The 114637-nt window shown below is 63.9% G+C and carries 99 protein-coding genes and 1 pseudogene (2 of these 100 only partly in view); 47 read left to right on the forward strand and 53 right to left on the reverse strand.

Annotated elements, in window-relative coordinates:
- Nucleotides 1-5196, reverse strand: the 5' portion of a protein-coding gene (gene mnxG, locus PspTeo4_RS08630; protein ID WP_322363245.1) for a manganese-oxidizing multicopper oxidase MnxG. It extends 666 nt beyond the left edge of the window; the window shows 5196 of its 5862 coding nt (coding positions 1-5196); its start codon is at nt 5194-5196; its stop codon lies off the left edge, out of view.
- A gap of 302 nt (nt 5197-5498) precedes the next feature.
- On the opposite strand from mnxG, the gene PspTeo4_RS08635 reads away from it, so the two are divergent.
- Nucleotides 5499-6362, forward strand: a complete 864-nt coding sequence (locus tag PspTeo4_RS08635; protein WP_322363246.1) for a sensor domain-containing diguanylate cyclase — start codon at nt 5499-5501, stop codon at nt 6360-6362.
- Nucleotides 6363-6465: 103 nt separating this feature from the next.
- Entirely contained in the window at nt 6466-6807 is a 342-nt protein-coding gene (locus PspTeo4_RS08640; protein ID WP_416196944.1) for a hypothetical protein, read from the forward strand.
- Between the two features lie 47 nt (nt 6808-6854).
- Here the strand turns inward: PspTeo4_RS08640 and PspTeo4_RS08645 are convergent, their stop codons facing one another.
- The 3 genes from PspTeo4_RS08645 to PspTeo4_RS08655 form a co-directional block, all read right to left on the reverse strand.
- Nucleotides 6855-9662, reverse strand: a complete 2808-nt coding sequence (locus PspTeo4_RS08645) for an amino acid adenylation domain-containing protein (RefSeq protein WP_322363248.1) — start codon at nt 9660-9662, stop codon at nt 6855-6857.
- 161 nt (nt 9663-9823) lie between these two features.
- Nucleotides 9824-10024, reverse strand: a complete 201-nt coding sequence (locus tag PspTeo4_RS08650) for a DUF1289 domain-containing protein (protein ID WP_322363249.1) — start codon at nt 10022-10024, stop codon at nt 9824-9826.
- A gap of 45 nt (nt 10025-10069) precedes the next feature.
- Nucleotides 10070-10552, reverse strand: coding sequence for an isochorismatase family protein (locus tag PspTeo4_RS08655; RefSeq protein WP_322363250.1), 483 nt, complete (start codon nt 10550-10552; stop codon nt 10070-10072).
- Nucleotides 10553-10770: 218 nt separating this feature from the next.
- Here PspTeo4_RS08655 and PspTeo4_RS08660 point away from each other — a divergent pair, with 218 nt between their 5' ends.
- The gene (locus tag PspTeo4_RS08660; protein WP_322363251.1) at nt 10771-11169 is read left to right on the forward strand and encodes a hypothetical protein; all 399 of its coding nucleotides are present in this window, start codon (nt 10771-10773) and stop codon (nt 11167-11169) included.
- A 102-nt stretch (nt 11170-11271) separates the two neighbouring features.
- Nucleotides 11272-11610, forward strand: a complete 339-nt coding sequence (locus PspTeo4_RS08665) for a hypothetical protein (protein ID WP_322363252.1) — start codon at nt 11272-11274, stop codon at nt 11608-11610.
- A gap of 208 nt (nt 11611-11818) precedes the next feature.
- Here PspTeo4_RS08665 and PspTeo4_RS08670 read toward each other — a convergent pair whose 3' ends face one another.
- Nucleotides 11819-12163 carry a hypothetical protein gene (locus tag PspTeo4_RS08670; RefSeq protein WP_322363253.1) on the reverse strand — a complete coding sequence of 115 codons (345 nt, stop codon included), beginning with the start codon at nt 12161-12163 and terminating at the stop codon, nt 11819-11821.
- Between the two features lie 259 nt (nt 12164-12422).
- Here PspTeo4_RS08670 and PspTeo4_RS08675 point away from each other — a divergent pair, with 259 nt between their 5' ends.
- Nucleotides 12423-13646: an MFS transporter gene (locus PspTeo4_RS08675; protein WP_322363254.1), complete on the forward strand. Its 1224-nt coding sequence runs from the start codon at nt 12423-12425 to the stop codon at nt 13644-13646.
- Nucleotides 13647-13676: 30 nt separating this feature from the next.
- Here the strand turns inward: PspTeo4_RS08675 and PspTeo4_RS08680 are convergent, their stop codons facing one another.
- Nucleotides 13677-14555 (reverse strand): serine hydrolase domain-containing protein, encoded by an 879-nt coding sequence (locus PspTeo4_RS08680; protein ID WP_322364822.1) that lies wholly within the window; start codon nt 14553-14555, stop codon nt 13677-13679.
- A gap of 132 nt (nt 14556-14687) precedes the next feature.
- On the opposite strand from PspTeo4_RS08680, the gene PspTeo4_RS08685 reads away from it, so the two are divergent.
- The 10 genes from PspTeo4_RS08685 (at nt 14688) to PspTeo4_RS08730 (ending at nt 26333) form a co-directional block, all read left to right on the forward strand.
- Complete coding sequence (locus PspTeo4_RS08685; RefSeq protein ID WP_322363255.1) at nt 14688-15134, forward strand: GNAT family N-acetyltransferase; 447 nt, start codon at nt 14688-14690, stop codon at nt 15132-15134.
- A gap of 108 nt (nt 15135-15242) precedes the next feature.
- The gene (locus PspTeo4_RS08690; RefSeq protein ID WP_322363256.1) at nt 15243-15863 is read left to right on the forward strand and encodes a LysE family translocator; all 621 of its coding nucleotides are present in this window, start codon (nt 15243-15245) and stop codon (nt 15861-15863) included.
- A gap of 200 nt (nt 15864-16063) precedes the next feature.
- Nucleotides 16064-17134, forward strand: coding sequence for an ABC transporter substrate-binding protein (locus PspTeo4_RS08695; RefSeq protein WP_322363257.1), 1071 nt, complete (start codon nt 16064-16066; stop codon nt 17132-17134).
- Entirely contained in the window at nt 17115-18110 is a 996-nt protein-coding gene (locus PspTeo4_RS08700; protein ID WP_322363258.1) for an ABC transporter permease, read from the forward strand. Before PspTeo4_RS08695 ends, PspTeo4_RS08700 begins: the two co-directional genes overlap by 20 nt.
- Complete coding sequence (locus tag PspTeo4_RS08705) at nt 18104-18895, forward strand: ABC transporter ATP-binding protein (RefSeq protein WP_322363259.1); 792 nt, start codon at nt 18104-18106, stop codon at nt 18893-18895. Before PspTeo4_RS08700 ends, PspTeo4_RS08705 begins: the two co-directional genes overlap by 7 nt.
- 123 nt (nt 18896-19018) lie before the next feature.
- The gene (locus PspTeo4_RS08710) at nt 19019-20524 is read left to right on the forward strand and encodes a PLP-dependent aminotransferase family protein (RefSeq protein WP_322363260.1); all 1506 of its coding nucleotides are present in this window, start codon (nt 19019-19021) and stop codon (nt 20522-20524) included.
- A 112-nt stretch (nt 20525-20636) separates the two neighbouring features.
- A complete protein-coding gene (locus tag PspTeo4_RS08715; protein WP_322363261.1) occupies nt 20637-21707 on the forward strand; it encodes a sugar phosphate isomerase/epimerase family protein in 1071 nt (356 codons plus the stop codon).
- Between the two features lie 33 nt (nt 21708-21740).
- Entirely contained in the window at nt 21741-23006 is a 1266-nt protein-coding gene (locus PspTeo4_RS08720; protein WP_322363262.1) for an MFS transporter, read from the forward strand.
- Between the two features lie 316 nt (nt 23007-23322).
- Nucleotides 23323-24786, forward strand: coding sequence for a DUF1254 domain-containing protein (locus PspTeo4_RS08725; protein WP_322363263.1), 1464 nt, complete (start codon nt 23323-23325; stop codon nt 24784-24786).
- A gap of 59 nt (nt 24787-24845) precedes the next feature.
- Entirely contained in the window at nt 24846-26333 is a 1488-nt protein-coding gene (locus tag PspTeo4_RS08730; RefSeq protein WP_322363264.1) for a DUF1254 domain-containing protein, read from the forward strand.
- Nucleotides 26334-26341: 8 nt separating this feature from the next.
- On the opposite strand, the gene PspTeo4_RS08735 is transcribed toward PspTeo4_RS08730, so the two are convergent.
- Nucleotides 26342-27661, reverse strand: coding sequence for a 2-hydroxycarboxylate transporter family protein (locus tag PspTeo4_RS08735; protein ID WP_322363265.1), 1320 nt, complete (start codon nt 27659-27661; stop codon nt 26342-26344).
- A 123-nt stretch (nt 27662-27784) separates the two neighbouring features.
- Here PspTeo4_RS08735 and PspTeo4_RS08740 point away from each other — a divergent pair, with 123 nt between their 5' ends.
- A complete protein-coding gene (locus PspTeo4_RS08740; protein WP_322363266.1) occupies nt 27785-28702 on the forward strand; it encodes a LysR substrate-binding domain-containing protein in 918 nt (305 codons plus the stop codon).
- A gap of 21 nt (nt 28703-28723) precedes the next feature.
- Here PspTeo4_RS08740 and leuD read toward each other — a convergent pair whose 3' ends face one another.
- The 7 genes from leuD to PspTeo4_RS08775 all read right to left on the reverse strand — a co-directional run bounded on the left by leuD (nt 28724) and on the right by PspTeo4_RS08775 (nt 35564).
- A complete protein-coding gene (gene leuD / locus PspTeo4_RS08745) occupies nt 28724-29332 on the reverse strand; it encodes a 3-isopropylmalate dehydratase small subunit (RefSeq protein ID WP_322363267.1) in 609 nt (202 codons plus the stop codon).
- 1 nt (nt 29333) lies between these two features.
- Nucleotides 29334-30755 carry a 3-isopropylmalate dehydratase large subunit gene (gene leuC / locus PspTeo4_RS08750; RefSeq protein ID WP_322363268.1) on the reverse strand — a complete coding sequence of 474 codons (1422 nt, stop codon included), beginning with the start codon at nt 30753-30755 and terminating at the stop codon, nt 29334-29336.
- Nucleotides 30756-30926: 171 nt separating this feature from the next.
- Entirely contained in the window at nt 30927-31397 is a 471-nt protein-coding gene (locus tag PspTeo4_RS08755; protein WP_322363269.1) for a MaoC family dehydratase, read from the reverse strand.
- 178 nt (nt 31398-31575) lie between these two features.
- Nucleotides 31576-32574, reverse strand: coding sequence for a transketolase family protein (locus PspTeo4_RS08760; protein ID WP_322363270.1), 999 nt, complete (start codon nt 32572-32574; stop codon nt 31576-31578).
- A complete protein-coding gene (locus PspTeo4_RS08765; protein WP_322363271.1) occupies nt 32571-33419 on the reverse strand; it encodes a transketolase in 849 nt (282 codons plus the stop codon). Before PspTeo4_RS08765 ends, PspTeo4_RS08760 begins: the two co-directional genes overlap by 4 nt.
- A 20-nt stretch (nt 33420-33439) precedes the next feature.
- Complete coding sequence (locus PspTeo4_RS08770) at nt 33440-34738, reverse strand: MFS transporter (protein ID WP_322363272.1); 1299 nt, start codon at nt 34736-34738, stop codon at nt 33440-33442.
- A 76-nt stretch (nt 34739-34814) separates the two neighbouring features.
- Complete coding sequence (locus PspTeo4_RS08775) at nt 34815-35564, reverse strand: SDR family NAD(P)-dependent oxidoreductase (RefSeq protein ID WP_322363273.1); 750 nt, start codon at nt 35562-35564, stop codon at nt 34815-34817.
- A gap of 196 nt (nt 35565-35760) precedes the next feature.
- Between PspTeo4_RS08775 and PspTeo4_RS08780 the strand changes: the two genes are divergently transcribed.
- Complete coding sequence (locus tag PspTeo4_RS08780) at nt 35761-36681, forward strand: LysR substrate-binding domain-containing protein (RefSeq protein ID WP_322363274.1); 921 nt, start codon at nt 35761-35763, stop codon at nt 36679-36681.
- A gap of 146 nt (nt 36682-36827) precedes the next feature.
- Here the strand turns inward: PspTeo4_RS08780 and PspTeo4_RS08785 are convergent, their stop codons facing one another.
- The gene (locus PspTeo4_RS08785) at nt 36828-37817 is read right to left on the reverse strand and encodes a zinc-dependent alcohol dehydrogenase family protein (protein WP_322363275.1); all 990 of its coding nucleotides are present in this window, start codon (nt 37815-37817) and stop codon (nt 36828-36830) included.
- A gap of 104 nt (nt 37818-37921) precedes the next feature.
- Between PspTeo4_RS08785 and PspTeo4_RS08790 the strand changes: the two genes are divergently transcribed.
- Together PspTeo4_RS08790 and PspTeo4_RS08795 are read left to right on the forward strand one after the other, a co-directional pair.
- On the forward strand, nt 37922-38812 hold the full coding sequence (locus PspTeo4_RS08790; RefSeq protein ID WP_322363276.1) for a LysR family transcriptional regulator: 891 nt from the start codon (nt 37922-37924) through the stop codon (nt 38810-38812).
- Nucleotides 38813-38920: 108 nt separating this feature from the next.
- Nucleotides 38921-39367 carry a tetratricopeptide repeat protein gene (locus PspTeo4_RS08795; protein ID WP_322363277.1) on the forward strand — a complete coding sequence of 149 codons (447 nt, stop codon included), beginning with the start codon at nt 38921-38923 and terminating at the stop codon, nt 39365-39367.
- A 3-nt stretch (nt 39368-39370) separates the two neighbouring features.
- Here the strand turns inward: PspTeo4_RS08795 and PspTeo4_RS08800 are convergent, their stop codons facing one another.
- Nucleotides 39371-40141 carry an IclR family transcriptional regulator domain-containing protein gene (locus PspTeo4_RS08800; RefSeq protein WP_322363278.1) on the reverse strand — a complete coding sequence of 257 codons (771 nt, stop codon included), beginning with the start codon at nt 40139-40141 and terminating at the stop codon, nt 39371-39373.
- A 334-nt stretch (nt 40142-40475) separates the two neighbouring features.
- On the opposite strand from PspTeo4_RS08800, the gene PspTeo4_RS08805 reads away from it, so the two are divergent.
- From PspTeo4_RS08805 to PspTeo4_RS08825, 5 genes are all read left to right on the forward strand, one after another.
- Complete coding sequence (locus tag PspTeo4_RS08805; RefSeq protein ID WP_322363279.1) at nt 40476-41285, forward strand: shikimate dehydrogenase; 810 nt, start codon at nt 40476-40478, stop codon at nt 41283-41285.
- Between the two features lie 4 nt (nt 41286-41289).
- Nucleotides 41290-43023, forward strand: a complete 1734-nt coding sequence (locus PspTeo4_RS08810) for an FAD-dependent oxidoreductase (protein WP_322363280.1) — start codon at nt 41290-41292, stop codon at nt 43021-43023.
- A complete protein-coding gene (locus PspTeo4_RS08815; RefSeq protein ID WP_322363281.1) occupies nt 43008-43328 on the forward strand; it encodes an NIPSNAP family protein in 321 nt (106 codons plus the stop codon). The genes PspTeo4_RS08810 and PspTeo4_RS08815 overlap by 16 nt, the downstream gene beginning before the upstream one ends.
- A gap of 112 nt (nt 43329-43440) precedes the next feature.
- Entirely contained in the window at nt 43441-45120 is a 1680-nt protein-coding gene (locus PspTeo4_RS08820) for an FAD-dependent oxidoreductase (RefSeq protein ID WP_322363282.1), read from the forward strand.
- Nucleotides 45121-45287: 167 nt separating this feature from the next.
- Nucleotides 45288-46613: an MFS transporter gene (locus tag PspTeo4_RS08825; RefSeq protein WP_322363283.1), complete on the forward strand. Its 1326-nt coding sequence runs from the start codon at nt 45288-45290 to the stop codon at nt 46611-46613.
- Between the two features lie 344 nt (nt 46614-46957).
- Here PspTeo4_RS08825 and PspTeo4_RS08830 read toward each other — a convergent pair whose 3' ends face one another.
- The 3 genes from PspTeo4_RS08830 to PspTeo4_RS08840 all read right to left on the reverse strand — a co-directional run bounded on the left by PspTeo4_RS08830 (nt 46958) and on the right by PspTeo4_RS08840 (nt 49832).
- Nucleotides 46958-47773: a sugar phosphate isomerase/epimerase gene (locus PspTeo4_RS08830; protein WP_322363284.1), complete on the reverse strand. Its 816-nt coding sequence runs from the start codon at nt 47771-47773 to the stop codon at nt 46958-46960.
- 81 nt (nt 47774-47854) lie between these two features.
- Nucleotides 47855-48907, reverse strand: coding sequence for a Gfo/Idh/MocA family oxidoreductase (locus PspTeo4_RS08835; RefSeq protein ID WP_322363285.1), 1053 nt, complete (start codon nt 48905-48907; stop codon nt 47855-47857).
- Nucleotides 48908-49055: 148 nt separating this feature from the next.
- Nucleotides 49056-49832: an IclR family transcriptional regulator gene (locus PspTeo4_RS08840; RefSeq protein WP_322363286.1), complete on the reverse strand. Its 777-nt coding sequence runs from the start codon at nt 49830-49832 to the stop codon at nt 49056-49058.
- Between the two features lie 189 nt (nt 49833-50021).
- Between PspTeo4_RS08840 and PspTeo4_RS08845 the strand changes: the two genes are divergently transcribed.
- Complete coding sequence (locus PspTeo4_RS08845; RefSeq protein ID WP_322363287.1) at nt 50022-51734, forward strand: FAD-dependent oxidoreductase; 1713 nt, start codon at nt 50022-50024, stop codon at nt 51732-51734.
- Nucleotides 51735-51737: 3 nt separating this feature from the next.
- Here the strand turns inward: PspTeo4_RS08845 and PspTeo4_RS08850 are convergent, their stop codons facing one another.
- The 12 genes from PspTeo4_RS08850 to PspTeo4_RS08905 all read right to left on the reverse strand — a co-directional run bounded on the left by PspTeo4_RS08850 (nt 51738) and on the right by PspTeo4_RS08905 (nt 64003).
- Nucleotides 51738-52487 carry a hypothetical protein gene (locus PspTeo4_RS08850; protein ID WP_322363288.1) on the reverse strand — a complete coding sequence of 250 codons (750 nt, stop codon included), beginning with the start codon at nt 52485-52487 and terminating at the stop codon, nt 51738-51740.
- A 75-nt stretch (nt 52488-52562) separates the two neighbouring features.
- Entirely contained in the window at nt 52563-54242 is a 1680-nt protein-coding gene (locus tag PspTeo4_RS08855) for a DUF5666 domain-containing protein (protein ID WP_322363289.1), read from the reverse strand.
- A 3-nt stretch (nt 54243-54245) separates the two neighbouring features.
- Nucleotides 54246-55085 carry a DUF6502 family protein gene (locus PspTeo4_RS08860; protein ID WP_322363290.1) on the reverse strand — a complete coding sequence of 280 codons (840 nt, stop codon included), beginning with the start codon at nt 55083-55085 and terminating at the stop codon, nt 54246-54248.
- A 196-nt stretch (nt 55086-55281) separates the two neighbouring features.
- The gene (locus PspTeo4_RS08865) at nt 55282-55980 is read right to left on the reverse strand and encodes a hypothetical protein (protein ID WP_416196913.1); all 699 of its coding nucleotides are present in this window, start codon (nt 55978-55980) and stop codon (nt 55282-55284) included.
- A 492-nt stretch (nt 55981-56472) separates the two neighbouring features.
- Nucleotides 56473-57432: a PDR/VanB family oxidoreductase gene (locus PspTeo4_RS08870; protein WP_322363291.1), complete on the reverse strand. Its 960-nt coding sequence runs from the start codon at nt 57430-57432 to the stop codon at nt 56473-56475.
- On the reverse strand, nt 57429-58460 hold the full coding sequence (locus PspTeo4_RS08875; protein WP_322363292.1) for a Rieske 2Fe-2S domain-containing protein: 1032 nt from the start codon (nt 58458-58460) through the stop codon (nt 57429-57431). The genes PspTeo4_RS08870 and PspTeo4_RS08875 overlap by 4 nt, the downstream gene beginning before the upstream one ends.
- A 30-nt stretch (nt 58461-58490) precedes the next feature.
- Nucleotides 58491-59297, reverse strand: a complete 807-nt coding sequence (locus PspTeo4_RS08880) for an SDR family NAD(P)-dependent oxidoreductase (RefSeq protein WP_322363293.1) — start codon at nt 59295-59297, stop codon at nt 58491-58493.
- Between the two features lie 15 nt (nt 59298-59312).
- Entirely contained in the window at nt 59313-59729 is a 417-nt protein-coding gene (locus tag PspTeo4_RS08885) for a VOC family protein (protein ID WP_322363295.1), read from the reverse strand.
- 26 nt (nt 59730-59755) lie between these two features.
- Complete coding sequence (locus tag PspTeo4_RS08890) at nt 59756-60808, reverse strand: C45 family peptidase (protein WP_322363296.1); 1053 nt, start codon at nt 60806-60808, stop codon at nt 59756-59758.
- Nucleotides 60805-61644, reverse strand: coding sequence for a polysaccharide deacetylase (locus tag PspTeo4_RS08895; protein ID WP_322363297.1), 840 nt, complete (start codon nt 61642-61644; stop codon nt 60805-60807). The genes PspTeo4_RS08890 and PspTeo4_RS08895 overlap by 4 nt, the downstream gene beginning before the upstream one ends.
- 55 nt (nt 61645-61699) lie before the next feature.
- Nucleotides 61700-63112: an APC family permease gene (locus PspTeo4_RS08900; RefSeq protein WP_322363298.1), complete on the reverse strand. Its 1413-nt coding sequence runs from the start codon at nt 63110-63112 to the stop codon at nt 61700-61702.
- 423 nt (nt 63113-63535) lie between these two features.
- A complete protein-coding gene (locus PspTeo4_RS08905) occupies nt 63536-64003 on the reverse strand; it encodes an Lrp/AsnC family transcriptional regulator (RefSeq protein WP_322363299.1) in 468 nt (155 codons plus the stop codon).
- 201 nt (nt 64004-64204) lie between these two features.
- Here PspTeo4_RS08905 and PspTeo4_RS08910 point away from each other — a divergent pair, with 201 nt between their 5' ends.
- From PspTeo4_RS08910 to PspTeo4_RS08930, 5 genes are all read left to right on the forward strand, one after another.
- Nucleotides 64205-65569: a glutamine synthetase family protein gene (locus PspTeo4_RS08910; protein WP_322363300.1), complete on the forward strand. Its 1365-nt coding sequence runs from the start codon at nt 64205-64207 to the stop codon at nt 65567-65569.
- Nucleotides 65570-65605: 36 nt separating this feature from the next.
- Entirely contained in the window at nt 65606-66919 is a 1314-nt protein-coding gene (locus PspTeo4_RS08915) for an FAD-binding oxidoreductase (protein ID WP_322363301.1), read from the forward strand.
- Between the two features lie 24 nt (nt 66920-66943).
- On the forward strand, nt 66944-67717 hold the full coding sequence (locus PspTeo4_RS08920) for a gamma-glutamyl-gamma-aminobutyrate hydrolase family protein (protein WP_322363302.1): 774 nt from the start codon (nt 66944-66946) through the stop codon (nt 67715-67717).
- A complete protein-coding gene (locus tag PspTeo4_RS08925) occupies nt 67714-69204 on the forward strand; it encodes an aldehyde dehydrogenase (RefSeq protein WP_322363303.1) in 1491 nt (496 codons plus the stop codon). The genes PspTeo4_RS08920 and PspTeo4_RS08925 overlap by 4 nt, the downstream gene beginning before the upstream one ends.
- A 241-nt stretch (nt 69205-69445) precedes the next feature.
- Nucleotides 69446-69916, forward strand: a complete 471-nt coding sequence (locus PspTeo4_RS08930) for a YMGG-like glycine zipper-containing protein (protein WP_322363304.1) — start codon at nt 69446-69448, stop codon at nt 69914-69916.
- A gap of 9 nt (nt 69917-69925) precedes the next feature.
- On the opposite strand, the gene PspTeo4_RS08935 is transcribed toward PspTeo4_RS08930, so the two are convergent.
- The 4 genes from PspTeo4_RS08935 to PspTeo4_RS08950 are packed head-to-tail and all read right to left on the reverse strand — an operon-like array spanning nt 69926 to nt 73352.
- Nucleotides 69926-70462, reverse strand: coding sequence for a PqiC family protein (locus tag PspTeo4_RS08935; protein WP_322363305.1), 537 nt, complete (start codon nt 70460-70462; stop codon nt 69926-69928).
- A 28-nt stretch (nt 70463-70490) separates the two neighbouring features.
- Nucleotides 70491-72131, reverse strand: coding sequence for an intermembrane transport protein PqiB (locus PspTeo4_RS08940; RefSeq protein WP_322363306.1), 1641 nt, complete (start codon nt 72129-72131; stop codon nt 70491-70493).
- Nucleotides 72115-72759: a paraquat-inducible protein A gene (locus PspTeo4_RS08945; RefSeq protein ID WP_322363307.1), complete on the reverse strand. Its 645-nt coding sequence runs from the start codon at nt 72757-72759 to the stop codon at nt 72115-72117. The genes PspTeo4_RS08940 and PspTeo4_RS08945 overlap by 17 nt, the downstream gene beginning before the upstream one ends.
- Nucleotides 72756-73352, reverse strand: coding sequence for a paraquat-inducible protein A (locus tag PspTeo4_RS08950; protein ID WP_322363308.1), 597 nt, complete (start codon nt 73350-73352; stop codon nt 72756-72758). Before PspTeo4_RS08950 ends, PspTeo4_RS08945 begins: the two co-directional genes overlap by 4 nt.
- Nucleotides 73353-73542: 190 nt before the next feature.
- Here PspTeo4_RS08950 and aspT point away from each other — a divergent pair, with 190 nt between their 5' ends.
- The 4 genes from aspT to PspTeo4_RS08970 all read left to right on the forward strand — a co-directional run bounded on the left by aspT (nt 73543) and on the right by PspTeo4_RS08970 (nt 78562).
- Complete coding sequence (gene aspT, locus PspTeo4_RS08955) at nt 73543-75225, forward strand: aspartate-alanine antiporter (RefSeq protein WP_322363309.1); 1683 nt, start codon at nt 73543-73545, stop codon at nt 75223-75225.
- 214 nt (nt 75226-75439) lie between these two features.
- Complete coding sequence (locus PspTeo4_RS08960; RefSeq protein ID WP_322363310.1) at nt 75440-76744, forward strand: OmpP1/FadL family transporter; 1305 nt, start codon at nt 75440-75442, stop codon at nt 76742-76744.
- Between the two features lie 51 nt (nt 76745-76795).
- A complete protein-coding gene (locus PspTeo4_RS08965) occupies nt 76796-77470 on the forward strand; it encodes a DUF3313 domain-containing protein (RefSeq protein ID WP_322363311.1) in 675 nt (224 codons plus the stop codon).
- A gap of 72 nt (nt 77471-77542) precedes the next feature.
- Entirely contained in the window at nt 77543-78562 is a 1020-nt protein-coding gene (locus tag PspTeo4_RS08970; protein ID WP_322363312.1) for an AraC family transcriptional regulator, read from the forward strand.
- On the opposite strand, the gene PspTeo4_RS08975 is transcribed toward PspTeo4_RS08970, so the two are convergent.
- From PspTeo4_RS08975 to PspTeo4_RS09025, 11 genes are all read right to left on the reverse strand, one after another.
- Nucleotides 78563-80194, reverse strand: a complete 1632-nt coding sequence (locus PspTeo4_RS08975; RefSeq protein WP_322363313.1) for a mechanosensitive ion channel family protein — start codon at nt 80192-80194, stop codon at nt 78563-78565. It lies immediately after the preceding gene.
- A 54-nt stretch (nt 80195-80248) separates the two neighbouring features.
- A complete protein-coding gene (locus PspTeo4_RS08980; protein WP_322363315.1) occupies nt 80249-82777 on the reverse strand; it encodes a fused MFS/spermidine synthase in 2529 nt (842 codons plus the stop codon).
- A 250-nt stretch (nt 82778-83027) separates the two neighbouring features.
- Nucleotides 83028-84596 carry an arylsulfatase gene (locus PspTeo4_RS08985; RefSeq protein WP_322363316.1) on the reverse strand — a complete coding sequence of 523 codons (1569 nt, stop codon included), beginning with the start codon at nt 84594-84596 and terminating at the stop codon, nt 83028-83030.
- A gap of 84 nt (nt 84597-84680) precedes the next feature.
- Complete coding sequence (locus tag PspTeo4_RS08990) at nt 84681-85691, reverse strand: HAD family hydrolase (protein ID WP_322363317.1); 1011 nt, start codon at nt 85689-85691, stop codon at nt 84681-84683.
- Between the two features lie 43 nt (nt 85692-85734).
- Nucleotides 85735-87045, reverse strand: a complete 1311-nt coding sequence (locus PspTeo4_RS08995; protein ID WP_322363318.1) for a BatD family protein — start codon at nt 87043-87045, stop codon at nt 85735-85737.
- On the reverse strand, nt 87042-88643 hold the full coding sequence (locus tag PspTeo4_RS09000) for a VWA domain-containing protein (RefSeq protein WP_322363319.1): 1602 nt from the start codon (nt 88641-88643) through the stop codon (nt 87042-87044). The genes PspTeo4_RS08995 and PspTeo4_RS09000 overlap by 4 nt, the downstream gene beginning before the upstream one ends.
- Nucleotides 88640-89620, reverse strand: coding sequence for a VWA domain-containing protein (locus tag PspTeo4_RS09005; RefSeq protein WP_322363320.1), 981 nt, complete (start codon nt 89618-89620; stop codon nt 88640-88642). The genes PspTeo4_RS09000 and PspTeo4_RS09005 overlap by 4 nt, the downstream gene beginning before the upstream one ends.
- Nucleotides 89607-90104, reverse strand: coding sequence for a DUF4381 domain-containing protein (locus PspTeo4_RS09010; RefSeq protein WP_322363321.1), 498 nt, complete (start codon nt 90102-90104; stop codon nt 89607-89609). Before PspTeo4_RS09010 ends, PspTeo4_RS09005 begins: the two co-directional genes overlap by 14 nt.
- Nucleotides 90101-91051 carry a DUF58 domain-containing protein gene (locus PspTeo4_RS09015; protein WP_322363323.1) on the reverse strand — a complete coding sequence of 317 codons (951 nt, stop codon included), beginning with the start codon at nt 91049-91051 and terminating at the stop codon, nt 90101-90103. Before PspTeo4_RS09015 ends, PspTeo4_RS09010 begins: the two co-directional genes overlap by 4 nt.
- A gap of 11 nt (nt 91052-91062) precedes the next feature.
- Complete coding sequence (locus tag PspTeo4_RS09020; protein WP_322363324.1) at nt 91063-92037, reverse strand: MoxR family ATPase; 975 nt, start codon at nt 92035-92037, stop codon at nt 91063-91065.
- A 362-nt stretch (nt 92038-92399) separates the two neighbouring features.
- Entirely contained in the window at nt 92400-94709 is a 2310-nt protein-coding gene (locus PspTeo4_RS09025; protein WP_322363325.1) for a tetratricopeptide repeat protein, read from the reverse strand.
- A 160-nt stretch (nt 94710-94869) separates the two neighbouring features.
- On the opposite strand from PspTeo4_RS09025, the gene PspTeo4_RS09030 reads away from it, so the two are divergent.
- The 9 genes from PspTeo4_RS09030 to PspTeo4_RS09070 all read left to right on the forward strand — a co-directional run bounded on the left by PspTeo4_RS09030 (nt 94870) and on the right by PspTeo4_RS09070 (nt 104351).
- Nucleotides 94870-95631: an efflux RND transporter periplasmic adaptor subunit gene (locus PspTeo4_RS09030; protein ID WP_322363326.1), complete on the forward strand. Its 762-nt coding sequence runs from the start codon at nt 94870-94872 to the stop codon at nt 95629-95631.
- On the forward strand, nt 95618-96964 hold the full coding sequence (locus PspTeo4_RS09035) for an efflux RND transporter periplasmic adaptor subunit (RefSeq protein WP_322363327.1): 1347 nt from the start codon (nt 95618-95620) through the stop codon (nt 96962-96964). The genes PspTeo4_RS09030 and PspTeo4_RS09035 overlap by 14 nt, the downstream gene beginning before the upstream one ends.
- Nucleotides 96964-99054 carry an HlyD family efflux transporter periplasmic adaptor subunit gene (locus tag PspTeo4_RS09040; protein WP_322363328.1) on the forward strand — a complete coding sequence of 697 codons (2091 nt, stop codon included), beginning with the start codon at nt 96964-96966 and terminating at the stop codon, nt 99052-99054. The genes PspTeo4_RS09035 and PspTeo4_RS09040 overlap by 1 nt, the downstream gene beginning before the upstream one ends.
- A 345-nt stretch (nt 99055-99399) precedes the next feature.
- Complete coding sequence (locus PspTeo4_RS09045; protein WP_322363330.1) at nt 99400-99822, forward strand: nuclear transport factor 2 family protein; 423 nt, start codon at nt 99400-99402, stop codon at nt 99820-99822.
- Nucleotides 99819-100562 carry an SDR family NAD(P)-dependent oxidoreductase gene (locus PspTeo4_RS09050; protein WP_322363331.1) on the forward strand — a complete coding sequence of 248 codons (744 nt, stop codon included), beginning with the start codon at nt 99819-99821 and terminating at the stop codon, nt 100560-100562. The genes PspTeo4_RS09045 and PspTeo4_RS09050 overlap by 4 nt, the downstream gene beginning before the upstream one ends.
- Nucleotides 100563-100566: 4 nt before the next feature.
- A complete protein-coding gene (locus PspTeo4_RS09055) occupies nt 100567-101814 on the forward strand; it encodes an NAD(P)/FAD-dependent oxidoreductase (RefSeq protein WP_322363332.1) in 1248 nt (415 codons plus the stop codon).
- Complete coding sequence (locus tag PspTeo4_RS09060; protein WP_322363333.1) at nt 101811-102623, forward strand: DUF1365 domain-containing protein; 813 nt, start codon at nt 101811-101813, stop codon at nt 102621-102623. Before PspTeo4_RS09055 ends, PspTeo4_RS09060 begins: the two co-directional genes overlap by 4 nt.
- Nucleotides 102598-103857 (forward strand): cyclopropane-fatty-acyl-phospholipid synthase family protein, encoded by a 1260-nt coding sequence (locus tag PspTeo4_RS09065; protein ID WP_322363334.1) that lies wholly within the window; start codon nt 102598-102600, stop codon nt 103855-103857. The genes PspTeo4_RS09060 and PspTeo4_RS09065 overlap by 26 nt, the downstream gene beginning before the upstream one ends.
- 2 nt (nt 103858-103859) lie before the next feature.
- Entirely contained in the window at nt 103860-104351 is a 492-nt protein-coding gene (locus PspTeo4_RS09070) for a DUF2878 domain-containing protein (RefSeq protein ID WP_322363335.1), read from the forward strand.
- Here PspTeo4_RS09070 and PspTeo4_RS09075 read toward each other — a convergent pair.
- Genes PspTeo4_RS09075 through PspTeo4_RS09090 form a run of 4 tightly spaced genes read right to left on the reverse strand, consistent with a single transcriptional unit; the run spans nt 104313 to nt 108071 of the window.
- The gene (locus tag PspTeo4_RS09075) at nt 104313-105122 is read right to left on the reverse strand and encodes a sugar phosphate isomerase/epimerase (protein ID WP_322363337.1); all 810 of its coding nucleotides are present in this window, start codon (nt 105120-105122) and stop codon (nt 104313-104315) included. The genes PspTeo4_RS09070 and PspTeo4_RS09075 overlap by 39 nt on opposite strands.
- Nucleotides 105119-105859, reverse strand: a complete 741-nt coding sequence (locus PspTeo4_RS09080; RefSeq protein WP_322363338.1) for an SDR family NAD(P)-dependent oxidoreductase — start codon at nt 105857-105859, stop codon at nt 105119-105121. The genes PspTeo4_RS09075 and PspTeo4_RS09080 overlap by 4 nt, the downstream gene beginning before the upstream one ends.
- Nucleotides 105856-107205 (reverse strand): MFS transporter, encoded by a 1350-nt coding sequence (locus tag PspTeo4_RS09085; RefSeq protein WP_322363339.1) that lies wholly within the window; start codon nt 107203-107205, stop codon nt 105856-105858. The genes PspTeo4_RS09080 and PspTeo4_RS09085 overlap by 4 nt, the downstream gene beginning before the upstream one ends.
- Nucleotides 107206-107243: 38 nt before the next feature.
- The gene (locus tag PspTeo4_RS09090; RefSeq protein ID WP_322363340.1) at nt 107244-108071 is read right to left on the reverse strand and encodes an amidohydrolase family protein; all 828 of its coding nucleotides are present in this window, start codon (nt 108069-108071) and stop codon (nt 107244-107246) included.
- Nucleotides 108072-108218: 147 nt separating this feature from the next.
- Between PspTeo4_RS09090 and PspTeo4_RS09095 the strand changes: the two genes are divergently transcribed.
- Entirely contained in the window at nt 108219-109172 is a 954-nt protein-coding gene (locus tag PspTeo4_RS09095) for a LysR family transcriptional regulator (RefSeq protein WP_322363341.1), read from the forward strand.
- Nucleotides 109173-109175: 3 nt separating this feature from the next.
- Here PspTeo4_RS09095 and PspTeo4_RS09100 read toward each other — a convergent pair whose 3' ends face one another.
- Complete coding sequence (locus PspTeo4_RS09100) at nt 109176-109604, reverse strand: MerR family transcriptional regulator (protein ID WP_322363342.1); 429 nt, start codon at nt 109602-109604, stop codon at nt 109176-109178.
- A 111-nt stretch (nt 109605-109715) separates the two neighbouring features.
- On the opposite strand from PspTeo4_RS09100, the gene PspTeo4_RS09105 reads away from it, so the two are divergent.
- Nucleotides 109716-110960 carry an NADH:flavin oxidoreductase/NADH oxidase family protein gene (locus PspTeo4_RS09105; RefSeq protein ID WP_322363343.1) on the forward strand — a complete coding sequence of 415 codons (1245 nt, stop codon included), beginning with the start codon at nt 109716-109718 and terminating at the stop codon, nt 110958-110960.
- A gap of 496 nt (nt 110961-111456) precedes the next feature.
- On the opposite strand, the pseudogene PspTeo4_RS29835 reads toward PspTeo4_RS09105, so the two are convergent.
- A pseudogene (locus PspTeo4_RS29835) lies at nt 111457-111582 on the reverse strand (hypothetical protein); the annotation flags it as partial.
- A 233-nt stretch (nt 111583-111815) separates the two neighbouring features.
- Here PspTeo4_RS29835 and PspTeo4_RS09115 point away from each other — a divergent pair.
- A complete protein-coding gene (locus PspTeo4_RS09115) occupies nt 111816-112241 on the forward strand; it encodes an anti-virulence regulator CigR family protein (RefSeq protein ID WP_322363345.1) in 426 nt (141 codons plus the stop codon).
- A gap of 73 nt (nt 112242-112314) precedes the next feature.
- On the opposite strand, the gene PspTeo4_RS09120 is transcribed toward PspTeo4_RS09115, so the two are convergent.
- Nucleotides 112315-112740, reverse strand: a complete 426-nt coding sequence (locus PspTeo4_RS09120) for a DUF2628 domain-containing protein (RefSeq protein WP_322363347.1) — start codon at nt 112738-112740, stop codon at nt 112315-112317.
- Between the two features lie 380 nt (nt 112741-113120).
- Between PspTeo4_RS09120 and PspTeo4_RS09125 the strand changes: the two genes are divergently transcribed.
- Nucleotides 113121-114637 carry the beginning of a VCBS domain-containing protein gene (locus PspTeo4_RS09125; protein ID WP_322363348.1) on the forward strand. 9016 nt of this gene lie beyond the right edge of the window, so only the first 1517 of its 10533 coding nucleotides appear in the window; the start codon lies at nt 113121-113123; its stop codon lies beyond the right edge, outside the window.

A 114637-nucleotide genomic window follows, 5' to 3' on the forward strand; every position in this document is an offset into this window, starting at 1 on the left:
GCGGTAGTCCGGCTGGCCACTGACCTTGACGGTGGACTGGGCACGACTGGCCGTGTCCTCGGTCCAGGTGGCGGTTTGCGGCAGGATGCTCATGGCGCCCACCAGGCCCTTCTGCGGCTGCTTGATGACGTCCGCCGGGGTCAGGTTGAGGCCGCCGAACTCGATGGCCGTCGTGTTGATGTTGTCCACCGTGCGGCCCAGTTGCAGCACCGGTTTGCCTTCACGCTCCAGGTGCCCGGCGTAGTACTGGTACACCCGGGTCGGGTAGGCACCGCTGCTGCCACTGCGCGGGGCGACGGTCTGCACCGGGTTCAGGCCGACGTTGACACCATCGGACTTGGTGATGTCGTACGCCAGCAGCTGGGCGTGCAGGCCCACATGGCTGGACGGGCGCATCAGGTTGTTGTTGAAAGCCGTCGAGCCTTCACTGTCGAAGCGGTTGCGCTTGACCACGTTCTGCATCACGGCGGTGCTGGGCAGGTCCGGCATGACCATCGGCAGGCGGTTTTCCAGGGTGATGCTGATGCAGTCGCCCGCGTTGGCACGCAGTACCAGCGGCTCCACCGGCACCCCGGCCTTGAGCTTGCCGGTGGTGGTGTCCAGGTCGGCCTTGCGCACGTACAGCACGGCGGTCGGGTCGTGCAGCGGCGCGCTGTGCCCGCCGACCGTGAAGGTGGTGCCATCTTCCTCGTCGGTCACCGTCACCTGCGGGATGCTGGTCTTGCGGCTGTTGAACACCAGGGTGCCGCCGTTGGCTTTCAATGCCCCGCCCACATGCTGGCCGATGCCTGCGGGGTCGTTGATGCTGACGCCGTGGCGGTTTTCCAGAATGTCGTTGGCCAGTGCGGCAACGATCTCATAGTTGCGCTTGACCGTTGTGCGGGTGCCGATGCCGTTGGCATTGGCGGTGGTTTTCGGGCAGATGCCGTCGAAGTTGACGGTATTGCGCATGGCCACCGGTTGCGGGTTGTTCGGCAGCGGGAACAGGTCGGCACGCTGCGCGGTGTAGTTGCGCATGATGCCCCAGATACCGTTCCAGTAGCCTTCCAGCGCGGCATCGAGAGAGTAAAGGTAGTCGCCATTGGTGGCGGCGGAGCTGGAGATCATCGACACCGGCGCCATGAAGCCCAGCTGTTCGGAGATACCGATCATCTGCGACGACTTCCACCCCGAGTTGGAGCTGTTGCCGAAGCCTGTGCCGTTCTGCAGCCACTTGACGCCGTGCAGGGTGACGTTGTGCTCCTCTTCATGGCCACCGGCGTGCATGCGCAGCCGCACGTTGTCGCCGGAGTAGGTGCGCAGCAGTGGCGTGAACGGGTCGCCCGGTTCGCTGCCGGCCTTGTTGATGTGCGGTGGGAACAGCGTGGTGCCACCGGTTGGGCCGACCGCCTGGGTGATGGCCGACGGCGCCAGGTTCATCGCCGGAATGGCGCGGTCGGTGCGGCTTTGCAGGGCATAGCCCAGATCGCCGCCCAGGCCATCGGCCTGCATGCCACGCTTGCCGTCCGGGGCCACCTTGTTGGGGTCGAACACCCGCAGCGCCAGCGGCTCGTTGCGGTAGTTGACGACGAACATGCCTGGGTCATCCACCGAAATCGCCTGTGGGCACGGCCGGGTCGGGCAGCCTGGGTTCAAGCCGCCGCGGGATTCGACCACCGACTCCAGCAGGTTCGAGGCCTTCTGCCGTACCGGCGGGTTGATGGCATAGCGGAAACTGTCGGCAGTGGCCGGGAACGACTGGCCATTGGGGATGCCGTCAGGGCCTGCGCCCACGTACACACCGGCTTCATAGGCGTGCTGGAAGTCGCTGTACTCGAGGAAGAACTCACGGTAGCTGTCGTTCTTGCCGTCGCCGTCATGGTCGCCGGTCTGGATCACCGCCTGCCACGAGGTCGGGCCGCCGTCCTGGCGCAGGGCCGGGTTGTACAGCTGCTCGCCGGTTTCGGCGTGGTACCAGGTGGAGCCTGCAGGTTCGGCCAGCACGGTGGCATACAGGCCCAGTTGCTGGTGGGTCGATGGGCCGAGGTGGTCGTGGGTGAAGATGGTGCCCAGGCCACGGTCGACGTTGAACACGTTGACCAGCGGGTCTGCGAACCAGCGCTGCATGGCCGTGCGTGCGCCCAGCCAGTCGGCCCTGCCGAAGCGGCCGAAGTACGGGTGCTGCTTGGCTTTCGGGCAGGCGGCGGTGCCATCGCGGGCGTCGCCTTCGCTGCAGTTGTTGAACGAGCGGATGGCCGCCACACGCTCTACCACGCTGCCGGGCGAGAGAATGCCGTCTTCGTAGTTCCAGCCGTTGGCCGAACCGTCGGCCGCGGTGAGGTCCCACTTGGGCAGGTGAATGTGCTGGCCGATCACGTCGGTCGGGGTACGCACCTGGTAGTCGTCCATTTCATAGAACGACGGGATCAGGTTGGTGTGGGTGTACATGGTGCAGTCGAAGGTGTTCATGCGCATCACCAGCGGCTCTGGTGGGCGCTGCTTGGTGATGACCGGCCAGGCGTCTTCCCACAGGGCCAGGATGCGCGCCTGCGGGAAGTGGTAGCCGACCTTGTTGTACACCGCGTCGAACTGGATGTTAGCGCCCTTGTAGATGCGTGGGCGGTCGGCGGTGAAGGTGGACGCGCCACGGAAGTTCATGCCGGTAAGGCTTTCACCGCTGAAGAAGTCGCCGGCGCCCGAAGTCTGGGTCAGGCGTTTGCCCCGGTCGTCCATGCACGGTTCATAGAAAGGCGCGCCAGCGGTTGGCAGTGCGCCGTTGGTGCGGAACGCCTTGGCCACCGGTTGGCTGCCCGGAATGAGCGCGAAGCTTGGGTGCTCGGCCTTGGCGTGGAACTGCATGGCCGCCTGCTCGACATCGGTGCCCTCTTCCGGCAGGTAGATCGGCTTGGCCTTGTGCACCACCTTGGAGAAGTCCAGCTTGGTGGTGGTGGTCTCGGCTTCGCCACCGGCGGACACACCGTCCAGGGCGTGACGGCCAAGGCCACCGTCCCAACCGTCGACCTGGTTCGGGTCGAGGTTAGCCCACAGGGCCTTGCCGCTGTCCTTCAGTTGCCGGGCCAGTGCCGGGTCGAGCATGTCCAGCGGCGGAGTTGGTGGACGTTGGCCAACGCTGCTTTCCATGCCGCCGATCCAGAACGGATAGCCGGGGTTTTTCAGGCTGCCGTCGACATTGCGGTTGGACTCGCTACGGTCAACCAGCGCCAGGGAGCCCACCGCCTTGGGCGCTGCCGGCTCATGGCCATGGTCGTCATCACCCTCCTCTTCACCTTCGTCGTCATCGTCCTGCTCGGCCACCAGCGTTTCGGCGAGCTTGGGCACCACCACGACCTTGCCTGGCATCGGCGCCATGGCCTTGCCGGGTAGCGGCACGATGGCAGGGATAGGCGTGCCGGCGACGATCTCGCCGTCCGGCAAGGCCCGGGCGCCGGCGGCCGGTTTGCCGCTGCGCAGGGCGAACGGGGTACTGTGGTAGCCGCTTTCACTCTGCCCGCTCACTTCCAGGCGAGTGCCTTCCTCGAACACATCGTGCACCCGCCACATGGCCCACATGCCTTGGGCGAAGTGCGGGTAGAAGTGGCAGTGGTAGATGGCATCACCCGCCACGCGGTTACGGTTGCCCGAGCCACCGTTGGCGATCTCGTAGGTGTAGCCGACACCTGGCCCGATACCCTGGGCATCGATGTAGTCGGAGTTGTCGTCGTTGGGGTTGAACAGCCATTGGTGCCCGTGCAAATGGAAGATGTGCTGTTCATGGCCGTTGTGGGTGTTGCGGAACTTGGTGAAGTCACCGATGTAGCTGTGGTGCACGTTGGCAGGTTCCGCCGGGTACAGCGCCATGCTGGCCTTGACCCCGGTGGCACTGGCCGGCGGCACTTCGCCTGGGCGGATGTTCTCGAGGCCGACGTTGGCCGGCACGTCCACCAGGGTGCCGATATCACCGACGGTGTGGGCGCTGAGGAAGAACTCTTCATAGGCGCACGACAGGCAGTCGTGCATCGGCCCCACGCCCAGGCGGTTGGCCACCACTTCGGCGCCCATGCCGCCAGAGCCGTAGTTGATCATGAACGAGTCGCGGGTCGGCTCCAGCACATGGCCCATGATCGGGTCGGCCCAGTAGCCTGGGAAGGCTTGGGTGGCCGCCACCTCATCGGCGAACTGCGAGGCGAAGTCGCGGAACGCCTCCAGACGGTTGGGCAGTGCCGGGTTGCGCTTGTTGATGCTTTCCAGCGGGTAGGTCGAACGCGGGAAACTGCCGTCGGCGTTGGGGCCCATGACGATGGCGTCGGTCTCGCTGCTGAGGATCTCGTTGCCGTCGACCATCGCGATGATCGGGCGGCCTGCCTTGCCCTCGGCGATCCACGGCTCCACCTGCGGGTAGCGCGCCTCGTAGTCGATCACCGGCTGGCCGGTGGCGGTTCGGCCGTTGGTGGCCAGGCGCATCTCTTCTTCGGTCAGGGTGTTGCGGTAGGTGCGCCCACCTTTGGGGACCACCACCACCTGGCCGAACAGGCCGTTGGCGACGTTGCCGGCGTTGCCCTGGCCGCCGAAGGTGGCGCCCTGGCTGGTGGCAGCGAAGGCCCCTTCGCGCTCGGCGTACAGGGTATAGCTGCGGGTGTTGCCGGGTGACACCAGGAAGTTGCCGTTGCGGCCGGTGTTGGCGGCGATATCGCCGATGCCGTTGACCGCTTGCATGCCATTGACCTGGAAGCCGACGTGGCGGTCGGTCACCTGTTCATCGGCGACGAAGTTCTCCCCGCCTTCGTTGTCGATTTCCGGGCCTTCTTCCTCTTCCTCGCCTTCGACTTCGTTTTCGTCGTGGTCGATCCCGTGCTTGTTGGGGTTGGCCTTGTAGTCCAGCAGGTTGGTCAGGTTGACGGTCAGGCAATCACCCGCGGCCACCCGCAGCACGATGGGCCGCGGGCGCTTGTCCGGGCGCAGGGTGACCTTGCCGGGTACGGCTGCGCCGCCCTTGCTCAGCGGCACCAGGTTTTCGTCCACCACATCCTGGCGGAGCGCGAACATCATGCCGTTGGCGTTTTGCGCGCCGAGGCGGTTGAACATCAGCGGCTGGTCCAGTGCCACCACGTTGGCCACCAAGGTGCGCTGGCACTGCACAGCCGCTTCGCTGGTAGCCTGCCAGCCGAGCACGGCCAACACGAGTGAGGTCAGGACTGAGCCTTTGATCGGGGTCGACATGCTGCACCTCCGGGACACAGGAAATCTGCGAGGAGACGGAGCAAGGTGTGTGCCATCTAATAAATACTAATATTTTCAGATAGTTATGAGATCAATCGAAACGAATTGGGGAGGATTCCCCAACCCTATTCCCCAATTGGGGGGAAGTGCTGACAGGCGCGAGTCGTAGGTAGGGTGCTTTCGCTTCGCATTTACAGCTTGCACTGGCTCTTGCGCAATCCCCCCGGATATCTGCAGGATTACACGCCGCCCCATTCCTGACCGGGCTATGATCAAGCGCTACGCACAGGACACCGTTGCCGATGCCCGTCGACCTGCAAGCACTCTACCCAAAACTGATCCACCTGATGCTGGACACCGTGTTCGTGGTCGACCGGGACAACCAGATCGTGTTCGTCAGCGACGCCTGCGAAGCGCTACTGGGTTACCGTGCCGACGAACTGGTCGGCACGCTGATCACCGACTACATGCACCCGGACGACCTGGCAGCCACCCGCGCCTCGATCATCCGGGTCATGAACGGCCAGCCCCACTTCGACTTTCGCAACCGCTACCTGCGCAAGGATGGCGGCGTTGTACACATACTGTGGTCGGCGTTCTGGTCCGAAGAAGTGGGCGCACGCATCGGTGTCGCGCGCAACGTGTCGGCCCTGACCAAGGCCGAGGAAGACCTGCGCTTTCTCGCCCACCACGACCCGCTGACCAAGCTGACCAACCGCTCGATCTTCAATGACCGGCTGGAGTCGGCGCTGAAGGCGGCGCAGCGGCACAACCGCAGCCTGGCGTTGCTGTTTCTGGACATCAACGATTTCAAGCGCATCAACGACGCCCACGGCCACGCCATGGGCGACCGCGTGCTGTGCATGATTGCCCAGCGGCTGCAAGGGTGCGTGCGGGAAACCGACACGGTCGCGCGCATGGGGGGTGACGAGTTCACGGTGCTGCTGACTGATGTCCAGTCGCAAACCGCGGTAACCGAGAAAGTCGCGCAGATACTTGCCGTCATGGCCGAGCCACTGGGCGCCGAATTCAATGGGCTGAGCATGCCGTCCTGCAGCATTGGCGTGGCCTGCTACCCCGAGGATGGGGACGATGCCGATACCCTGCTGAGCCGGGCCGATGGCGAGATGTACCGAGTCAAACGGCAACGCTCCAGCACAGGCTGAAGATGAAAGATTGGCAAATTGCCATCACTCGACTTTCAATCCGCGAGGCATGCCGCTAGAGTGTCGCCCCCGGGAATTGGATCCCGGCCTTTGTGCCATGGAGATGTCAGTGAAGTACCTCAGCAAGTGTGTAGCAGCAAGCGTTCTCGGCCTGGTTCTGGCAGGTTGCACCGGCGCACCGATCCACTCGGAGCACCATGACAGCAGCGAGTACACCGTGATCGGTCACAGCCAGGCAAGCGCCACCGGCCTCATGCTGTTCGGCCTCATTCCAATTCGCCAGAACAGCCGTTTCGTCCGCGCACAGGAAGCTGCCATCAAGGCCAAGGGCGGTGATGCGCTGATCAACACGCAAGTGCAGGAAAAGTGGTTCTGGGCCTGGGTCCTCAACGGCTACACCACCACCATTTCCGGTGATGTGATCAAGTTCAAGAACGCGCAGTAACCTCTGCCGCGTCACCTGCCGGGCGCGCTCGGCAGGTGACGCAAGCCTCACGCCACAGGTTCTGCGGTATCGGCGCGACGCTTTTGCCCCAAGCCATTCCAGCGCATTACGGCAAAGCTCACCACCTTGTTCCAGCAATACCCCACCAGCACACCACCGGCGATGGCCAGCACCACCGCGAACACTGGCTGATCGAACAGGCGCCGGGCCACGGACTGGAACTGGAAGTGCGTCAGGTAGATGTACAAGGTCGACGCGGCGATGGCCGCCCCCACCTTGGCGACGATTGCAGGCACCGCGACCGGTCGCAGCCAGATCAGCGCCAGTATTGCCGGCAGCGCGATGTCGATGAGCCCCAATTGCGCCACCTCTTCCCAGCCATGGTCCAGGATTGCGGCCAGGTCCATCTCGCCGATCAGCAGCGCCGCCACTGCGCTGACGACCCATTTGCGCGAGGTGGTGTCGGCAAAGTGAACTGCCATACCCAACACCATGATTGGCAGGAAATGCTGGGGTACCCGGTTGAACAGCGCCGTGGCATCGAACACGAACAGCTTCAGCAGCACATCCAGTACCATCAGCGCACAGGACGCCAGCACCAGGTTGCGGAACGGGTTGGCCATGACCCACTTGCGAACCCGGTCAATCGACAGCACCAGCCCGATGATGACGATCATCTGCAGCAGCACTTCGATGTACCAGGAGTTGAAAATGCCAACCTCTGCCGCCGTGTACCAGTTGTTTATCAAGAACAGCGACTGCCAATGGAAGGTGTCGAACACCACCTGGGTCAGCACGTTGTAACCGATGGTTGGCACCGCGATGGTGGCGACGGACTTCACCAGGCTGCGGGCGTCGCCGCGTTCGTCGATGGCCCGCAGCTGAAACCTGGCCAGGCTCAGGCCGGAGATCAGGAACAGTACCGAGGTCTCCCCCACCACCCGCCAGTTGTCGACCACCTGGAAATGCCCGACGACGATCAGGATGATGCACAGCACCCGCAACAGAACCGGCACCTCCATGGCACGGGTCGCCACTTTTGATGGCTTCACCTGGCCGGCCATTTCAGCCAGCGCTTTGACCGGCGTGCTCTCCCAGCGATCCGGCAGCTGGCCCAGCAGCTCCTCCAGCACCATGGAAGCCTGGACGAAGGACAGCGAATCACCGCCCAGCTCGACGAAGGTCAGGTTGGCATCGACGCTCGGCACCTGGAGGATCCGCGCCCAGGCCTCGCTGAGTCTCAGCGCAGTCGGTGACAGCTCATGGGCAGCGTTGTCTGCCGTCGAAGGCTTGTCGAATGCCGGCGGCAAGGCCCGTTTGTCTATCTTGCCATTGGGTGTCAGGGGTATCGCATCAAGGAACACGAACAGGGCCGGCACCATGTAGTCCGGCAGCTCGTCTGCCAATGCGTCACGCAACTCGGGTGCCGTCACGGGCTGCGCGGGCACGCAATAGGCCACCAACCGGATCATGGAACTGTCGTGGTTGGCCAGCACGACGCACTGTTTGACCCGTGGATGGCGGGCGATGGCGTTTTCGATTTCTGCCAGCTCGATGCGATGCCCGCGAATTTTTACCTGGCTGTCGGCACGTCCGAGGAAGCTGACGCTGCCGTCTTCAAGGTAAGTGCCAAGGTCACCGGTGCGATAACAGATGTCATTGGCGGCACCGGTGAACGGGTTCACCACGAACTTGTCCCCGGTTAGCGCGGTATCGCCCCAGTAGCCCAGCGACAGGTAGGGGCTGCGGATGTAGATCTCGCCTACTTCGCCTTCGCCGACCAGTTGCCTGGCCTCGTTCACCAGCAGTAGCTGTGCGCCATCGATGCCTTTGCCCAGCGGGATCTTGCCGCTTTCGGTATGTGGGTCGACCGGGTGGAACGCCATGGCCTGCGGGGTTTCAGTGGTGCCATAGAAGTTCACGCTGGCGGCGAACGGGGCGACGGCGCGTATCTGCTGGAACAGCGCTGGGCTCAGGGCATCGCCGCCCCAGAACAGGTAACGCAGGCGCTCGAACACCTGGCCATTCATTCGGGCACCGGTTTCGACGAGTTTGCCCAACGGCGGCGTCAGGTGCATGACCGAAACACCCTGCTGCGCGATCCAGGCCGCCAGCGCCGCCGGGTTGGTCAGGGTCGCCTGGGCCGGGCAGATGATTTTCGCTCCAATCGACAACGGCGTGAAAACATCCCGGTACACCGGGTCATGGCCCAGCCCAGAAAGCATGGAGAAGCAATCGTCGCGGCTGAAGCCGTGGTGCCGCACATGCCAGTCGATGAAATGAACCAGCGGTGCATGGTGGGTCACCACCCCCTTGGGAACCCCAGTGCTGCCGGAGGTGAAGGTGATGTAAGCCGGTTGGTTGGGGTCGACTTGGGGTAGCGGCGGATACTCGCCGGCAAAACGCCCCAGGGCCTCACCCGGCATTTCAGGTACCTCGATCAAGCCAGGCTGCGGGCCCGATGGGTCGAGTTCGAGCCGTGCCTCCCCACACAGCAGTACCAGCGCCGGCTGCAACGTGTGGATGATCTGGCTCACCCGCGCCGGCGGATAAGCCGCGTCGGCGATGGTGAAGGTCAACCCCGCGCGCAAGGCGCCGAGCATGGCATAGACCAAGCTGGCACAACGGCTGGAGACGATCACTACCCGGTCACTGCGTTTGGCACCTTTGGCCAGCAAGAAAGCGGCTACGGCCTGGCTTATCGCTTCAAGTTCGCGGTAGCTGCAGGTGGTGTCGTGGGCGATGATCGCGGTGGCATCGGGCGTGTGGCTGGCCTGATGCAGGAAATCCTGGAAGATCGGGCGCTCGGCACGGTATTCCAGGCGCAGTGTCGGGTCTGGACGCAAATCCTGCATGGTGGCTGTCTGCTCCGCGAGATCGGTACGTGGCTAACGTGAAGAACCGCTAATCCAGAGCGGCGCAAACCGCAGGACGAATGACAGAACGTTAGTGCACGGTGGCCGTTGACGCCAATGCCGGGCAGGCCCAGAGGGAGCGGATTTGCCCGCTCCAGTGCTCAGGCGTTGCGTTGCTGCTTGGCATTTTTCTTGGCAATGGCCTTCATGCGCGTGGCGGCCCGCTGCACGGTCGCCATCTTCTCCGGGCGTTTCATGCCGCGCCACTTGCGGATTTCTTCCCGGGTGCGGCCACAGCTCACGCACAGCTCGCTGTTGAGCTGGCACAGCGAGACGCAAGGGTTGTCGATGTCTTTGGCCATGGGGTACTCCGTGATCGGGCGCGGATCATACAGCAACACCCGTGTTCAACGCGCCTCCAGCAAGGCATTCACCTCTGCCCGCGTGGTGACGTGACCGAAGTGATGCTTCCACAGTTTGATGCCCAGTTCTCCCGACCGGTCCAGCGACGAACCCACGGTGAGGTCGGTGACCAGAGTCGGTGTCAGCCCCGCGTCGAACAGTGCAAAGCCGGCCGCCAATACGCAGGTTTCGGTCTGCATGCCACACACCAGCACCCTGTCGACGCCCAACTGCTTGATGTACTCGATGGTTTCGGTGGTCTGCCCGTAACCGTGCTTGATGAAGACCTTGTCGGCCTCGATCAGGTTTTCGTCCTGCGCAGCTGGGTGCCAGCCAAGCTGGCGCTGAAAGGGTGTCACCTGCTCATCGTGGATTTCCACCGTGGCAATGGTGGGGATCTTCGCCGAAAACGCGCGCAACCCATCGACAAGCCACTCTGGCGGACTGAACGTCGACTGCACATCGACAATAAGCAAGACCTGCTGCATTAAACACTCCCGAATGCTGACGGCGGCCGCCATCAGTTTGATTGCGCAGTGTGCCAAGTGATGGGGGCGTTGGCTATTTATGCGGTCCGTAGTTAGAACTTTTCTTTATTTATCGGTCTATGTGTTTGAACCCACTGCGGTTCGACAGGCGCAGCTGGAAAGTTGCCAGCGGCCACATGGTTACACGTCCCATTGTCCATCAGAGGTTGTCTTCGATCATGAAATTCCACGTCCCACGGATGGTGCTGTTTGGCCTGTTCGCCTTCGCGGCAGTGGGCTCGGCATCCGCAACACCCATGAAGACCGCACAGCCTGTTGTCGCAACGCCAGTCGACGCCGTCCAAGCGCCGGCACGGCCTGCCGGCAACCCCTGGCCAAGCCTGGCCAGCGTGGCAGACCAGCAACCAGGGACGATGCTGGCCCATGACGACCGTTACTACCATGATCACCGCAACGATTACCGACGCGACGACTGGCGCCGGGAACAATGGCGTCGCGACCAGTGGCGCCGCGAGCAAGCCCGCCGCGAAGCAGAGCGCCGCCGTTACTGGGAGCGTCACCACGACCGCGCCATGCACCACCGCTACGAAGACGATCACCGCTACTACCGTCGCTAATACAGCCCCTACCGCGGCCCAGAAAACAGGAACGACTGATCTGGCGCCGCGGTCAACATCCTCGACAGTGACCGAAATCGGTCTACAGCACGAGGATTGGCCATGAGTACGCTAACCATCGAAGGCTGGTGCAAACGCGACGCCGCGCAGAAATCCACCCCAGTGGGCGACATACACTTCGACATACAAGGCCCGACCCACAGGCTGCTGGAGCAGGCGGAAGAGTATCTGCAACAGAGCCATGAGACCGAAACCATGGTCGATGTCGACATGGACACCTTGAACCTGGTATTGCCGGAGGGGTATGCGCCGCTGGCCGACTGCCGTTTGCGGGTCTACCTGAGCCAGGAACAGCGCGGCCAGTTTCACCTGGTCGGCCATCGCGCCAGTGATGGCAGCCTGATCTACAGCAATGCAGTGTTGATCGCCCAGTTGAGTTGAGTAAGGTCCATGTGGGTACTTTCTTGCTCAATAACTAAAAGCTGGCGCGGTCCTTGTGGGAGCCGGCTTGCCGGCGATACAGGCAACTCGGTGTATGGCACCGGCTTCGCCGGTGATCGCCGGCAAGCCGGCTCCCACAGGATCGCGCAAGCTTGTTAGATGTTGAGCAAGAAAGTTGCCCAGCAAAGGCGATACTAGATCGCTGCCTCTACTCTTTGAGAGAGTACGAACGCTTCAACTGCTCCGGCGTCATTGCATCGAGCTTGCGATTGCGCGTTACACGAACCCGTTGCCCATCTGCGTGCACTGCTGCTGGAAAGTAGCGGGAGCCATACTCGAAGCTTCCTTGGCAGGTCTGCACAAGCCAAGCCCCGCCCATCACGCCGTTTGTGCCAACGCTCGACAGATACTGGTCAAGCCTGACCACGCACCCTGCGGGAAAATCAGCCTTTATCAGCCTCACCGACTCCCGAGTGATGTCATCGTCGGCAGCACAGACGGCCGAGAACAGCAAAAAAATGAGAGCCAAAGCAGGCTTGTTGACTTCAGGCATGGCGGAAATCCATTGCGCGCACGATCAAGTGTTAACCAGTCCAAGAGTTGCTGGCTTGGCCTAGTTTACCGATTTGAGTTTCACCGTCGATGCTTGATGTCAGGCGCTCTGGTGCAACGCGTCCCATCGATTGCGCTGATGATTACTATCGAGAGCGCCGCCTGTCGGGTTGCCAGCACCACCTCCTATAATCGCCCCCCATTTCCCCCCCGCTCCACGCGCCTGCTTCAGGCGTCATCCCACCTTGGAACCCGACACCATGCCAAGCCCCAATCAGCCCCCTCACGTCCCCGAACATAATCAACAGAGCGTCAAGCAGCAGTGGCTGGCGATTCTTTCCGTCGCCGTGGGGGCTTTCGCCCTGGTGACCAGCGAATTTCTCCCCGTGGGCGTGCTCAACGATGTCGCCAGCGACCTGGGCATCAGCGCAGGCCAGGCCGGCCTGATGGTGACCCTGCCCGGCATCATGGCCGCCCTCGCCGCCCCTTTGCTGTCGGTGGGCATCGGCGCCCTGGACCGTCGCTATCTGCTGATCGGCCTGACGCTGATCATGATCATCGCCAACGCGGTCGTGGCCTATGCGAGCGACTTCAACCTGCTGCTGTTCGGCCGCGTATTGCTGGGCATCAGCATCGGTGGCTTCTGGGCCACGGCCATTGCCCTGAGCGGTCGCCTGGCTCCCAAGGGGGTGGGCGTGGCCCAGGCCACCTCGATTATCATGGTCGGTGTGACCCTGGCCACCGTGCTGGGTGTGCCGGTCGGCACCTGGCTCAGTGGCCTGATGGGCTGGCGCATGACGTTCCTGATCACCGCGCTGGTGGGTGTACCGGTGTTGCTGGCGCAAGTCTTTCTGCTCCCGCGCCTGAACCCGGACAAGGCCATTCGCATCAGTGACCTGCCGGCCTTGTTCATCAACCCGCAGGCGCGGGTCGGGTTGATCGCGGTGTTGCTGATCGGCCTTGCGCACTTCGCTGCCTACACCTACGTAGCCCCCTTCTTCAAGCAAAAGGCCGGCTTTGACGGGCCGACCATTGGCTCGCTGCTGTTGCTCTATGGCGTGGCCGGTGTACTGGGCAATATTTTCGCCGGTTTCGCCGCCAACCGAAGCGTACGTCACACGCTGTTGCTGGTCGGACTCATGATCGGCACCAGCACCGCGCTGTTCCCCCACTTCGCCACCGGCATGACTGGCGCTGCGATGCTGATCGCGCTTTGGGGCTTCGCCTTCGGTGCCTTCCCGGCCTGCGCCAGTATCTGGATGTTCGTCGTGGCGCCCAAGGATGTCGAACGCGGCATGCCGCTGTTCGTGGCCATGTTCCAGGTGATCATCGCGCTGGGCTCGTTCTTCGGAGGGCGTATCGTCGACCAACTGGGCAGCTCGGTGCTGCTGAGCCTGGCCACGGCCCTGGTGGGTTGCGGTTTGGTCACGGTGCTTGTGCTGGGGCGTAACGTCAGTAACAACCTGGCGGCTCAACCCACTTGAGCCCATTGGGGGCCATCGCGCCCCCGTTCCCTAGCGCAGGGCTTTTAGCAGCTGTGCAACTACTTGAGCTTCGACGGCACCTTCCCTTTCATCCGCCTCGAAAGCCGCACAACTGAACGATTCGTCGCCGTTGCCGGCACGATAAACGGCAATGACACTGCCAGGCCCGCAGCCTGTGTGCCCGCAGAGCGTAAAGCCTCCTTCGACCTCCCCCTGCATAACGCCAAGGCCATAGCCTGGGGTAATCCATGGGCGGCCGGGAATCGGACCACCCAACGTCCGGGCCGCCTGCATCTGCTGGAGCAAGCCCGTGGGTAGAAGCCCTGTGCAGAACAGGCGATCCAGAAACTGCGCGGCTTGTGAAACAGGGCCTATCAGCAAGCCGTGATAGACCCAGGCAGGGTCGTACTCCGAAGTACTTCCAAGGAGGGTCGTTTGCAAGTCCGCCCGCGTTCTGGCAAAGCGCACATTTGACAGGCCCAGCGGGATCAACGCCCGTTGACTCACAGCCTCATCAAGCGTCAGGTCAGTCAGCCGTTCGATAAGACTGCCAACCAGCATGTAGCCAACATTCGAGTAGCGCCATGCGGTCCCGGGGCTGTAGCGCAGCCGAGCACCTTCGAGGCGCTGCATCATTTCACTTGCCGGCCAGGCTGATTCGTTGTTGGCAACCGCGGCGTGATAGTCCGCCAGTTCGCCATAGTCGGCGAGGCCCGCCTCGTGTCGCAGCAGCTGGCGCAAGGTGAACGGTTGATCGAGAACAGGCGCGTCCAACCCAACCCGCCCATCACGCACCAAGGTGAGGGCTGTCGCCGCCAGCACTGTTTTCGTGAAGCTCCACCAAGGGACCAATGGTTCTGATGGGTCAGGCGTTCGTGGTTGGCCATTTGATACGAGTGCACTGAGCATGGGCTTCCCTGGCGTGTTGTGCGGATCGACAAGATAACGCAATCGCTCCCACAGGGTGGGTTGCAAGCTTGAGGATTGCGCAGGAGGCTGGCGTCAGACAGTATCGAACCCCCTGCACCTGGAGCGTTCGAGATGATCCGCCTGGCCAAAGCTTGCGATGAACCCTCAATCAGAACATGCGCCGAGCAGGCCTACGCCCACTATGTGCCGCTGATCGGGCGCAAGCCCGCGCCAATGGTCGCCGACTACGTCGCGCAGATCGCGGCAGGCTTTGTACATGTCGCCACCGATGATCAGGGCGGGTTTCAGGGTTTCATCGTGTTTTACCCCGAGGCAGGTTACATGTTGCTGGAGAACGTGGCCGTGTTGCCCAGTGCGGCCGGCCGTGGTGTCGGCAAGGCGCTTATCGGCTTTTGCGAGCACACTGCCCGGCAACTAGGCCTGCCTGCAGTGCACCTGTACACCAACGAGAAAATGACCGACAACCTGTCGATCTACCCAAAACTCGGTTATGTGCAAGTGGCGCAGCGCACGGAGGACGGCTTCAGCCGCGTCTACTTCGAAAAGTCTCTCGACTGACCCTGCGCATGTGTTCGCGCGTGCCGCCTTGGCTTGCCGCTACGCAATGAATTGGCAACGCATGCCCATGCTAACCTGCGCTCACCTTCCCTCCAGGTGCCTATGCTCATGCCCATTGCCGACAACCTGATTGCGTTCACTCTAGCGGCCACACTGCTGACCGTGACACCGGGCCTCGATACTGCGCTCATCCTCAGAACAGCCACGGTCGAGGGACGCCGACAAGGGTTACGCGCGGCGCTGGGGATCAACGCTGGCTGCCTGCTGTGGGGCGCCGCGGTTGCGTTCGGCCTCGGGGCGCTGCTGGCAGTGTCGGAACTGGCTTACAACGTCTTGAAGTACTGCGGCGCGGCCTACCTGGCCTGGCTGGGCGTGAACATGCTGGTGCGGCCACGGCAATCGTTGGCGCCGGATGCAACGCAGGAACGCGCAGAGACCAACTGGTTCCTCAAGGGCATGATGGGCAACCTGCTGAACCCGAAAGTCGGCATTTTCTACGTCTCGTTCCTGCCGCAGTTCATCCCTCAGGGCCAGCCCTTGGTGGCCTGGACCTTTGGCCTGGTCGGCATCCACGTGGCGCTGGGTCTGTTGTGGGCGGTGGCGCTGATCGGCGCAACACAGTCACTCGCGGGGGTACTGCGCCGCGAAAAGGTCATCGGATGGCTGGACCGCGCCACAGGCATGGTCTTCGTGCTATTTGCCGTGCGCCTGGCGCTGAGCAGGCGTTGATCACGCTCGCGCCTTAAAAATAATACTTTTGCATATTAGGTTATGCCTAAAGTGCATTTCATATCCATTTAGGAAACCATTAGGATTTAGCCACATATACCCTTCAGCTCTTAAAACTGGCTGAAGCACTACAATTTCCGCACATCCTGCACGCTACCCGGCCACGTGGTGCCTGCCCCCTGATCACGCACGGAGGCACCATGCCCGTTTCTTCCTTCAACCGCCGCCAGTTGCTCGCGATGGCGGGTACTGCTGCGGCAGCCGCGTTTGTCGGCCGCTTCGCGTTTGCCGATGACAGCCACGTCGGGCACGCCGCCCATGCCGCTCACCCCGTGGGCAGCGGCCTGGACCTCGAAAGCAATCGCTGGGTGCTGCCCGAGCCACGCAAGATCAAGCTCGCGACCAACCTCAATGCCGTGTGCCTGGCGCCGGTAGCCGTGGCCGACAGCCAGGGCATCTTCAAGCGCCACAATCTCGACGTGGAGTTCGTCAACTTCGGCAACTCCACCGAGGTGCTGCTCGAATCCATGGCAACCGGCAAGGCGGATGCCGCTACCGGCATGGCGTTGCGCTGGCTGAAGGCGCTGGAGCAAGGCTTCGACGTCAAGCTGACCGCAGGCACCCACGGTGGTTGTCTGCGTCTGCTGACCCTGAACGACGGCCCGAAGAGCCTGGCAGCCCTCAAGGGCGCGACCATCGGCGTCACCGACATGGCGGCAGCGGACAAGAACTTCTTTTCCCTGATGCTCAAGCGCCATGGCGTCGACCCGGTGCGGGACGTGACCTGGCGGGTGTACCCGGTCGACCTGCTCAGCGTCGCCCTGCAAAAAGGCGAGATCCAGGCCGCCAGCGGCTCGGACCCGATCATGTACCGCGTCAAGCAGCAGCCAGGCTTCACCGAGCTTGCCACCAACATGATCGAGGAATACGCCAACATGAGCTGCTGCGTGGTGGGGGTCAGCGGCAAGCTGGCGCGCGACGACACACCTGTGGCGGCGGCCATCACCCACTCGATTCTGCAGGCCCATGCCTGGGCCTCGCGCAACCCGGACGCGGTGGCCGAGGAGTTTCTCAAGTTCGCGGTGAACACCTCCAAGGAAGAGGTGCACGCCATCCTCACCGAGCACACCCATGGCTATTACTCGGTGGGCGACACCTTCGTCAAAGAGATCGCGGTGTACGCCCGCGACCTGAAAAACATCGAGGTGCTGCGCCCCCGTACCGACCCACTGGAGTTCGCGGAGGGGATCCATGCCAACGTATTCGCTTGAGCACAGCCAGGCCGCTCAACCCCCACGGGCGGTAATCTGGCGTGCAGGGCTGCTGGCGGCGCTTGCCTGGGTCGCCTTCGCGCTGTTCACGGGCCTGTATCCGGACGGCGGCAAGCCATGGCCTTTTACCCGCGAGCTGGCCTTGGCCAGCGCTAGCGTCGGGGTGTTGCTGGCAGTGCCGGCACTGCTGCCGTCGCTCTTCACCCGCCTGGTCCAGCGGCTGCGGCCGGCGGGCGCCTGGTTGGCCGCCCTGCCCCTGCTGCTGGGCATCTGGCTGCTGGTGACGGCCAAGGTAGTGCTGTTGCCTGTGCCGTTCTTCGCGCCGCCCCAGGCACTGATCGAGGTGTTCGTCGATGACTGGCCACGACTGGGCGAAAGCCTGCTGCATTCGCTGTGGCTGCTGCTCAATGGTGTGATCATCGGTGGCTTCGCCGGCTTCATTGCCGGGGTGGCCATCGGCTGGTCGCACCGCATCGGCTACTGGGTGCACCCGGTGCTGCGCATCCTGGGCCCGGTGCCATCAACGGCGCTGCTACCGATCTGCTTTTTCTTCTTCCCGTCCAGCTGGAGCGCCAGCGTGTTCCTGATTGCCCTGGCCACCTGGTTCCCGGTCACCGTACTGACCTGGTCCGGGGTGGCCAGCGTCGACAAGGCCTACTACGAAGTGGCCCGCACCTTGGGCGCCAGCTCGCGCTTTCTGGTGTTGCGGGTGGCGATTCCAGCGGCGTTGCCCCATGTCTTCGTCGGCCTGTTCATGGGCCTGGGCGCTTCGTTTTCGGTGCTGGTGGTGGCCGAGATGATGGGCGTCAAGGCAGGCCTTGGCTGGTACCTGCAATGGGCCCAGGGTTGGGCGGCCTACGCCAACATGTACGCGGCGCTGCTGGTGATGGCGCTGCTTTGCTCCGGGTTGATCACGTTATTGTTCGTTGTTCGTGACCGGGTATTGTCCTGGCAGAAAGGAGCCGTGAAATGGTGAACCTCGCGCACACTGCCACGCCACAAGCAATCGGCATGGCCCTGGATATTCGCGGTTTGAGCCATGCCTTCGCACTCGGCGACAGCCACTTGCCAGTGCTGGACAAGGTCGACCTGCAACTGGCACCCGGCGAAAGCGTCGGCCTGCTCGGCCCCTCGGGCTGTGGCAAGTCGACCCTGCTACGCCTGGTTGCCGGCCTGGAGCCCTTGCAGGGCGGCCACCTGTTGGCCGACGGTGAAACCGTCGATGGCCCCCACCACTCGCGGGTCCTGGTGTTCCAAGACCCCACGCTGTACCCCTGGCGCAGTGTGTGGGACAACGTCGCCCTGGGCCTGCAGGCCCGCGGGCAGCTCAAGGCGCAGCGGCACCGGGTCGACGACACACTGCGCAAGGTGGGCCTGTTGGAATTTCGCGATGCCTACCCACGCCAGCTTTCCGGCGGCATGGCTCAGCGAGCGGCCCTGGCCCGAGCGCTGATCAACGAACCGCGAGTGCTGTTGCTCGATGAGCCGCTGGGCAAGCTCGACTCGCTGACCCGCATCACCCTGCAGGGCGAACTGATACGGCTGTGGCAGCAACAGGCCTATAGCTCGCTGCTGGTGACCCACGATGTCGAGGAGGCGTTGTTGATGTGCGACCGCGTGCTGGTGTTCTCGCCACGCCCGGCACGGGTGCTGGCTGAGCTGAAGGTCGAGCGCCCCTACCCGCGCCGCCGCGATGACCCGCGTTTGCTGGAACTGCGTCACCACGCCCTCGAACTGCTGGGCCAGGGTCGCGACTGGTAGCGGTTGTCCAACACTGCCTGGGCAGGAAGTTGTACATCGTTCAAATTCAGAGGCCGGACCGTTGCTTTGTACAAATGTATGACCTGAAATGGCGGTTCATCCCTTGCCCCGAACGAGCACGTCATGAAATCCCCCGCAGGTTTGCTGCTGTCGGCCATCGAGCTGGACCGTGCCAGTGCCATTCCCCTTTACCGCCAGCTGTATCTGCAGATTCGCAAGCAGATCCTCAACGGCAGGCTCCAAGGGGGCGTGCGGCTGCCGTCGACCCGCACCCTGAGCGATGAGCTGGGGTTGTCGCGAATCACCATCCTCAATGCGTTCGACCAGCTGATTGCCGAGGGCTTTTTGGCCTCGCGTTCAGGCGCGGGTACGTTTGTCGGCACTGAATGGGAAAGCCGGGGGCTTGAGCAGGAGGTGCCGCGCCAACCGCCGCGGCTGTCGGATTTGAGCCAGTCGATGCTGTCGCTGCGCAGCGACCACTTTCGCGGGGTGTCCTACGCCGAGTGGGACCCCGCGACACCCACGTCTTTCCTGCCCAGCCACAGCACTTACGAAGCCTTCCCCCAGGCGACCTGGCGCCGGCTGATGAACCGCCACCTGCAAAAGCCCAGCAAGGCGCTGCTGGGGTATGGCGAGTTGCAGGGCTTGCAGGCACTGCGCGCGGCAATTGCCGAATACGTGTTCGACGCCCGGGGCATCGACTGCGACGCTGGGCAAGTGGTGATCGTTTCCGGTGCCCAGCAAGCCTTCAACCTGCTGGGCATGCTGCTGCTCAACCCCCAGGATGGCGTATGGATGGAAGACCCAGGCCACATCGCCGCGCGCATCGCCTTGCAGGCCCAGGGCGCTCGAGTGGTCGCATTGCCTATCGACGACCAGGGTATCGATGTGCAGCAAGGCCTTGCCGAATGCCCGGATGCCCGCTTGGTGTTCTGCACGCCTTCGCGCCAGCACCCGATGGGCGTCACCCTCAGTTATGCACGGCGCCAGGCCCTGATCGATTGGGCGGCGCAGCAGCAAAGCTGGATCATCGAAGACGATTGCGACAGCGAGTTCCGCTACAGCGGGCGCCTGCTTCCGGCGCTTTATGCGATGGACCAGATGGCCCGGGTGATCTATGTCGGCACCTTCAGCAAAGTGCTGTTCCCGTCCCTGCGCCTGGGGTACGTGATTCTGCCGCACGCGCTGGTCGAGCCTTTCTGCACCCTGCGCGCGGTCATGGACCGCAGCCCGCCCACCCTGCTCCAGGCCACCACGGCGGACTTCATGGTCGAAGGCCACTTCCTGGGGCACATTCGCCGCATGCGCGCCTTGTACAAGGCGCGTCAGCAGGCGCTGATCGAACAGCTTGAACAACAGCTTGGCGGTTTCCTGCGCCTCGCCCCCACCGATGCTGGCATGCACCTGATCGCCTGGCTACCGCCTGAACTCAGTGACACCGAGGTAGCGCTGCAACTGGCCAGGCATAAAATCCACACCTATGCCTTGAGCGACTATCGCATCCAGCATCAGCTACCACCGGCGTTGTTGATCGGCTTTGCCGGCACCCCTGAAAACCAGGCGCGGGAGCGTGTCCAGGCGCTGGCCGATGCCTTGCGCAGCCTGGGTTACCTGCCAGCAACCGGGTGAGTCACGGCAAGTGGTCCTATCAATTGGTGGATAGTGGATCTATCGAGTGTTCCTGACTGGCGCGATAAAGGTTGCGCCGGGAGACCCGGTGTCTGAACCAGGAACGACGCTGATGAACAATAAGATCCAGGAACGCTTCAACACCTTGCTGAGCCACAAGGTGGTCGAAGACGGGGCAGTACCGCTGCTCACCGACGCGCTGGCCCGCCGCTTGCTCGAACGTCTGGGCCAGGTGCGCCTGTTCGCCCACGCCTACCCGCTGTTGACCAACCTCACCCATGGCCGCGTCACCCCGGCCGACCTGCTGGACTTCGCCTATCGACATGAACTGCAAGGCCTGAGCCTGCACCTGCTCGATGGCGAGGAAAACAGCCTGAGCCAGATGTCCCCCGCGCAATTGCAGGCCTTCGCCGACAAGGCCAAGGCGCTGGGGCTGCAGGTACACCTGGAAATCAGCAGCACGCTGAAACGCGACGTCGACCAGGTGATCAGCATCGCCAACGCCCTGGGGGTACGCAACATCCGCGTCTACTCGCGCTACGAGGGCACGCTTTCGCGGGTCATGGACATCATCGAAACCGACCTGCGCTACCTCGCGCAGCAGGCCGACGAGCACGACCTGTACATCGACTTCGAGCAGCATGAAGAACTCAAGAGCGATGAGATCGCACAGCTGCTCCAGCGCCTCGACCACCCTCGCCTGCATGCCCTGTTCGACTTCGGCAACATGATCAATGCCTGCGAGCAGCCCCTGCAGGCCCTGCGCAACCTGGCGCCGCATATCCGCCAGACCCACCTCAAGGGCGTGCGCATCGTTCCGGAAGACAACGGCTTCGGCCATTACGGCGTGCTGCAGGGCAGTGCCGAGGATGACCTGCCCAGCCCGCGCATGCTGTTCGAACTGTTGATGCTCGGCGACGCCACCCCACAGGTGATCGCCTTCATTCTCGAGCAGGAAAACCACTACGTGGCCCCTGCCTTCCGCCAGAGCGTGGAAGAAGCCGACCCCTTCATTGCCTACCGCGAGATGAGCGAAACGCCGCTGCCGCAGGGGTACTCCCTGGACCGCATGCTGGCCGACGAGCACCGCTGGGCGAACAACCAGGTGGCCTACGTTCGCGGCGTGCTGGCCGAGTTGCGCACCCTGGCCGAACTGACCCTGGCCACCTCCTCCAACGCCTGAACCTGACGCCCCGACTACGTCCGGAGAACAACAATGACAATTCAAAACAAGGCCAAATGGCTGAGATTTCTGATTCTCGTCCTCGGTGGCGGCACCGTCTACAAACTGGCCAACCTCAAGGACGCCTTCTATGTGCCCATGCAGGAATTCATGGGCTTGAGCCACACGCAAATCGGCGTGCTGCTGAGCGCCAACGCCATCATCGCAACGGCGCTGTTCGTGCTGGGCGGGCTGCTTGCAGACCGCTATGACACCCGCAAGCTCATCCCACTCGGCCTGATCGGCACCGGCGGCCTGGGCCTGTACCTGGCAACTTTCCCACCCTTCAGCCATTTGCTGATCGTGTTCAGCCTGCTGGCCGTGTGCGCCGACTGCCTGTTCTGGCCATCGCTGCTCAAGGCCGTTCGCAACCTGGGTGACGACAAGGAACAAGGCCGGCTGTTCGGTCTGCTCGAAGGCGGACGTGGCGTGGTCGATACCCTCGTGGCCTTTTCCGCCCTGGGCGTCTTCGTCGCCATGGGTTCAGGCGAAAATGGCCTGAAGTCGGCCATCCTGCTGTACTCGGTCATCGACATATCGGCGGGTATCTTGACCTGGCTGCTACTAAAAGCCGGCAATACGCAGTCGGTGGCCAAGCCGAAGAATGGCCTGGCCAACCTCATGGAAGCGATCAAGGTGCCCGGTATCTGGCTGGTCAGCCTCAACGTGTTCATGGTCTACATCGTCTATTGCGGCTTGACCTACTTCATTCCCTACCTCAAGGAAGTGTATGGCCTGCCCGTGGCGCTGGTGGGTGCCTACGGCATCATCAACCAGTACTTCCTGAAGATTCTGGGTGGCCCGGCCGGCGGGTTCATCGCCGACAAACAGTTCAAAAGCACCAGCCGCTACCTGAAATGGGCCTTCCTGATGTTGTTGCCATTGATGGGCGTGATTCTGCTGATTCCGAAAAGCCCAGGCTTCATCTATGCCGGCATGGCCGCCACCCTGTCCTTCGCGCTGATCGTGTTCTCCATGCGCGGCGTGTTCTGGGCCCCCATGGGTGAAGTCGGGATTCCCCAGCACATCACCGGTTCGGCCTTCGGCATCGGCTGCCTGGTCGGCTACGCCCCAGGCATGTTCGCCTACATCATCTATGGTGCGATCCTCGACCACTTCCCCGGGCAGCAGGGCTACAACTACGTGTTCACCCTCATGAGCCTGCTGGCGGTGTTGGGCTTCATGGTGTCGAGCCTGCTGTATCGGGCGGTACGCAGGCATGGCACGACTACCGGCGAGATGAGCGCGGCCCAGGCCTGAGGGGCTCTGGGGAAGCAACTGTCTTGTGTTGGCTGTACCGGCCTCATCGCCGGCAAGCCGGCTCCCACATGGACCGCGATGTTCTTGAGATCATTGCAATACCTGTGGGAGCCGGCTTGCCGGCGATGAGGCCCTCCCAGACAACCCACTGTGCCGTGCACTGCAACCGTTAATCCTGCGACTTGCTCTGCTGTCCACACGATCTAGACTGCAAACGTCATTGAGCGCGGATGTCGAGCGAGCCGCTCTGCTCGACATCCATGGCAGTGCGCGACTTCGTCTTTCAGGCCCTGCTAACTATGCAAGGATGTCGATGATGGCCCACTCCCTGAAACTGCTCTGCACCGCGCTTCTGAGTTTGCCGATGATCGTGGCGGCGCACGCCGCCGAACCGGCACCCGCCACGCCAGCGCAGGTCACCCAACCCGCCCACGGCGTACTGATGCACCCCGAATACGCCAGGGCGATCGCCCGCATGGCGTATCTCTGGGGCTGGCCGATGGTGAACATGCTCAACCGCAATGACACCATCACCAAGGCCCCCCACCCCGGCTTGCTGGGGGGCATACTGCCGGTGGCGCCCCGAGGCCACCTGGGCATGCTGCACGACTACATAACGCCCGAAGAGACCTTCGTCACCTGCCCCAACCAGGACGTGGTGTATGGCCTGGGCTTCTTTTCACTGGACGAAGAACCGGTGATCGCCCAGGTCCCCGATTTCGGCGAGCGGTTCTGGGTCTATTCGATCTACGACCAGCGTACCGATCAGGTGGGAGAATTGGGCAAGCCCTATGGCAGCAAACCCGGTTTCTACCTGTTGGTGGGGCCGAATTGGAAAGGCGAAAAACCTCAAGGCGTCGAGGCGATCATTCGCAGCCCCACGGCGCTGGCGAATGCCATTCCACGCATTTTCATGGATGACACCGCCGAGGACCGCGCGGCCATTCAGGAGAAACTCAATCAGGTCGCCTTCTACCCGCTGGCTGCGTTCGACGGGAAGATGAAAACCATTGACTGGAAGAGCACGCCGGACATTCCCAATCCCAAGGCGGCCAAGGCCAGCGGCGGGGAAACCCGATGGGTGATCCCGGAACGGTTCTTCGACCAGTTCCCCAAAGTGCTGGAAATGGTACCGCCGCTGCCAGGCGAGGAAGCGCTCTATGGCCAGTTCCGCTTGTTGATGGACGCCGCCAGCAAGGACCCGGCCATCAAGAAACTGCTGGTCCAGACCGCAGTGGACAGCGAACGAGACATCATCAAGCCGTTCTTCGAGTGGAAGCACAACGGCCGTCCGGCCGGCAACGGCTGGCACCGCTCCACCAACAATGCACAATTTGGCGTCGATTACTTCAACCGCACAGGCACCGCCAAGTCGAACATGTTCGACAACCGTCCGACCGAGACCCAGTACTTCTACACCGACTTCGACCAGTCCGGCGCCCAACTCGACGGCCGCCACAGCTACGAAGTGACCTTCGCCGCCGGGCAGGAGCCGCCTGTGCAGGGCTTCTGGTCGCTGACGCTGTACAACCAGAAGCACCTGTTCAGCAGCAACACGCTCAAGCGCTATTCCCTGGGTACCAAGAACAAGGACCTCAAGCGCAACGCCGACGGTTCGCTCACGCTCTACATCGCGCCCTCCTCGCCCGGGCAGGAAAAACAGAGCAACTGGCTACCATCACCCAAGGAACCCATTTCGCTGTACATCCGCGCCTACTGGGGCAAACAGCCGATTCTGGATGGCAGCTGGCAGCCGCCGGTCATCAGGAAAGTGAAGTGAACCCGTTGCAGCGCCATGGCGCCTGAACCACGCCGAATTCATCGGCAGGGAGCAATCACATGCACTCGACGAACAGGTGTTTCGCAGTGTCGGCGCTGGCTGGCGCGCTGGCTCTCATACCCATGGCCCAGGCAGCGGACCAGGCTCCCGCCTCGCCACTGATCAAGCAGATCAACAACGGCAACTGGCTCGACCCGAAAGAGGCCGAAGGCCTGCGTGACGAGTTGTTCTACCAGCGTGCGATACACGCCTACATGACCATGCTGCCGGCGCTGAATACCATCGGCATGCGCGATGGTTCGGAGAAGGCGTTCGGCGCCGGTTACAACGTGCTGCCGATCTGGAAGCAGCGCATGGACTCACGAACCATGGTGCCCACGCCGAACGCCGACGTGATCTATTCCATGAGTTACCTGGACCTTAAGCAGACCGGCCCGTTGGTGGTGAAGGCGCCACCTAACGTGATCGGAATGTTCACCGACTTCTTCCAGCGCACCCTCACCGATGTCGGCGCGGTCGGCCCGGACCGGGCACGGGGTGGCCTGTACTTGCTGTTGCCACCGGACTACACCGGGCCGGTGCCGGCCAGCTACTTCGCGGTCAAGTCGCGCACCTACAATGTGTTTCTGTTCTTCCGCACCGTCATGGCCAAGGGCGAAGGCAAGCCGGACCCGGCGCCAGCGGTGAAAAACGCCGAACTCACCCGCGTCTACCCGCTGTGGACGGTGGAAAAAGACGTCAAACCCATGGTGTTTCCCGACGCCAGTGGCAAGGCGCTGAACATGATGTATCCGGTCGACGACAGCTACTGGGCCAAGCTCAAGGCATTCGTCGATTACGAGCCGGTGGAAGCCATCGACCCTGAACTTCGTGGTGTACTGGCCTCCATCGGCATCATCAAGGGCGTGCCGTTCAAGCCCAGTGCAAGGCAGCAGGAACTGTTGAAAAAGGCCGTGGAGACTGCGCCGAAGATGATCCTGGCCAACCGCCAGTTGGGCCGTGAGGACAAGCGCAACCTCTATTATCAGGACCGCCAGTACGAGAACACCTGGGCCGGCGGCACCAATGACTGGATGCAGGACAGTTACCTCGACGTGAACCAGCGCGCCAACTTCTTCCAGTTCGCCTATTCCTCGGCACCGGCCATGGTGATGCACACCACCGGGGCCGGCTCGAAGTATCCCTTCACCGGCCGGGACGAGGACGGCCACTTCCTGGAAGGCTCCAGCACCTACAAGCTACGCCTGCCACCCAATCCACCTGCGGCGCTGTTCTGGGCGGTTACGGCCTACAACATCACCGATGGCACCATGCCGCAAACCCAGCAATTGCTGCCGTCCACCAACGGCTACTACGACATTCCCAAGCAGCAGGATGGTGCCATCGAAATCTGGTTCGGCCCGGAAAAGCCTGCCGAGGTGGCCGACGCGGCCTTCATCCAGACGATTCCGGGGCGTAACTTCCTCGTGGCGCTGCGCCTGTATGGCAGTGAAGACGCGTTCTACGACCAGACCTGGAAGCCTGACGATGTGGTGAAGGTCAAGTGAGCTGCGCGTCAGCTGAAAATCCCGAGCAGTAATGTCGCGCCGATTACCGTCGAGGCACCTCCTATGCGGGTAGATATCTGCGCGAAGGGCATCAATGACATGCGATTGCACGCCGACAGGATCGCCACATCTCCAGTGCCGCCCAGCCCGCTATGGCAGCAGGTGACGATTGCCGACTCGATAGGAAACATCTTCAACAGGTTGCCCACCAGGAACCCCGCCGCCGTCATCGCCACCACGACGGCGGCACAGACCAACACGTAACCGACCGAGAACACGCTCGCCACACTGTCCAGCGGCACATACAACATCCCCAGCCCGATCATGACCGGCCAGATGAACGCAGTGGAAATCAGCTTGTAGAAGCGCTTGCTGCCTTTTTCCAACCGCTCAGGCAACACCCGGGCGTACTTGAACAGCACCGCGACCAGAATCATCATTACCGGCCCTGGAATATGCACCAGCTTTTCCAGCAAGCCGCCCAGCACGAAGAACGCGCAGATCAGCAGTACGCCGGCGCCCATGTAGCGAAAATCGATGGCGCTGTCGTCATCGTGCTCTTCGCGGAACACATCGTTCTCTGCGCGGGCACGAATCAGTTGGCCGTCTCCGTTCAGGTGAGGCTTGCGTGACGCCCAACGGGCCAGGGTGCCTGCACAGATAATGGCGACAATGTTGCCCACCACCGCGGCCGGCACCAGTTGCGCCACATACTGTTCAGGGGCGCCGCCGAGAATGTGCGCATACGCCAGCGACAACGGCAGGATTCCTTCACCAATACCGCCACCGATAATCGGCACGATGATGTAGAAGAAGGTGTGGTGCACCGAGTAGCCAAAGCAGGCTCCCACCGCAAGGCCCGCCACTACCGCGGCCAGCGTGCCGATGACCAATGGCACGAACATGCGGATCATGCCCTGGACCAGGATCGTCCGGTTCATGCCCAGGATGCTGCCGACCACCAGGCTGGCGATCACGAAGTACAGGAAGTTGGCATCTTTCATCAGCATCTTGGTGGCGTCGATGGTCGTGCTGCCGAAGAAGCCGTAGTACACCAGCACCGACGGCAGCAGCAGGCACAGGATGGCACCGCCACCGATGTCACGGAGCAAGGGCAGACGCTGGCCCAGTTGGCCGAGCAACATGCCGAGCGTCATGATTACGGCAAGGCCGCCGATCATGGTCTTGGGCAGATAGCCCAGGTGCGCGGAAAGAAAGACGATCAGGGCAATGCCCAGAAAATACGGCAGCGGTATGACGCCAACTTCGTACTCCATCAGCGCGCTGAGGCGACGCCGGGCTGGCATTGCGTGAGTTGCGAGGGTCATTTCGAATTCCTCTGGTTGTTTTTGTACGAGGAGTGGAACAAGAGGCCTCGGTCACGGGATTCCGGGGCTGAGAAAATGCTATCGTTCTCCGAATCGTAAAAAAACAAGACATCCATGCACGCTATGAACACGAATCATGAATCAACACCTCTGCCTGACGACCTGCGGGTGTTTCTCACCGTCATCCGCATGGGCAGTTTCGCCGGTGCGGCCATAGAGCTGGACCAGTCGCCCGCCTACGTCAGCAAGCGCATCAAGATCCTTGAAGACACCCTCGGCACCCGCCTGCTGCACCGCACGCCACGGCGCATCGCCCTGACCGATGCGGGCCTGCGCGCGCAACAATGGGCGGTGCGTATCCTCGACAATCTCGACGATTTCATGGGTGATCTGAGCCAGGTGCGCAAGGCTCCGCGGGGGTTGTTGCATGTCTGCAGCAGTTTTGGCTTTGGCCGCAACTATGTAGCGCCGGCCATCGCCGAGCTGTCGGGCGAGTACCCGGACCTGGAGATTCGTCTGGATGTGTTCGACCGGGTGGTCGATATCGTCGCGGAAGGGTTCGACCTGGAAATTCGCGTGGGCGATGACATTCCTGGCCAGCACATCAGTCGCCAGCTGGTGGCCAACCGGCGGGTGCTGTGCGCGACCCCCGAATACCTGCAGCAACGTGGCGTGCCGATGACCCTGGACGACCTGGCCCAGCATGACTGCCTGGTGCTCAAGGAGCGCAACAACCCCTTTGGCGTTTGGCAGTTGCGTACGGATGAAAAGGAAGAAGTCGTGCGGGTAAATGGCCGGCTTTCATCGAACAATGGCGAAATCGTCCTGCAATGGGCGCTCAACCATCGTGGCGTGATACTGCGCTCGATGTGGGACGTAAAGCCGTTGCTGGAACAGGGCCGACTGGTGCAGGTACTGCATGAGTACAGCCAGAGCGCGAACGTCTGGGCGGTGTACCCGACCCGTCTGGCGGACTCCGCCAAGCTGCGGGTGTGCGTGGAGTTTCTGCAATCCCGCTTCAGCCGCTTGCAGGCGGACTGAAGCAGGCAGGCGCTTTGGGTTTCAGGCAAGCCAGGGGTTGGCCTGCAGGTGCCGAGCCTCGAAACTGCTGATTTGCTCACTGCGCAGCAGGGTGCTGCCGATGGCGTCCAACCCCTGCAAGAGGGCTTGCTTGCGCAAGGTGTCGATGCTGAAGGCAATGGCGCGGCCATCGGCCAGCAGAATATGCTGCGCCTCCAGGTCTACCGCGATATGCGTCGAGCCCTGCTGGCTGACCAGCTGGCCCAGATCTTTGAGCTCATCCGGTGCCAGCTGAATGACCAGCATTCCGTTGCGCTGGCAGTTATCAAAGAAAATGCCGGCGAAGCTGGTGCCGATCAGGGCACGGATACCCAACTGCTTCAAGCCCCACACCGCATGCTCACGGCTCGACCCACAGCCGAAATTCGGCCCCACTACCAGGAACGTGCTCCGATGCCAGGGTGCCTGGTTCAGCACGAAGCCGGGGTTGGGCGAGCCGTCCTGCAGAAAACGCAGGTCGAAGAACGCGCCGCGGTCGAGACCGCTGCGGTCGATACCTTTGAGAAACTGCTTGGGCATGATTACGTCGGTATCGACGTTCGCCGCCAGCATTGGCGCCGCAACGCCCTCGACAAAGTTGAAAGGTTGCATATCAGGCCTCCAGTACCAGTGAACGAACATCGACCAAATGCCCCGTGACGGCGGCGGCTGCGACCATTGCCGGGCTCATCAGGTGGGTACGTGCGCCCTGCCCCTGACGGCCTTCGAAGTTGCGGTTGGTGCTGGAGGCGCAGCGATCACCGGGGCTGAGGACATCATCGTTCATGGCCAGGCACATCGAGCAGCCCGATTGACGCCATTCAAAGCCAGCGTCACGGAAGATCTGTGCCAACCCCTCGGTCTCGGCAAGTTCGCGCACCAAGGTCGAACCGGGCACGATCATGGCGCGAACGCCCTCTGCCACCTTGCGGCCCTTTACCACCCGTGCGGCATCGCGCAGGTCTTCCAGCCGCGCGTTGGTGCACGAGCCGATGAACGCATGGCTGATTCTGATACTGGCCAGCTCGGTGCCTGGCTGCAGGCCCATGTAGCGCAACGCCCGCTCCAGATCCTGGCGCAGGATCAGGTCGGGTTCCTGCTGCGGGTCTGGAACGCGTGCGGTAATGGCAGCGGCCTGGTCGGGGCTGGTGCCCCAGGTGACCATCGGTTGCAGGTCGGCCACGTCCATGTGGACCTCGCGGTCGAACACCGCCCCGTGGTCGCTGAACAGCAGCTTCCAACGCGCCACCGCCTGCTCCCAGAGCGCACCTTTGGGCGCACGTGGTTTGTCGGCCAGGTAAGCGAACACCTTTTCATCAGGGGCCATGAATGCCCCACGGGCACCGGCTTCCACTGCCATGTTGCAGATGGTCATCCGTGCCTCGACACTCAGCGCGCTGATGGCAGGCCCGGTGAACTCGATCGCGTAACCGGTCGCACCTGACGCACCGATCTGGCGAATCAGCTCCATGATGATGTCCTTGGCAACCATCCCGCTGCCAGGGGTGCCCTTTACAGTGACGCGCATCGTTTTCAGGCGTTTGTACACCAGCGTCTGGGTCGCCAGCAGGTGTTCGATTTCCGATGTACCGATACCGAAGCCAAAGGCACCCAATGCGCCATAGGTCGTGGTGTGGCTATCGCCGGCAGCCACCACCATGCCTGGCAGAATGAAGCCTTGCTCCGGTGCGACGACATGCTCGATGCCCTGGCGCTTGTCCAGTACATCGAACAACTCGATGCCAAAGTCGCGGCAGTTCTGTTCGAAGTAATCCACCTGCAAGGCCCCGCCTGCATCAGGCATTGCCGCAATACGTTCAGGCGCGGTGGGGTTCACATGATCGACCACACACAGCGTCGCGCTGGGGCGCCACACCTTGCGGCCGGCTTCGCGCAGGCCACTGAAGGCTTGTGGGCTGGTGTATTCGTTGGCGACCTGACGGTCTATATACAGGAGCACATGCCCCTGATCGTCCAGCGAGCAGACGGTGTGTGAATCGATGTGCTTCTGGTAGAGGGTCTTGGGGGTATTCATCGCAATCAGGTACCCGATGTTGTTATTGATACGGCCCACAGGCAGCACGGTCACTGCCTTGGCGTGGTGGCATCAGCTTATCGAGTCTGAATTTGAAATAAATACGCCTACTGGACACCTATGATTCACGAATCGTGAATCAATGACAGCTGCTTTCAGGCTTCGGCCTTTCTATTCAGCGCGACCTCCAGTGCCCTGCTCCCCGCGTCTGAAGCAGAGAATTTTCGTGGTCATGCGCTGCAAGGTTTCGTCGCGCTGGTTCCGGGTGATGCAGTCGATGACGACGATGCCACGGTCCGGCCGCGAGCGGGACGGCGCCACTTCGACCACCGTGCTGTGAACACTCAGCACATCGCCAGGGCGCGTAGGCTTCGGCCAGGTCACATCGACATTGGCACCGATCAGCCCGCGGGCGAACGGCAGGCTACCGACCAGCAGCTTCATGGTGATGGCGGCGGTATGCCAACCACTGGCGGCCAGGCCCTCGAAGAAGGTGTCCTGCGCCAGGTCGTCGTCCAGGTGGAATGGCTGCGGATCGAACTCGCTGGCAAAGCGCACGATCTGCTGCGTGTCCAGTGCATGCTGCGCACTGACGAAGGTGTCGCCAACCTTCAGGTCTTCCAGGTAGATAGGCTCGCTCATCTCTCGGCTCCGGGTGGGAAATGCGTGTGAGGGGCATGATGCCCCTCCACGTACGCTTGCCGAAATAGATTATGTGGATTTTCTTATTGCCTGAAACCTGGCTGCCCTGATGCGGGGCCTCGATGCCGTGAACAGCGCTGCATCCCCGTACCGCGCGAATCAGGGCCTCAGCTCTGCCTCACAGCCATGCCTTGATCTGTCGCGACACCGCCTCGGTGGAAAGGCCATAGCGGTCATGCAGCGTCGGCAACGCCCCTGCATCCAGGAAAGCATCTGGCAGCGCGATCTGGCGGAACGTCGGCGTGACGCCATTACGCAGCAACACGCCGGCCACCGCTTCGCCCAGGCCACCGACAATCGAATGGTTTTCCGCAGTCACCACAAGACGGCCAGGTTTGCGCGCCTCGGCCAGGATCGTCGCCTCTTCCAGCGGTTTGATGGTCGGCACGTGCAGCACCGACACATCCACACCATCACGCTGCAGTTGCTCGGCCGCTTCCAGGGCACGCATGGTCATCAGCCCACTGGCGATCAGCAGCACTTCGCGGCCGCCGCGCAATACCTGCGCCTTGCCCAGCTGGAAGCGGTAGTCGTAGCGGTCCAGCACCAGCGGCACGTTGCCGCGCAGCAGGCGCATGTACACCGGGCCCTGGTGTGCGGCAATGGCGGGTACCGCCTGCTCGATCTCCAGTGCATCGCAGGGGTCGACGATCATCAGGTTGGGCATGGCGCGGAAAATCGCCAGGTCATCGGTGGCCTGGTGGCTGGGGCCATAACCGGTGGTCAAGCCCGGCAGGCCGCAGACGATCTTGACGTTGAGGTTCTCTTCGGCAATGGCCATGCAGATGAAGTCGTACGCACGACGCGATGCAAATACCGCATAGGTGGTCGCGAACGGCGTCATCCCTTCGCGAGCCATGCCGGCGGCGGCGCTCATTAGCAGTTGCTCGGCCATACCCATCTGGTAGAAGCGCTGCGGGTGCGCCTTGGCGAAAATGTGCAGGTCGGTGTACTTGGACAGGTCGGCGCTCAGGCCGACGATGTCCGGGCGCTGTTCGGCCAGGGCCGTGAGGGCGTGGCCAAATGGCGCTGGCCGGGTTGGCTGGCCTTCGGCGGCAATCGAGGCGATCATCGCCGAGGTAGTCAGGCGTTTCTTGGCGGTGTTTACAGTGCTCATGCTTGGCTCCCGGCGTCCAGTGCTTGCAGGGCGAGGTCCCATTCGTGCTCGTCGACGCGAATGAAGTGGGTCTTGTCGCGGTTTTCCAGGAAGGGCACGCCCTTGCCCATGCGGGTGTCGCAGATGATCACCCGGGGTTGTGCCCGCGGATACGCACGGGCCTGGTCGAAGGCCTTGACCAGGGCGTCGAGATCATTGCCATCGACCCGCTGCACATACCAGCCAAAGGCCTGCCAGCGATCGACGATCGGCTCGAACGCCAGCACCTCGCTGGAATGGCCGTCGGCCTGCTGGTTGTTGACGTCGACGATGGCGATCAGGTTGTCCAGCCGCCAATGGCTCGCGGACATCACCGCCTCCCAGGTAGATCCCTCGTTCAACTCCCCGTCCGACAGCAGGTTGTACACCCAGCTGGCCGAGCCCTTGCGCTTGAGTCCCAGGCAGGCACCCACGGCGATCCCCAGGCCGTGGCCGAGCGAACCGCCGGTGATCTCCATGCCAGGGGTGTAGGCAGCCATGCCGGACATGGGCAGGCGACTGTCATCGCCACCGTAGGTTTCCAGCTCTTGCTCGGGAATGACGCCGGCTTCGATCAACGCCGCGTACAAGGCGATGGCGTAGTGCCCGATGGACAGGTAGAAGCGATCGCGCCCCTCCCACTCCGGGTTGCCCGGTTCCATGTTCAGCGCATGGAAGTAGGCCACCGCGAGCAGGTCGGCAGCGCCCAGCGCCTGGCCGATATAGCCCTGGCCCTGAACCTGCCCCATGCGCAAGGCATGGCGGCGAATATTGTGAGCGCGCGCACTCAGTGGCAGCGCCTGGTTGTGGTTAGGCACAGCAGTCATGTGGGTGACTCCTTGTTGAATCAACGATTGACCAGGTTTGCGGGAACTCGGAACACCAGCAAGGCACCGAACATCAGCACGCCGGTGATCAGGTACATGCCGATGGCGTTGTCACCCAGGCGGGTGGTGACCCAGCCGATCAGGTAGGGCGAGCAGAAACCGGCGAGGTTGGCGAAGCTGTTGACCGCGGCGATGCCCGCCGCCGCCGAGACCCCGCCCAGCAAGGTGGTTGGCAGCATCCAGAACAGTGACGATGCGGACAGGATTCCCGCTGCGGCAAGGCATAGGCTGAGGATCGACAAGCTAAGGCTGCTGCCCAGGGCTGCGGCAAGGCTCAGCCCGAGTGCGCCGAGCAACATGGGAATCGCCAGGTGCCAGCGCCGTTCGCGGTGTCGGTCACCGCTGCGCCCGGCCAGCAGCATCGCGACGATGGCGCACAGGTACGGAATGCTGGTCAGCAAGCCAATGTGCAACGGCTCGCTCACCCCCGCATTGCGGACCAGGGTCGGTAGCCAGAAGGTGATCGCGTACTGCCCCATCACGACACAGAAGTAGATACCCGCCAGCAACCACAGGCGACGGTCGCGCAGGAAATCGGCCACCGAGCCATGCCTGACCTTGTGCTTTTCGTCCTCGGCCAGTTCCCGGCGCACCAGGGCCTTCTCGTCGTCATTGAGCCAATGGGCCTGGTTGACGCCATCCTTGAGATAGCTGAGCACCAGAATGCCCACCAGTACCGTCGGAATGGCCTCCAGCAGGAACATCCACTGCCAGCCGGCCCAGCCGTGCACGCCAGCGAAGCGTTCCATGATCCAGCCCGACAACGGGCCGCCGACCATGCCCGAGAGCGGGATGGCGATGAACCACAACGCCGTCATCTTCGCCCGGCGATAGGAGGGGAACCAGTAGGTCAGGTACAGCAGCAGCCCCGGCGCCAGACCGGCCTCGGCGATGCCGAGCAGAAAGCGCAGGACATAGAACTGCCAGGCCGTTTCGACGAAGGCGAACAACGCCGAAATGATGCCCCAGGTGATCATGATGCGGGCGATCCAGCGGCGGGCACCGACCTTGTGCAGGATGATGTTGCTCGGCACCTCGCAAAGGAAGTAGCCGATGAAGAACATCCCTGCCCCCAAGCCGTACACGGCTTCGGACAAGGCCAGGTCGTCCATCATCTGTAGCTTGGCGAAGCCGACGTTGACCCGGTCCAGGTAGGCACACAGGTAGCAGAGCATGAGAAACGGCATCAGTCGCCAGGCCGTCTTGCGGTAGGCACTGCTGCGCGCGGCCGACGCCGCATCGAGCGTTAATGTGGTCATGTCGATCTGATCTCTTGTTGTTATTGGCGGCCCGGACGGCGCCGGGCTCAGATACAGAACGCAGTTTGGCGCAGGCTCAGTGGATCAGCATCCCACCGTTGACGTCCAGGGTAATGCCGGTCAGATAGCTGGACAGGTCACTGGCCAGGAACAGTGCCGCGTTTGCGACGTCACGCGCCACGCCCAGCCGCCCCAGGGGAATGCCTTCGATGATGGCGTGGCGGCGTTCGTCCTGCATCAGCCCACCGGTGATATCGGTGTGGATCAGCCCGGGCGTGATCGAGTTGACCCGCACATTGTCCGGGCCCAGTTCGCGCGCCATCGCCTTGCCAAGGCCCAGCACGCCGGCCTTGGCTGCGCTGTAGTGCGGGCCGCCGAAGATCCCGCCTCCACGCTGGGCGGAAACCGAGGACATGCAGATGATGCTGCCGGAGCGTTGGGCGCGCATCGACGGGATCACCGCCTGCGACATCAGCAGCGTGCCACGCAGGTTGACGTCGAGGATGCGGTCATAGTCCGCGCCGGTGATTTCAAGAGTCTTCACCGGCTGGGTGATACCGGCATTGTTGACCAGTACATCGATACGCCCGAAACGGGCCAGTACCTGGGCCACGGCATCTCGCACCTGGGCTTGATCGGCGACGTTGGCGGCCAGCCCTATATGGCCCTCGCCGAGTGCGGCGGCGGCATCGGCGGCGGCTTGCGCATCGAGATCGAAGATAGCGACCTTGGCGCCTTGTTCGGCGAACGCCTGGGCAGTGGCGCGACCGATACCGCGGGCAGAGGCGGCGCCGGTGACGATTGCAAATTTGCCTTGAAGTAACATGGGCAGTGCTCCGGATGATTATTGTTGTGAGCTTCGGTTCAGGCAGAACCGATGCGTACAGCTTCGTGCAGGCCCCAGGCACCAGCAACGCAGTGCATTTCATCCGATGCTGAAAAAAATTCAGCCCTGGCTTGTGATCAGCGATCGCGGCAGAGTACAAACACCGCTGACATTGACGCTGTGCTTGGGAACGACCATGAACCAGGACGCCATCAGAAAGACGCCGCCGATTCCTGCGCTGAAAGCAATTCAGTCCTTCGAACAAGTTGCACGCTTTGGCAATGTGGCCCGAGCGGCCGAGCAGTTGAACCTGACCCCTTCGGCCGTGAGCCATCAGATCGCCAATCTTGAGGCGCTGATCGGACGGCCTTTGTTCATCCGCGAAGCCCGAGGCGTATCGCTGACACCCGCCGGGGAACAATACCTGCGTGAGGTTTCAGGCATCCTGCAAAGCCTGGCGACGGCAACCGAGCGTGCCGGCAGTGCGGTGGGTTTCGACTGCCTGCGCCTGCACTCCGCCCCGAGCTTCGGGCTGCTCTGGCTGTTGCCACGCCTGGAGCACTTTCGCAACAGCCACCCGGAAATCCAGATCAACCTGTCGTGTTCCTACGAGTCGCTGCATTTCGGGCGACACCAGCTTGACCTCGATATCCGCCATGGCTACCCCAATTGGCCCAGCCTTGAGGTGCGGACCATTCGCCACGAGCGAGCGACCGTGCTGGCGTCACCGACATTGCTTGAGCGAACCCAAATCAAGCAGCCCAGCGACCTGCTGGGGCAAAACCTGATCCTCTCGGAATCGGCCCTGGTGCAGTGGCCGCACTGGTTTGCCCAGCAAGGCGTGACATTGCCCCAGGCGCCGTTTGCGCTGAGCTTCGACCGCTCGTACATGAGCCTGGAAGCGGCCAGCCATGGTTATGGGTTTGCCCTGGAGAGTTCGCTGCTGGCCCAGGACTACATCGCCCGTGGTCAATTGATGCCGGTGTTCGCAGAAGAACTGGCGACGCCAGTCAGCGCTCATCACCTGGTGTTCCCGCGCGGACATGCCGAGGCGTCGAGGGTCCGGCAATTCCTGAACTGGGTACAGGGGCAGTTGGGGCATGACTTCAATTACTGATTCCAACCAACGTCATGCCTGTACCGGCCTTATCGCCGGCAAGCCGGCTCCCACATGGCCCGGATCACCGCAATGCCTGTGGGAGCCGGCTTGCCGGCGATGAGGCCGGTACAGGCAACACAAGACAGGTGCTCCTGCCCCCCTCGTCAAACCGTCACTACAACCTTGCCAATCTGCTGGTTCGCTTCCAGGTACCGGTGGGCGTCCTGAATCTCGTCCAGGGCAAATGTGCGGGCGATGATCGGGCTCAGCGCACCGGACGCCAGGCCTTCGACAATGAACACCTTGGCCCGCGCCAGCGCTTGCGGGTCCGCCACGATCTCGGCATAGAGGTACCCCTTGAGGGTCAGGCTCTTGCCCAGCACGGTGAACAGCGGGAACGGCGTGGGTTCAGGGCTGAGCGCTCCGTACTCCAGCAAGATGCCGCCTCTGGCCATGCTTTGCGTGAGCGGCTCGAAGGCAGGGCCACCCACCGGGTCGAACACCACGCGGGCACCCTGGCCATCGGTAATCGCCATGACCCGCTCGACGATATCTTCCTCGTCACTGACGATCACATGCGCAGCACCGGCCTCAAGCAGCGCCTGGCGCTTTGCCTGGGTTCGCGTGATGGCAATGGCGGTGGCACCGACCATGCGCGCCATCTGGAACGCCGCCAGGCCTACGCTGCTCGACGCCGCCGTCACCAGCACGAAGTCGCCCCGTTGCAACTTCGCCTGTTCGATCAACGCGCCCCAGGCAGTGACGTACTGCATCCAGGAAGCCGCCACTTGTTCGAACGACAGGTTCGCCGGGCTCTTGACCACCAGGTGAGCCGGCACATTGGCCAATTCGCCATAGGTGCCCCAGCGGGCGATATCCAGTGGCGGAATCAAGCCGACCTTGTCGCCCACCTGAACATCCGTAACACCACTACCGACCGCGGCCACCACGCCAGCCGCCTCATAACCCAAGCGGCTCGGAAACTCGGCTTCCTGCAGGTAAGCGTGGTTGCGGAACATCACTTCGGCGCGGTTCAGTCCGATGGCCTTGACATCAATCTGCACCTCCAGCGCTGCCGGGGCAGGCACAGCCAACTCCTCCAGCTTGAGAACGCTGGCGTCTCCATACTCATGAATTCTGACGATACGCGCCATGATTACTACCTCCAGATAGATGGGAATGTGCGGAGAAATTTAGGCGTTGGCCGTAAGCGGATAAAGGCCTAGGATGACCTGACACTAGAAACAGCAGGTTTATAATGGATCGCCTCACCCAGATGGCTACGTTCGTCAAGGCGGTGGAACTGGGATCGTTCAGCGCCGCCGCCGAAGAACTCAACCTCTCCCCGCAACTGGTGGGCAAGCAGGTGAAGATGCTTGAACAGCACCTGGGCGTTTCCCTGCTCAACCGCACCACGCGCCGGCAAAGCCTCACCGACTTCGGCCGGGCCTTCTATTCCCGTGCGAAGCTGATTCTGGCGGACATGCAGGCAGCCGAAAGCCTGGCGGCAATGACCCGTGGCGTGCCCAGCGGGCGCCTGCGCATCAACGCCCCGGTCACCTTCGGCATGCACACCTTGTCTGCGCGCCTTCTTGAATACATGGTCAAATACCCCCAGGTGTCGGTGGACCTGACCCTGTCGAACGACCTGGTCGACCTGGTCGATGATGGCTACGACGTGGTGTTCCGTATTGGCGAGCTGCCGAGCAGCGGCTTGAAAGCGGTACCGCTGGAGCCTTATCGGCTGGTGCTGTGCGCCGCCCCGTCTTACCTGGCGCGTCGACCACCGATCACCAGCCCATGGGACCTGCAACAACACGAATGCCTCGGTTTCGCCTATTCCGACGGCCGCACGCACTGGAGCTTCGACGGGCCAGAAGGCCGGGTCGATGTGCCGATTACAAGCAGATTGACGATTAATCAGGGTGACCCGCTGCTGGCGGGCGCTGTAGCCGGGCTAGGTGTGGTGCTGCAACCCCTGGAGCTGGTGCAGGATGCCTTGCGCAACGGCACGCTGGTGAACCTGCTGGCCGATTACAGCGTGCCCACTTCGCCGATGCATATTCTCTACGCGCCCGACCAGCGCATGACACCAAAACTGCGCAGTTTTCTGGACTTCTCCATCACCTCGTTCGGACGCAAATCGTAGGAACCGGAACTTCAACGAGCAAACCAGGTCAATAGCGTCCCCTTGCATCCGTGGGCAAGGGACCGTGCCCTCATGACAGGCGAACCAGGCCCTGTCGAGTCCTTACCGATGCAAAGCCAACGAACCCTGCCGGCCGTTTTCCTGCTGCTCAGCGCCGCTGTCTCCTGCGGCGCGTTCGCGGGCGAGCGGACAGCCACGGCCCGAAGCAACCATGCCTCCACCTTGCTGATCGAAACCGCCTCGCAACAATATGCCGAAGGCAATCTGGAGCAGGCGGCTGCGTCATTGGAGCGGGCGCTGCAGATCCAGCCGAACAACCCCGCCACACTGCATTACCTGGGCGTGTTGCGCCTGCAGCAGGGCCAGTACCAACAGGCCGAAACCCTGGCGCTGAGCTCCAACCTTCGGGTCGGGCGTAACAACGCGTTGCGCAATCGCAACTTCCAGTTGATCGAGGCGGCGCGTAACGCCCAGCTTGCGGCTACACAGCCAGCGACTGAGAAAGCCTCACGTACCAGTCGCTCCATCGCCAGCACGTTCCTCACCCGTCACTGACGCTCAGTCGAGCACGGGTTTGAGCAGTGCCTGCGCCTCGTACAGCGGCGGCAGGTAGCGCAGGCGAATCTCCTCGACGCTCAGGCGTGACGCATGGGTGGTGATGGTCAGGGTCGCTTTCAACTGGCCGGCACGGTCCAGCAACGGCACGCCCAGCACACGCATGCCGATTTCATACTCTTGATCGACGATGCTGTAGCCCTGCACCCTCACCCGCTGCAACTCTGCCTCCAGGCTGCCCCGGTCGGTCTGTGTGTAGGGCGTGAGCGAACGGGGCGGATTGCGCGCGAAGTAGTCGTCCCGCGCTGCGGCATCCAGCGACGCCAGCCAGATCCGTCCGCCGGCGGTGCAGTACATCGGCACCCGCGAGCCAGGCCTGATCGACAGCGAGGCGACATGGCTGTAGCGGCTGCGCACCAGGTGGATGATTTCGTCTCCGTCGCGGGTGCCCACCGACACATGCTCCTGGGTCTGGCGCGCTACCTGCTCGACGATCGGCCGCAGCATGCGCGGCAACTGCGCCGAATCCACATAGGCCTGGCCAATGCGCAGCGCCTTGGGTGTCAGCCAGTAGTGGCGGTTGTCGGTGTCGGCGAAGCCTTCGTGCACCAACGTCAGCAGAAAGCGCCGGGTGGCGCTGGGTGTCATACCCGACAGCCTGGCTGCTTGCGGCACGCTCAGACGTGGCTGGTCGGCGCTGAACAGTTGCATCAGTGCCAAGCCTTTTTGCAGGCCGGCGATCAGGTCGCGGGGGTGGATTTCGGGTTTGTCCATGTGTGCGGCTCGGGGTTGGGGCTGGTAGCTGTGGGTGCAACTTTGTTGTGTTGCCTGTACCGGCCTCATCGCCGGCAAGCCGGCTCCCACAGGTACTGCAGTGAACTCAAGATCGGCGCAGACCCTGTAGGAGCCGGCTTGCCGGCGATGAGGCCAGCCAAAGCCATACAAGACCGTTGCCCTTCCAGTTTTTACACCGACAAATTCGACTATTCAATGCGAATACCGATGCCTGACTGCGATTATCGCACTATACCCCCGATAAGCGCATTGTCGCTGACCCGCCCTGCGCGCCACCCTTGCCTCCACAACAACGCCAAGAACGGAGGTCAGCATGATTCGTGGTTCCACAGAACTGGTCGCCATCGTCGGTTCGCCCATTGCCCAGGTGAAATCGCCCGACAACTTCAACACCTGGTTCACCAACAACAACCGTAACCTGGCGATGCTGCCCATCGACATGCAGCATGCCTCGCTCGAGGCGTTCGCCGGCAGCCTGCGGGGCTGGCGCAACCTGCGGGGCTGTGTGGTCACCGTCCCCTACAAGCAAGCGCTGGCCAGCCAACTGGACGGCCTCAGCGAGCGGGCCGCGGCCTTGGGTTCGGTCAACGTGATCCGCCGCGATGCCGATGGCCGCCTGCTGGGTGACAACGTCGATGGCGCGGGCTTCCTGGGGGCTGCACGCAAACATGGTTTCCTGGCGGCCGGCAAACGCGCGCTGGTGATCGGTTGCGGCGGTGTCGGCAGTGCCATTGCCTATGCGCTGGGTGAGGCAGGCGCCAGCCACGTAACCCTCAGCGACCCCAGCACCGAACGCGCCGCCGCGCTGTGCGAATTGCTCGACAATACCTTCCCCAACCTTGAGGTCGCCACTCAGTACGATTCGCTCGAAGGTTTCGACCTGCTGGTCAACGCCTCGCCCGTCGGCATGGGCGATACCGGCGAGCTGCCGCTGCCAGCCACCCTGCTGGAAACACTACAGTCCTCTACCCTGGTGGCCGACGTCGTCACCTCGCCGGAAATCACCCCGTTGCTGGGCCAGGCACGCCAGCGCGGCTGCGCGGTCCAGACCGGCCCGGAAATGGCGTTCGCCCAACTCGGCCACCTGGGCGCCTTCATGGGCGTGACGCCGCTGGAGATCTGAAGCCATGCCCCCAATCGAACAACCGCAACAGGTGTTTGACCTGGTCGTGCTCGGCAGCGGTGCCGGTGGTTTCGCCACTGCCGCCACCGCCGCCCGCCTGGGCCTGAAAGTGCTGATCGTGGAAAAGGCCGACACCTTCGGCGGCACCTCGGCCATTTCCGGCGGGGCGGCCTGGATCTACGGCACTGACCAGGCCAGCGCAGCCGGCGCCAAGGACTCCCCCGAGGCCATGCGCACTTACCTCAAGGCGATCATCGGCGCCGGATACAACCCTGCACTGGTGGACACCTTCATCGAACGCGGCCACCAGGCACTGCGCTGGCTGGAGGCCAACACCGAGCTGCGCTACGGCCTGCGTCCACACTCGCCGGACTACTACCCGGACGCGCCCGGCGCCACGCAGTTCGGGCGTGCACTGGAAATGGTCGAGTACGACGGCCGCCACCTTGGCCCACGCTTCAAGGACCTGAAGATGCCCCCGCCAGGCATGCTGCTGTTCGGCGGCATGATGGTGAACCGCGTGGATATCCAGCATTTTCTGAGCATCCGCCGCTCGGCTGCATCGCTCTGGCATTGCCTGAAGCTGATGAGCCGTTACGGGCTGGACCGCCTGCGCCATCATCGAGGCACCCGCCTGACCACCGGTAACGCACTGATCGCCCGTCTGGCCTGCAGCGCCTTCGCCCACGGCACCCAATTGTGGCTACGCAGCGAGGCTCAGGAGCTGATCGTCGAGCACGGTGAGGTCCGTGGTGTGGTGGTGCAACGTGATGGCCGCCGCGAACGGGTTTACGCCCGTGGTGGTGTGGTCTGCGCCATGGGTGGCTTCGCGGCGGGCGAACTTGCTGCCGCCAACCGGCCGGATGCAAGCGCGCCGCACCTGACCATGTCGCCGCCCACCAACGACGGGGCCGCCCTACGCCTCGGCGAGGCCGTGCAGGCCGCCAGGGGCGAAGGCCTGGCCGCCAATTTCTTCTGGGCACCGGTGTCCGAGTTGCACCATGCCAGTGGCGAGCGCGAACGGTTCCCGCACCTGGTCACCGACCGCGCCAAGCCGGGCGTGATTGCGGTCAACCCGGCCGGGCGGCGCTTCGTCAACGAGTCCGACTCCTACCACCACTTCGTGCAGACCATGTTCGCCCAGGGCATCAGCACCTGCTGGCTGATCTGCGACGCCGAGGCCATGAACCGCTACGGCCTGGGCCTGGCGCGGCCAAAGCCCGTAGACAACTCAGCCCTGATCGAGGCGGGCTACCTGTACCGGGCCGACAGCCCAGACGCACTGGCCAAGGCCATTGGTGTCGATACTCAGGCACTGGCGCAAACGCTCGAGCAGTTCAACGCCGATGCCCGTAACGGCGTCGACCGCGCCTTCGGCAAGGGCGCGAATAGCTACAACCGCTATATGGGCGACCCGCAACACCAGCCCAACCCGTGCCTGGCACCACTGGCCAAGGCGCCTTTCTACGCCATCCGCATCCATACCGGCGACCTCGGCTCGGCACGCGGCCTGGCCACAGACGCCAACGCCAACGTGCTGAACCGCGCCGGCACCCCGATCACCGGGCTATATGCCGTCGGCAACGACATGAACTCATTGATGGACGGCACCTACCCCGGCCCGGGTATCACCCTTGGCCCCGCCCTCACTTTCGGCTGGATTGCTGCCAGCCATATCGCCGAGCGCCTGCAGGCGCCGGCCACCCACTCGGAGAAACACCCATGTACTACGAACTGAGAACCTACACCATCGACCCACTGAAACTGGCCGACTGGCTGGCCCTGTACCAGAGCCACGCCCTGGAGGTACAGACCGAGCACCTGGGCAAGCTGGTCGGCTTCTTTACCACCGAGTTCGGTGAGGCCAACCAGGTGGTGCACCTGTGGGGCTACACCAGCCTTGACGAGCGCATGGACCGGCGCAAGGCGATGGCCGCCGACCCACGCTGGGCGGAGTTCTCCCGCCGCAACCGCGAGCTGGGCGCGGTGCTCAAGCTCGAGTCACGCATGCTGCGGCCCACAGGCTTTTCGCCGCTGCAGTGAAGATCAGCCCGTTTCTCACAGTGCCTCTTCCTTGTTGGAAGGGGCCGGGAACGGTTGAAGTGGTGCCGAGGCGCTCGACCTCGGCGAGTGACAATCTGACTGGAAACCTTCCATGCTGCCCCCGCCCACGCTTGAATGTGACGTCCTTGTCATCGGCTCCGGCGCCTCCGGCCTTGCCGCCGCAGTCACTGCCGCACATCACGGTTTGAAGGTGATCGTCGCGGAAAAAGCCAGCCAGCTAGGCGGTACCAGCGCCTGGTCGGGTGGCTGGTTGTGGATCCCGCGTAATCCATTGGCCGTCGCAGAAGGCACCATCGAGGCCGACGACGCACCAGAGCGGTATTTGCGTGCGCAAACGCAGGTAACCGAACTCGACCCACGCCAGCGCGCCTTTCTACGCCATGGCCCGGACATGGTGGCGTTCTTCCAGCAACATACCGCCGTGCAGTTTTTTTCCGGTTCGAAAATGCCCGACATGCACGAAGGCGATGGCAGCGCGGGTGGCGGCCGCTCACTGTGTGCGCAGCCATTCGACGCACGCCAGCTCGGGCAATGGATACACAAACTGCGGCCACCGTTGGACATCGTCAGCCTGGCCGGCATGGGCATCGCCGGAGGCGCGGACATGGCCGCGTTCTTCAACGCCACGCGTTCGGCAAAGGCCGCACTGCACGTCAGCAAGCGCCTGCTGCGCCATGGCCGCGACCTGCTGTTGCATCGACGTGGAATGCAGTTGGTCAACGGCAATGCCCTGGTGGCACGCCTGTTACGCAGCGCCCTCGACCTTGGCGTGACGCTGCTCACCGACCTGGCGGCCACACGCTTGCTGGGCGAAGGCCGAATCACCGGAGCACAATTCGCCAATGGCCAGCAGGTGCTGGCACGCCGTGGCGTGGTGCTGGCTTGCGGCGGGTTTCCCCACGACCGCCAGCGCATTGCCCAACTGATCGCCCATGCCCCCGACGGCGATCGCCATCACTCCGCCGCGCCAAGGGAAAACAGCGGCGACGGCCTGCGACTGGCCGAGCAGGTCGGCGCTCAGGTGGGCACGACGCTGGCCCACGCCGGCGCCTGGGCCCCGGTTTCGCTGGTGCCCCGCAGCGATGGCAGCATTGGCCATTTCCCTCACCTGATCGACCGCGCCAAGCCGGGCTTTATCGCGGTGCGCCGCGACGGCCGGCGCTTCGTCAATGAGGCCGACAGCTACCACGCCTTCATGAATGCGCTGTTCGCCGCAACGCCCGAAGGCCAGCCGCACGAGGCTTGGCTGATCTGCGATCACACCGCGCAACGTCGCTATGGTATCGGCTGGGCCAAGCCCTTCCCGTTCCCCACGGCTTTCTATGAGCGACGCGGCTATTTGTTCAGCGGCCATACGCTGGAAGCGTTGGCCATGCGCTGCGGGATCGATGCCGGGCAATTGAAAAGCACGGTGGACGCGTTCAATCATCACGCATTGCAAGGCCAGGACCCGGACTTCCAGCGTGGCGCGTCGGCCTACAACAAGGCACAGGGCGACCCGCTGCAGACGCCGAACCCATCCCTGCGACCATTACGGCATGGCCCGTTCCATGCGGTGCGGCTGCTGCCCGGCAGCCTTGGCACCTTCGCAGGTATTCGCACGGATGCCTCTGCGCGGGTGCTGGATGCCCATGAGCAACCGATCCCCGGCTTGTTCGCGGTCGGCAACGACATGCAGAGCATCATGGGCGGGCATTACCCAAGTGGCGGCATCACCCTTGGCCCGGGCATGACCTTCGGCTACCTGGCCGGTCGGGCGCTGAGCGTCTAGCCCGTGGCTCGCTATTGTTCGGTTACCGAACAATAGCCCCTCACTTGAATTGACGCTCACCCATTCACTGCTCACCATTGAATGACCTTGCGTGCGCCCCCTGCCTGGGACCCAGCCACGACCGAGACGTACCCGCAGTCATTACAATTTCAAGAAATATCCACGACATGACCCATTCCAAGTTCGACACCGCCCTACCCCGTCTTAGCCACGGGTCCATCGGCGACAAGCTGCGCGGCGCCTTCGCCGTCGGCAAAACCCGCTGGGGCATGCTTGCCCTGGTGTTCTTCGCCACCACCCTGAACTACATCGACCGCGCCGCGCTCGGCATCATGCAGCCCGTCCTGGCCAAGGAAATGAGCTGGACGGCGATGGACTACGCCAACATCAACTTCTGGTTCCAGGTTGGCTACGCCATCGGTTTTCTGCTGCAAGGCAGGCTGATCGACAACGTCGGCGTGAAGCGTGCGTTCTTCTTTGCGGTGCTGCTCTGGAGCCTGGCCACCGGCGCCCATGGGCTGGCCACTTCAGCCGCAGGCTTCATGGTCTGCCGATTCATTCTCGGCCTGACCGAAGCCGCCAACTACCCGGCCTGCGTGAAAACCACGCGGCTGTGGTTCCCCGCCGGCGAACGCGCCATCGCCACCGGGCTGTTCAACGCCGGTACCAACGTCGGCGCCATGGTCACCCCGGCACTGTTGCCGTTGATCCTGGCCGTGTGGGGTTGGCAGGCCGCGTTCATCGCCATGGGTAGTCTTGGCTTGATCTGGGTGGTGTTCTGGGGCCTTAAGTACTTCAACCCTGAAGACCACCCGCGCCTGCGTCAGAGCGAGCTGGAGTACATCCAGCAGGACGCCGAGCCCGAGGTCCCGCGCTTGCCGTTCAGCCGTATTCTGCGCCTGCGCGGCACCTGGGCCTTCGCGGTGGCGTATTCGATCACAGCGCCGGTGTTCTGGTTCTACCTGTACTGGCTGCCGCCGTTTCTCAACCAGCAGTACTCGCTGGGTATCAGCGTGACCCAGATGGGTATCCCGCTGATATTGATCTGGCTGACGGCAGACTTCGGCAGCATCGGCGGTGGCATTCTTTCGTCCTGGCTGATCGGCCGTGGCGTGCGCGCAACCCGCGCCCGACTGCTGTCGATGCTGATCTTCGCCTGCACCATCGTCAGCGTGGTCTTCGCCGCCAACGCCAGCGGCTTGTGGATGGCGGTGCTGGCCATCGCCGTGGCAGTGGGAGCGCACCAGGCCTGGACCGCGAACATCTGGAGCCTGGTGATGGACTACACGCCCAAGCACCTGGTGAGCACGGTGTTTGGCTTCGGCAGCATGTGCGCGGCGATTGGCGGGATGTTCATGACGCAGATCGTCGGCAGTGTGCTGACGGCTACCCACAACAATTATGCGGTGTTGTTCACCATGATTCCGGCGATGTACTTCATTGCGCTGGTGTGGATGTACTTCATGGCGCCGCGCAAGATCGAAACGGTTTAGGCGCGAAAACACTTTCCTCTATGGGGCCCTTAGGGGCCTCTTTTTTTGCCTTGGGAATGGTGTTGGGGTGTTTGGCGTTAGAGGTGTTGCGCCTGTGGGATCGAGCGCCGCCCGCGCGGCGCATCGCGAGCAAGGCTCGCTCCTACGTTTGTTTCGGGCCAATTATTCCTGCGAGATTCGTGCGCGACCGCTTTGGCGCCAGACGGGATATTACGTCGTATGAACCAGGCGGTCGCGCGCGCCTGTCACAGGCGTTATTGGCCGTAAACAAACGTAGGAGCGAGCCTTGCTCGCGATGCGCCGCGCGGGCGGCGCTCGATATCCGCACCACCTAAACGCTCAAGTCAGACCCTTGCCAATACCGCGACTGCCTTTTCCAACGCCATCCGCGCCCGCTGCTCGGCACTGATCCCCTGCTCCATCAACTGCCGCGTCGGAATCTCCAGGCTCAGCGGCACGGTGGCCGGCAAGGTACGCAGCAGGCCAATCAGGTCGGCATCGCCATCCCCCGGAAAGCGCCGTTCGTTACGCGCCTGGCGCAGAATCTCGTCCATATCATCCGGCACCGGGCCAGCCACATCGCACAGCTGGGCATAACGCATGCACTGCGGTGCCAGACGCGCCAGGTCCTGCAGGGACGATCGTGAGCGGTTGAAGTGGAAGGCATCCACCAACACACAGCCATTGGCACGGTCGGCCTCGGCAACGATGTCCATGGCCTGGCGCAGGTTGCGCACGTCGGTCCAGGGCATGAACTCAAGGTGCGGGTGAATGCCGTAGCCTGCCGCCAGGTCGCACAACTCGGCAAAACGCTCAGTGAGGCGCACCTGGTCCGGGTCGTTCCCCGCCACCAGCAGCTCGGTGCCACCCAACTCGGCCCCCACCGCCAGGATGGCCTCGAAATCGGCAACGCAGGTTTCCGGTTTCAAACGCAGAATTTCCAGGTCCAGCACCTTGATACCGGTATCGCGCAGGCGCGCCTGGGTCTGCCGACGCAACTCGGCGTCTGCCACCAGCGGGAAATGCCGCTCTTCCTGAGTGGCAGGCACCAGTCGCAAGCCAACGTGGCTGTACCCGGCGCGGGCGGCGACTTCCACCATGTCCGGCGGAGAAAGCTCAAGCACCGTCAGTGCGGCCAGGGAAAAGATTCGATCAGTCATGTGTTCCACCTGAAGCAATAAAGGAGGGAGGTCGCTGGCGCTCTGCCAACAGGGCAAGACCAGCGACGCAGGGTGTGGGTGTCAGGCAATCGGCTCTGGCGCGCAGGCTCGGCCGCTTTCGGCCGCCTGGCGGATGGCCTCGATCAGCGCCAGGGTGCGGCCACCGTCGGCGGCGTCGATCAGCGGGGCTTCTTCGCCACGGGCAACGCGGATGAAATGCTGCAATTGCAAGGTCAACGCCTCGCCTGCGGGAATCGACTCTTCGCTTTGCAGCAGCGGCGTGTGCCAGCCAGAACCGGTTTCGGCGTAGTGCCAGCGCTTGAGCTGCGGAATGCTCAGCGCACCTTCAGTGCCGGCCAGCAGGTAGCAAGGCTGATCGGCTTGGCGCGGGTAGATCGGGCTCTCGCCGGAATCCAGCTCCCAGCTCCACGGCGCGGCCACCGCGTCAGAACCGGTCAGGCTGCCCAACGCGCCGTTGGCGAACTGCAACAGCACCGCGGCGCTGTCCTCGTTGGCAAAGCCACGCACATCGTTACGGGTGAACGCCTGCACCTGCACCACCTCGCCACACAGGTGGCGCAGCAGGTCGAGGTCGTGAATCAGGTTGGTCAGCAGAAAGCCCGCGCCCGGCTCACGGCGCCAAGGCGTCTCGAAATAGCTGTCAGGCTTTTGCAGCTGCCACAACGCGGTGACGTTGATCAGCCTGCCCAGTCGGCCATCCTGAATCACCTGGCGCGCACGGGTGATCAACGGGTTGTGCCGCCGGTGGTGGCCGACCAGCACCGGCACGCCACAACGGCGCGAAGCCTCCACCAGCGCCCGGACTTCGTCCAGGTGCACTCCCACCGGCTTTTCCACCAGCACCGGCACGCCGGCCTCGACGCAATCCAGGGCCGTGGCGACATGTTGGTTGTTCGGGTTGGCGATGATCACCGCCTCGGGCTGGACTCGCTCCAGCATCTGGCGGTGGTCGGCAAACCAGGCCACGCCGCACTCGGCGGCGAACGCCTCGGCCTGCGGGCCGGGGTCGGCCACTGCACACAACTGCGCTTCTGGTAGCTTGCGCAGGTGCTGGTAATGCTGACGGCCCATGATGCCGGCGCCGATGAGGGCGATACGAAGGGGTGCGTTCAACAGACGGTCCTCTTGTCATTGTTGTTGTCGAGATTCTGAAACCAGGTTCCACAATCCACTTTCAACAATTTAGAACCAAGTTCCAGCTTTCAGAAGCACCCGCTCGATAGACTGTGCGGTAATCGACCGCTAATACGCGCAGAGGCCTTCAGACGAACAGTTCGCTGGCCTGGCTGGCGGCCGACAGCTCCTCCACCGCGGCCAACAGCAGCGGTGCCAGTTCCGGCAGGCGCGTCTGCGCCATGCGGGCACTGGGGCCGGCGATGCTCAGCACTCCGATGACTTCGTCACTGTAGGAACGACGCACCACCGCCGCCAGGGCCGAGGTACCGACCGCCGAGGTTTCCTCGACCCAGGCATAGCCACGTTCGCGGGCACGGTGCAGGTAGGCCAGCAGTTCGTCGGTGGAGCGTGGTGCATTCGGGCCGAACTGCGCGGGGTCGGCGATGCCCTGGCGCAACACCATCTGCAGCGCCGCCTCATCGCTCAGGCTGGCCAGCCAGGCATGCCCGGACGCGGTGTAGAACAGCGGCGCGTCACGGCCCATGTCGGGGTCATAGCGCAGCCCGGAACGGGCGCCCTGGGACTTGGCGATCCATGTCTGGCGGCTGCCGTCGATCACGCCGAGGCGCACCAGTTCACCGCTGTCCTGGGCCAGACGGTCGAGAATCGGCTGAATGATGTCGGCACCGCTGTTGGACAGGTAGCGAAAGCCCAGCGCCACCAGCTTGGCGGACAGTTGGTAGCGGCTGTTGTCGCGGTTCTGCCGCACGTAGCCCAGGCGAATCAGCTCGGCCAGCATGCGGTGGGCGGCGCTCTTGGGAATGTCCAGGCGCTCGGCCAGGGTTTGCAGCGCCAGGCCTTGGGGTTCGCCGGTAAGGCTTTCTACAAGACTGAAGGCGCGTTCGATCTGACTACCAGCCATTACTACAAGACCCCTGAAAAAATTGTGCGAATTCTAGAAGAAAATTCCGGAACAGCGGACGCCGGGGCGGCCAAGTGTCCGGTTATCGACCACTAATTGCCCGCACCTGCCAGTAATCGCTTGCGCGGGGTTCGACCAGCCAACAACATTATGGAATCACGTTCCAATAATAATGCAGGAGACGCCCCGATGCCCACCGATCCCTACCAAGCCGACTGCGACGTTCTGGTCATCGGCTCCGGCGCAGCCGGGCTGGCTGCGGCCGTCACCGCCGCCTGGCATGGGCAGAAGGTCATGCTGGTGGAGAAAGCGCCGGTATTCGGCGGCGCCACGGCCTGGTCCGGCGGCTGGGCCTGGGTACCGCGCAACCCGCTGGCTCGGCGCGCTGGCATCGAGGAAGACATCGAGCAGCCTCGCACCTACCTGCGCAACGAACTGGGCGAGCACTTCGACGCCGAGCGCGTCGACGCCTTCCTTGAAGCCTGCCCGCACATGGTGGCGTTCTTTGAAAAGCATACCGCGCTGCAGTTTGCCGACGGCAATGGCATTCCCGACATGCATGGCGATACACCCGGCGCCGCCAGCGGCGGTCATCAGGTAATCGCGGCGCCTTACGATGCCCGCGAAGTCGGTGCCTTGCTGCCGCGCCTGCGCAAGACCCTGCGCGAAACATCGTTCATGGGCATGCCGATCATGGCCGGGCCCGACCTTGCCGCGTTCCTCAACATGACCCGTTCCCCACGCGCCTTTATGCACGTGTGCAAGCGCTTTGGCCGGCACCTCTACCACCTGGCCCGACACGGGCGTGCGATGCACCTGGTCAATGGCGTGGCGCTGGTGGCACGGCTGGCGAAATCGGCTGAAGACCTGGGCGTTCGTCTGCTGGAGTCAGCACCGGCCAAGCGCCTGCTACTAGAGGATGGGCAGGTAAAGGGGGCTGTGGTCACTACGCCACAAGGTGAAATGCACATTCGGGCCAAGGCCGTGGTGCTTGCCGCCGGGGGTTTTCCCAACGACACCGAGCGACGTCAGCAACTGTTTCCACGCGACGCCAGCGGCCACGACAACCTTGCCCTGCCCCCGCAGTCATGCTCGGGCGACGGCCTGCGCCTTGGCGAGGCGGCTGGTGGCGTGGTCGCGACCGACCTCAAATCGCCGGTGGCCTGGGCGCCGGTATCGAGGGTACCGCACCGTGACGGCAGCGTCGGCCACTTCCCGCACATCATCGAACGCGGCAAACCGGGCATCATTGGCGTGCTGGCCAGCGGCAAGCGTTTCGTCAACGAAGCGCACGGCTACTACGACTACGTTTCGGCCATGGTCGAGGCGGTGCCGCAAGGCGAGGAAGTCTACTCGTGGCTGATCTGTGACCACCGTTTCCTGCGCCGGTTCGGCCTCGGTCACGCGCGCCCGGCACCGCTACCGGTGTGGCCACACTTGCGCAGCGGCTACCTCAAGCGCGGCGCCACGCTGGAACAACTGGCCCGCGCCTGCGGCATCGACCCGACCGGTTTGAGCGCCACGGTCGCCGACTTCAACCGCCATGCCCGCAACGGCCAGGATCCGGCATTCGGCCGTGGCTCCACCCCGTTCAACCGCAAACAGGGCGACCCACTGCACAAGGGCCCGAACCCCTGTGTAGCGCCCATCGAGCATGGGCCGTTCTATGCGGTGAAGGTTCAACCCGGTTGCTTCGGCACCTTCGCCGGCCTTCGCACCGACGGCCACGCCCGTGTGCTGGACGAGGCCGGCCAACCGATTGCGGGCCTGTACGCGGCGGGTACCGACATGGCCAGCGTGTTCGGCGGCTGGTACCCCTCCGGTGGAATCAACCTCGGGCCGGCACTGACCTTCGGCTATGTGGCGGGACGGCATATTGCTGGAGCGACGGACTATGAGTAAGCGTCAGAACGTATGAAACAGCATCAGGCCGCCCTCGGCATCGGGGCTGGCGTCGGAGAAGCCTTTGACTGCGTACAGCTGAACCTTCCATTGCTGATTTAGCTTATGGGTGACGAACAGGGTCAGCTCCTTGATCTGCGACCCCGTGGACACGACTTTCTGCCGCCAGTCGTAGGAAGCACCTGCCGTGGTTCGGGTTGCCACAGGCAAGGCAAAGCCAAGGCTGGCGAACACCGGGTCGTCGAAATCGCTGTCTGGTGGGTCGCCGTACTTCTTCCAGCCCAGGGTGGCGAAGCCGGTCACCGGGCCGAAGGCCTTGGCGATGTCGACCTGGGCGGTGTAGTCGTATTCACCGGTGCCCAGGCACTGATCTTCATCCGCGGTGGGGAATTTGACCTTGCCGATCAGGTCCAGCAACAGGCCACCGCCACTGCCGTCGAGCAGGGCATAGGCTGCGCTGGCGACCGTGTCGCCCAGGCCACTTTCCACATCCCTGCAACCACCGGGCAGCGGGTCGCCGTCCGGGCCCACTTCTGGGTTGGTGATGCGCAACCAGGGTACGGTGACCTTGTACGTCATGGGACCGGTTTCATACTTTCCCACCACAGGGACGTACCAGATTTCCGAAGTCGTGCCGGTACCGTAGTCGCCACTGGAGTAGTCGAAGCCTGAAGAAAGGGTGAAGGTATCGGCCGTGACCGAAGCGCTGATGCTTGCCAGCAGGCTGGCAAAAAGAGGGAGCATGGGTTTCATCCACACCTCAAATTCCCGTTGGAAAGTGTGATCCGACCTACCCAGCCTAGTTGTTCGTGGCCGAACTGCTTGAATCTAGTGCCCGGAACGGTCCGGACGCTCTACCTTTTCGGTTTTCTCCACTTTCTCGGGCTTTTCGACCTTCTCGACCTTTTCTACTTTCTCCACCTTTTCTACTTTCTCGACTTTTTCCACCTTCTCGACTTTGTCGACTTTATCGACCTTTTCCACTTTCTCGACTTTTTCTACTTTCTCGACCTTATCTGCTTTCTCAACCTTCTCAACCTTCTCGACCTTCTCCACTTTCTCGCCTTTCTCTACCTTTTCAGCCTTTTCCACCTTCTCGGCCTTCTCTACCTCCTCGACCTTCTCCACCTTTTCCGACCGACCACTGTTGTCAGAGCGCTCATCCTGTTCCACGGACTCGACCCGCTCCGACTTTCCAGAGTTGTCGACCGACTCGGAATTCCCATGGTCATCTGCCTCGACCTCGACGGCATCGCTTTTGCCACTGTGGTCTTCACTGACTGCACGGGTTTCGCTCCCACCTCCATGGCCACTGTTGCTCGAACCTCCCGAACCGCTCGAACTCTGCTCGCTGCTGCGCTCTACATGTCCCCTGCCCGAGTTGTCGAGGCGCTCGCTGGTGAACTCGACGCGCGTTGCCCGCACCTCACGATGACCACTGAACACACCGCTTACCCGGACACGTTGATCCACCGCCAGTTTCGTCGACTGCTCGCCCACGACCACGGTGTCGCGCCCAAGGGTCACGTTGATACCGGCCACCACCAGTTGCTGGTTCTGCCGTCGCTGCACCAGCCCCTCGATCACGGCTGTCTGCACGCGTCCGGCAAATGGCAGGCTGGGGTCAGGGCGGCTCTGGGCGACTTCCAGCTGGCGCCCGGTCCACTGGCCACGCACCAGCACTTCCTGTGCCGGGGCCACGCGGGTACCCAGTTTCAGCCCCTGTAGGCTGCCGGCACGGTCTATCGCCCCAATCGCACTGGACTCTTTCAGGCCAGGTGCACGCTCGATACGGCTGGCCACCACCGCGCCACTGGCATCGCGCAGGCCGCTGACCTTGACCGGCTCGCCTGGGCGCAACCCCTCGGCCACCCGCGCCCCTGCGGCCAGTCGCACGGGCTGGCCCATTACCCGTAGCGGCCCTGCGGCATTAGGCAGTGCGGTCAACGGCCCTTCATAAACGTTGAGAATCGAAATGCGCCCGGCTTGCAGGCCGCGTTGGGTGGCGAAGGCCTCGACCGCGACAACCTGGCCGATGGCAAGGTGCCCACTGCTGGCCGGGACGCCGTTTTCACTCACCGGCACGTCTTTGCCGAAGTGCACCTCCAGGCCATTGACGCAAATCGATGCGAACCCGGTAATGGTGCCAACGATGCCCGTGCCTCCCGTCCCGCCAGGGCGCAGCAGCGGAGCCCCGGTACCGCCTACCCCGCCATTACTGCGGTCGTACAGGGTGCCGTCGACGCCTTCGGCCACCGCGCCGGTACCACCGGTGCCTCCTGGGCGCTGTTGCACAGGTGCACCCGTACCGCCCACGCCACCGTTTTCGCTACGTACGCCGGTACCGCCGACGCCGCCTGGCGACTGCAGCCCCGCAGCGCCCCCCATGCCGACTTCGTCACGGCTGACGCACACCGGTGCTGCTTGCACACCTGCACACGTCATCAGGCCCAGCCCCAAACCCAGGACCAGCGAGACGACACTGAGGCAGCGCGAGAAGGCATTCATGGGTCAGGGCGTCTTCTGCGAATCGGAGTCGGTGGGCTCAGTGTAGAAATAAAGCCCGATGGTGATGCGCTGACGTTGTTCGAGGTTGGGCAAGTCAACGTTTTCAAGGTCTGCAGCCAGTCGACTGAAGCCTAGCAGCGTTTGCATGCCATCTTTGGCCACCACCTCACGCAGGGACTCGACGCTGCCCAGGCTCAAGGCGTCGTAGTGCACGCTGCGCTCGAAAAACGGTTGTCCCTGGCCACTGAGGTTGTGCACCGCGGCACAGGCGTGGTCGTGCAAGTTATGGCCAAAGTACGCGGCTTTTTCGTCGAACCCCTTCTGTGGCACGAATGCCTGGGCTTCCAGATGCACACAGTCCTGCTCATCGAGCCGGACGATACCCAGGCGTAACCACTCGTCCAGCACCACCCGCCCACGGATGTCGGTGCTGATCTTCGCCACCAAGGCATCGAACGAGCACTCACCACCGACACTGGCCAGCCGTGGTAACGGTAACGCCTGGCCAGGCTGAGCGCAGAATGGCGGGCTGTTGGTCCAGACATTGACGAGTTGTGCACCCAGGGTGATGTTTTCGGGCAGCGCTTCGTGCGATGTGTCGCTCTCGCCGCGCAGGCGCCTGACATCCTTGCGATGAACCCCTGTCAGCAGGCTGATGCGGCTATCGCTGGGTGCCTTGTCGTCGAGGCGGAACTCACGATCGGCGACATCGACGAACACCTCCTTGAGCAGGTCGCTGAACATCGTATAGGTGACCCCCTTGCGCAGCATCAAGCGCACCAGCGGGCGCATGACCCGCCGCAAGGCGCTTAACATCGAAGGAGGTAGGGTGGGCGATTGCATTGAGCGCATTCCTTGACAGATGGAACCAGTATACGACGCGGGAAAAAATCCCATACGAGTTGTTACCATTTCCGTCCCGGGATAGGGGATTAACTGTCAGCGCTCACTGCGCACGCGTTGAGAGGGGCAGTCATGGACTGGACCAACCCCAGGCAAAACCCGCCCCAAGGTTTTGCATGAGGCCTGTCAGCGCGGGTCAGCTTCTGCTGTTGTCATCCCCCGCTTCGCCGCCGGCATGAGTGCCGCGGTCATCACCCGGTTCGCCACCCACATGGTTGCCGCGATCATCGCCAGGCTCGCCACCAACGTGATTGCCGTGGTCATCGCCAGGCTCACCGCCAACATGATTGCCATGATCGTCACCCGGCTCGCCGCCTACATGGTTGCCATGATCGTCACCGGGCTCGCCACGGGCATGATTGCCATGATCATCGCCGGCTTCGGCGTGATTGCCGCTGCGCCCGGAGTTGGAATTGCCGTCGTGACCTGCATCGCCATGACCGCTGCCGCTGTGGCCACTGCCGTTGCCGGAATGACCGCCGCCACTGCCGCTGCCACCGTGGCCACCACCGCTGCCGCCACCGTGACCACCGCCGCCACTGCCTCCACCGCTACCACCACCATGGCCACCGCCGCCGCTACCACCGCCACCGCCATGACCACCGCCACCACCGTGGCCACCACCGCCACCATGACCACCGCCACCGCCATGACCACCGCCACCACCGTGGCCACCGCCACCACCGCCACCACCGCCACCGCCACCGCCACCATCCTTGGCGTACGCGCTTGAACCTTGGGAAATCGAGTCCGGAACCAAAACGATGGACGCTGACAGCACGGCGCCGATGGCCGCCGCCAGTAGTGCCCTCTTGAACAACAGCTGGATTTGCATTTTCCGTCTCCTGGTCATCACCGCGAGAAACGCCAAATCAAAGTCGGGGAATCGTTGTAGGTTTTTTACTTTTCTTCGCGTGGGATTTTTTCCCACGCTTAATAATTAGACCTGTTTGTGGAGGGGTTCAAGTGGCGCATGGAAAAGCCGACCGGTGGTGGCCTGGCAAAGAAGAGGGAGTGGGGGTGCGATGTGTTCGTCTTGGGTTTTGCGGTGGTGCGGATATCGAGCGCCGCCCGCGCGGCGCATCGCGAGCAAGGCTCGCTCCTACGTTTGTTTCGGGCCAGTTATGCCTGCAAGAAATGCGCGCGACCGCTTTGGCGCACAACTCGATATCGCGTCGTGCAAACCAGGCGGTCGCGCGCGCCTGTCACAGGCGTTATTGGCCCGAAACAAACGTAGGAGCGAGCCTTGCTCGCGATGCGCCGCGCGGGCGGCGCTCGGTCTACCAAACACCGCAAATGTCATGGCAGGCCCTGGCGCCAAACCGCCCTACAGATCCAGTGTCAAGGTAGGCGTCAACGCCCGGGACACGCACAACATCATCACATTGCCCCGGGCCCGTTCGCTTTCGCTAAGCAGCATGTCACGGTGGTCAGGCACACCATCGAGCACGCGTGTCTCACACATGCCGCACACCCCCTGCTCGCACGATGAAGCCACGGCATGCCCGGCCGCACGCAAGGCCGCCATGATCGTGCACCCACCCGGCACCTGCACCTGGGTGCCGCTGCGGGCGAGAATCACCGTCAACGCCTCGCCCGTTTCGGCAACCGGAGTCGCCGCCGGGGCAAAACGCTCCAGGTGCAGCTGCCCCTCAAGCCCCGCCTCGGCAAAACGTGCCGTGAGGGCATCGAGCAACACTGCCGGGCCGCAGCTGTAAACCTGCCGACCGGCGCGGGCCGCCGCGACCACGGCATCGAGGTCGAGCAAGCCGACCTCATCGGCCGGCAGCACCTCGACCCGCCCTGCCCCCATGGCCTGCAACTCATCGACGAAGGCCATCGAGCGCCGCGACCGCCCGCCATAGAGCATCTGCCAATCGGCCCCGGCGCGCTGGGCTTCGCGGGCCATGGCCATGATTGGCGTCACGCCGATACCACCCGCAACGAACAGGTACGCCTGCCCCTCTTGCATCGGGAAGGCATTGCGCGGCCCGCGAATTGCCAGTTGCTGGCCCAGGCGCAAAGCGCCATGGACCTCCCGCGAGCCACCCCGGCCATTGGCCTCCAGCAATACCGCAATACGCAGGCTACGGCGCTGCTGGGGGTCGCCACACAACGAGTACTGGCGCACCAGCCCCGAGGGCAGCAGCAGGTCGATGTGTGCACCCGGCTCCCAGGCTGGCAGCTCGCCCCCGTCGAGGGCGCGCAGTTCGATCGAGATCACGCCTTCGGCCTCCAGCCGCAACCCCGCGACCTGAACGGCCAGCGCTTCGGCCTGGGCGCTCACGGCATGGCCCTCGGTTCATCGAGCAGGCGTACCGGCACGTGCTGGCCGCGCTCGATGAACTCACGGAAGGCCCGGCGGTAGTTCAGGGTGTACAGGTCCGACGGCACCGAGTGCTCGACCACAGTGGCGTCCCAGTCGATCTCGCGCGGGGTGATGGTCGCGGCCACGGGCAGGTCCTCCAGGTACAGCAGTTCCTCGACCCGCAGGCACTCCTGCAGATCGCCACCTTTGTAGTCGCGGTCGTTGGCCACCCCCCAGAAGATCTTCACATGGTCGTAGGACTCCGGGCACGGGAAGCCAGCAACCACACGCTTGCCCAGACGCTCGTAGTCATAGGTGATGGCCACCAGGCCAGGGGCGACGATGTGGTAGTTCATCATGCAATCGCCGTCGTTGGCCCACTCGCCTTCGCACGCTTGCAGCGGCCGGTCCATCCAGATATCCAGGCCCTCGCGGCGTACGTTAAGCGGTTCCACCACCGGGTTGACGTGGCCCATCATGCCGCGATGGATGTACGAAAAATGCGCCACATCGCCGAAGTTCTCCACCGCCACGGCTACCCCGGTGGGCGAATCCAGCGGCTCGGCCGCCAGCCATTCGAGGTTCAGCTCGCGCCATTCGGCCAGGTCATACAGTTCGAACAGCGGCTCTTCCAGGGCTGTCCACACATGGCCGTAACGCTCCTGGCAGGCAAAGGTACGCACAGCGGCGGCTTGAGGGATCTTGCACTGGTCCTCCAGCGACGGTACGTGGCTGCACTTGCCGCCCTCGGCTGCAAAGCGCCAGCCGTGGTACGGGCAACCAATGCTTTCGCCATGCACTTCACCGAGCGACAGGTCGGCGCCGCGGTGCGGGCAGCGCGCCTCCTGCACCACTGCCTGGCCAGAGTCGGTGCGCCACACCACCAGTTTTTCGCCAAGCAAGGTGGCGGACTGGGGTTTATCCAGGTCCATCGACCGGGCCACCGGGAACCATTGGCGGCGCATGGCCTGTTCGGCGCGTTGGCGCTGGGTTGGTTGGGTCGTCATGCTCATAGTCCTCACAGGTTGTTCTTGTTGTCAGATGCCGACCACCAGCGCCCCGCCATTCACGGGAATGGCCTGGCCGGTGATGAACGCGGCTTCGTCCGAAGCCAGGAAGGCCACGGCGGCAGCGATTTCTTCCGGGTGCACCAGGCGTCCGAGGGGGATGGCGGCCTGCTCGGCCTCGATGTATTGCTCCGGCACCATCCGTGTGAGAATCGCGCCGGGGGTAATCGCGTTGACCAGAATGCCCTCGCCGACGAACTCCTTGGCCAGGGTCTTCATCAGGCCCAATTGCGCCGACTTGCTGACCATGTAGCCGTAGGAGTGGCCATCGGGTACCTGGCCCCACTGCGAGTTGATGAATATCACCCGTGGCGCCTGGCTGCGGCGCAGATGCGGCAACGCGGCGCGGGTCAGGTACAGCGGGGCATTGACGTTGATCGCCAGCAGGCGGTCGAAGTTGGCGTCGTCGGTGCCTTCCAGGCCGGTCATCGAGTAGATCAGCCCGGCGTTGTGCACCAGGATGTCGAGCCCGCCAAGCTGCTCGGCGACCTGCGCCACGCAGCGTTCGGACAGGTTGCGATCGGTGATGTCGCAGGCGATGGCAATGGCACGGCCACCCTCCTCGGCAATTTCGGCGGCGGTGGCGCGGGCCACATCTTCATCGACGTCGACCACCGCCACAGCCGCGCCGCGACGGGCCAGCAGCCGTGCATGGGCACGTCCGGCGCCACGGCCGGCACCGGTGATCAATGCCACGCGGCCGTCCAGGGCGCGGGCTTCGGCAGACAGCGAGAGCACCGACTGCGGTGCCTGGCGGGCAGGTTTGCTTTGGGTCATGGCAAGGCTCCCGGTTCAGATGGTCTTGTGCGGTTCGGTGACGTAGAGCATGTTGCCGTCCGGGTCGAACATCGGCCGGTAGCGGTAGTGGGTGCCATTAGGGTGCTGCCACTCGATGGGCTCGGCGGTCACCCACTCGACCTTGCCGTTCAGGTAGGCAATGGCCTCGTCCAGGTTCTCAACCTCGAAGGCGAACGAGTCCAGGCCTGGCTTGTCTTCCAGGTTCACGGCGGTGCGGCGCTCGACCGGTGCCGGGTTGGTGGTGTGGAACAGGTAGAGGGTGACATTGCCCATTTCGATGGCCGCCCAACGTTCTTCTGCCGCATAGGGCAGGAAGAAGCCCAGGCCAAGGGTGCCGTGGTAGAAGTCCACCAGGCGCTGCACGTCGTTGGTGAGGATGTCCATGTTGTCGAGGCGTTTGAGTTTGAGCATGGCGTTGCTTCCTTGGGGTCGTAGGTTCAGAGGTGACGGCACGGGCCGCCTGGCAGTGCGCGCAGGGTGCCGTTGACGACGTCGAGGGTGATGCTGGCCAGGGTGGCGTACTGCCCTTTCTCCGGCAGCGTCGGGTCGGGGTGGCAGCACAGTGCACCGGTGGTTCCCAGGTGGCTGTTGAGTGCCGCGAGCATGTCGCTGGCGGTGAGGCCCGGGCGGCCGCTCAGCCGGCGCACCAGCTGGTCGTAGCGCACCAGGGTGTCTGGATAAGTGCCGGGCTCGGTGTCGAAGTCACGGGCGGGGCTTGAGAGGAAATGGTTGGTGTGCACCAGCAAGCCATCGGCCGCCGGGAATACCAGCCCTGGGCCGCCGGGGTGGATTTCTACCGAGACCGCGCAACTGGCGCGCTCGGCGGCGGCAATCAAGGTCAGCGAGCTGGACGCCGACACCGGCGCACGCTGGCACAACTGCAAGGCCTGGTTGATGTCGGCGCAGCTGTCGAGTATCCAGCGCGACAGCACATGCACCGGCACGCCGATGTCGGCGCCATCGTGCTGGTGGTGCAGGATATTGAAGTGCACGCCCAGGCCACGGTTGTTAACCCCAGGTTTGCCGACGATGCCGTACTCGGTCACGGTGGTGGTCAGGCGTCCGTCAGCGTGGGGAATTTCCCAGGTCAGCCACTGTTCGGCGAATTCGGCGTACCAGTCCCAGGTTTGCGCGGTGACCGGGGCGCCCCAGGGGTCGACCTGAACCACCGTGGAGCACTCGCCGCGCAGCGGTGCTCCCAGCACTGCCAGGATTTCGGTGCGGGCGTTGATGGCACCGATCAGCTCGGCATCCACCCCTGCCCCCTCGGCGATGCCGAGCATTTCTTCGTGCAACGGCGGTGCGAACTCGGCCACTTGTGCCAGGCAGCGGGCACCCATGGCACGCAGGTCGAACGGCGCCTTGGCGACCCGAGCAAACAAGCCCTGGTAGGCCTGCACGGTGCCGCGCACCTTGGCCGCGAACACTTCGCCGAACTCATGGCCACGGGCGGCCGGCTGCATCTGGGTAGAGCGGAAAACCGTACTCATTTGTTCACCTGTTTCAATTGCGGGGTAACCTGCGCAGCCACTTCATCGAGACGGGCGAACCAGACATCACCGTCGCTGACCATGCGTTCCACCAGGCGCTCCAACTGCTCGAAGCGCGCGGCGCGGCCGATCACTTCCGGGTGCATGGTGAAGCTGGTGTGGCGGCCGTCGCGGCGCGCCGACTCGTACTCGGCCAGCCAGGTGTCGAACAGCACCCGGGGGGCGGTGAAGTTGCCGCCGTTGTCGATGCTCCAGCCGAACATCGGCCAGTCATCCAGCGACCAGTGCACCGGCAGTTCGAGGATCGAGGCGCCGTTGAAGTGTTCGAAATACGGGCGGTCGTCGCCCATGCAGCTGGAGTCGTAGGCAAAGCCGTTGGCCAGCACCAGCTCGAAGGTTTCCGGAGTCAGTTCCCAGGACGACGAGCGATAACCCGCAGGCTTCGGTGCGCCGGCCTTGGCCAGCGCGGCCAGGCCTTGCTGCATCTCTTCGGTCTGTTGTTCGGCGCTGACCTTGTCGCTGCGCAGGTGCATGTGGCCGTGGTGGCCGATCTCGTGGCCGTCCTTGAGCAGCGTTTCCACCAGGTGCGGGTGTTGCTCGGCGGTGTAGCCCGGTACGAAGAAGGTCGCGGCGATCCGGTGGCGGCGCAGCAGTTCGAGAATGCGCGGCACGCCACGGGTCACGCCAAAACGGCCTTCGGACAAGCTGGTCAGGCGCCGGGCGAACGTCGGGCTGTCGCCCAACAGGCCGGCCTCGGCGTCTACGTCGAAGGTCAGGGAAACGGCCACGGGGCTCTTTTTCGGCCAGCACAGGCGGCCGGAGTCATCTGCACGCATCAGGTGCACTCCTCTCTGGGGGTTTGCTAGGTCGTAAGGGGGTGTTGCGTGGGAATCAGGTCGCGCAGGGGGTGGACTTGCGATCCTGCAGGCGGCGCAGCCGGAATAAGGCTTGGGAGATGGCCAGCACGGCCACTGCGATCAGCACTTCCTTGAGGCCGCCGTAGCCGGTGATCGAGGCGCTGGTCACGCCCACCAGCAGGATCAGCCCGTCGAACATGGCCAGGGCCATGGCAATCCACACCCAGCGCCGCGACAAGCGAATGGGGCGATCCAGCTCTGGTCGGTCGCGGCGCAGCACCACATAGCCCGCCACCGCCAGCAGGTGCGCCAGGATGTAACCGATGTTGCCGGCGACGATCACCGCCAGCGGGTTACCCACCAGCAGCACCAGGATCACGTTGATGAACAACTGCACGGTCACCGCACGAGCCGGGACGCCAGCGCGGTTGAGCACGCCGAACTGGCGGACGGTCAGGCCATCGCACGAGCTCTGGTACAGCGCCCGACCGGCATCGGCGGTGCCCATCACCGAAAGCACCAGAATGCCGGCGATCAGCACCAGGGTGACCAAGGTCGCGCCACCGCCCAGCAACACTTCAGCGGCAGCTTGCAAGAACCCATAAGGCTTTTCGGCCATGGTCTGTTCGCCCAACAGGCCGGTCAGGCCCAGGGGCGCCAGGGTAAACACCAGCAGCAGGATCAGTGCGGCGATGCGCAGGGCCTTGCGGGTGTCGCTGACGGTGTCGCGGAACTCCGGGATGAACGAGGCGGCAGCCTCCACGGCATAGGCCGACCACGCCATGATGAACAGCCACGCCAGCACCGTGCGCACGCCCTGCACACCCTCACCGGTATGCCAGGTGAAGCTTGCGCTGCTCCAGGTCGGGCTGGTCAGGAAACTGGTGCCGAACACCAGCACCGGGACCATCAGCAGTACCCCTGCAATGGTCAGAATCACCATGGTGAAACGTAGCTGGACCATGCTGAGCGCCCAAGAGAAAAGCGCCACACCGAGGGCAATGGCTTGCGGCAGGCCCAACTGCAGCGGCCCGAGGTCTAAGTGGGCGGTCGCCTGCGGCCAGAACTGCTCGGAGACGATCTGCGCCACCGCCAGCCCCCAGATAGCCGGTGCCGTGGCCCAGGCGAACCAGTAGGCGTAGGTGGCCAGCGGGCCCAGGCTGGGCATGCGTCGGGCCCAGGCTTCATTGGCATACAGGGCGATGCCGCCGGACTTGTCGGCGAACATCGCGCCCATTTCCGAGTACAGCCAGTTGTGCAACACCGCCACCGCGGCAATCAACGCCCACAAGGTCATGGCTGCCCAGGCGCCGATGGCACCGATCGAATAGCCCAGACCGACGAACAACGCAGCCGGCAGGCTGAGGGTGATGGCCACCCCGTCCCACCAGCGGATGGATTTGACGAGTTGCGCGCTTGGCGCGGTGCCTGCAATGGCCTGGTGCATCGTATCGCCCTCTGTTTTTGTATTGGGTCTCGATGAGCAGATCCTACGACAGGATTCTGCGCATGTGTATATTTTTATTTCACATCGATGCGCATTGCGCAATATGAAAAGATTATTTCTGCGCAATGTCATTTTTCGGGGCGAGTATGACCAAAACCGTGCACAGCGGCACGCGAGGGCTCTGGGAGTGGGGTTTCAGCTGTACGAGGGATAGGGCGAGGGCCTGAGAGGGCTCAAGGATGGGGCATTGATTTGCGCATTGCGCAAGATTTCAAGCGGAGTGTTACGCAGCTCTTGTGGGGGAAATATGGGCCTCTTCGCGGGTAAACCCGCTCCCACAGTTATGCCGCCGTACCTGTGGGAGCGGGTTCACCCGCGAAGAGGCCACTAGCAACAGTGAAGAACCTGAAACCTTGACTGACTTCAGTCTTCCGACTCGCCCGGCGGCAAGGTGAAGCGGATCTTGTGCACCTTCACTTCCTGCAAGGTCCGCACATCGCGAATCCCCGGCAGGCTGCGCACTTTCTGCTGCAGGTTCCACAGGCTTTCGTCATCGCGGCACAACACCTGCACGCAGATATCCGCAGTGCCCATGGTGGTCGACAGGTAGCTCACTTCACTCCAGCGGCTGAGGGTGTCGGCGACCCGATCATGGTCCTGGGGCGCGACATTGACGAACAGCAACGCCAGCTTGGCGTGGCCGAGCTTGGATGGGTTGGTGAAGGCCAGAATCTGCAGGATGCCCTGATCCTGCAGGCGCTTGACCCGCGTACGAATGGTGGCCTCCGGCACTGACAGGTTGCGTGCGACTTCTCGGAAGGCCCGGCGCCCGTCCTCCTGCAATTCACGGACGATCTCGTAGTCCAGGGCGTCGAGGGTGGAGATAGACATGTTCAGCACTTCCATGGGGGATCGGGTGGCGGGCACAGGCTAGCAGATTCGCTGGCGAACCGGCACGGGCCAGTGTTCATGGCACCTGATGAAGCCTAGTAAAAATTGCGCATTGCGTATTTATTTTTACAGTTAACTATTGATTGCGCAATTTACACCCCGTAGATTTTACGCAAACCACAAGAAAAGGTGCCTATCACCATGACCTTCGCCCCCGCTCACCACGCTCAGGCCTTCCTGGCTGAAAACCCCGATATCGAACTGTTCGAGCTGTTCATCCTCGACGCCAACGGCATCCCGCGCGGCAAGCTGCTGCACCGGGAAGAATTGCTCGCGCTCTATGAGACCGGCCGCCCGCTACCCAGCACCATGCTCGGCCTGTCGATCCACGGCGAGGACGTGGAAAACTCCGGGCTGGTGTGGGACGTCGGCGATATCGACTGTCGCGCCTACCCACTGGAAGGCAGCCTGGTCCGCCTGCCTTGGCGGCAGATCCCCACGGCGGCGGTGCAGGTGTCGATGCACCCCACCGAGGGCCTTCCCGCCACGGTGGCCGACCCACGGCAGCTGCTTATCCGGGTCATCGAGCAGCTGCAGGCCGAAGGCCTGCACCCGGTGATGGCTTGCGAGCTGGAGTTCTACCTGCTGGACCAGAAGCGCGACGCCAACGGCCGCCCGCAACCTGCGCTCGACCAGGACGGCGCCCGCCCTCGCCAGACTCAGGTCTACGGCCTGCGCGAGCTGGAGCAGATCGAGCCCTTCCTCAAAGACCTGTACGCCGCCTGCAAGGCACAAGGCATTCCAGCGCGCACGGCCATCTCCGAATACGCCCCCGGCCAAGTGGAAATCACCCTGGAGCATGGCGATGCGCTGCAGGCCATGGACCAGGCGGTGCGCTACAAGCGGCTAGTCAAAGGCGTGGCCCATGCCCATGGAATGCAGGCCTGCTTCATGGCCAAGCCATTCGACAACCTGGCCGGCACCGGCATGCACATGCACGTCAGCCTGGCCGATGCCGAAGGCCACAACCTGTTCGCCAGCGAAGACCCGGCCGGTACGCCGCTGTTGCGCCACGCGGTTGGCGGCATGTTGGCCAGCCTGCTCGACTCGCTGCTGCTGTTCTGCCCCAACGCCAATTCGTACCGGCGCTTCCAGGCCAACAGCTATGCCCCGCTGGCCCCGACCTGGGGCGTCGACAACCGCACCGTCAGCCTGCGGGTACCCGGCGGCCCGGCCAACACTCGGCATGTCGAGCACCGCATCTGCGGCGCCGATGCCAACCCGTACCTGGCTGCTGCGGCGATCCTTGCCGGTATCCACCGCGGCGTGAGCCAGCAACTGGACCCCGGCGCCCCGGTCGAGGGCAACGGCTACGCCCAGGCCAAGACCCTGCTGCCCACCGACTGGCTCAGCTCGCTGCAGGCGCTGGAGCGTTCCAGCTGGGCACGGGACGCCTTCGGCAGTGATTTCCTGCGGGTCTACCTGGCGGTGAAACAGGCCGAATACCGCGCGTTCATGGCTGAAGTGGGCGAGCAGGACTGGCGCTGGTACCTGACCAATGCCTGATCAAAGCCCTGCCCGACCGGCTACGAGGAATCTGCCATGAATGCCTTGACCCAACCAGCGGCGCCCGCCCCGGTGCGCACGCCCTCCTACTACACCGCCACGCTGGCCGAGGAAACCGACTACCCGCGCCTGCAAGGCACGGTGAGCGTCGATGTGGCGATCATCGGTGGCGGTTTCACCGGTGTGGCCAGCGCCGTCGAGCTGGCCGAGCGCGGCCTGAAGGTCGCGCTGGTGGATACCCACAAGATCGGCTGGGGTGCCAGCGGCCGCAATGGCGGCCAGGTCACCGGCAGCCTGTCTGGCGACGAGGCCATGCGCAAGCAGATGCGCAAGCGCCTCGGCGACGAGGTGGACAATTTCATCTGGCACCTGCGCTGGCGCGGGCACCAGATCATCGAGCAGCGGGTCGCGCGCTACGGCATCGCCTGCGACCTGCGGCGCGGGCACCTGCATGCGGCGATGAAGCCCACACACATGGCCGAACTGCGCACCAGCTTCGAGGAAGCCCAGCGCCGAGGCATGGGCGAAGAAGTGAGTCTGCTGGACCGCGCCGGCGTCCGTGCGCAGCTGGACAGCCCGCTGTACTGCGGCGCCCTGCACAACCGCCGCAACCTGCACCTGCACCCGCTGAACCTGTGCATCGGCGAGGCCCGTGCCGCCCACAGCCTGGGCGCGCTGATCTTCGAAAACTCCGAGGTGCTGGAGATCGTCCACGGTCCACGGCCGGCGGTGGTCACCGCCGAGGGCCGTATCGAGGCCCGCCAGGTATTGCTGGCGGGTGATGTGTACCACAAGCTGGAGCCGCGACAGCTCAAGGGCAAGATCTTCCCGGCCATGGGCGGCATCGTCGCTACCGCGCCGCTGGGCGAGCTGGCCGAGCGCCTCAATCCGCAGAACCTGGCGGTGTACGACTGCCGTTTCGTGCTCGACTACTACCGTTTCACCGCCGACAAGCGCCTGCTGTTCGGTGGCGGCGCCAACTACTCGGGCAAGGACTCGCGCAACATCGAAAACGAGCTGCGCCCATGCATCGAACGTACCTTCCCGGCGCTCAAGGGCGTACCCATCGAATTCCAGTGGAGCTGCGCCATGGGCATCGTGGTCAACCGCATTCCGCAACTGGGCAAGCTGTCGGACAACGTCTGGTACTGCCAGGGCTATTCCGGGCATGGCATCGCCACCAGCCACATCATGGGCGAAATCATGGCCGAGGCGATGACCGGAGAGCTGGGCAAGTTCGATACCTTCGCCGCCTGCAGGCACATCAAGGTGCCGCTGGGCGAGCAGCTGGGCAACCCGCTGCTGGCAGCCGGCATGTGGTACTACCAACTGTTGGAAAAGCTGCGCTGAGGCGCGCTGGATCACGAGGTCACCATGCACAGATTACCCTTGGTCGCCGTCAGCGCCTGCACCCGGCAGCTGGGCGCGCACCCGTTTCACCTGGTTGGCGACAAGTACGTGCGCGCCGTGGTCGAGGCCGCCGACGCCTTGCCGATGATGCTGCCCGCCCTGCCCGGCCTGCTGTCGCCCAGTGAAGTGCTCGCCCAGGTCGACGGCCTGCTGCTGACAGGCTCGCCGTCCAACATCGAGCCCTGGCATTACCAGGGCGCCCCGAGCGCGCCGGGCACCTTGCACGACCCTGCCCGCGACGCCAGCAACCTGGCCCTGATTCCGGCAGCGCTGCGCGAAGGCGTGCCGCTGCTGGCGATCTGCCGGGGTTTTCAGGAACTCAATGTGGCGCTTTGCGGCACGCTGCATGCCTGTGTGCATGAGGTGGGGCGCTTCAACGACCACCGCGAGCCGGCCGACCAGCCCGTGCAGGTGCAATACGCCGCACGCCAGCCGCTGCTGGTACAACCGGGTGGCTTGCTGGAGCGCCTGGGCCTGCCCCGGCGCTGCCAGGTCAACTCGATTCATGGCCAGGGCATCGACCGCCTGGCGCCTGGGCTGCAAGTCGAGGCACTGGCCGAGGACGGCCTGATCGAAGCCGTTTCGCTGCCCGATGCCCGCGCCTTCGCCCTGGGTGTGCAGTTTCACCCTGAATGGCAGGTGCTCAGCCACCCCCATTACCTGGCCATCTTCCGTGCCTTTGGCGCCGCCTGCCGGCAACGCGCCGAGCGCCGCACCGCAACAGGAGCTTTCGCATGACCCTTACCCTCCAGGACTGGCAAGCCCGCGCCGACGCCCTGCGCCCAGAAACCCGCGCCTTCATTGATGGGGCGTATTGCCACGCAGCGTCCGGCGCCACGTTCGCCTGCATCAGCCCTGTGGATGGCCGCGTGCTTGGCCAGGTCGCCAGCTGTGACAGTGCCGACGCCGACCGCGCCGTTGAAAACGCCCGCGCCACCTTCGACTCCGGCGTCTGGTCGCATCTGGCCCCGGCCCAGCGCAAAGCCAAGCTGATCCGCTTCGCAGGCCTCTTGCGCAAGAACGTCGAAGAGCTGGCCCTGCTGGAAACCCTGGACATGGGTAAGCCAATCGGCGACTCCTCCAGCATCGACATCCCCGGTGCGGCCAACGCCATTCACTGGACCGCCGAAGCCATCGACAAGGTCTACGACGAAGTCGCCCCGACCCCGCATGACCAGCTCGGCCTGGTTACCCGCGAGCCGGTGGGCGTGGTTGGTGCCATCGTGCCGTGGAACTTCCCGCTGCTGATGGCCTGCTGGAAACTCGGCCCGGCCCTGGCCACTGGTAACTCGGTGGTGCTCAAGCCGTCGGAAAAATCGCCACTGACCGCTATCCGCATTGCCCAGCTGGCCATCGAAGCCGGCATTCCGGCGGGCGTGCTGAACGTGCTGCCAGGCTACGGCCACACCGTGGGCAAGGCCCTGGCCCTGCACATGGACGTCGACACCCTGGTGTTCACTGGCTCGACCAAGATCGCCAAGCAACTGATGGTGTACGCGGGCGAGTCGAACATGAAGCGCATCTGGCTGGAAGCCGGTGGCAAGAGCCCGAACATCGTCTTCGCCGACGCCCCGGACCTGCAGGCCGCCGCCGAAGCCGCCGCCAGCGCCATCGCCTTCAACCAGGGCGAAGTCTGCACCGCAGGTTCGCGTCTGCTGGTCGAGCGTTCGATCAAGGACAAGTTCCTGCCTATGGTGGTCGAGGCCCTCAAGGGCTGGAAGCCGGGTAACCCGCTAGACCCGGCGACCACGGTCGGTGCCCTGGTCGACACCCAGCAGATGAACACCGTGCTGTCGTACATCGAAGCGGGCCACCAGGACGGCGCCAAGCTGCTGGCCGGTGGCAAGCGCACCCTGGAGGAGACCGGCGGTACCTACGTCGAGCCGGCCATCTTCGATGGCGTGACCAACGCCATGAAGATCGCCCAGGAAGAAATCTTCGGCCCCGTGCTGTCGGTGATCGCCTTCGACACCGCCGAGGAAGCCATCGCCATTGCCAACGACACGCCGTATGGCCTGGCCGCGGGCATCTGGACTTCGGACATCTCCAAGGCCCACAAGACCGCCCGCGCCGTGCGTGCTGGCAGCGTCTGGGTGAACCAGTACGACGGCGGCGACATGACCGCGCCGTTCGGTGGCTTCAAGCAGTCGGGCAACGGCCGTGACAAGTCGCTGCATGCGCTGGAGAAGTACACCGAGCTGAAGGCGACCTGGATCAAGCTGTGATTGCACGGGGCCGCTGTGCGGCCCATCGCAGGCTTCGCCAGCTCCCACGGAGGTGTGGACTGCCCCCAAGGAGTTGGACACAAATCCAACCCTTGAGGGCAGTCCAGAGGGCTTGTGGGAGCTGGCGAAGCCTGCGATGGGCTGCGAAGCGGCCCCCTAATACGCAGACCAGCGGCCCTCTCCGAGCCCTGTGCTTCGAACTATTCTGTCTGATGGGGTTAGCTTCCAGTGGAGAAAAGCCATGCGTACGTTCCCATGGGGATACCTGCTGGTACTGCTGCTCTCTGCCCCCGCAGCCCAGGCGCAGTCAGTGGTGCCGCTCAAGGGCCAAAGCAGCCAGCAGATGCAGCTGGACATCAACGATTGCAACACCGTCGCCAACAACGCCGCCAGCAGCGCAACCACCTCAGACCCGCACGTCGGCGGCCGGGTGAAAGGCGCGGCGGCCGGTGCCGCAGCCGGTGCGGTTGGGGCGCAAGTGCGCGGCAATCAGCACGAAGAACTCTACGACCGGGCCAGTGACGACGCCAAGCAGCAATACCGGCAGAACCGCGCCGGCGAAGTGGCTGCAGCCGGTGCTGCCGTGGGTGGTATGCGCCAGCGTCAGGAGCGCCGTCAGGACCGGCGCACCCAGGACCAGGCCCAGAGCTCGGCCCATGCCAGCGCCTACAGCGGTTGCCTGCAGGGCCGTGGGTATCAGGTCAATCCGTAAGCGAATGCGCTAAGCGGCAGGGCAACGGCCCTGCCCTGCCGCGCTGCGTACCGCGCCGGCCAACTGACGCAGGTTGGTCTGCTGGGCACTGACCAGGCTGGTGACGCTGGCCTGGGCCGGTGTCTGCACCGTGGTGCGGCAGGTCAGCTCGTCCTGGCCAGGGCGCTTCAAGCGCCAGACCGCCTCCAGCAACGCGTACTGCCCTGGTACCGAGTCGAAGCGCTGCACCTCCACCCGCAGCACCGAGCGCACGCTACCACCAACGGGGCCGCCAAGCTGGTCCTGCAGGGCGCTGCGAAACTCATCCACCAGGTTGGCGCCCCACCATTCGGTTTCCAGAATCACCAGGCCACTCTGGCCCTGGCGCACCACCAACTGTGGTCGATCCACCTGCGGCGGAACGCTTACTCGCTCGACCAGCACCTTGGTGCCCCCCTCCTGTGTCGGCAGTGGCGGCACCAGGGTGTGGTAGTTGTTGGGTGTACTGCTGCAACCTGCGGCCAGCACCGCCAACGCGACCAGCATCACAGCGTGCATCTTGGGCATCAGGTGTCACTCCTCGGTCGGTGCGTGGTCAAGGCTGCACGTCATCTGCGCCGGCCGCCTTGGGCCGCCCGCGAATCAGCGATTCAGGGTGCCGTCCCAGGTAGTCGGCAAGGTCACGCAACGAACGCGACATGCGCTCCAGCTCTTGCAGCGTATCGCCCAGTTTTTCCCGCTGCGGCGAATCATCGGCGATGGCCGAATTGGCCGTTTGCAAGGTTTTCTGCAGATCATCCAGCGTCGCCTTGACCCCAGGCAGCGTCTGCCCGTCGAAGCGTTTGAGGGTCGTGCGCAACTCACGCAGGGTGCCATCGAGGTTGCCGGCAATGCTTTCCAGCGGCAGCTTGCCGATGCGTTCGACCACATGCTGCAACTGTTCCTGCAGTTTCTCCAGGCTGCCCGGCACGGTGGGCACCGTGATGGGGCTGGCGTTCATGTCGAAGGCCACCTTTGGCGCATCGGGGTAGAAGTCCAGCGATACATACATCTGCCCGGTGATGAGGTTGCCGCTGCGGGCCTGCGCACGCAGCCCGTGCTCGACGAACGTGCCGATCAGCCGCCGGGCACCGGCTTCGTCACCCGGGGTATGCTTGAACACCTTGAGCATTTTCTGATGCACCGGGCCCAGGCGCTGCGGATAGATCACCGCATCCACCACCACCGGAAAACTCTGCTTCTGCTCGTCGTAGTCGAGGGTGACCGACACCACCTTGCCGAACTCCACCCCTTTGAACTCCACCGGCGCCCCCGGCGACAGGCCACGCATTGACTGGTCGAAGCGCATGCGCAGGTATTCCTGCCTGCCGGTGGGCGGCGCCAGGGCCGCATCGCGGTCAACGAACAACTGGAACACCTGCTGGTCATCGGCAGGCTGCGCAACGGCGGCAAAATCCGGCGAGCCAAAGGCCAGCCCGCCCATCAAGATCGATGACAGCGACTGGGTTTCGACCTTGAGCCCGTTGGCGCCGATCTGCATGTCGACACCACTGGCATTCCAGAAACGGCTGTCGTGGGTGACGAACGCGTCGTAAGGCGACTGCACGAAAATGCCTATCTGCACCCCTTTGCCATCGTCCTTCAGCGCATAGGAGACCACTTCGCCAACCGGAATCCTGCGGTAGTAGATGGAAGAACCGATATCCAGAGAACCAAGGTCATCGGCGAACAGCGTGAAACTCTTGCCTTTCTCCCCGTAAGTGATCGGTGGCGGCAACTCCAGCCCCTTGAATTTCTTTCGTGGTTTGTTCGATTCACCGGCATCGGCGCCGATGAAACTGCCCGAAAGCAAGGTATCGACTCCCGAAACGCCGCCGGCACCGATGCGTGGCCTGACGACCCAGTAACGTGCCCCTTCGGTGGCGAACGACTCGGCTTCCTTGGACAGTTCCACTTTGGCCACCACGCTGTTGCGGTCCTTGGCCAGTTCCACCGAGGTGACCTCACCAATCACCACGCTGCGGTATTTGACCTGGGTCTTGTGCGCCACCAGGCCTTCGCCGGAGTGAAACGAAATGGTGATGACAGGCCCCTGCTGCATCCAGTTGCGCACCACCAGCGAGGCCCCCACCAGCAAGGCCAGAATCGGCACGATCCACACCAGCGACACGTTCACTCGCCGGGTGCGCACCTGGGGCTGTCCCGCCGCCTGCGGTTTGTCAGTCTCCTGCGCCATCGCTGCGCTCTCCTTCTTGTGGCTCGCCATCCCAGATCAGGCGTGGGTCGAAGCTCATCGCAGAAAACATCGTCAGCACCACCACCAAGCCGAAGAACAGAATGCCCGGGCGCGGCTCGATGGTGCCCAAGCCGCGCAGCTGCACCAGCGCCGCCACCAGGGCCACCACCATGACGTCGAGCATCGACCAGTAGCCGATCAGCTCGACGAAGCGAAACAGTTGCGAGCGTTGGCGACGCGCCCAGTTGCTGCGCCGCTGGGCGGTCACCAGCAGCAGGCCGAGGGAGAAGAACTTGATGGCAGGCACACCGATACTGGCGATGAAGATGATCAGGGCGATGTCCCACGCGCCATGTTCCCAGAACTCCAGCACCCCACCGACGATGGTGCTGTCGCTGCCCTGACCCAGCATTTCGGTGTTCATCACTGGCAAAGCGTTGGCCGGCACATAGAAGATCAGCGCCGCGCACAGAAACGCCCAACCACGGGCGATGGCGTTGGACTTGCGCCGATGCAGCGGCGCACCGCAGCGCTGACACTGGTGGGCATCCTCGCGCAGGTCGCAGGCCTGGCCACAGCCATGGCACAGGCACACCTGCAGGTCGTCGGCCAACATCGGCGCGGTCATACCTGCTCCCACAGGTCGCGGATATCGCGCCCGGCAATGTAGATCAGCAACACACTCAGCGCCGCCAGCGCGACCAATCCGATCCCTGGGATGACATCGAGCAGGCCAGCCAGCTTGATCACCGCCACCATGGCGCCCAGCAGGCAGACTTCCAGCATGCTCCAGGGTCTTAGCTTCTCCAGCGCCTGCATGCACGCGCCGAATGCCGGTGAGCGGCGGCCGGCCATGGCAAAGCCCAGCACCCAGCACAACACGGCAATCTGCAGGATCGGCGCAAAAATAATCGACAGCGCCAGCACCAGCGCAATGAAGGTGATGCTGCCGCTGCTGAGGATCATCACGGCGTCCCATAACGTCGCCGAGTTGGTCAGCCCACTCATGCCGATGGTCATGACCGGATAGGCATTGGCGAACACCAGCAGCACCCCGCCGGTGACGCTGAGCGCCATGCGCTGCTGCGGGGTCAGGCCATTGTGCCGATACAGCACACCGCCACAGCGCGGGCACAGTGCGCTCTGGTGGCGCTGAAGCGGAGCGCGGTGATAGACCGCATCACAGTACTCGCAGATGATCAGGTCATTGGCCGTGGTCATGGAGTCTCTCGCAGCGAGTCTGGATGTCCGGCAGGAACCCTGTCGCAGGCAAGATTAGTCAAGAAACGCCCACCGCGTCGCAACTGCCCATGCGCATTTGATGACACCCGTGGCTGACCGCTGGATTGCACGCATACTCAGACTGTTCGGGCTCTTGAACTTGCGCAGGCAGCATCTGGAGGAAGGGGCAATGATGGATCTGGCCTTCGGCGCGTTGCGTGCTCATCCAGAGCTTGCGGTGTTTCTGGCCATCGCCTTGGGTGTGCTGCTGGGGCGTTTGAAAATAGGCAGCTTCCACCTGGGTTCGGTGGCCGGGGCATTGCTGATGGGGTTGCTGATCGGGCAGGTCGGCCTGGAGGTGCCCCATGAGCTGAAAGCGGTGTTCTTCGCGCTGTTCATCTATGCCGTCGGTTTCAAGAGCGGGCCGGAGTTTTTCGGTAGCTTGAACCGAGGCACGCTCAAGCTGGTGCTGTTGTCGGTGGTGCTGTGCGCCACTGCGCTGCTGGTGATCCTGGCCATGAACGCGCTCTACCGTTTCGATGCAGGCTTTACCGCAGGCCTGGGCGCGGGCGCACTCACCGACACCGCGATCATGGGCACCGCCAGCAGCGCCATTGCCCAATTGCCGCTGGATGCCGCGGCCAAGGCCGAACTCAACAGCCATATGGCGGTTGCCTATGCCATCACCTATGTGTTCGGCACGGTCGGCCTGATCGTGTTCGTCGGCAGCCTGGCACCACGCCTGCTGGGCGTCGACCTGCGTGCCAGCGCCCAGGCGCTGGAACGTGAACTTGGCGTTGAGCGTAACGAAGAGGCCATCAGCATTCCCTATACCCGCATCGTGGTCCGTGCCCACCGGCTGGCCCAGCCCGTAGAGCCGGGTCTGAGCATCGCCGAGTTCGAAGCGCACCACCCGTCGCTGAGCATCGAGCGCATTACCCGAGCAGAGCAGGCCCTCGACCGGGACCCGGCCCTGTGCCTGCAACCGGGCGATATTCTCGGCATCTACGCCCTGCGCGATGCCGTCGGCCAACTCGGGAGCTGGATCGGCCCCGAGGTGGATCATGCCCAGAGCCTGTCGTTCCCCACCCGCAGCGCCGACATCGTGCTGACGAACCGGCGACTGGCCGGGCATACCATTCACCAGGTGCGCTCGGCGCTGATAGGGGCGCAGCGCATGGGCTGCTTTCTTACTGGTATCACTCGCCAGGGCTTGGCCTTGCCACTGCTGCCGGAAACCGTGCTGCGCCGAGGCGATGTGATCAGCCTGACCGGACGCGCGGCAAGTGTCGATGCGCTGGCGGTGCAGATTGGCCGAGAACGCAAGGCCAGCCACCGCAGCGACATCGCCATCCATGCTCTGGGCATGGTGCTGGGCTCACTGGTCGGATTGCTGTCCACCCACATCGGCATGATCCCAATTGAACTGGGCATCGGCGGCGGCATTCTGCTGGCTGGGTTGCTGATCGGCTGGTACAACTCGCGACACCCGGAGCTCGGTGCCCTGCCCCCTGCGGCGCAGTGGGCGTTTTCCGAGTTCGGCCTGACCGCATTCGGCGCGGTAGTGGGTTTGCTGGCGGGCCCGGCGGCAATCACGGCGATCCAGGAGCAAGGCCTGGCGCTGTTGGTGGCCGGCGCACTGGTCACACTGATACCGCCGCTGGTGACCTTGTACTTCGGGCGCTATGTGCTGCGCCTGCACCCGATGATCCTGTTCGGCGCCCTGGCCGGTGCGCAAACCGAGGCAGCCTCGATGAACAAGATCATCGAACAATCAGGCAGTAATACGCCGGTCATTGGTTTTACTGTCTGCTACGCGATTTCAAATGTGCTGCTCGCTGTCTGCGGGCCGATCATCATTGCATTTGCCTGACCCACCGATACTTGCGAGCGGGCATGTGTCGTCTAAAGTGTAGATTCCCGATACCGGCGTTTGCTTCTCATTCATACAGCCTCGCATGTCGTCAAAAGAGAGCATTGCTCTACGACCACAGGGTTCCAACTTAACTACCCTGCTTCTACTGCGCATCAAACTTTGCTGGTAGTTGCCGCCCCAGGTACAGCGCTTCACACAATAGGAGCGTGTGATGGAAAAGGCGTCGTACTGTCCTCGTCTGGCCGGCAAACAGGCAGCCTTGTTGCTCTGCACGCTATGGCTTTTCGGCAGCGATGCCTGGGCCGGCGGCATTCTCATCTACGAAGCCGGCCAGGAAGGCAACGGCCTGGCCAACGCAGGCGCTGCAGCGCTGGCCAGAGACCCCAGCGTGCTGATGAGCAACCCTGCCGGCATCACCCAGCTCACCGGCACCCAGATCAGCGCCAATGCCCAGGTGATACTCGGCGACCTGCGTTTCTCCCGCGACAGCAGCAACCAGTTCGACGGCAATGAAGGCGGCAACTCGCTGGAGTACCTGCCAGGCTCAAGCCTGTTCGTCAGCCACCAGATCGACGAACGTTCGGCCATCGGTTTCGGCATGTACGGCAACTTCGGCCTGGCCCTGGACTACGACGATGACTGGGCCGGCCGTTACTTCACCCAGGAAGCTGCGGTTATAGGCGTGTCGCTGCAACCCACCTGGGCCTACAGGTTCACCGACGAACTGTCCGTCGGCGTGGGTCCGCGCATCATGGTCGGCTATTACCGCACCGAGATGGCCATCAACAACAACCTGCTCGGCCTGGCCGACCGCCCGGACGGCCAGCTGGAATACAAGGACACCGATGTCGGGGTGGGCGTGAACCTGGGCCTGCTGTATCAACTCGACCCGCGTACCAAGGTGGGGTTGGCCTACACCAGCAAGGTCAAGCTCGAGTTCGAGGACAAACCGCACCTGAGCGACATCAGCAACCCTCTGCTCAATGCCGCACTGCGCCGCCTGGACGCCGACTCGCTCGAACTGGACCTGAACGTACCGCAAACCGTCACCCTCAGCGTGGCCCATGACCTGGACAGCCAATGGACGCTGCTGGCCAGCCTCGGCTGGCAGGACTGGAGCGATTTCGGCGACGTCGGTGTGGAGGTCGACACCAACGCCGGCGGCACCAGCCGCACGGTCGACCGCCAGTACAAGGACACCTGGCATGCCTCGCTCGGCGCCCAGTACCAGGCCACCAAGCAGTGGCGCTGGAGCATGGGCCTTGGCTACGACAGCTCGGCGGTCGACGACGCCGACCGTACCGTCGACAACCCCATGGGCGAGGCCTGGCGCCTGGCCGCCGGGGTCAACTATACCGTTGACGAGGGCATGGACCTGCACCTGGCCTATACCCTGGTCTGGCTGGGCGACATGGACGTGGAGCAGACCAAGGCCCGCTCCGGCACCACCTTGTCCGGCAGTTACGACAACAGCGCATTGCACATCATCGGCGGTGGCGCCACCTGGCGCTTCTGAGAGTCACCCGCAGGGCGGCGGGATATCGCTCAACGTAAGAAGGAGAGCTGCATGAAAACCCGGTCATTGGCTGCAACCCTGTGCCTTGCTTCAGTCATGCTGTATGGCTGTGCGAGCAAGTATGTGGAGTCCGATCAGTATTCGGGCTTCCTGAAGAACTACAGCATGCTCAAGGAAGACAAGTCGCCGTCCGGCGCGCCGGTCATGCGCTGGATCAAACCGGATGTGGATGCCAACCGTTACACCAGCGTCTACATCGAACCGAGCCAGCTCTACCCCAAACCCCAACCCACCGAGAAAGTCCCGCAGTCGACCTTGACCGGCATCACCCAGTACTACGACCAGACCCTGAAGAACCACTTCTCCCAGGTACTGCCATTGGCCAAGGGCCCAGGCCCTGGCGTGCTGGTGGTACGCCCGGCCATCACGGCGGTGAGCGCCAAGACCAAGAGCCTGCGCCCTTATGAAGTCATCCCGATCGCGCTGATCGCAGCCGGGGTGAGCACCGCCACCGGCATTCGCGACCAGGACACCAGCATCGCCACCGAGGCGGCATTCATCGACGGCGGTAACCAGCAGGTGGTGGCCCAGGTGGTACGCAAGGGTGCAGGTACCGAGCTGGAAAACTCCGAGCAGGTGATGCAGGCCAAGGATGCCAAGGCCGTGCTCGATGGTTGGGCCAAAGACATGGTGGCGTCCTTCCAGGCCGCCAGAAGCAAGAAGTAAACCCACCTGCCCCGCTGCAGCACCTGGCCTGCAGCGGGGCAGCCACTCATAGGCAAGCACAGGTGCAAGCTTATGGACAGCATCCGCGGCACAGCGCTGCTGCAATACCGCGAACTACTGGCTGAACATGGGATGCGTCAGCGTGACTTTCTGGCGCCCCTGCAAATCGACCAGGATGTTGTCGGCAACTTCGGCAAGACACTGCCTTATGTCCATCTGGTGCAGCTGTTCGAAGGCAGCGCCCATGCCTTGAGCCTGCCACGGTTCGGCCTGGAACTGGCGCTGCTGCAAGGGTCGACGCTGATCGGCCCACTCAGCCACCTGGCCAGCTCCGCACCTACCGTAGGCCACGCGCTGGTCGCGGTGATCCGCTACATGCGCCACTACAGCCCAACACTTCACTATCGCCTGGAGCATCGCGCCGGGCAGGCACAGCTGTACTTCGACAATGGGTTGCCCAGCGCTGAGCAGACGCCGCAAATAATCGAAAAGTCGGTACTTGGCGCACAGCTATTGATCGGTGAACTGCGCGGTACCCCGTTGCGCCCCCGGGCCGTGACGTTGCGCCACGCGCCACTGGGTGACCCCGGCGGTTACCTGCGCTACTTCAACTGCCCGGTGCTGTTCAGCCAATCGCACAACAGCCTGGTCCTGTCTGCGGAGGTATTGCAGGAGCCCTGCATCAAGCACGATGCCACGTTGCATGGCATCGTCCGCCACTTTCTGGAAAACCAGAACATCACCTGCGACAGCCTGCGCACCCAGGTCGAACGCAATATCCAGGCCTTGCTGCCCTACCAGCGCTGCACCCTGGAGCAAGTGGCGCTAGCCTTGGGGCTCAACCCACGCACCTTGCAGCGTCGCCTGGCCATCGACGGCATAGACTTCGAGGCTTACCTGGACAACATCCGCCGCCTACAGGCGCAACAGATGCTGCGCAGGACCAGCCTGACCGTCGGCCAGATCGCCAGCGAGCTGGGCTACCGCCGCACCACCTCGTTCTGCCGGGCCCACCTGCGCTGGTTCGCCATGACACCGCTGGAACACCGGCGACTGCACGGCGACCCGGCAATCGTCGCGCAGTGCAACTGATCAGCGCTGACCCGCGTCACGCTCGTCGGGTGCGCGTGCAGGCGCGGTGTACCACTTCTCCGCAGGCACCCATTTTTCCTGCTGCGGGTCGCCCAGGTAGTGCGGCGACATGATCTGCACGCCGTATTCGTTGAACACATCCTGAATGTTCGCATGCAGCAGGCTCAGCAGCTCTGCCCGCGGCCTTGGCTCACTGGGCACTGCCTGGGCCACCAGGCGGTATTCCGGGTAGAAGTCCGAAAGCCCGGTCTGGAACACCTGGGGCCTTGGGTTCGACAGAATTCCGTCGGTGCGTTTGGCCGCCTCCACCAGCATCGCCTCGACCTGACGCCAGGGTGTGTCGTAGCCAATGGTGACCACGGTATCGACGATATAGCCCTGCCCTTGCACCACCCGCGAATAGTTGCGGGTCACGGAGCCGGTGATCATCGAGTTGGGCAGGGTCAGCACTTCGCCAAGGCCGGTGCGGATGGTGGTGTTGAACATGCCCACCTCGGTCACGGTGCCCTCGTTGTCGCCCACCCGCACGTATTCGCCGGCCTTCAGGGTGCGCGAGTAGGTGAGAATCAGCCCCGCCGCCGCCTGCCCGACCACGCTGGAGGCCCCCAGCGAAATCATCAGGCCCAGCAGCACCGACAGCCCCTTGAACGCTTCGGTGCCAGACCCCGGCAGATACGGGTAGGCCATCACCAGGGCGAACAGCCAGATGGCCAGGGAAGTCAGCCGCGTGGTCGGCTGCAGGGTTTCCTCGGTCAGCCATTTGATCGTGCCAGGCCGGGCCATGCGCTCGAGCATGCGCCGGCTGAAGTTGCTGACGCCACGGGCAATGAAGAAGATCAGCACCGCCACGGCAATGCCGGGGATGGCATGCAGAACGCCCTGCAGCAGGTAGCGCAGCAGGTCCAGCAGGTGGACATTCAGGCTTTCCCCCCAGGGCCGGGTGTAGGGGAACTGCGACAGCACGAAGCTCAGCCACTGGTAGCTCAGCAGGAATGCCACGATCCAGTAGACCAGCCACAACAAGCGGTCGATCACGTAGTACACGTACTGCATGTCGAACAGCGGCAACTGCCCGACACGGATCTGGCTGGCATGGCTGCGCATCATCTTCGGCAACAGCCCGCGCAATTTGCGCCGGCCCAGGTTGGCGCCCTTGAACAGCGCGACGTAGATCAGCGTCGCCAGGGCCGAGAAGCCCAGGGCCTTGAGCAGGAAACGCACGCTGCGCGACTCGCCGGTTTCCTCCACTACCTGGCGCAAGGCAGCGGCGGCTTGCTCGGCCGTTTCGCGGGTATCCCCTCCGGCCAGCTCGAGGTCGAGCGGTGCGACGATGAACGCTCGCCGACCACCCAGCAGGACCATTTGGCTATTCAGGATGCGATCGACGCTGACTTTGAGGTCATCGGTTCCGCGCAGGGCTTCCTCGATCACCGCTTGTGCCCGCTGTGCCCGGGCGGCCGGGCTTTCGCCCAGCAGGGTGGCGTGGAAGGTGAAGATGGTACGGTTGGCGATTCTGAGCTCGGCGGGCTCGCCAGGCACACCATCCGTAGGGCTGCCCGCAGGTTCCGCGCCCTGCCCGACCATGGGCAACCAGCTCATCAGTACAAATAACACGTAGAAGACGCGCTTCATCGAGAAGCTCCCAAGCCTCTGAGCCAAACGGCACCCTTAGTGATAGCACAGCGTTCAGCGTCCAGCGCCTGGCCCTAGAAACCAGCGGAAATAAGGGTTGTCACCGTCGCTGCGAGCCAGCGCTGCGGCTTCCCGTGCCCAGGCTTGGCGATTGCCGTTGTAGGCATGCAGGCTCAGGCTGTAGAACTGCTGCAGCACGCGCCAGCGGTCTTCCACCGCGCTGCTGAACGCAGGCTCGGCACCCAGCAATGGCGGCGCCTTGCGCAATGCCAGCAAGGCAGGCAGCACGCGGGTTATCTCCCGTGGGCGTACCCAGTTGGCGTACTCGATGCGCGGCTGATCGTCGGTCACCGGCAGGGCGTTGGCCGCGTAGCGTTCGAGTCCTGCACGGTCGGTGACCCAAGTGGATAGCAAGGCCTGTGCGGAATCGACGCCAACCTCCGCCAGCGTCTGGGCCACGGGGGCTTGCGCCAGACGCTGGCGAATGCGTGGTACGTCCAGTTGCAGCGGCTGCAGCGAGCCAATCAGCAGCATCTCGTGAAGCTCGGTGGTCCAGAGCGTCGCATGGGGGAACACATCGATGAAGCTGCGCACCAGCGAGCGGCTGTCTTCATCGTTCTGGGTCGGCAGCGGCAGCCACTGGGCCACCAGGCCGGCAGGTTGCAGGCGCGCGGCGGCCAGTTGGTAGAAGTCGCGGGAGTAAAGGTTGACCACGCCTGCCGCCGAGGGCGGTGGAGGCTCCAGGGTCACCAGGTCGTAGCGCTCTTCGCTGCGCAATAGCTCACGGCGGCCGTCGCGCAGGCGAATGTCCAAGCGGGGGTCGACCACGGCGGCGTAGTTGCCATTGAAACGTGGCGCTGCTTGCAGCACCTCGGGCAACAACTCCGCCACCACCGAACGCTCAAGGCCAGGGTAGCGCAGCATGGCCCCAGCAGTGATACCGGTGCCAAAGCCGATCACCAACGCCGAGCGCGGCTCGCCGCTGTGAATCAGCAGCGGCAGCAATGCCTGCAGGCGCATGTAACGCAACGACGGCATGGCGTCGCCGGTGTTGGACACGCCCTGGATGTACAGCCGGCTGAAGTTCTGGCCCTGGCGCCCCTGGGTGACGACCGCCACGGTGCCGCCCTTGCCTTCGTGGTAATAGGTCAGTTGCCCGTTGCGCGCCCCCGGCAGCAGCTCGGCCAGGCGCTGCGGTGGCGTCGACAGCGCCACCAGCAAGGTCGCCAGTGCAACCAGGCCGACGCCAACCACAGCCGGGCGCCGCACACCCTTGCCGCGCCAGACCGCAACCAGGCCGACCAGCGCTGCAATGCCCGCCAGCATGCCCAGCGTACGCACCAGCCCCAGCTGCGGCACCAGCACGAAGCCGGTGAGCAGCACGCCGACGATGCCACCAAGCGTATTGAGCGCAACCACCGCGCCCACGTCCCGGCCCACATGGCCGCTGTCTACCGCCAGGCGCAATGCCAACGGGAACGCGGCGCCAAGCAAGGTGGTGGGTAGAAACACCATGCACAGGGCCGCCACGGCAAAGCGTGCGCACATGCCCGCCAGCTCACTGCCGGTCACTTGCAAGGCGACCAGCTCCGCCTGGGTCTGGGCCAGAACCAGCCAGCGCCCCAACCCGGCGAGCTGCAGCAGCGCGAGCAGGCCAGCGATGGCGATCAACAGGCCGAACAGCCCCCAAGGATCACGAATGCGATCGGCACGCCTGGCATACAACGCACTGCCGGCCAACAGGCCGCCAAGGTAGGTGGCCAGCACCACGGCAAAGGCAAACGCCCGAGTGCTCATGAAGGGCACTATCGACTGGCTCCAGACCACCTCATAACCCAGCGCCACGCCCCCGGCGATGCAGTACAACCCGACGGCAAGACGTGCCTGCGCCGAACGCGGCGTCGAGGGGGCATTGCAAGGTTGCGCCAAGGTTGCGTCGCGACCGCGTGCCAGCCAGGCCCAAAGCGCGGCCAGCAGGTTCAGACTGGCGGCGGCACAGGCACTGCCAGTGACGCCCAGGCGCGGCAGCAACACGAATGCCGCCAGCAAGGTGCCGGCAATGGCACCCGCGGTATTGGCCGCATACAACCGCCCGCCCGCCTCGGCCAGTTGCCCGCTGGCAGGCGTCAGCGCCCTTGCCAGCACCGGCAAGGTGCCGCCCATGAGCAGCGCCGGCAGCCCCACCAGCACGAACGGCAAGGCCCAGGCCAGCAGGCCGACACTGGCCTCCAGGCGGGCGAACGGCCCGGCGGCCTGGGCCAGCCCGAGGGTAGCGCCCAGCCCCAGCAAGGCGACGGCCAGTTCAAGCACTACGTACAGCCGCACCGGGCGCTGCAAGCGGTCGGCCCAGCGCCCGAACAACAGGCCGCCCAGGGCGAGACCGGCGAAAAAAGCGCTGATGCCGGTGGCGACGGCGTGCACTTCCACGCCCACCACCAGCGACAGTTGTTTGATCCATAACACTTGGTAGACCAGGCCGGCAGCGCCGGAAACGAACAGCAGCGTGGCAGGCAGTGCCAACAGCAGGCGTGCTTGTGTGTGAGGCGCATGGGTTACAGCGGAGGATGCTGCAGGTGGTGCCATGGATGAATGCCTTGTTCGATGACGGAACTGTGGTGGGCGAAACTGACGTGGACACTCATGCAACAACATGTAATTCATCGAATCAGCGAGCAATCTGTGGGAGCCGGCTTGCCGGCGATCAGCGGCGAAGCCGGTGCCAGGCACCGCGTTGGCAGTATCGCCGGCAAGCCGGCTCCCACAGCAATCGCGCAAGCTTTTCAGATCTTGAGCAAGACAGTTGCTCGCACAAGATGTTGCCTTCAGAGCAGTGTTACTGCTTCTTCATCTTTTCCTCGATCTTCTTGTCCACGTCGGCGCGGATCTGGTCGATGCTGAAACTGGCCGGGCGTTGGCTTGGTGGGTAGTCGACGAAGGTCTGCAGGAACGCTGCAGCCTTGCGGGTACCTTCAAAGATCAGGTAGTCGTTCTTGGTCAACCAATCATAGTACTGGTCAGACACCACATCGGCCCGCTCGTAAGGGTCCATGCGCAGGTTGAACAGTTTCGGTACACGCAAGCATACGAACGGTTCGCTCCACACTTTCAGGCCGCCTGGTGCGCGCTGTTCGCAGAACACCAGTTTCCAGTCGCCAAAGCGCATGGAGACCAGGTCACCGTCATCGCTGAAGTAGTAAAACTCGTTGCGCGCGCTCTTGTCGGTCTTGCCCGTCAGGTAGTCCAGCTGGTTGAAGCCATCCAGGTGTACCTTGAAGTTCTTGCCACCCACATCGGCGCCCTTGAGCAAGCGGTCCTTGATGTCGGTATCACCCACGGCTGCCATCAACGTCGGGAACCAGTCCAGGCCCGAGAACATCTGGGTGCTGATCGTGTCGGCCTTGATCTTGCCCGGCCAACGGACAATTGCAGGCACGCGGAAAGCACCTTCCCAGTTGGAGTTCTTTTCGTTGCGGAACGGTGTGGTGGCTGCATCTGGCCACGACCATTGGTTTGGCCCGTTGTCGGTGGTGTACACCACAATGGTGTTGTCGGTGACCTTCAAGTCATCCAGGGTCTTGAGCAGTTTGCCGACGTCACCGTCATGCTCGAGCATGCCGTCGGCATATTCGTTACCGACCATGCCGCTCTGCCCTCTCATGGCTTCACGTACATGGGTGAACGCGTGCATGCGCGTGGTGTTCATCCACACGAAGAACGGCTTGTTGGCCTTGACCTGCTTGTCGATGAAGTTGATGGCAGCCTGGGTGGTTTCATCGTCGATGGTTTCCATGCGTTTGGAGTTCAACGCACCGGTATCCTCGATCTTGCCATCGGCACTGGACTTGATCACCCCGCGTGGCGAAGCGGCCTTCACGAACTCCTGGTCATCCTTGGGCCAGTAGGGTCGCTCGGGCTCTTCCTCGGCGTTGAGGTGGTAGAGGTTGCCGAAGAACTCATCGAACCCATGGTTGGTCGGCAAATACTCGTCTTTATCGCCCAGGTGGTTCTTGCCGAACTGCCCAGTGGCATAGCCCTGGGCCTTGAGCGCCTGGGCAATGGTCACGTCACGCGCCTGCAGCCCCACCGGCACGCCGGGCATGCCGACCTTGGACAACCCCGTGCGCAGCGCCGACTGGCCGGTGATGAACGTGGACCGGCCGGCGGTGCAGCTGTTCTCGGCGTAATAGTCGGTGAACATCATGCCTTCCTTGGCGATACGGTCGATGTTCGGCGTCTGGTAACCCACTACGCCCTTGCCATAGGCGCTGATGTTGGTCTGACCGATGTCGTCGCCGAAAATGACCAGAATGTTCGGCTTGTCCGCCGCACTGGCCAACCCCACCCCGAAGGTTGCCGTGGCCGCGAGGGCGGCCGCCGACAACCAAGCTCTACTGGACTTCATAGCTACGCTCTCCGTTTCACGTCACTGCTGTCGTCCACGACTGCTGGCACGGGAGTCACCGTGCGACTGCGGCTGGTTGATGAATCATTGCGGTGTTTCAAAGGGGTGGACCCGACGCCATTCACTGGCCATGTCGACCACGGTCCAGCCGTTGGCCTGAGCCTGGTCCAGGGCTTTGTCCAGGCGCCCTACCGAACTTTTGCGGTCGTAGGCCCATTCGCGCTGGGCATCGGTGTGATGCACCAGCGCGGCAAAGCGCCGGCCCTTGCCGGCCATGGTCCACTGCAGCATCTGCAGGTCGCCGTCTGAATTGCCGAACGCCAGCAGCGGCCGACGACCGATGATCGAATCGATGCTCACCGGCTTGCCGGGGCCATCGTCGTTGTGCAGCACCTTGGGCAGGCGCTGGATGCTCAGCTTGCCCTGCTGGTCCTGGAACGCTGCGTCCAAGGTGGTGCCGATCACCTGCTCCGGTGGAATGCCATACACCTCCTCGGCAAACGCCCGCATGAACGCCACCTCACCGCCAGAGACGATGTAGGTCCTGAAACCGTTGTCACGCAGATAGCCCAGCAGCTCCAGCATCGGCTGGAACACCATTTCGGTGTAGGGTTTGCCCGTGCGTGGATGGCGCGCACTGGCCAACCAGCTGCGACTGCGGGCGATGAAGTCCTCGCTGCTCATGCCCGAGTGGGTGGCCGCAACGATCTTGAGCAGGCCGTCCATGCCCTGGGCGGCCAAGGCTTGGTGATCGTTCTCCAGTACAGCCTTGAACGGCTGCTGGCTGCGCCACTGCGGGTGCTGCGGCGCCAGGCGCTTGACCTCGTCCATGGCGAACAGCACCTCGAAATACAAGGGCTGCTCGCTCCAGAGGGTGCCGTCGTTGTCGAACACCGCAATACGCTCGTTGGGGGCGACGTAGTCCGGGCCGCCCTCCTGGGTCACGGCTACGACGAACGCCTCGATCGCCTTGCGCGATGGCCCCTCGCGCCAGGACGCCAGTGGTTCGGCCGCCAAGACCTGCAAGGCCGGCAGAAGCAGCAAGACAAACATCAACGCACGAACGACGGAAAAACCACCCAGTACTTGGCGCATGGTCAACCATCCTTGCGAAATGTGCCGACCCGACTGGACTGCGTCAGCGGTTCAATGACTTGAGCGCGTGCTTGCCGCGAGGCGCGGCCTTATCGGCCTCGACCCGCTTGCGCAAGCTTTGCAGCAAGCCCCGCCGGGTATCGGCGCAAGGCCGTTCAGCGCGCCCGGCAGCATAAAAAACCTGCAAAAAGGCTAGCAAAGCAGCCTCGCTTTGCCCGTTTTGGGGATGTTCACTTGACGACAGCGTGCGCCGGCCCGTGGTACGCCGCAGCCACAAGTACATGGCGTCCAGCCGCGCGGGCTCACTGGCGCACTGCTTGCGCGCCTGGCGCCAGGCATAGCCGGGCGAGTCGAGCCAGGCCTGATGGCGGCGCGCTTGCCAGCGCCGCAGCCACTGCCAGCCCTGCACACCCCAGGCGCGCCCCGCCCAGGCCAACCCGCCAACCAGCAGCAACAGCAGCACCAGCCACAACCCGTGGCTGGCAATGCTGACCCGCGCGCCTTGGCCGAGCGCACGCAGGTCTTCATTCAAGGAAAACGGTGCCTGGTACGCACCCTCGCCTGCCTCAACGTCCACCGCCGGTACCGAGGCGCGGCGCTGCTCACCGCTGGCGGCGTCCCACCACTGCACTTCGATAGCCGGTAACTGGTAGTGGCCTGCGCTTCTGGCCACATAGCTGACGCTGTCCTCGCGCTGGCCACCGAGGGTGCCACCGCGCCCGTCGCTGAGCGGCGTCACGCTGGGGGTCAGCACGTAGCGCTTGAGGCCCTTGACCTCGGCGAACGTCGGCGGAGGTATGAGCATTGCCTGCCCGCCACGGGCGACGATATGCAGGTGGCGGGTGATGCTGTCGCCTGCGCGCAACGGGGTATGTGAACGCTCGATGGATTGGCTCACCTCGACCGCTTGCGCCACCAGCCGTTGTTCGCCGCTGTCGCCAGCAAGCCCCTTGGCTTCGAACGACAACGGCTGACTTTGAACGGTCTGCGCCGCGCTGGCCTGGCCGGGGTGCACACGGAAGGTCAGGGCCGGAATCGTGAACCGCTGCGCGGTGCTCGGGGTGATCTGGTAGGTGTAGCGCAGGCCGAAAAAGGCTTTGCCATCGATCCGCTGGTTCAGGTGCTGCGCCTCCCCTCCGGGCGGGCTGACTACCGCGCCTGGCAGTTGCAGCACCGGCAGCTCAGGGGGCGCGGTGAACCAGGTGTCGACCAGCAGGTCCACCTCCAGGCTCACCGTGGCACCCGTCATGATCGCGGCCTCCGGCACCAGGCGCGTTTGCACGCGAACGTCAGGTTCGGCGGCGCGGGCGAGGCCCGCGAGGCACGCGAGCAACAACCAGGCAAGACGACTCATGGCGCCCCCTGGGCCGCTTGCTGCTGCGCGGCATCCTGAATCGAGAACTTGCGTTTGAGAAACTGTGCGGGCGATGTGGTGAGGTTGTTCAGCCACAGCTGGTCCGAAGCAGCCTGGGGCGTCTTCTGCTGCTGTTGCTGACCACCGGCCGTCGGGGTCTGGTCTTCCACCACCTTGTCGGCTTTTTCGTCCGGTGTGCCTGCCTGCTGCTGGTCCTCATAGTCCTTGAGCAACGCCTCGGCCAGCGCCAGGTTGGCCTTGGCTTCGGCAAAATCGGGCTGCAAACGCAGAGCCTGGCGATAGGCGGCTTTCGCCTGGGCAAACTTGAACAAACGCACATAGCTGTTGCCCTGATAGAACCAGGCGGGTGCCGTGTCCAGCTTGCCCAGACTCGCCAGCGCGGCTTCGAAATCCGCCGCCTGGTAAGCGGCGACACCTTTCCAGTACGGGTCGTGAAAGTGCGCGGCGGCCTGCGGGTAGTACCCGTGCTCATACGCCCAGCGCCCTTGTTGGTCGGCGGTGAAGAAGGCGTCGGCCAGGGCCCCGGCGCGGGCGGGCCCGGCTGGCATGCCCAGCAACAGCGCCACGATCAGGCCCGGCAGCCAGTTCACCTGCCAGCCGCGGCGCACGCTGAACAACACCAGCAACAGCAACGGCCAGCACAGCCAGTAACCGGCGTCCTTCCAGTGCACCTGCCCGGCGTCGGCACTGGCGGCCTTGAAGTGGCGCTGGGCGTGCAGTTCGATCCAGTCGAGGTCGTCGTCGTTCAACGACAGGCTTCCCAGTGGCGCACTGGCGGCCTTGGCCAGGCCCTTGAGGCCCTGAGCGTCGAAATCGCCCTGTACCGGTCGCCCCGCTGCGTCCAGCCGGGGCATGCCCTGGGCGGTACGCAGCGGGCCGGTGGATTGACTACCGACGGCCAGCACCAACACTTGCAGCTGTGTACCGGTCGGGCGCTTGCCAATGGCATCGAACTGGCTGGCGTCGGCGCCGTCCGTCAGCAACACCAGAGTGCCCGGGGTGTTCTCTGCCTCCAGCAACTTCAGCGCCTGGTCGATCACACCCAGCGCATCCTTGCCGGGCTTGCTCATCAGGTCGGTGGCCAGCGCCTGGATGAAGGTATCGAGCAAGCCAGGGTCCTCGGTCGCCGGCAGCACCAGGTGTGCGCTGCCGGCATAGGCAATCAGCCCGGTGCGGGCACCACCGCGACGCATCACCAGGTCATGCAGCGTGTGCCGGGCGGCTGCCAGTCGGCTGGGCGGCACGTCGTCGGCATCCATGGACGGCGACAGGTCCACGGCGACGATCAGCGGTGCACGGTCGTCCAGAAAGTCGGGCGTGTCCTGCTCCCAGGTCGGCCCGGCAGCGGCCAGGGCGCTGAGCACCAGGGTGGCGCCGAGCACGTGAACCGGGCGCAGACGATGCGGGTCTTTCGGGGTGATCATCAGGTGTTCGACCAGGTGCGGGGCGATGATGCCATTGAGCTGGCGCCGCAGGTCAAGCCGGCGCAGCCAGAGCAGCGGCAGCAACACACCCGGCAGAATGAGCAGCAACCACCAGGGGCGCAGGAAATGCAAAGCCGCAAGGTCGACGCTCATGCCCGCGCCTCCATGAACCGCGCTCGCACCATGGCCAGCAACTGCCCCGCCAGTAGCAGGCCCGCGGCGGCACCCAGCGGCCAGAAGAACAGATCACGCTTGGGCTGATGACTGAAGGTCTGCACCTTGTGCGGGGTCAGGCGATCGAGGGTGGCGTACACTTGCTGCAGCGCCTGGCGGTCATCGGCGCGGAAGAACTGGCCGCCCGTGGTGCGCGCAATGGCCTGTAGGGTCGCCAGGTCGACCTTGTCATCCCCGGTCGCCTGAGGGTCTCCGATGCCGATCGCATGCACCACGATGCCATTGGCCCGAGCCAGTTGCGCCGCATGGTCGGGGGTGATGGCGCTGCTGGTGTCGTTGCCGTCGGTCAACAGAATCAGCACCTTTTCCTGCTCTTGGGTGTCCTTCAGGGCCTTGATGGTCAGGCCGATGGCATCGCCCAGCGCCGTATTGGGCCCGGCCATGCCGATGCCGACTCCATCGAGCAACAGCAACAGGCTGGCGTGGTCGAGGGTCAACGGAGCCTGCGGGTAGGCGCCGGTGCCGAATACGATCAGGCCGATGCGGTCGTCCTTGCGCTTGGCGATGAAATCACGCACCACCGATTTCACCGCGCTCAGGCGGTCGGTATTCTCGCCGTTGGCGTTGGTGTAGTCGGTGGCCTCCATGGACTGGGAGATATCGATCGCCAGCATCATGTCGCGGATCGGCTGCTCACGCTGGATCGGCTTTTCCACCAGCACAGGCCTTGCGCAAGCGGCCACCAGCAGGCACCAGACCAGCAGGTTCAACAGCAATTGCGCACGCCCCGCACTGGCGCCGACCTCCCCCGGCTGCTTGCCGATGGCACGGCTCATGGCCGCGAAAAACGGTACTCGCAGGGCGCTGCGGCCTTCCTGATAGTGGCCCAGGAGGCGATAGGCCAGCCACGCGACCGGTAACAGCAGGAACACCCACGGGTAGTCAAACTGCCACATGATGCGCCTCGATCCAGCTTCGGCTGGCGCTGAACAGCGCGCTGACCTGCTGGGCGTCCAGTGTGCGCAGGCTGGCCTCGGGTGCGTAGGCCAGCAAATGCAGGGTGTCGGCAAAGCCGGCTGGCAATGGCCGAGGTGCGCGCTGATCAAGAAAGGCCTGCCACTGCTCGCCAGCCAGGCTGGCCACGGGCGGAGCATCAGGCATCGACAGCGCCACGCGCTTGAGCAGTTCTGGCAGTTCACGCAGCGCTGCCAGCCGTTGTTCGCCCTGGCTGGCGGCCAACCTATCGAGCCGGGCCAGCGCCTCGCGGCGGTATTGGTCACGCCGCCAACGACGCCAGCGTAGCGCGCCCCACAGGCTGGCCAGCAGCAACGCCAGCACCGCGAGTACCAACCAGGCCCAGGTCTGCGGCAGGTAACTGAACGGCGGCATGCCCGGTGACAGCTCGCGCAATTGGTCGATGGACGGTGCGGCGGTGTTCATCGTGGCACCTGGGCCAGACGGCCCAGCTCACGACGCAATTGATCAAGGCTGTCATCACCCGTGCTGATCAGCATCAACGGTACCTGGCTGCGCCTAAGCAATTCGGCCACATCGCGCAGACGCCCGGCGAGGAATTCGCCCAAGGGCCGGTTGATGCGCCGCTGGCCGACCGCCAGTTCCACCTGCACGGCGCCCTGGGTAACGTTGAGCCGCCCCTTGTCCGGTACTTGCAGGGCAATCGGGTCGTAGACCTGGATAGCAATCACATCGTTGTGCTGGCTCAACCGACGCAGCAAGGGCAAGGTGTTGGCCGTGATACCGGCAAAATCGCTGATGATGCAAATCAGATGGTCGTGGCCGGCGCTGGCCGCGCAGCTGCGTAACACCCTGTCCAGTTGTGCATCGTTTTCCTGGTCGGCGGCGTAGGCCGACAGCCGGTGGTTGGCCTTGACCACAGCGCTGCACAGGGCTTCGACCCGCGCCCGGCTGCGCAGCGGCCGCACGTACTCCAGTTGCTGGCTGTCAAAGACCAGGCCGCCCACCCGGTCGCCCGCATGAAAGGCCATCCAGGCGCAAATGGCCGCGAGCTGCGCGGCGCTCACCGACTTGAAGTAGCGCTGTGAGCCGAAATACATGCTCATGCGCTGGTCGACCAACACCAGGGTGGGCCGGTCACGCTCTTCGGTGAAGGTGCGCACGAACGGTTTGCCGTAGCGCAGCGAGGCGCGCCAGTCGAGGTGGCGCAGGTCATCACCGGGCAAGTAATGACGCAATTCGTCGAAGCTGAGGCCGCGCCCACGCAGGCGCGAGGCGTGGTTGCCGGACAGGATGCTCGCCAACGGCTGCCGCGCGACGAAGCTCAAGCCCCTGGCACGCGCTTCCAGCGCCATGAGCTCGGCGAGCGAGGCATACACGAAGCCGTCCGGCACCAGCTTGTTCGCATCCATGGGCGTATCCGTCAGGCGGGAATGGCCACCTTGTCCAACAACCGGTCGATGACCTGATCGGCCGCCACACCATCGGTGATTGCGTCATAGGAGAGTTGCAGGCGGTGGCGCAACACCGGGTGCACCACGGCGCGGACATTGTCGGGCGACACGAAGTCCTGGCCTGACAACCAGGCGTGGGCACGCGACACCCGGTCGAGGCTGATGCCGCCACGCGGGCTGGCGCCGATCTTGATCCAGCGCGCCAGGTCAGGGTCATGCTCACCCGGATGGCGTGTGGCGTTGATCAGGTCGATGAGGTAGCGGTCGATCGCCTGCGCCACATGCACCTGCGCCACCTCGCGGCGGGCATCGAAGATCACCTGCTGGGCCAGGCGCACCGGTTGCGCCGCTGCCTCGTGGCTGGCCTGGTCCTCCGCACGCACCAGGCGCAGTACCTGGGCTTCATCTTCGGGGCGTGGGTAGTCGAGCTGCAGCTTCATCAGGAAGCGGTCCATCTGCGCTTCGGGCAGTGGGTAGGTGCCTTCCTGTTCGATCGGGTTCTGGGTGGCCATGACCATGAAAAGCCCGGGCATCGGGTAGCTTTGCCCGGCCACGGTAATCTGGCGCTCCTCCATGGCTTCGAGCAAGGCGGCCTGGACCTTGGCCGGCGCGCGGTTGATTTCGTCGGCGAGAATCACGTTGCCGAACAGCGGGCCGGGCTGAAAGCTGATCTTGTTGCCCTCGGCGGTCTGCTGCAGGATCTCGCCCCCGGTGATATCCGACGGCAGCAGGTCGGGGGTGAACTGGATGCGCCGCATCTGCGCCTCCAGGTGGGTGGACAGCGCCTTTACCGTGCGGGTCTTGGCCAAGCCTGGCAGGCTTTCGAGCAGGACATGGCCGTTGGCGAGCAGGCCCAGCAGTACATGACGAATGGTGTCGGCCTGGCCTAGCACCTTTTCAGCGACCGATGCTTCCAGTGCCTGGACGTGTTCGTGGGTATTCACGGGTGCGGCCTCTGGGCGGATTGGGCGGTCTGGTAAATCTAGCCGCGCCGGGGCGCACTGCAATGGGGTGTCGTGAAGAGAGCATGGCGTTGGTTCTGTGGTGTTGCAGAAACCGAGCGCCGCCCGCGCGGCGCATCGCGAGCAAGGCTCGCTCCTACGTTTGTTTACGGCCAATAACGCCTGTGACAGGCGCGCGCGACCGCCTGGTTTGCACGACTCGATATCAAGCCATGCGCCAAGGCGTTCGCGCGCAAATCCCACAGGCATAACTGGCCCGAAACAAACGTAGGAGCGAGCCTTGCTCGCGATGCGCCGCGCGGGCGGCGCTCGATCTCAAACCCACCGCCTACCTCAACCCGTACTCACTGCCCTTTCTGCCAGTACGGCTCGATGGCCTGCAAGCGCGGATCATCCGGCGCCGCTTCGCGCATCCGCTGCACATAGGGGAAGGCCTGTTCACGTTCACCTTCCAAGGCATGCAGGTAGATCAACGTATACAACAGGTCGGCGTTCTGCGGCGATTGCTGCAGCCCGCTGCGCAGGGCTTGCAGGGCTTCATCGCGGCGGTTCATGCGCGACAGCAGAAGACCCTGGTTGTAGCGAATGCGTGAATTGCCCGGCAGCGCTACGGCGGCTTGCTCCATCCAGCCCACCGCCTCGTCCGGCTTGTTCCGTTCGACCAGCAGCAGCGCCAGCATGTAGGCCAGGTTGCCGTGGTCGGCCTCGGGCATTTTTTCCAGCGCCACGCCTTCGCGCAACAACTGTTCGGCATCGTCCAGGCGCTGGGTACTGCTGGCCAGCGTGACCAGGTTGACCCTGGCCGGGACAAAATACGGGTCCATGCGCAAGGCCTGGCGATACTGCTGCATGGCCTGCTCGTCGCGCCCCTGGCGTTGCAGCAGCACGGCCAGGTTCAAACGCCCGCCCGGCAGGTCGGCATTGCCGCGCAGGCGCTGCTCGTACTCTGCCAGCATGGCCTGGAACGACTGGCGATTGGCCTCTGGCAGCTGGTCGGCGGGCACATCGGCCAATGCCCGCAGGGTTTCGTCGCGCACCGCTCGGGTGGGGTCTTCGAGCAATGGCAGCAGGGGTTTGAGACGTTGTTCGGGCGGCAGGCTGGTGAAGCCTGCCACCGCATAGGCACGCACCAGGGCGTCCTTGTCCTGCAGCGCCCAGCGCAGGTTGCTGGCAGCTGCGGGGCCAATGTCCGCCAACTGGTCGGCGGCGGTGGCGCGGACTATGGACGGGTTGCTCTTGTCCGCCAACAGGTAACCCAGGCGGCTGAGGGTGGTGGATGGGTCCTGACGCACGGCGTGGAAGACCTGCCCGTAATGCGCGGGGCGCTTGGGCGTACCGAACCAGCCTTCGAGGGCGCTGGCCGCCCACTGCGGCGTGCGGTCCTGATGGCAACTGGTGCAGGCATCGGGCCCTGTGGCCGCAAGGTCCGGGCGCGGGATGCGCAGGCTATGGTCACGCCGTGGGTCGACCACCATGTAGTTCCTGGTCGGCATGTGGCAGTTCACACACTGTGCACCGGGCGAGCCGACCGTGTGGTGATGATGCGCCGGGCTGTCGTAGTCCTTGGCCTGCAGGCCTGCGAAACGTGCAGTGTTGGGCTGGGTATTGTGGCATTGCAGGCACAGGCCGTTGCCTTCGATGCGCACTTTGGTGGTGTGGGGGTTGTGGCAGTCGGTGCAGCCTACCCCGGCTGCGTACATCCTGCTTTGGGTGAACGAGCCGTACTCGTACACCTCGCCATCGATCTGGCCTGCATCGTGATACAAGCCGCTACGCAGGGTGGCCGGCAGGCTCTGATCCAGTTGCGGATGGCCAGGAAGCTGACCGGTACCCAGGCCTTGGCGACGGCTGTGGCAATAGGCGCACTGCTCGACCAGCCCCTGGCTGCCCAACGCCTTGAAATCAATCGCCAGCCCTTTGGCCGGCGAAGCGCCGGGGTTCTGGGTTGCCCAGTCGACATGGGCCTGACCTGGCCCGTGGCAAGCTTGGCAACCCACGTTCTGCTCCTGCCAGGTGCTGGCGAAGCTGTCCTTGAGGTCGTCGTAGTGTTTGGCCAAGGCGGTGGAATGGCAGTCCGCGCACATGGCGTTCCAGTTCTGGTAACGGCCGGTCCAGTGCAAGGGGGCGTCTGGTGCGAAGCGCTGCCCCGGGTACAAGGAAAACCAGCGCTGCCCGCCCTGCCCGGCCGGACGGCTGTCCCAGGCCAGGGTCAGCGCCTGCAGGCGCCCCCTGGACAGCGCCACCAGGTATTGCTGCAAGGGTTCGAAGCCAAACGTATAGAGCACGCGAAAATCGGCCGGTTTGCCGTCTTCGCCTTCAATGTTGACGTAGTAGCCGTCTGCTTTGCGAAAGAACCGCGCCTTGACGCCGGCTTCGTCGAAGCGCGCATCGTCGAAATTACCGAGCACATTGGCCGCCGTGGCATCACGCAATGCCCAGGCGTGGTCGGAATGCTGCCATTGGCCTGCCTGCTCGGCATGGCAACCCAGGCAACTACTGGCGTCGGCATAACCTTGGCGGTCCTTGGACTGATGCGGCAATTGCCCATCGGAAGCCGCCAGCGCTGCACTGCACGACATCAGGCCGAGCAGGCACAAGCGCAGCAGCGCCAGGCCCCAGCTCCTTGCCAGCGATACCAACGTGCCATGCACCATGCGATCGCTCCAGTCCCGGTCCCCGGTGCAGCGTAGTACAAGGCATGGCAACTGCCATGTGCGCGGCAGACGGTTGGGCAAAGCCCGAAATCCTTCCTAAGATGAATGCGTTGCAGCGTTTTCGTTGCACGTCACGACGCCTCTCAACAAGGAACCGAGAATGCTCATGCCCGTCGTTGGACACCGTTGCCTGCCCCTGCTGCTGGCATTGACGAGTCATGTCACCTACGCCGAACAGGGCGCATCCGGCGAAGAGCCGCAGCCGATCCGTGTACTGCTGGCCGCCGAACTGGAAACCACCCTGTCCAGCCAGATGAATGGCACCCTGGGCGAGCTGAAAACCCGCTTCGGCGAGCATGTCGACAAAGCCAGCGTGCTGGCCCGCTTCAACTGCAGCGAAGCCCAGGCCCGGGGCAAGGTGGCGGTGGCCGAACTGGCCATGGCCCGACAGAACCTGGAGGCCAAGAAACAGCTGCGCAAGCTCGACGCGGTGGGCGACATTGAAGTGGCCATGGCCAACACCGAGGTGCAAAAGGCCGATGGCGCCCGCGCCATGGGCGAAGCGCAGATGGGCTACTGCCAGGTGCTGGCGCCGTTTTCCGGGCATGTGGCCAAGGTCTATGTGAAGCCCTACCAGACTGTCAGTGCCGGCACGCCGTTGTTCGACCTGGTCAGTGACGGCGCCCTGAAAGTGCGCATGAACGTGCCTTCCAGCCAATTGAAAACCCTCACCGCCGGGCAGGTGCTGGAGGTCAGCATCCACGAGACCGGCAAGACCTATCCGGCCAAGGTCAGCGTCATCAATGCGCGGGTCGATGCGGTCGCGCAGACCGTGGAGCTGGAAGCGCGGTTCGACCAGCGCTTCCCCGAACTGATGGCGGGCATGAGCGGCACGGCGCGATTCGACCATGACCGTGAATAACCCGCTGCCGCACCCGCAATTGCTGCTGCAGCTGGACGCCCTGCGCGACAAGGCCCTGGCCGCCGAGTCGCTGTCGGCCTTGGCGTTCAGCATGGCCAACGACCTCTACCCGCTGCTGCCCTTCCACCAGGCACTGGTCTTCGCCCAAGGCCCGTCGAACCTTGACCTGCTGTGCGTGTCGGGGTTGGCGCGCCCCAGTGAGGACTCGCCGTACCTGGTCTGGCTCAAGCGCGCCAGTCGCTGGCTGGCTGGCCGCGTCACCGGCACTCGACCGGTCTGGCTGAACAGGGCCGACGCCGCGCCTCCCGAAGACATCGCCCAAGGCTGGGACGAGTGGTGGCCTTCGGGCCTGTGGTGCCTGCCGCTGCACGACCGCGAAGGGCAGCGCCTGGGCTTGCTGGTGATGCTGCTGGAGGCAGCGCCGCCTGCGATGCTGGAGCAACAGCTCGATGGCCTGGTCAGCACCTGGGCCTACTGCTGGAGCGCACTGACCCGGCGCCGTGGCCATCGCCGCTGGCGCCCCAGCCGCCGGCAACTGCTGGTGGTGCTGTTGGTGCTTGGCGGCCTGTTGCTGGTGCCGGTGCGCCAGACGGCACTGGCACCGGCGCAGATTGTCTCGCGCCAGGCGCAGATCATCAGCTCGCCCATTGACGGGGTGATCGCCCAGGTGTTGGTTCGCCCCAACCAGCCAGTAGAGGCCGGCACGCCGCTGTTCTCCCTTGACGAAACGACCCTGCGCAGCCGTGCCGAAGTACTGGGCAAGGAGGTCGCGGTGGCCGATGCCGAACTGGCCGCTGCCAGCCAACGGGCTTTCGACAACCCGCAGAGCAAAAGCGAACTGACCCTGCTCGAAGGCCGTGCCCAGCAGCGCCGGGCGGAACTGGCCGCCGTGCAGGCTCAGTTGCGGCGCACCCAAGTGGCCTCGCCACGGGCCGGCGTGGCGGTATTCAGCGACCCCAACGACTGGCTGGGCAAGCCGGTGTCGACGGGCGAGCGCATCATGCACGTGGCCGACCCGGCGCAACCCGCCATGCAGATTCAGCTTGCCGTGGCCGATGCCATTGCCCTTGAACCCGGCGCCGAAGTCACCCTGTTCCTCACCGCCTACCCGCTCAGCCCGCTGAAGGGGAAAATCCTCGAGACCAGCTACCAGGCCCGGCCCAGCGACGACGGTGTAGTGGCTTACCGTTTGCTGGCCAGCATCGACGAGCAGTCCGAACATGCCCGCCTGGGCCTGCACGGCACCGCCAAGCTGTATGGCGGGCGGGTGATGCTCGGTTATTACCTGTTGCGCCGGCCGCTGGCCACCTTGCGCGCCTGGAGCGGCTGGTAATGCTCGACCCTGCCGACCTGCCGCTGCCGCCCCTACGCGAGGACCTGCGCCTGTGCGAAGCGGCCGACAACCGCGAGGGCGAGCCGGCCTGGATGATCCACGACACGGTGGTCAACCGCTTCTACCGCATTGGCTGGCTGGAGTTCGAATGCCTGCTGCGCTGGGGCCAGACGCCGCGCCAGGTCAGCGAACAGGTGGCGCGCCATTGTGCACTCAAACCTGATGTTGAACAGGTACTGGCGCTGCGCGCGTTTCTCGAACAGCACCACCTGCTGCGGCCTGGCCCCGCGCAGCTGGACAAGCTGCGCGCCAAGGGTGAGGAACGCACCTGGCTGAGCTGGCGCTGGTGGTTGCATCACTACCTGTTCTTTCGCATTCCCCTGCTGCGGCCGCAGGTCGGCCTGCAGCGCCTGGCCGCGCTGCTTGGCTGGCTGTTCCACCCGCTGACCGGCCTGCTGGTGCTGGGCCTGAGCCTGCTGGGCGTGGTGCTGGTGATGCAGCAGTGGGACACCTTTACCCACGCGGTGGTGGAGTCGTTCTCCACCGAAGGGCTGTTCAGCTTCGCCCTGGCCCTGATCACCGCCAAGACCCTGCACGAACTGGGTCACGCCCTGGTCGCCACGCGCCTGGGGCTGCGGGTGGCCCACATGGGCATGGCGTTTCTGGTGCTGTGGCCGATGCTCTACACCGACACGGGCGAAAGCTGGAAACTCAAGCGCCCCCGCCAGCGCCTGGCAATCGCCTCGGCAGGCATCGTCACCGAACTGTCGCTGGCCGGCCTGGCCACTCTCGGCTGGGCGCTGTGCGACCCTGGCGCCTTGCGCAACGCCTTGCTGTACCTGGCGACCACCAGTTGGGCACTGTCCTTGGCGCTCAATGCCAGCCCGTTCATGCGTTTTGACGGCTATTTCATCCTCAGCGACCTGCTCGATTTTCCCAACCTGCACGAACGCGCCTCGGCGTTGGCCAGGGTCGCCCTGCGCCGCAACCTGCTGGGGCTGGACGAGGAATGGCCCGAGCCCTTCCCAGTTGGCCAGCGGCGTCTGCTGGTGGCGTTCGCCTTCACCACCTGGCTGTACCGTCTGGTGCTGTTCCTCGGCATCGCGGTGGCGGTTTACCTGTTCTTCTTCAAGTTGTTGGGGATCGTACTGTTCATGGTCGAACTGGCGTGGTTTATCGCGTTACCGGTCAAACGCGAGCTCAGCCATTGGTGGCGACAGCGCGCGCATATTCCTGGCAGGCGCAAGCAGGCCCTTTACCTGGTCCTGGGCCTGGTCGTCGCTGCCCTGGCGGTGCCTTGGCACAGCCAGGTCGATGCTGTTGGCGTGGCACGCGCCGAGCACCAATTGCGGGTGTACACCCCCTACCCGGCACGGCTGCAGAGCCTGCACCAGGGCGGCACGGTCAACGCTGGCGAGGTGCTGGCGGTGCTGGAAGAACCGGACCTCGACTCGCGCCTGCGCAGCAGCGAGGCCAGCGCCCGCAGTTACCGCGCACGCTTGTCGGGGTTGCTGGCCGACCCTGGCGGGCTGGCCGAGGATGCCGCCACCCGGCAACGCCTGAATGTGCAATCCGAAGAAGCTCGAGCCGCCCGTAGCGAACTGGCCCGCCTCACGTTGCAGGCGCCGTTCGCCGGGGTCTGGCTGGACCTGGACCCAGACTTGCGAGCCGGCCAGTGGCTCAACCGGCAAGAGTCGATCGGCATGCTTATCGACCCGCGCCACTGGCAGGTCGATGCCTACGTCGCCCAGGACCAGGTACATCACCTGGCTGTGGGCAATCCCGTGAAGTTCTACCCCGAAGGCCAGGCCACACCGGTCGGCGGCAAGGTTCTGGCCATCGGCAGCACCCGTGCTGCGCAGCTGGCCCACCGCATGCTGTCCTCGCATTTTGGCGGGCCGGTGCCGACCACCAACCAGCCGTTGGTGCCTGGCAATGCACTGTTCCAGGTGCTGGTGGCGCTGGATGAACCGCTGGCCAGTGTGCGCGAGACCCGTGGCCGGCTGAAGATCGAAGGGCAAAAGCGCAGCGTGCTGGGCGAACTGGGGAAATGGGTGGTGGGTGTCGGCTTGCGGGAAAGCGGGTTCTGAGGCTGGACCTATCCCCGTCCTGTATTGCCTCTGATGGCCTCATCGCCGGCAAGCCGGCTCCCACAGGTACAGCGACGACCTCAAGATCACCGCAATACCTGTAGGAGCCGGCTTGCCGGCGATAAGGCCGGTACAGGCAACACAAGACAGTTGTTCCCACAAGGACCGCTCCGGCCTTGAGATCGCCGCAGTGCCTGTAGGAGCAACTGTCTTGCTCAATTCCTGACTAAGCTGCGCTTCGACGAAAGCACTGTACAAAAAAATTGACTTGTACAGTTTCCGGCCTAGGCTTCATCTCATACCTGTACAAACTCTTGGCTTTGTACAAGATAGCCGGGAGCCGCCATGTCTTTGTTTCTACAATCCTTCGCCCAACGCTTCAGCACACTGGACGCAGGCTGCCTGGAGAAACTGGAGGCGTTGTACAGCCCTGACATCGCGTTCCGTGACCCTCTGCACCAGATACACGGCCTGCCGGCCTTGCAGGCTTACTTCGCCAAGCTGTACGCCAATGTGCAAGACGTGCGCTACGACTTCCACGATGCCGACGAAGCCGCCCCCGGCCGTGGTTACCTGCGTTGGACCTTGCATTTTCGCCACCCACGTCTGGCCGGTGGTGGGCTGATCAGCCTGGAAGGCTGCAGCCACCTGTGCTGGACCGACCGTGTGCACCTGCACCAGGACTACTTCGACGCGGGCGCCCTGCTCTATGAGCAGGTACCCGTGCTCGGCTCGGTCGTGGGCTGGCTCAAGGGTCGGCTGGCATGAGCCGCTGCTGGCTGACCGGCGCCAGCAGCGGCATCGGTGCCGCACTGGCGCGCTGCCTGCTGGAACAGGGCCACCAGCTCGCCCTGGGCAGCCGGAACGCCCAAGCTCTGGAACACCTGGCAGCGGCGTACCCGGGGCAGGTGCTGCTGACCACAGGCGATGTCAGCGAGACGCATCAGGTAGCGGCCATGGTTGAACAAATCGAACTCGCCTGGGGCGCGCTGGACCTGGTGATCCTCAATGCCGGCACCTGCGAGTACCTTGAACCCGGCCAGTTCGACAGCGCCTTGGTCGAGCGGGTGCTGCACACCAACCTGATGGGGGTTTGCCATTGCCTGCAGGCGGCGCTGCCTCTGCTGCGCCGGGGCCAGCGCCCGCAGCTGGTGGTGATGGGCAGTTCGGTCAGCTGGCTGGCGCTGCCTCGGGCCGGGGCGTATGGCGCATCGAAGGCCGCTGTGCGCTACCTGATCGAGTCGCTGCGCATCGACCTGAGCCGCGAGGGCATTGCCGTGACACTGGTCAGCCCCGGCTTCGTCGACACCCCGCTGACTCGCCGTAACGACTTCCCCATGCCGCAGCTGTGGACTGCCGAACGCGCCGCGCACTACATCATCGTGCGGCTGCCAAGGCGACCTCTGGAAATCACCTTCCCAACCCTGTTCACCCTCGTTCTACGCCTGCTCGGCGCGCTGCCGGCACGCTGGCGGCTGCTGCTGGGCCAGCGGCTGGCGCGGGGGTAGCCACATGCGTATCGCCATCATCGGCAGCGGCATCGCCGGCCTGACCTGCGCCTACCTGCTTGCACGCCGTCATGAGGTCACGGTGTTCGAAAGCGCCAGCTGGGTCGGTGGCCACACCCACACCGTGGATGTGCAGTGGAAGGGCCAGCACCACGCCGTGGACACCGGTTTCATCGTTTTCAATGACCGCACCTACCCTCACTTCATGCGCCTGCTCGGCCAGCTTGGCGTTGCCTGGCAACCGACCGAGATGAGTTTTTCGGTGCACGACCCCTTGAGTGGGTTCGAGTACAACGGCCACGACCTCGACAGCCTGTTCGCCCAGCGCCGCAACCTGTTGTCGCCGAGCTTCTGGGGCATGCTCGGGGATATTCTGCGCTTCAATCGCCAAGCTCAGGCCGACCTCGAAAGCCAGCGCATCGCCCCAGCCACCACCCTGGGCGAATACCTGCAGATGCACAGCTACGGCCGGCGCTTCATCGAGCACTACATCGTGCCCATGGGTTCGGCCATCTGGTCCATGCCGCAGGCCGGCATGCTGGGCTTTCCATTGCAGCTGTTCGTCAGTTTCTTCCGTAACCACGGCCTGCTCTCGGTCAACCAGCGTCCCCAGTGGCAAGTGATAAAAGGCGGCTCGCGCAGTTACATCGAACCCCTGTGCCGAGGCTTTGCCGAGCGTATTCGCCTGAATTGCCCGGTGCTGCGGGTCAGCCGCGACGAAGGCGGTGTAACGATCACCAGCAGCGCCGGGCCAGAGCGGTTCGACAACGTGGTGTTCGCCTGTCACAGCGACCAGGCCCTGGGCCTGCTTGAGTCCCCCAGTGCAAAGGAGCGCGAATTGCTGGGCGCGCTGCGCTACGCGAGCAACGATGTGCTGCTGCACACCGACACTCGCCTGCTGCCGCGTCGGCGCAAGGCCTGGGCCAGCTGGAACTACCGCCTGGGCGGCGCCCCGCACGCCCCCGCCGCACTGACCTACAACATGAACATTTTGCAGGGTATCGAGGCACCGGTGACCTTCTGCGTGAGCCTGAACCAGACCGCGCTGGTGGACCCGGCGCAGGTTCTGGCGCGCTTTGAATACGCCCATCCGCAATACAGCCTGGCGGCCCTTGCAGCCCAGGCCCGCCAGGACGAGCTGCAAGGCCAGCAGCACAGCTACTTCTGCGGCGCCTACTGGGCCAATGGCTTTCACGAAGATGGCGTGGTCAGCGCACTGCGCGTCGCCAGGCACTTTGGAGAGCACCTGTGAACAGCAGCCTGTGCCGAGGCTGGGTCAGCCACCGGCGTTTCGAGCCGCATATGCATGGCTTTCGCTACCAGGTCGGCATGCTTTATCTGGACCTGGACGAGCAGCGCGAACTGCTGGGGCTGTCGCGCTTGCTCGGCAGTGCACGCCTGGCCCCGATGAGCTGGCGCGAGCGCGATTACCTGCCGGCCCTGACCCGGCATGGCACCTCGCTGGCCGAGGCCGCCCGGATACTGGTGGGCCGCGCCACCGGGCAAGTGCCAGAAGGCCCAGTGCACCTGCTGACCCAGCCGCGCAGTTGGGGGTTGTCGTTCAACCCGGTGAGCTTCTATTTCTGCCATGCCCTGGATGGGCAACTGGCGGCAATCCTGCTGGAAGTGCGCAATACGCCATGGCGCGAACGCTTCCACTATGTGCTGCCCGTTACCGCTGGCGAAGCCGGGCAGTTCGCGCTGGCCAAGGCCTTTCATGTCTCACCCTTCATGCCCCTGGACATGCAATACCGCCTGCGTTTTTTCGTCAACCAACAGCATGTGCGCATTCACATGGAGAACTGGCGTGGGGCCGGCAAAGTGTTCGAGGCCGACCTGGCGCTCAAGCGTCAACCCCTGGATGCACCTGCCCTGCGCCGTCACGTGCTGGCTTTTCCGTGGATGAGCCTGGTCACCCTGGCGGCCATCTACTGGCAGGCGCTGCGCCTGCTGCTCAAACGCACGCCCCTGCATCAGCACACCGCAAGCCATGGCGACCTGGGCCTTGGCCAACCTGTTCGTGAGGAATCCAAGCATGTCACTTCCCATCCTGAGCGTTAGCAAGCCAGGTTGCCTGAGCTCGCTGCTCGGCAACCTGGCCAGAAGCGCAGTACTCGCTCAGTTGCGCCGGCTTCGCCACGGCCACCTGCGACTGATCTGCCAGGACCGGCAGTGGACCTTCGGCGACGCTGGCAGCACCCTCTGGGCTGAAATCGAGGTGGTCGACGAGGCGGCATGGGGCCTGGTGGCCAGCAATGGCTCGATTGGCGCCGGCGAGGGCTATTTCCACGGCTACTGGCGCAGCCCCGACCTGGCGGCGGTCACCCGGGTGTTCGTCGCCAACCTTGCGGTGCTCGACGCCATGGAGGGCGGCCTGGCCCGCCTGGGGCGCCCGGCCCTGCGCCTGTTGCACCGGCTCAACCGCAACAACCGCCAGGGTGCGCGGCGCAATATCCTGGCCCACTATGACCTGGGCAATGCGCTGTTCGAACGCCTGCTCGACCCCACCATGATGTACTCGGCGGCGCAGTTCGAAAGCCCCGAGCAAAGCCTTGAGCACGCGCAGTTGAACAAGCTTGAACGCATCTGCCGCAAGCTCGACCTGCAGCCCGACGAGCACCTGCTGGAAATCGGCACCGGCTGGGGCAGCCTGGCCATCCACGCCGCCACCCAGCACGGCTGCCGGGTCACCACCACCACCCTTTCCGAAGCGCAGTACGCGCATACCCTCAAGCGTGTGCAGGCGCTGGGCCTGGAGCAACGCATCACGGTATTGCGCGAGGACTATCGCGACTTGCGCGGGCATTTCGACAAGCTGGTGTCGGTCGAAATGATCGAGGCCGTCGGCCACCGCTACCTGCCCACGTACTTTCGCCAGTGCGCCGCCTTGCTCAAGGACAATGGCCTGATGCTGCTGCAAACCATCACCATCCGTGACCAGCGCTACGTCCAGGCGCGGCGCTCGGTGGACTTCATTCAGCGCTACATCTTCCCCGGCGGCGCCCTGCCCTCGCTGAGCGTGCTGCTGGACATCGCCGGCCGCCAGACCGCGCTGAACCTGGTGCACATGGAGGACTTCGGCCTGGACTATGCGCGCACCCTGCGGCACTGGCGCGACAACCTGCGCCAGTCGCGCTCGGCCTTGCTGGAGCTGGGCTATGACGAAACCTTCCAGCGCTTGTGGGAGTTCTACCTGTGCTATTGCCAGGGCGGTTTCGAGGAAAGGGCAATCGGCGTGGCTCAGTTGCTGTGGGCGGCACCGAATGCGCGTCGGGCACCGGTGCTGGATGCCTGAACATGTCGCGCGCCTGGCTGGTCGGCAACGCCTTGTGGCTGCAGGCTGGCTGGTGGGGTTGCGTGCTGGGCGCCCGGCATCCCTGGCTGCTGGCGGGGGTGGCAATCGGCCTGGCGGTGCATGTGGGCAGTTGCCGCAACCCGCGTGCGGAGGCCAGTGCGCTGTTGCGTGTGGGCGTGCTCGGTTGCCTGCTGGATGCCGGGTTAGGGGCGCTGGGGGTATTCGCATTCGCCCATGCACCTTTGCCCCTGTGGCTGGCCATGCTGTGGCTGGTGCTGGCCAGCGGGTTGCGCCACAGCCTGGCCTGGGCCCGGCAGCCCGCCTGGTATGGCGTGCTGCTAGGGTTGCTCGGCGGGCCGTTGGCCTACGTTACTGGCGCACCGCTGGCGGGCGTCGAGCTTCCCTTGGGGGCTTGGGCCACCGCCTTGCTGCTGGCGCCGATCTGGGCGCTGTGGTTACCCCTTTGTCTGCGCGTTGCCGCTGGCAAGCCATGATCGCGTGAAGTGGTAGGCCTTGCTCAGGCGCTCTGTGCCTTGCAGCTGCACCGATGGCGTTTCCACACTCACCAGCACATCAGCGGGCAGCGCGGCCATCACCTGCGCCAGGGCCAGTTGCCCGTGGCCTGGCAGCAGGCGCCCCTCCCGCGCCTCCTGCACGATCAACGCCTCGGGCGGCGCCTGCACAGGGGCATCGCACAATTGAACGGCGCGTAGGTAGCGCGGCTCAACCTGGGCGATGGCCGTCGCATCGCCCCCGGAGCGAAACAGGTGCAGCGTATCGACCAGTACACCGCTATTGCCCTGCCCGGCCGCCTTCAGCACGGCGACCGCCTGCTGCAGGTTCGCCACCGGCCGCCAACGCATGAACTCAAGGTCTACCCGCAGTGCGTAGCGTTCGGCCAGTTGGCACATCGCGGCGAAGTTGTCTGCCAGCCGCGAGCAATCCGGGTCATCCCCAGATACTGTGAGGCTGACGGCCCCCAGTTGTGCGCCCGCCGCCAGCAGTGGCTCGTACTGGGCAACCACCACCTCCGGTGTCAGGGAAACGAATTCGATGTCGTTGACGCCCACCCCCTCGCCATCCATCACCGCCAGCAGCTCGCGCAGCTGGGCGCTGGCAGGCGGCAGCGGGTAGGCAACCGCCCCCGGCATCACCGGGTGCAGCCGCAAGCCCACCGAAGCGAACCCCGCACGCCCGGCCTCGCGCACCAAGGTCACGGGCGCGAGGTCCAGAGCGGTGAGGTGAGCAACCCCCAGGCTGGTCAATAGGTCGCCCTCCCACCGCTCAGGTCGAACACGAACCCGGTGGTGAAACTGCATTCTGGCCCGGCGATCCAGGTCACCATGTTGGCCACTTCCTCGGCCTTGAGGAACCGCCCCATGGGGATCTTGGCCTTGCTCGCGGCGATGTGTTCGGGGGTCATTTCCGCCATCAGCGGCGTCTCGACCATGGCCGGCGCCACGCAATTGAGCAGCACGCCATCCTGTGCCAGCTCCTTGGCGGCGGCCTTGGTGAAGGCAATAACACCCGCCTTGGCGGCCGAGTAGGCCGAGATGTACTGCACACCGTCCTTGCCGGCCATGGAGGCGATGTTGACGATCCGCCCGTAACCCCGGGCACGCATGTGCGGGATGGCGGTGCGGCAGCAATAGAACACGCTGTTGAGGTCGATGGCGATGACCTTGTCCCAGGCCTCTGCCGGGTACTCCCACGACGGCACCACCGGCCCGTTGATGCCAGCGTTGTTGACCAGAATGTCGACCCTACCGGTGTGCTCTACCACATCGGCGAACGCCGCCTCCACCGCTGGCAACGAGGACACGTCCACGGCCTGGCGCAACACCGGCTCGAAACCGCTTTCGGCGCCGTCCCAGCCGTCGACCCGCAGGTCCCAGATCACCACCTGGGCACCTTCGGCGTGCAGCCGCCGGGCAATGGCAAGGCCAATGCCACGCATGCCGCCGGTCACGATTGCAGTCTGTCCTTGAAGGGATTGGCTCATTGTTTGGCTCCATTTTCGACACAGGGGATTTGCGGCAGGCGACGCAGGTCGCGCACCATGAACAGGTAGCACAGCGCACCGAGCGCGGTGATGCAGGACACGAACGCCAGGGCCCAGACGAACGAGCCGGTGGTCGAGACGATGATGCCGATGGTCAACGGAGTGACAATGCCGGCAGCGTTGGCGAACAGGTTGAACAGCCCCCCGCTCAGGCCCAGCAGCCCTTTGGGCGCGATGTCGGAAACGATCATCCAGGCCAGCGCCGACATGCCTTGGGCAAAGTAGGCAATGCACAGGATGGCGATCACCAGCGCATCGGACTCCACATAGTTGGCCAGGACGATGATCGATGCCGTTAGCAGGCCTGCGATCACCGGTAACTTGCGGGCGACATTCAGCGAGTAGCCACGGCGCAGCAAGGCGTCGGACAACCAGCCACCGACCAGGGTACCCACCGAAGCGGCAATGAACGGCAGCACCGCGACCCAGCCGACCTTGAGCCAGGGCATGTGCCGCTCGGTCACCAGGTAGGTCGGGAACCAGGTCAGGAAGAACACGTTGGTCGAGTTGCAGGCGAACTGCCCCAGGCAGATGCCGAGCATGTTGCGGTGCTTGAGCAGCGCCGGAATCTGCGACCAGCGAAACACCGTGGCCTTCTGTCCGCCATCGACCACGCCGCCACCCTGCGCGATGTAATCGAGTTCGGCCTGGTTGGCGCTGCTCGACTGGTGTGGCTCGTGGTATTTGCGCCACCAGACCAGGCCATACAGAATGCCCATCAGGCCAACGGCCATCAGCAGAAAGCGCCAGCCGTAGGCATGCAGCACCCAGAACAGCAACGGTGTGAGAAACGCCAGCCCGACATACTCGGCGAAGGTATAGATACCGGTCGCCCGGGCCCGTTCGCTTTGCGGGAACCAGGTGGCGACCACGCGGCTGTTGGTGGGGAAGCACGGGGCTTCGGTCACGCCCACCAGAAAACGCAGGCCCAGCAGCGACAGGAAACTGTGGGCAAGGCCTTGCAGGCCGGTGAACAGCGACCACAGCGTCAGCGCCAGCCAGTAGGTGAGCTTGGTGCCCAGTCGGTCGATCAGAATGCCGCCGGGAATCTGCGCGGCGGCGTAGGTCCAGGAAAACGCCGAGAAGATCACGCCCATCATCGCCGCGTTCAAGCCAATGTCGGCACTGATGCTGGGCGCGGCGATACCCATCACGCTGCGGTCAAGGTAGTTGATCATGGTGCCGCCGGATATCAGCGCCAGGATCATGAAGCGGGTACGCGTCCTTTGCTGCACGCGCGCAGGGGTGTCGAACACACCCAAGCCGATGTTGTGCTCAGTGTTCATGACGTTGCTCTCTTGTTATTGGAATGGCATCGCGGGTATCAGGCAAAGCCGAACAAGCGCCTGGGGGTGTCCCACATGATCTGGCGGCGCTGACCGGGGTCAGGCATCAGGCGTTCGGCGAGTTTCAGCAAAGGGCCATAGTCGACGCGCGAGCGCTGGCGAATGAAGGGCCAGTCCGACCCCCACACGCAGGCGTGCGCACCGAAGGCCTCGATCAAGGCCTGTACGTATGCGGCGCTTTGCTCAAGCAGTGCGTGCGGCGCGGCGAACTTCTGCATGCCCGAAAGCTTGACGCTCACTCGGCCTGACCCCGCCAGCCGCAGCAGCGCCTGAAAGCCTGGCTGTTGCAGGCCTGCAGCGACATCCGGGCGGCCGCAGTGGTCGATCAGCAAGCGCGTGGGCATGCGCAACAGCAGCGTTTGGATGTCCAGCAGTTGGTCTTCGCACACCTGGATCTGGGCGAACAGGTCAAGCTCGGCGAGCTTGCCGAACAAGCCTTCGCTGCCCTCGAGGCAGCCCACCCCATACAGCGCCGGGTTGAACGCAACCCCGACCACGCCCTGCTCCTTCAATGCAGCGAGCTGGCCCAGGCTGATATCAGCCTCGACCACCGCCACACCCTTGAACCGCCCCTGCCCCCGCGCCAGCGCATCGAGCAGGCAGCGGTTGTCGGTGTGGTAGCCGCTGTTGGGCCCGACCAGCAAGGCGTGCTGCACACCATAGGCGTCCATCACCTGGGAGAACTGCTCCAGGGTGGCGACTTCCTGGCCTGAAGGGGCATAAGGCGCGTCCGGGTGGTAGGGAAACCGCTCGGGGTCAAACAAATGGTTATGGCAATCGATCTTCGGTTCGTCAAAGATGTTCACACGCAGCTCCCGGCAGGCGCCGCTGCGCCTGCATGCAGATCTTGTTATTGTTCGCCGGTAGGGCGACCGGATAAGCACGAAGATACTGTGCGTCTGCTTTGGGCGCTCATACACAGATGGCAGAAACCATAACCAAAGGTAATACCCATGTTCCCCGGCCAGGAAAGCCCCGAATCCAGCGCGATGGTGTTCAAACTGCGGCATATGGAGGTGTTTCGCGCGGTGATGCTGACCGGTTCGATCAGTGCCGCGGCGAAAATGCTGTACGTGTCCCAGCCCGCCGTGAGCAAGCTGATCCACTACATCGAGGGGCGCCTGGCGTATCGCCTGTTCGAGCGCATCAACAACCGCCTGGTCCCCACTGTTGAGGCGAACATCCTGTTCCGCGAAGTCGAACGGGTGTACCAGGCGGCGCTGCAGGTCAACGAATGTGCGCTGTCACTGGCCTCGGGCAGCCAGCGCAACTTGCGTATTTCGTGCAGCGCCTCGTTGTCGACGGTGGTGATTCCCAGGGCACTGGCCCAACTCAAACGCGAGTCGCCATCGCTGACCATCGAGTGGCAGACCTCGTTGATGAACGAAATGCCCAACCAGATCCTGTCGAAAAAAGTCGACCTGTCGATTGCAGCGCTGCCGGTGATGCACGACCACCTGGTGTCCCAGGCGTTCATGCGCGGGCGCATGGTCGCGGTGATGCCTGCCGACCACCCCCTGGCCCAGGAACCATCGCTGGCCCTGCATCAATTGCAGGGGCACGCGCTGCTGCTGTTCAGGCCCGACATGCCGTTTGGCCGGTTGCTGGCCGAGGAAATTCGGCGCCGGGGGCTGCAGCTTGAGTCGTTGCTGTCCTTCACCAATGCCAACGAAGCCGTGGCGCTGGTCAAGCAAGGCATGGGCCTGACACTGATCGACGAGTTCGTGGCGCAGGACAGCGGGCTGAAGGTGGTGCCGCTGGCAGAGGAAATTCACTTCGATATCAGTTTCGTCTACTCGCGCTTCGAGCCACCGTCTCAGGCGTCACTGCACTTGATGCGGGTGCTGCATGCCCAGGCGTTGAAACTTGGGCGGGCCATTGCCGGGTTCGAGCTGCCGCAGGCTTGAACCTCAAGTTGCCTGACTGTGCGGCTCGTCATTCTCCCGCAGACGTGCGAGCAGGCGCTGGGCGTTTTCCTCACAGCTGATGTCTACCGGCTTACCCTCTATGCCTGCAATCAACGCCAGCAGGTGCGTGCGGCTTTGCGCAAGACGCGCTTGCATCGCTTCAATTTCCACCACTTTGCCCTTGAGGCTGGCCAACAAACGCTCATGGCGGTTGGCCCCGCCGGTGGGTTCCAGGGTCAGTGCGCGCATCTCTTCCAGGCTGAAGCCTGCCTGCTGCCCGCAGGTAATCACCTCCAGCCGCTGCACGGCATCTTCGGGGTAGTCGCGGTAACCGTTGCCCAGGCGCCGGGCCTCGATCAGGCCGCTGGCTTCATAAAAGCGGATGCGTGATGCACTCAGGCCCGTGCGACGGGCCAGTTCACCAATTTTCATCGGGGGTGCGATTCCTCTATTGACCTTAAGGTTTACTTTAACCTTAGGCTTCAGCGCAACACAGCCCCGCCGCGCAGTAACCGATGCACGGCACCCTGAACGGAGCGCATCATGACCCCTTTCCAGCCGTTGCAACTGCCTAACGGCAGCCTCATACCCAACCGCATCGCCAAAGCCGCCATGGAAGAAAACCTCGCCAACCAGGACCAGACGCCGTCCGACCAGTTGCTGCGCCTGTACCAGGCCTGGGCCGAGGGCGGTGCCGGCCTGTTGCTGACCGGCAACGTGATGGTCGACCCGCGGGCCATGACCGGCCCGGGCGGTGTGATGCTCGATGACAGCCAGCAACTGCAGCGCTTCAGCCAGTGGGCGCGCGTCGGCCGAGCCCATGGCGCGCAGTTCTGGATGCAGATCAACCACCCCGGACGCCAGATGCAGGCCAACCTCGGGCAGCCCACCGTGGCGCCTTCGGCGGTTGCGCTAGAGATGGGCGGGTTGTCGAAGCTATTTGCCCTGCCCAAGGCACTGGACGAAAGCGAGATCGCCGAGATCATTCAGCGCTTCGCCCGCACCGCGGCACTGGCCGAACAGGCCGGCTTCAGCGGGGTACAGATTCATGCTGCGCATGGCTACCTGCTCAGCCAGTTTCTCTCGCCGTTGAGCAACCAGCGCAAGGACCGCTGGGGCGGCAGCCTGGAAAACCGCGCGCGACTGTTGCTGGAGGTGGTCAAGGCCGTGCGGGTTGCAGTGTCACCGAGCTTTGCGGTGGCCGTGAAACTGAACTCGGCAGACTTTCAGCGCGGCGGTTTCGAGCCGGCCGATGCGCGTCAGGTGGTGCTGTGGCTCAACGAGCTGGCAGTGGACCTGGTCGAGTTGTCGGGCGGAAGCTATGAAGCCCCGGCCATGCAGGGCGATGCCCGGGACGGCCGGACACTGGCGCGCGAAGCCTACTTCCTGGAGTTCGCCCGCGAAATTGCCGCGATTGCCCGCATGCCGGTGATGGTGACCGGTGGCATTCGCCGTTTGCCGGTTGTCGAGCAGGTTCTGGCAAGTGGTGTCGCCATGGCGGGTATCGCCACCGCGCTGGCAGTCGACCCGGCCCTGCCACGGCGCTGGCAGAACGGCGAGTCAGCGGCCACCGCCGAGTTGCCACCGATACGCTGGAAGCGCAAGGCGATGGCTGCGCTCGCGTATATGTCGCTGGTGAAGCTGCAGATGCGCAGGCTCGCCAGTGGCAACCGGCCCAAGCCGGATGCCTCGCCGCTGCGGGCACTGTTGCTGGAACAGTGGTCCACCCTGCGTAGAACCCGGCGTTATCGGCAGATGATGGGTAGCCGAGCGGGACAAGCGTATTGATTGGGTGGTGCCTTCAAGACATGCATAGTGCCTGAAGGAGAAAAACCAATGCGCAATCGGCCTCAATGGCTTTGCTGTGCTGGTACCGGCCTCATCGCCGGCAAGCCGGCTCCTACAGGAGCTGCAGTGATCTCAAGATCGTCGCAGCCCATGTGGGAGCCGGCTTGCCGGCGATACAGGCAACACGGTGCCTGGCTGCAAAGCAGCCTGGAACAGCCGGTCAGCGGTCGTTCTTGGAGGACGAGCCAACCGCGTTGCTCAAGCCCTTGCTGTTGTGATCGCCCGGAGTGGTGCGCGACACAGCGGTCGACTTGGCCAGGCCACGGGTATCCTTGGAGTGGGCAACGCCGGACGTGGCGGTGCCATGCCCACGGTCGTTATTGCGGGTGCTGCCGTAGTGATTTCCGCTTACGCCATGGTCGCGACTGGCCTTGCCCGCATGGTCACCGGACAAACCCTTGCCGTTGCCATTGCCGCTGCCACCCGAACCGGCACCGTGGCCACCGCCGTTGCCACCGCCGCCACCGTGGCCACCACCACCGCCATGACCGCCACCACCGCCACCGCCACCGCCACCACCTTTGGCGTAGGCCGAACCAATCGGTGAAACATCAGCCGGTAACAACGCCGCACTCCCAAGTGCAAAGGCACAGGCAAACACGGCTACCAAGGTTTTTTTCATTATGTGTACGCCTCCAAAGGCGAGGTGGGATCGCCTTCAGACTCGCGAACAATGATTTAGTTTTCCGCCAGCCGACGAAATGCAGCGCGCCAAACACAGCCGCACTGACTTTCGACCAGACCGCGTGTTGGCTAAGCTGTCGCAGACCCTTCCGTGCTCAAGGAAAAGCCGAGATGCTCAAACAGAAAACCCTGTTATCGACCGCCCTCAGCCTGCTGCTGATTGGTGCAAGCCCCGCACTGCTCGCCGACCCAGGCAAAGGCCATGACAAAGGGGGCCAACATGGCAATTCGGGGCATCAGGGCGGCAGCAATGACTGGCACGGTGGCCCTTCAATCGATGTCGGCGGCGTGCGCATCATTCTCGACGACAACCGCAAATACTGGAGCGCTGGCACCGCACTGCCACCGGGCATCCAGAAGAACCTGGCACGCGGTAAACCCTTGCCGCCAGGCATTGCCAAGAAACTCGATGGCCGTCTGCTGGGCCGCCTACCCCACTACGACGGCTATGAATGGCAACAGGCGGGCACCGACCTGCTGCTGGTGACCTTGGCCACGGGGGTGATCTACGAAGTGCTGCACAACGTGCTGGACTGACGCGCAAACGCAAAAAGCGCAGTGCATTTCATCGGAGAATGCACTGCGCTTGGGCTTGCTCAGGGCGTGCCTGTTACCAGCGCATCCCTTTGAACGGGTTCCAACCTTGTTCGCCCTTGCGCTCTTTCAGGTAGTAGGCGTAGTTGGTCGATAGGGCATAAAGCAAGTTAACCACCATACCGAAGCCGGCATCGACCGGCTTTGGCGTTTCCATACCGGCCAGGCCGAACAGAATATCGACCACCATGGACGCCAGAATAATGATACCCAACAACGCCAGGTTCTTTTTCCACAGCCCCAGTACGAACAGATAAATAGGGCCGAAGAAGAACGCAATGAAGTTGCCATTGACCAAAATCTTCTTCTTGAATGGCAACTGCTTCAACGCTTCTTTGTAAGTCGGTGCATTGGGTGCGCCGTGCGCATCAAAGAACGCAAAGCGTTCCTGCCATTTAGCACTGTAGGTGGCGACGTCTTGGGTTTGTTCTGTAACGCTCATGAATAGCTCCTTGTAGCCTTTGCAGGCCGAGGCTTATAAAGTCTTCCCTGTATGCTGGATAATGCCTAAACGCCATTACTCAGCGAAACTTGCCAGATCAAAAACGTGAACAGCATCACATACTTACAGCAAGTTTAAATAAGGCCACACCAGTGACTATCGACCACTGTGCGTGCGCGCGGCGCGCATTCTGACATCGGTTTCAACTCGACACAATATTTAATATGAACTAATGACCCCGACGCTTGCATATCCTACTTATTAGCTACAACTTTTGTCCCGGCGCCAGCTCACCGTCGCACCCACCCTTCACCGACAAAAAACCGTCTACGCTTGCTCTAGCCTTGAATCTGGCGTTGAAATCCTGAGCAGGTATCGAAATGGACAGCAATCACAAGGCCGGCTTGGCCAACCTCTTCCGCCCGCGGTCCCATGCGCTTGCCCTGGAGCAACGCATTCTGTTCGACGGTGCAGCCGCGGTGGCTGTAGATCAACAACACAGTGATACCAGCAGCGGCGAGGCCAAGGACAGCAGCCACCCCGCGCCCACCGCCAGCGAGGCCCGCACAGCAGCGCCCACCGGTGCATCACGCAACCTGGTGGTGGTCGATGCCCGCGTGGAAAACCGCGACCAGCTGCTGGCCAACCTGCCGGTGGGCACCACCGCGCTGGTGGTGGATGCCGGCCAGGACGCCATCGCCGCCATCAGCAATGCCCTGGCGCACCTGGGCAAGGTGGACTCGATCCAGGTGTTTTCCCACGGCGCCTCCGGCCAGTTCACCCTGGGCAACCAGGTGTTCACGGCGCAGACGGTCGACCAGTTGGGTGACCGCCTGAGTGCCTGGCAAGGCGAACTCAATGCTGGCGCGGACATTCAGCTGTATGGCTGCGATGTCGGCGCAGGCACTGCTGGCCAGGCCCTGGTCAATGAACTGGCCCGCTACACCGGTGCCGACGTCGGCGCATCGAGCAATGCCACCGGCAGCACGCTGGCCGGGGGCGACTGGCGTCTGGAGGTGAGCAGCGGCGAAGTGGACAAGTCCATCGCCCTGGCCGCTTCGACCCTGGACCGCTTCCAGGGCCTGCTGGCCAATGCCAGCCCCACCGCCAGCCTGAGCAGTGGTGGCGCAACGGTGCCGATCGGTGAGCAGTTCAACTTCACCGTCAGCTTCACCAACCCTTCGACTCAGGAAGGCTACGCCCCCTACATCGACCTGTTCATGCCAGCCACCGGGCGGGACGGCAACGATGGCGCCTTATTCGTCTCTGCCACCTACCTCGGGCAGGCAGTGAACGCTGTGGTGCTCACCTTCGATGCCAGCGGCAATGCCACCCACCCCTTCGCCAAGGATGCCAGCGGCAAAGCCCTGGTGATCAACGCCACCAGTGTCGGCATGAAGCCCGGCGACCAGATGGTGGTGCTGCAGCTGCCTTATGCCAGTGTCACCAGCGGCCAACCGAGCATCGACATCCAGATCAGCGCACGCCTGAGCAACCTGGCCGACACCACCTACTCCGATGGTGCACCCAACCTCACCATCAACACCCGCGCCGGTTTCGAGTACGGCAACGACTCGCTGAACAACCCGGCGCAAGACCCGAGCCTGGTCGAATCGGCGCTGCACAGTTTCATCGTCACACCGACGCTGTTGAAGGTCACGCAAACGGTCAACATGCCCGAAGGCGAGACAGTCACCGGCCCGAACTACACCCGCACCCAGACCGTCACCGTGACCCCGGCCCCCGGGCAGACGCTGACCAATGTGACGGTCACCCAGACCGTGCCCGACCAAGTGCATGTCAGCGCCATCACCCCAGGCGCCGGGGGCACCCTGACCTCGGTGACCCTGCACGATGGCACGGTGCTGACCAACCCGGCCGCCATCGCTGCGGCACT

It is taken from the genome of Pseudomonas sp. Teo4 (genome assembly GCF_034387475.1).
In the GTDB taxonomy this organism is placed as follows: Bacteria; Pseudomonadota; Gammaproteobacteria; order Pseudomonadales; family Pseudomonadaceae; genus Aquipseudomonas.

Bases quoted from the DNA above. Each gene is read 5' to 3' on its own strand.
- PspTeo4_RS08780 (WP_322363274.1), top strand. From the start codon at position 35,761: ATGAACCAGGACGCCATCAGAAAGACGCCGCCGATTCCTGCGCTGAAA.
- PspTeo4_RS08865 (WP_416196913.1), bottom strand. From the start codon at position 55,980: ATGCAAATCCAGCTGTTGTTCAAGAGGGCACTACTGGCGGCGGCCATC.
- PspTeo4_RS09070 (WP_322363335.1), top strand. From the start codon at position 103,860: ATGTCGCGCGCCTGGCTGGTCGGCAACGCCTTGTGGCTGCAGGCTGGC.
- PspTeo4_RS08800 (WP_322363278.1), bottom strand. From the start codon at position 40,141: ATGGACAAACCCGAAATCCACCCCCGCGACCTGATCGCCGGCCTGCAA.
- PspTeo4_RS08650 (WP_322363249.1), bottom strand. From the start codon at position 10,024: ATGGCCAAAGACATCGACAACCCTTGCGTCTCGCTGTGCCAGCTCAAC.
- PspTeo4_RS08705 (WP_322363259.1), top strand. From the start codon at position 18,104: ATGGTGAACCTCGCGCACACTGCCACGCCACAAGCAATCGGCATGGCC.
- PspTeo4_RS08665 (WP_322363252.1), top strand. From the start codon at position 11,272: ATGAGTACGCTAACCATCGAAGGCTGGTGCAAACGCGACGCCGCGCAG.
- PspTeo4_RS08770 (WP_322363272.1), bottom strand. From the start codon at position 34,738: ATGACCACATTAACGCTCGATGCGGCGTCGGCCGCGCGCAGCAGTGCC.
- leuC (WP_322363268.1), bottom strand. From the start codon at position 30,755: ATGAATACCCCCAAGACCCTCTACCAGAAGCACATCGATTCACACACC.
- PspTeo4_RS08760 (WP_322363270.1), bottom strand. From the start codon at position 32,574: ATGAGCACTGTAAACACCGCCAAGAAACGCCTGACTACCTCGGCGATG.
- PspTeo4_RS09115 (WP_322363345.1), top strand. From the start codon at position 111,816: ATGCTCAAACAGAAAACCCTGTTATCGACCGCCCTCAGCCTGCTGCTG.
- PspTeo4_RS09015 (WP_322363323.1), bottom strand. From the start codon at position 91,051: ATGGATGCGAACAAGCTGGTGCCGGACGGCTTCGTGTATGCCTCGCTC.
- PspTeo4_RS09005 (WP_322363320.1), bottom strand. From the start codon at position 89,620: ATGTGGCAGTTTGACTACCCGTGGGTGTTCCTGCTGTTACCGGTCGCG.
- PspTeo4_RS08655 (WP_322363250.1), bottom strand. From the start codon at position 10,552: ATGCAGCAGGTCTTGCTTATTGTCGATGTGCAGTCGACGTTCAGTCCG.
- PspTeo4_RS08995 (WP_322363318.1), bottom strand. From the start codon at position 87,045: ATGAGTCGTCTTGCCTGGTTGTTGCTCGCGTGCCTCGCGGGCCTCGCC.
- PspTeo4_RS09095 (WP_322363341.1), top strand. From the start codon at position 108,219: ATGTTCCCCGGCCAGGAAAGCCCCGAATCCAGCGCGATGGTGTTCAAA.
- PspTeo4_RS08690 (WP_322363256.1), top strand. From the start codon at position 15,243: ATGCCCATTGCCGACAACCTGATTGCGTTCACTCTAGCGGCCACACTG.
- PspTeo4_RS08825 (WP_322363283.1), top strand. From the start codon at position 45,288: ATGACCCATTCCAAGTTCGACACCGCCCTACCCCGTCTTAGCCACGGG.
- PspTeo4_RS08990 (WP_322363317.1), bottom strand. From the start codon at position 85,691: ATGCGCCAAGTACTGGGTGGTTTTTCCGTCGTTCGTGCGTTGATGTTT.
- PspTeo4_RS09050 (WP_322363331.1), top strand. From the start codon at position 99,819: ATGAGCCGCTGCTGGCTGACCGGCGCCAGCAGCGGCATCGGTGCCGCA.
- PspTeo4_RS08675 (WP_322363254.1), top strand. From the start codon at position 12,423: ATGCCAAGCCCCAATCAGCCCCCTCACGTCCCCGAACATAATCAACAG.
- PspTeo4_RS08855 (WP_322363289.1), bottom strand. From the start codon at position 54,242: ATGAATGCCTTCTCGCGCTGCCTCAGTGTCGTCTCGCTGGTCCTGGGT.
- PspTeo4_RS09105 (WP_322363343.1), top strand. From the start codon at position 109,716: ATGACCCCTTTCCAGCCGTTGCAACTGCCTAACGGCAGCCTCATACCC.
- PspTeo4_RS08685 (WP_322363255.1), top strand. From the start codon at position 14,688: ATGATCCGCCTGGCCAAAGCTTGCGATGAACCCTCAATCAGAACATGC.
- PspTeo4_RS08940 (WP_322363306.1), bottom strand. From the start codon at position 72,131: ATGGCGCAGGAGACTGACAAACCGCAGGCGGCGGGACAGCCCCAGGTG.
- PspTeo4_RS08935 (WP_322363305.1), bottom strand. From the start codon at position 70,462: ATGCCCAAGATGCACGCTGTGATGCTGGTCGCGTTGGCGGTGCTGGCC.
- PspTeo4_RS08965 (WP_322363311.1), top strand. From the start codon at position 76,796: ATGAAAACCCGGTCATTGGCTGCAACCCTGTGCCTTGCTTCAGTCATG.
- PspTeo4_RS08700 (WP_322363258.1), top strand. From the start codon at position 17,115: ATGCCAACGTATTCGCTTGAGCACAGCCAGGCCGCTCAACCCCCACGG.
- PspTeo4_RS08790 (WP_322363276.1), top strand. From the start codon at position 37,922: ATGGATCGCCTCACCCAGATGGCTACGTTCGTCAAGGCGGTGGAACTG.
- PspTeo4_RS09035 (WP_322363327.1), top strand. From the start codon at position 95,618: ATGACCGTGAATAACCCGCTGCCGCACCCGCAATTGCTGCTGCAGCTG.
- aspT (WP_322363309.1), top strand. From the start codon at position 73,543: ATGATGGATCTGGCCTTCGGCGCGTTGCGTGCTCATCCAGAGCTTGCG.
- PspTeo4_RS08740 (WP_322363266.1), top strand. From the start codon at position 27,785: ATGAACACGAATCATGAATCAACACCTCTGCCTGACGACCTGCGGGTG.
- PspTeo4_RS08915 (WP_322363301.1), top strand. From the start codon at position 65,606: ATGAATGCCTTGACCCAACCAGCGGCGCCCGCCCCGGTGCGCACGCCC.
- PspTeo4_RS08900 (WP_322363298.1), bottom strand. From the start codon at position 63,112: ATGCACCAGGCCATTGCAGGCACCGCGCCAAGCGCGCAACTCGTCAAA.
- PspTeo4_RS09045 (WP_322363330.1), top strand. From the start codon at position 99,400: ATGTCTTTGTTTCTACAATCCTTCGCCCAACGCTTCAGCACACTGGAC.
- PspTeo4_RS08840 (WP_322363286.1), bottom strand. From the start codon at position 49,832: ATGGCTGGTAGTCAGATCGAACGCGCCTTCAGTCTTGTAGAAAGCCTT.
- PspTeo4_RS09065 (WP_322363334.1), top strand. From the start codon at position 102,598: ATGTCACTTCCCATCCTGAGCGTTAGCAAGCCAGGTTGCCTGAGCTCG.
- PspTeo4_RS09080 (WP_322363338.1), bottom strand. From the start codon at position 105,859: ATGAGCCAATCCCTTCAAGGACAGACTGCAATCGTGACCGGCGGCATG.
- PspTeo4_RS08980 (WP_322363315.1), bottom strand. From the start codon at position 82,777: ATGGCACCACCTGCAGCATCCTCCGCTGTAACCCATGCGCCTCACACA.
- PspTeo4_RS08845 (WP_322363287.1), top strand. From the start codon at position 50,022: ATGCCCACCGATCCCTACCAAGCCGACTGCGACGTTCTGGTCATCGGC.
- PspTeo4_RS08695 (WP_322363257.1), top strand. From the start codon at position 16,064: ATGCCCGTTTCTTCCTTCAACCGCCGCCAGTTGCTCGCGATGGCGGGT.
- PspTeo4_RS08725 (WP_322363263.1), top strand. From the start codon at position 23,323: ATGGCCCACTCCCTGAAACTGCTCTGCACCGCGCTTCTGAGTTTGCCG.
- PspTeo4_RS08735 (WP_322363265.1), bottom strand. From the start codon at position 27,661: ATGACCCTCGCAACTCACGCAATGCCAGCCCGGCGTCGCCTCAGCGCG.
- PspTeo4_RS08905 (WP_322363299.1), bottom strand. From the start codon at position 64,003: ATGTCTATCTCCACCCTCGACGCCCTGGACTACGAGATCGTCCGTGAA.
- PspTeo4_RS09085 (WP_322363339.1), bottom strand. From the start codon at position 107,205: ATGAACACTGAGCACAACATCGGCTTGGGTGTGTTCGACACCCCTGCG.
- PspTeo4_RS08985 (WP_322363316.1), bottom strand. From the start codon at position 84,596: ATGAAGTCCAGTAGAGCTTGGTTGTCGGCGGCCGCCCTCGCGGCCACG.
- PspTeo4_RS08755 (WP_322363269.1), bottom strand. From the start codon at position 31,397: ATGAGCGAGCCTATCTACCTGGAAGACCTGAAGGTTGGCGACACCTTC.
- PspTeo4_RS09000 (WP_322363319.1), bottom strand. From the start codon at position 88,643: ATGAGCGTCGACCTTGCGGCTTTGCATTTCCTGCGCCCCTGGTGGTTG.
- PspTeo4_RS08850 (WP_322363288.1), bottom strand. From the start codon at position 52,487: ATGAAACCCATGCTCCCTCTTTTTGCCAGCCTGCTGGCAAGCATCAGC.
- PspTeo4_RS08645 (WP_322363248.1), bottom strand. From the start codon at position 9,662: ATGCAGGATTTGCGTCCAGACCCGACACTGCGCCTGGAATACCGTGCC.
- PspTeo4_RS08875 (WP_322363292.1), bottom strand. From the start codon at position 58,460: ATGACGACCCAACCAACCCAGCGCCAACGCGCCGAACAGGCCATGCGC.
- PspTeo4_RS08635 (WP_322363246.1), top strand. From the start codon at position 5,499: ATGCCCGTCGACCTGCAAGCACTCTACCCAAAACTGATCCACCTGATG.
- PspTeo4_RS08815 (WP_322363281.1), top strand. From the start codon at position 43,008: ATGTACTACGAACTGAGAACCTACACCATCGACCCACTGAAACTGGCC.
- PspTeo4_RS08765 (WP_322363271.1), bottom strand. From the start codon at position 33,419: ATGACTGCTGTGCCTAACCACAACCAGGCGCTGCCACTGAGTGCGCGC.
- PspTeo4_RS08895 (WP_322363297.1), bottom strand. From the start codon at position 61,644: ATGCGTGCAGATGACTCCGGCCGCCTGTGCTGGCCGAAAAAGAGCCCC.
- PspTeo4_RS08970 (WP_322363312.1), top strand. From the start codon at position 77,543: ATGGACAGCATCCGCGGCACAGCGCTGCTGCAATACCGCGAACTACTG.
- PspTeo4_RS09100 (WP_322363342.1), bottom strand. From the start codon at position 109,604: ATGAAAATTGGTGAACTGGCCCGTCGCACGGGCCTGAGTGCATCACGC.
- PspTeo4_RS08820 (WP_322363282.1), top strand. From the start codon at position 43,441: ATGCTGCCCCCGCCCACGCTTGAATGTGACGTCCTTGTCATCGGCTCC.
- PspTeo4_RS08975 (WP_322363313.1), bottom strand. From the start codon at position 80,194: ATGAAGCGCGTCTTCTACGTGTTATTTGTACTGATGAGCTGGTTGCCC.
- PspTeo4_RS09120 (WP_322363347.1), bottom strand. From the start codon at position 112,740: ATGAGCGTTACAGAACAAACCCAAGACGTCGCCACCTACAGTGCTAAA.
- PspTeo4_RS09010 (WP_322363321.1), bottom strand. From the start codon at position 90,104: ATGAACACCGCCGCACCGTCCATCGACCAATTGCGCGAGCTGTCACCG.
- PspTeo4_RS08930 (WP_322363304.1), top strand. From the start codon at position 69,446: ATGCGTACGTTCCCATGGGGATACCTGCTGGTACTGCTGCTCTCTGCC.
- PspTeo4_RS08640 (WP_416196944.1), top strand. From the start codon at position 6,466: ATGTCAGTGAAGTACCTCAGCAAGTGTGTAGCAGCAAGCGTTCTCGGC.
- PspTeo4_RS08805 (WP_322363279.1), top strand. From the start codon at position 40,476: ATGATTCGTGGTTCCACAGAACTGGTCGCCATCGTCGGTTCGCCCATT.
- PspTeo4_RS08660 (WP_322363251.1), top strand. From the start codon at position 10,771: ATGAAATTCCACGTCCCACGGATGGTGCTGTTTGGCCTGTTCGCCTTC.
- leuD (WP_322363267.1), bottom strand. From the start codon at position 29,332: ATGCAACCTTTCAACTTTGTCGAGGGCGTTGCGGCGCCAATGCTGGCG.
- PspTeo4_RS08860 (WP_322363290.1), bottom strand. From the start codon at position 55,085: ATGCAATCGCCCACCCTACCTCCTTCGATGTTAAGCGCCTTGCGGCGG.
- PspTeo4_RS08880 (WP_322363293.1), bottom strand. From the start codon at position 59,297: ATGACCCAAAGCAAACCTGCCCGCCAGGCACCGCAGTCGGTGCTCTCG.
- PspTeo4_RS08720 (WP_322363262.1), top strand. From the start codon at position 21,741: ATGACAATTCAAAACAAGGCCAAATGGCTGAGATTTCTGATTCTCGTC.
- PspTeo4_RS08925 (WP_322363303.1), top strand. From the start codon at position 67,714: ATGACCCTTACCCTCCAGGACTGGCAAGCCCGCGCCGACGCCCTGCGC.
- PspTeo4_RS08920 (WP_322363302.1), top strand. From the start codon at position 66,944: ATGCACAGATTACCCTTGGTCGCCGTCAGCGCCTGCACCCGGCAGCTG.
- PspTeo4_RS08950 (WP_322363308.1), bottom strand. From the start codon at position 73,352: ATGACCACGGCCAATGACCTGATCATCTGCGAGTACTGTGATGCGGTC.
- PspTeo4_RS08885 (WP_322363295.1), bottom strand. From the start codon at position 59,729: ATGCTCAAACTCAAACGCCTCGACAACATGGACATCCTCACCAACGAC.
- PspTeo4_RS08795 (WP_322363277.1), top strand. From the start codon at position 38,921: ATGCAAAGCCAACGAACCCTGCCGGCCGTTTTCCTGCTGCTCAGCGCC.
- PspTeo4_RS09030 (WP_322363326.1), top strand. From the start codon at position 94,870: ATGCTCATGCCCGTCGTTGGACACCGTTGCCTGCCCCTGCTGCTGGCA.
- PspTeo4_RS08715 (WP_322363261.1), top strand. From the start codon at position 20,637: ATGAACAATAAGATCCAGGAACGCTTCAACACCTTGCTGAGCCACAAG.
- PspTeo4_RS08785 (WP_322363275.1), bottom strand. From the start codon at position 37,817: ATGGCGCGTATCGTCAGAATTCATGAGTATGGAGACGCCAGCGTTCTC.
- PspTeo4_RS08890 (WP_322363296.1), bottom strand. From the start codon at position 60,808: ATGAGTACGGTTTTCCGCTCTACCCAGATGCAGCCGGCCGCCCGTGGC.
- PspTeo4_RS08710 (WP_322363260.1), top strand. From the start codon at position 19,019: ATGAAATCCCCCGCAGGTTTGCTGCTGTCGGCCATCGAGCTGGACCGT.
- PspTeo4_RS08775 (WP_322363273.1), bottom strand. From the start codon at position 35,564: ATGTTACTTCAAGGCAAATTTGCAATCGTCACCGGCGCCGCCTCTGCC.
- PspTeo4_RS09025 (WP_322363325.1), bottom strand. From the start codon at position 94,709: ATGGTGCATGGCACGTTGGTATCGCTGGCAAGGAGCTGGGGCCTGGCG.
- PspTeo4_RS09055 (WP_322363332.1), top strand. From the start codon at position 100,567: ATGCGTATCGCCATCATCGGCAGCGGCATCGCCGGCCTGACCTGCGCC.
- PspTeo4_RS08680 (WP_322364822.1), bottom strand. From the start codon at position 14,555: ATGCTCAGTGCACTCGTATCAAATGGCCAACCACGAACGCCTGACCCA.
- PspTeo4_RS08730 (WP_322363264.1), top strand. From the start codon at position 24,846: ATGCACTCGACGAACAGGTGTTTCGCAGTGTCGGCGCTGGCTGGCGCG.
- PspTeo4_RS08945 (WP_322363307.1), bottom strand. From the start codon at position 72,759: ATGACCGCGCCGATGTTGGCCGACGACCTGCAGGTGTGCCTGTGCCAT.
- PspTeo4_RS08670 (WP_322363253.1), bottom strand. From the start codon at position 12,163: ATGCCTGAAGTCAACAAGCCTGCTTTGGCTCTCATTTTTTTGCTGTTC.
- PspTeo4_RS08960 (WP_322363310.1), top strand. From the start codon at position 75,440: ATGGAAAAGGCGTCGTACTGTCCTCGTCTGGCCGGCAAACAGGCAGCC.
- PspTeo4_RS08810 (WP_322363280.1), top strand. From the start codon at position 41,290: ATGCCCCCAATCGAACAACCGCAACAGGTGTTTGACCTGGTCGTGCTC.
- PspTeo4_RS08910 (WP_322363300.1), top strand. From the start codon at position 64,205: ATGACCTTCGCCCCCGCTCACCACGCTCAGGCCTTCCTGGCTGAAAAC.
- PspTeo4_RS08830 (WP_322363284.1), bottom strand. From the start codon at position 47,773: ATGACTGATCGAATCTTTTCCCTGGCCGCACTGACGGTGCTTGAGCTT.
- PspTeo4_RS09040 (WP_322363328.1), top strand. From the start codon at position 96,964: ATGCTCGACCCTGCCGACCTGCCGCTGCCGCCCCTACGCGAGGACCTG.